This window comes from Mycobacterium interjectum, assembly GCF_900078675.2.
GTDB classification, from domain to species: domain Bacteria; phylum Actinomycetota; class Actinomycetes; order Mycobacteriales; family Mycobacteriaceae; genus Mycobacterium; species Mycobacterium interjectum.
On record NZ_LT546237.1, the window covers coordinates 1,685,903 to 1,777,595 of the forward strand.

Below are 91,693 nucleotides of genomic sequence, written 5' to 3' on the forward strand. Positions count from 1 at the left end.
CCGCCAGCAACTCGGTGGCATGCGTGGCGCCCAGCCCCGACCAGCGCAGTGTCCGGGGGGCGTAGTCGTACCGGTACAGATAGGTGGGCGCATGAGCACCGTGGGCCTCGGCGATCTGCCAGGCCGCCGAGCTGAACGCGAAGTCGCCGCCGAGTTGGATGCAGGCCGACGGTGCCGGGTAGTCGGGGTAGGCGGCGGTGATACGTTCGCGGGCAGCGGGTTCCGTGTCAGCCAGCAGCTCTTCGATCATCGACTCGTTCGTCGGCAGCATGCGCAGGAAGCGGGTGAACAGGCGGCCCTCTTCGGCGTTGGTGCCCACGATCAGCGGCACCCGATGCGCGCGGCCGGTCCGCATGGCCTCGACCGGGTCGACGGGCAGCACGTCGTCGCCGAAAACCGGGCCGATAGGGAAAGCACCGAGCCTGTTCTCCATGCCCTGGTCGATCAGCCGGTGTTGGGTCTCGACAAACTGCGCCGCGGACGCCCGCAGCAACGCGGTGGCCGCGTCCTGCCGGCGGGCGCCGAGCAGGCGGGCGAAGCGCGTCGCGAACTCGGCGGCCGTTTCCCGCGACCGCACCATGCCCGAGGCCGGGCTTTCCGAAATGGCCTGGGCGAACAGGCCTTCGGCCGCGGGTACCGCCAGCAGCGTCGCGGTGATGTGCGCGCCCGCGCTCTCCCCGAAGATGGTGACCTTGGCCGGGTCACCGCCGAACTCGGCGATGTTGTCGCGGATCCACTGCAGCGCCAGCACCAGGTCGCGTAGGTAGAGGTTGCTGTCGATGGTGATTTCGGAGGTCGACAGCGACGACAGGTCCAGGCATCCCAGGGCGCCCAGGCGGTAGTTGACCGATACGTACACACAGCCGCGGCGCGCCAGCGCCGCCCCGTCGTACAGCGGCGTGGCCGAGCTGCCCAGGATGTAGCCGCCGCCGTGGATGAAGACCATCACCGGTAACGGCTTGTCGGAGGGGACTTCCGGCGTGACGACGTTGAGGGTGAGGCAGTCCTCGCTCATCGGCTGGTAGCGCCCGACACCGAGCAGCGTGTAGCGGCGTTGCTGGGGCGCGCAGTGGGTGAAGCCATGGCAGTGCCGCACACCCGACCACGGCGGCGCGGGCTGCGGCGCCCGGAGGCGCAGGGGTCCCACGGGCGGGCGGGCGTAAGGGATGGATCGCCAGCGATTTACGCCATCGCGGGTGAAGCCTTCGACGATGCCGGCGGTGGTGCGGGCGCGGATGGTGCGCTCATGCATACCAGTGACGGTAGCCGACAGTGTGGCCGTATCGCGCGGGCAGCGGCCGAATCCCGGGCGTGGCGGTTAGCCTGGCGGGATGCGGATCGCCGCGCTGGTCTCAGTCGCCTTGCTGGTCGCCGGGTGCTCTCACCCGGCCGGCGACAACGCGGGGCGGCCACAAACCACCCCGCAGACCTCGGCCGGCGCCGCCCCGACGACCACCGCGCCGTCGGGTAGCAAACCGCCGGCACCGGCCGGTGCGCCGNGCCGTAGAAGCGGACCTCACGCTCGTAGAGCCCCAGCGCCGACCCCGTCTGCCGGCTCACCGGGTCGGACGCCGCGACCTTCAGCACCACCGACTCGGGCACCCCGGGGCCGGCGTCGGCGTAGGTGAGCAGGACGCGGTAGCACTCGCTCATCTGACCGGTGCCGATGCGCTCTACGGCGAAGTCGGCAATGGGTCCGGTGCCGATCGCGGCGGCCAGCCAGGCCGCCGTGAGATCACCGGGTCGTTCGATGACTTGCTCTGTGTGGGCATGCATGACGGACAGCGTGCCAGGTCAACGCGCCAGTGAGAAGCCGTCCCACGCCATCCGGCGATGGGGGTGCGGATCGAACTCGATCCGGCTCTTGCGGTCGAACACCATGACGGCGCGCTCGTCCGGGCTGTACGCGGGCCAGTCGTCACCCGGCGACCCGGTGCGGCTGAATGCCCGCCACCGCCGCTGCACATGATTGCTGACCCGCAGCGCCGCCCGCCGATCCGCGGCCGCGGTCAGCAGCGCACCGAACCGGGTGCGATAGACGTCGAAGACCGCCAGCAACTCGGTGGCATGCGTGGCGCCCAGCCCCGACCAGCGCAGTGTCCGGGGGGCGTAGTCGTACCGGTACAGATAGGTGGGCGCATGAGCACCGTGGGCCTCGGCGATCTGCCAGGCCGCCGAGCTGAACGCGAAGTCGCCGCCGAGTTGGATGCAGGCCGACGGTGCCGGGTAGTCGGGGTAGGCGGCGGTGATACGTTCGCGGGCAGCGGGTTCCGTGTCAGCCAGCAGCTCTTCGATCATCGACTCGTTCGTCGGCAGCATGCGCAGGAAGCGGGTGAACAGGCGGCCCTCTTCGGCGTTGGTGCCCACGATCAGCGGCACCCGATGCGCGCGGCCGGTCCGCATGGCCTCGACCGGGTCGACGGGCAGCACGTCGTCGCCGAAAACCGGGCCGATAGGGAAAGCACCGAGCCTGTTCTCCATGCCCTGGTCGATCAGCCGGTGTTGGGTCTCGACAAACTGCGCCGCGGACGCCCGCAGCAACGCGGTGGCCGCGTCCTGCCGGCGGGCGCCGAGCAGGCGGGCGAAGCGCGTCGCGAACTCNGAGGCAGGTCACCCAACCGACCCGGGCCGCTATCACAGCGCAATGCGGGAGGGCGCCACGACGCCGCTGGGCAACGACATCGCGTTGACCGCCCAGGGCGGCAAAGTCTCCTGCATGACCGATGTCAAGCACACCGGCGGTGCGCTGGCATGCCTGGTGAGCCTGACCAATCCCCCGCCGCGCCCCGACACCGCCTACGGCGACTGGAAGGGCGGCTGGGTCGACTTCGACGGAACGAACCTGCAGGTCGGGTCGGCGCGCGCCGACCCGGGTCCGTTCCTCAACGGCAACGGACCCGCACTGGCGGACGGGGACTCGTTGTCCTTCGGCGACTACCGGTGCCGCGCCGATCAATCCGGCCTGTTCTGCGTGAACTACGCCCATCAGTCCGCGGTGCGGTTCGCGACCGCCGGCATCCAGCCGTTCGGTTGCCTGCAGTCGGTGCCGCCGCCCGACGGTGTCGGCACGGCGTTTCGCTGCTGAGCGGGCACTTCGAGCGGCCCTGAATCTTGCTGCATCCGTGGTTTGGGCGTGCGACGATTTGCCGATGGACGCCGACGATCCCGAAAAGCGCATCGCCGACCTGGAACGTCAGCTCGCCGAGCAGAAGCGCATCGCCGAGCTGGAACGTCAACTGGCCGAGGCCAAGGCGGCCGCGGGGCAGGATCCCGACGATCGCGCACGCCAATACGCGCAGTCGTTGTGGGAGGGGTTGCGCTCCGGCGGTCCCGTGGGCCCCGGTGGGCCGTCCGCCCCCGAGATGGCGCAGCATCGAGAGGCTTTCATGCAAGCCGCGGCCCAGGCCGGCCTGTCGCCAGAACAGATCGACAACATCTTCAAGCACGGCAAGGCGACGTTCAAGGTGGGGCATTCGGTCGTGTATTCCGGCCAGGGCGTCACGGGCGACTACGGCGCGGTCGCCGGCATCCGACAGCCACCCGGCTTTCCGCAACAGGTCGGCTCGAGGCGCCACGTCGCGCAGGGCCGCCGCCGGCCGTGGGGCATGCGCGGGTGGCCGGATCGCATCGGGGCGATCATCGGGGCCCTGGGCCTGTGCATCGGGGCCGCCGCGTCGTTGACCGCGACGATGCCGGCGAGCGCGATGTGGACGAGCCCCTTCGTATGCGACAGCGGGTACCAGCTGGCGTACAACACCACCAACTACAGCTACAAGCCCGGCCAGTCGGGGACCAGCGTGAGCTTCGAATGCGTCGGCGCCACCGGCTCTTACGAGCCCAGCTGGATCGCCATCGACGCGCTGCAGACCATCCTGGCCGCCGCGTTGCTGGGCGCCGCGGTGGGCGTCGGCTTCCTGATCTGGCGCACCTTCCGCAAGCAGAGCTGACCGTCAGCCGGGCCGGGTGGCGACGGCGGCGAACAGCTCGCTCATTTCGTCGGCGGGCCCGCGCGGAACGGTGTAGCCGGCTTCGTCGCGAATCTCCTCGAGGTGATCGCGCACGTCCTCGACGGACAGCCCGGGGTCGTAGAAACCCGTTGTCCTGCCGATGAAGAACCGTGCGACGTGCCCGGCGCCGGCCGTGTAAATCTCCCCGGAAACCGGACAGTCCCGGTGGGTCAGGAAGGCCGCGACCGGAGCCACCAGGGCCGGGTCGAGTTTGCGAAGGTACTGACCGACAAGGTCATCCAGCACCGCCCGCGCCGCCGCCTCCCCGGGCTGCTCGGCGCTCCTCAGGGATTGCTCGAGCATCCGCGTGTATGCGATCGGGGCGATGGCGTTGACCTTGATGTTGTGGGCGGCCCCTTCGGCGGCCAGCACCCTGGTGAAGCCGATCAGCCCGGTCTTGGCCGCCCCGTAGTTGCTCATGCGTTCGGCGCCAAGGATTCCCGCCGCCGAGCAGGTGTTGAGGATCCGGCCGTAGCCGCGCTCCCGCATCACCGACCAGGCGGGCCGCGTAATGTAGAACGCACCCCGCAGGTGCACATCGATGAGGGGCTCGAGCCGTTCGGCGGTCATGTCCTCGAACGGTGCGTCGCCGACGATCCCGGCGTTGTTGATGACGAGGTCCAGCCGCCCCCAGGCGCTCAGGGCGGCGTCGACGATGGCCTGCCCGCCAGCGGGATTCGTCACGCTGTGCGTGTCGGCGACGGCCTGGCCGCCGGCTCGACGGATCTCATCGACGACGGCGCTCGCCGCCGCACCATCAGAGCCGTCGCCGGTCACCGAACCACCGACGTCGTTGACGACGACGCGCGCGCCCCGCGCGGCCAGCAGCAGCGCATACTGCCTGCCCAAACCGCCGCCGGCGCCGGTGATCACGGCGACCTGGTCGTCGAACCGCAGGTCTTTGCTCACCAACTGACCGGCAACTCTTTCATGCCGTAGATGTTGGCGTCTTTGAACCTCAGTTCCCCGGGCGCCACGGCCAACTTCAGCCCGGGTAGCCGGCGCGCCAGCGTGGCGAACGCGACCTGCATTTCGACGCGAGCCAGGTTCGCTCCGATGCATTGATGCACGCCGTATCCGAAACCCAAGTGCCCGCGTGGGTTTCGGCCGCATTCGAAGGATTCGGGATTGTCGACGAATTCGGGGTCCCAGTTTCCGGCGGGCAGGTTCATCACGACGAACTCCCCCGCCCGAATCAGCTGACCACCGATCAGCAGATCTTCGGTTGCCAAGCGATCGACCTGACTGTGCACGATGCTGAGGTAGCGCATGAGCTCTTCGACGATGTTCGCGATGACGGCGGGGTCGTCGGTTTGCCCGAGCCGTTCGAACACCTCGGGATGTTCCAGCAGCGCAACGGTTCCCAGCGAGATCATGTTGGCGGTCGTTTCATGTCCCGCCTGCATCATGATCACACTGCTCATGGCCGTGGTGGCACGGTCGAGTTGGCCGGTAGCCACATAGTCGGTGACCAGGCGGCTGATCAAGTCGTCGCCGGGTTCGCGCAGCTTGCGCTCCACCAACTCCTCGATGTAGGCGTACATGGCGCCGAACGCCTGGCCCTTTTCTGCGTCGGTGGACTTCTGGTCGAGCCCCTTCGTCGTGTTGCGTTGGAAGAGCTCGAGGTCTTCGGGCGGGACCCCCAGCAGCAGCGCGATCACCATTGACGGCACCGGCAAGGCGAATTCGCGTACCAAATCGGCCGGCGCACCGTTGTCGACCATTTGGCCGAGATAGTGATCGACCATCTCCTGGATGTGCGGCCGCATCGATTCGCAACGCCGAAAGGTGAAGTTGGCGGTCATCATGCGCCGCAACCGGTGATGCTCGGGATCGTCGGTCCGCGCGAACATGACCGGGACCTTGTTGTCGGCGTCCGTCGGCATGATGGAGTCCGGAATGGTCTTCGCGGACAAGCGCGGATCGACCAACGCCGCCCTGATGTCGTGGTAGCGGCTGACCACCCAGACCGGGTTGCCCTGGAACATGGCCCTTTGCAGGCCGGGTTGTTCTCGCCACTGCACGAACTCGGACGGGGGCGCGAGCGGGCATTGCCCCGGCCGCGGGCCGGGCAGCACCGGAAGATCGGCATCGGGGCAGGGTTGGGCTGTTCCGAGAGATGTGGAAGTTGTTGCCATAACCCGCGTTTCCCATTAAGTGTCAGACGACTGCCAGTTGTAGAGCCTAAAGCCCGGCCTGGTGGCAGTCAACTGTCGGTTACGCTGTCCTCATGTCCGGCGTTGAAGACCGGCCATTGCGGGCGGACGCAGTACGCAATGTCGAGCGCATATTGCGCGCGGCGCGGGACGTCTATGCCGAATTCGGGCCCGACGCACCGGTGGAGGCCGTCGCGCGCCGTGCGGGCGTGGGTGAGCGAACCCTCTACCGCAGGTTTCCCACCAAGGCCGACCTGGTCCGGGCGGCCCTCGATCAGAGCATCGCCGAGGACCTCACTCCGGTAATCGACAAGGCCCGGCGCGCCGAGGACCCACTGCGCGGCCTCACCCAACTGATCGAAGCGGCAATCTCGCTGGGCGCCCGCGAACACAGCCTGCTGACCGCGGCACGCCGGGCCGGGTCACTCACGTCGGATATCTCGGTTTCGCTCAATGAGGCGCTCGACGAGCTTGCCCGCGAAGGCCAGCGAGCCGGCAGCGTCCGCGCCGACCTGGTCACCGAGGACCTACCACGCCTGGTGGCAATGCTTTTCAGCGTGCTGGTGACGATGGATACGGACTGCGACGGCTGGAGACGCTATGTCGCCCTCGTCGTCGATGCGGTGTCGGTCAACGAGCGACAGCCGTTGCCTCCGGCCGCGCCGCTGCGTTATGAGGTCGGACCCGATAGCTGGCCACTGTAGGGCCGGGCGAGGGGTTCAGTTGATGGTGACCCCGGCGTCGACCTTGAACTGCAACCCCGTCACGTATCGGGACTCATCGGATAGCAGGAACAGCACGGCGCTGCTGACATCGGCCGGCTCCACGGCCGGGGTGGGCATCGCGTTGACGAAGATCGGGATCAGGTCGGACCGTTGCTCACCCAGAAGAGGCCCGAACGACGGCGGCACCATCCCGGTGGGTACACCGGTGGGAAGCACGGTGTTGACGCGCACGTTCTGTGCGGCCAATTCATTCGCCAAGGCCAGCGTCAAGCCGACGACGCCGTACTTCGCCGACGTGTAGGGCGTCTGCAGCGGAAAGCCTTTGATGGCGCCGGCCGAGCTGACGTTGACCAGGCTGCCGCCACCCTGGTCGAGCAGGTGCGGTATCGCGGCCGCGCAGGTGTTCCACACGCCGATGAGATTCACGTCGACCACCGTGCGCCACTGATCGGCGGTTGTCCTGTCCCAGGGCGCCACCGTGAGCACACCGGCGTTGGCGACCGCCCCGTCGAGACCCCCCAGCTCGCCGGCGCCGTCGTCGACCGCGGAGCGCAATTGCGCCTCGTCGCGCACATCGACGATGCGACTCACGCAGCGGCGGCCGAAATCTTCGACCATCCTTGCCGTTTCGGCCAGGTCGTCTTCGGTGGCCAGGGGATACTCGATCTGCGGTAAGGATTGGCAGATGTCGACCAGGACGAGGTCCGCGCCTTCCTCGGCAAGCCGCAGCGCATGGCTACGTCCCATGCCGCGAGCTGCGCCGGTGATGAGGATGCGTTTGCCCGCGACGCGCACCTACCGCTCGTTCCACATCAGGCCGCGCATCGTCGCGGAGAGCGGGATCTCCTCCACGCCGATAAGTCCCCGCGGTGCGCGGCACACCCAGTCGATCGCATTGACGGCGCGGCCCGCTGTCGAGATACAGCCGGCATCGGTCGAATCGAAGACAGGGTGCGAAACATGGGTGTTGATTTCCACCCGCGGTTCACCCTCCACGACGACACGGTGCACGCCGGTGTGGCCATCCGGCGGGAATTCCCAATCCGGCGCCGCAGCTTGGGTGAGCCTGGTGACGTGCTCAAGAGTGATCACCGGCTTGCCGTCACGGACACCCTCGGTGGCGAACCGCACCGCGGCCATCTGACCGGGCTGCACCGTCATCATGGTGCAGTCGATGCGCTCGGGGGTGAACCAGCGTTCGATGCGCTGGCGCACTTCGTCGAGCTTGATGTCGAGATGGTCCGCCAGGCTGCGGACCTGGCCTCCCCACATCGCCACGATCACCCCGGGCAAGAACATCATCGGCGAGTCGTCGTCCGCAGTCGTCCCGAATCCCATTGCAGCGCCGGTGAACTCGGCATCGTCGTAGTTTCCGTAATCGAAAATCTCCTGCACGGTGATCGAATCGACCCGGGTGGTCAGACTGGCCGCCGAGTGCACCAGCGTGTCGCCGGAGAAACCGGGGTCGATGCCGTTGACGTAGAGCGAGGTGTCGCCGGCCGCGCACGCGCGCTCCAGGGGCTCCCGCAACCAGTCGCCGGCATGGCGGGGTGTGACCAGCCAGACCATCGAGGTACCCACGACATTGGTGCCGGCCGCGAGGAACGTGGCCATCTGCTCGATGGCCTCCATCGGCCGGGTTTCACCTTGGGATGTGTAAACCACGCAGTCGGCGCCGAGGCCCACGAGGGCGTCCATGTCGTCCGTGGCAATGATCCCGGTCGGCTGGTCCAGCCCGCAGAGTTCGGCGGCGTCCCGGCCGATCTTCGCGGCGCTGGCGGCATGCAGCCCGACCAGTTCGAGGTCCGGCCTGCCGATGATGGCCCGCAACGAATGCCGGCCGACGTTTCCGGTCGAGAACTGAATGACTCTGCGCACGGTTACCCTCGTCCTTCCAGCGGCGGGTGATGTCCCATCATGACGCGTACGGTCGCGGCACCGGGGGTCAGTAGTCGGGTATCGGCAGCGGCGAGTTGTTCGAGTCGATACCGCCGTCGACGTGGAAGGTCGCGTTGGTCGCGTAGCAGTCGCGGGTGCACAGGTACACCGCGAGCCGCCCGAGGTCCTCGACGTCGCCCAGCCGATGCAGGGGTGTGGCCTCTTGCATCTTCTCCAGTGACCCGGGCATCAGATCCAGGCTGCCCCGCAGACCGTCGGTGGCGAACGAACCCAGGGCGATCGCGTTGACGCGAATCTTGGGGGCGAGTTCCTGCGCCATGGCGCGGGTCAGCGCTTCGAGACCGCCCTTCGCCACGCAATAGGCGGTCAGCGCCCGGATGCCAAAACGCGCAGAGCCCGAGGAGATGTTGATGATGGACCCGTGTCCGGCACTGAGCATGTGGGGCGCCACCAGCTGACTCATGATGAAGGCGGAGGTCACACACCAGTCGAACGTGTGCCGGAAATCTTCGTCGGTGATGTCCAGGAACCGCGCGTAGGTCGACCCACCGACATTGTTGACGAGAATATCGATGCGGCCGAGGCGCTCCATGGCCGTGTCCACGACGCGTTCTGAGTCCGGACGACTCATCGCGTCGGCAACGATCGCGACGCCCTTGCCGCCCGCGGCCTCGATACCGTCAATCGTGCCAACGATATCCGCCTCGGTACGTGCGGTGCCCACAATCGTGGCCCCCGCCTCCGCTAAGACCCTGGCAATGCCGGCCCCGACACCCTTCCCGGCCCCTGTGACGATGGCCACCTGTCCGTCCAGGCGGAACTGCTCCAACGCCATGGCGGGCTCCTTCGATCGTGCGCAATGCGTGCGCCGTTCAATCTAGGAACGCTGCTGACTAAAGTCAATGAATATGCCGGATGGGAATCCCTGACGGAAGGTGCGGTCTTAGAATGACCAAGTTGTGCAAGCCTTTCTGACGCGGAGGCGGCATAATGGTCGGGTTAGCCTCGGAACTCTTGCATGAGTCAGGTCAATCGTGAGGAAAGAAATGGCTGTGACGGATCGGCTGTCTGCGCGAGAAGCCAAGCGTCTGCAGACGAGAGAGCGTTTGATGGGCGCCGCGATCGCGGAGTTCACCCGAGCCGGGATGGCCGAGGCCGACGTCAGCGCTATCGTGTCGGCGGCAGGAGTCGCCCACGGCACCTTCTTCTTCCACTTCCCCACCAAGGAGCATGTGCTGCTGGAGCTAGAGCACCGCGAAGAGGAACGCATAGCCAAGCAGTACGCCCAATTCCTGAAGTCCAAGCACGACCTTGCTTCGGCGTTGAACGAAGCGGTCCGGCTGGTCGTCGGATTGGAACGCCGACTGGGCGATCTGCTCTTCAATGACTTTCTCGCGCTGCACTTCTCCCAAACCCGTCCGCAGACCGAAGACGGCAGGGATCACCCCTTGATCGTTTTGGTCGCCCAGGAAATCGCGCTTGCCCAAGAACGCGGCGAGGCGGATTCACAGGCCAATCCCATGAACAGTGCGGTGTTCTTCCTCTTGGGTCTCTACGCCCTCTTGATCACCACCAACCACTGGCCGACTGGCCACGCCCTGCTCGAAGACTACGTCGCAAGGACATTGCGCGGCCTAAAGCCCTGACCCTGCAACGCCTTACACCACTAGCGCACCACACCGCGCAACGGCACCAAACCTAGCTCCTTGTGGGTCAAAAAGCCCGGCGCCGCCTCGCATACGGCCGGAACCGTATTCGCCGGGCCCATCGCGGTCCAGGTGTAGCCGGGCTTGGGGTAATTTCCCTGTGGATCGGCCGGCGCCTGCAGGACTAGCTCGGTGGGCTCATCGCCCTCGATCACGATGCGGTAGTGGTAGTGGCCCCCCCAATCCGGCCGCGGCTCAATGGCGTCGTATTCGTCCATGGTGTACATCTCGTGGAAGGTGATGAGGGGCTTGCCGTCGACCCACGTCGTCCATTTGTGATGCTGGGAGGCGACGGTGCCCTTCTTGATTGAGCCCTTGAAGCCCGGCATGTCGCTGGACGGGCCCCCTTCGTACGGGATGTCGCGAATCGCCGTTCCCAGCTCAACGTCCGTCGTGTACCTGTCGACCGTCTTACCGAGGCCGTCGACCACCATGGCCATCGATTGGGCGAACAGAGGCCAGGCGTTGCCCAGCAGGTTCGGTCCGGCCAAGAACTCTTCGGGGGTGTTCCCCATCCCCATTTCGTGCAGGTATTTCAGGGTGTCCTTGCCGAAGTTCACCACCTCGTAAATGTGAATGGCGTCGATCCGGCTGACGATGCGGGCCAGCGTCAAGACGAGCAGGTCTCCGGCGAAACCAGGGTTGACACCGCCCGCGTGAAACGACGTTCCGCCCTCGTGACACGCCGCATCGATCTTGTCGATGTCCGCCTGACTGTGCTCGGTTCGAAACCACCAGGCGCCGCCCGAGGCAACGACATTCTTGCCCGACCGCAACAGGCGACAGACTTCGTCGGGATCCGACCAGAGCGGCGCGTAGAACACGCAGTCCGCATCCAGCGCTTCGATCTCCGCCTTGTCGGTGGTGGCGAGCACCCCGATCGGCGAGGTACCGACGAGCTCCCCGGCGTCCCTGCCCACCTTCTCCGGACGGTTACAGAGCACCCCGACGACCTCGAAGGCAGGGTTGTGCGCGAAGTGACGGAGCGCCACCGTGCCGACATTGCCTATCCCCCACTGGATAACGCGATACCTCTTCTCGGCCGGCGATTCGACGGTCATTGCTACTCCTTTTGCATGCACCGACTGCGCTATGACCAACGGATGGTTCCCAGCCAACGGCACACCACGGCTCAACGGCTGAGCGCTCGCTGAGCGTAGGCGCGCGCCGAACGGGGTGTCAACGCTCAGAAGCTGACTTTCGTCAGTAGAACGAGCGACGCATCGTGTCGGCTCCATCGCGGCACTTGGTAAGTGCACTATGCAATCGTGAGAACCGTGCCGCATTGCGCCGGTTCAACGGCGGCCGCGAACGCCTTCTGCTGACTCTAGTCAGCCTGTTATAGTGCACGAGCCGATCCAATCAGCAGGACGGGGAGGGTTCGTGAATCTGCCGAAGCTGCGGCAGCGTGATGCTGGCATGGGCACTGCAGCCGGTTCAACCGGCGCCGCCCCGGAGAGCCTGACGATCGACGAACACATGGAGCGGTCGCAACTCGCGCAGCGTCAGGCCGACAAGTGGCTCATCTCCGGCAGCCTCCTGATCGGCACCGCCGCCCTCGGCGTCTTCGGCTTGCCGCTGTTCGGATGGGGGGTGCGGCTGCTGCGCCGGGCCCAACGGGATGGCCTCTCGGTGCGCCCGATGCTGGTCACGTTGCTCGGCTACCTGGTCATCATCGACGCCGCGATCAACACCGTCGGGTGGGCGCTCGACCTGGTGGCAAGCCACACCCTGCTGGCCCGAGTGCTGCTCAACGGATGGGGCAACATGTTCGACGCCGGCTATTTCTGGCACTACAACGAGCTATGGGTCGGCGGGGCGGCAGGCCCCGGCGAAAAGGCCATGGAAGTCGGTCTCATCCTGACCGTCTTCACCATGCGCATCGCCGCAGCCATCGGCTTCCTGCAAATGAAGCGCTGGGGCCATCAATGGATGGTCATCACCTGCTGGATGGGCGTGGTGATCTGGATCACCTACGTCTTCAACATGACCATGTTCGCCGACGTGCGCTACGCCGGCGTCGTGCTGCCGGTCGTCGGCTGGTGGCTCTACGACATCTTCTACATCACCCCCTTCCTCGCCATCCCGTACCTGCACACCGTCAACCGCGAACTCTTCACCGACTGAGCGTGGCGCGATGAGCATCCTCACCGAATTCACACATCGATCGGCGGTCGATCCGTCACCAAGGAGGTCAAATCGTGGGCTATGTGTGGGAAATCCTGCGCTACGTCGCCGCCTGGGGTGGCACCGGCCTGATCATCTTGTTCTGGTACTGGCTGTTCTCCAACATAGGTACGTTCTGAAGCGCGGCCGCGGCAGAAGGCGCAGCACACGGGATTCGGCCTATGGCTGAGTATTCCGATGCCCATGCGATGGCGCTGGAACGGAGTTGCGCCGTGACGGCGGTCGCGCTCAGCCAGCAACGTCGTGAGGGCGTCCGGCTCATCACCGGCGAACGACGCGGCTTCGGTTTGGACGCAGCGCTCGCCTTCGTTCATGTCCCCTATCCCGCCCCCAATGGCTGGACACGTAGAACGCTGACATGCGGTGTGGCCCTGCAGTGTGCACCCTCGAAAGAACGCATCACCGAATATCGCCTCAACGAGCTATCCGCGCGCGAACTGCGCGCGCTCACGCTTGTCGAAGGTGGCGTCGCCCTCGGCTGGATGGCGTCGCGGTGCCCCGGACTGCTGCCCGAGGTGCGACGGCTGCTCCCCGAAATCCGCGCCGAATCCGCTGATCTGGGTGCCGCCGAAATGCTCAACCGGGCAATGGCATTGGCGGCCACCGGCCAGGCGTTGACGGTTCATCCGCTGCTGGGCACTTTGCCGCCGGCCTACACGGCACCGCACGGATTGGCCGACAGGTTGCGGCACAGCTTCGGCAGGATGCCATGGACGACGCGGCAGAAACGTCTTCCGCGGCCGTATTCGGTTCCCGTCGGCGGCGACGGGGGTGTCCGCAATCCCAACCTGCCGCCACCGAGCCGGCCGAAGGACAACGATCTCGACGTCACACCGGACCACCGGCCCGGGATTCCTTATCCCGAATGGAACATGTGGACACAGCGATTCATGCGCGACCATGTCGCGGTCATCGAGCAAGCCGACAGCCGGCGCACCCGCCGCCCGGTGCCGGTGGCCGTGGAGGTGCGCGTGTGGTTCGAAGAACACACCCATCGCGCGATGACCAACCGCCTAGAAGACGGCTGCGAACTCGACGTCGACCAGTACGTCAACCACTACATCGACCTGTCTACCGGCGAGGCGACGGAGCCCAGGGTCTTTCGCGACTTGCGGCCCAGCGGCCGCGACGTGACCACGGCGTTGCTGCTCGACGGCAGTTCGTCGCTGGGGGTCCACGGGGGGCGGATTTTCCGGCTCGAACTGGCCTGTGCCGACGCGCTTTCGCGCGCCATGACGCTGGCGCGTGAGCGTCATGGTGTTTTCGTGTTCACCGGCAATACCCGTCATCGCGTCGAAGTGCGGTGTCTGAAGGACTTCCAAGACCGCCGCTTTGTTGCGCCCAGTGGGCTGGGCCTGTCCACCCGCGGATACACCAGACTCGGTGCGCCACTTCGCCATTTGACAAGCCGCCTGCTGGCGCAGCCGTCCGAACGGCGGCTGCTGATCATCATCGGAGACGGGCTGATCTCCGACGAAGGCTACGAGGGCCGATACGCCTGGGCGGATGCCGCGCACGCCGTCGAGGAGGCCGGCGACGCCGGGGTGTCGATGTACTACGTCGGCGTGGGACCGACTCGGGTCGATCCCCTTCCCGAGGTGTTCGGGCCCCGCCGGTCGCAACGGATCCGGCGCATCGAGGAGCTGCCCCGGGTGCTGGCCCATGTCCACCGTGAACTGATCGCCGCGTGACCTGCCGACTGAGGAACAGATGACCACCGAGACATATTTCGCTCACGGCAACGAAGTTCAGCTGTTCGAGCGGGCCTTCCACCGGCGCATCCCGGTAATGCTGACCGGCCCAACCGGATGCGGCAAGACTCGTCTCGTCGAACACATGGGCTCACTGTTGCAACGACCCGTGGTCACCATCAGTTGCCACGACGATCTCACCAGCTCCGATCTCGTCGGCCGCTTCATGGTGACCGGAGGCGACGTGGTCTGGACCGATGGCCCGCTGACCCGGGCCGTCAAAGCCGGTGCCATCTGCTACCTCGACGAAGTCGTCGAAGCTCGGCACGACTCGCTGGCGATCCTGCACTCGCTCACCGACCACCGGCGGTCGCTCTACCTCGACCGCGCCGGCGAGGTGGTGAAGGCGCCGGAGGAGTTCATGCTGGTGTGTTCGTACAACCCGGCATATCGCAGCTCGCTGAAGGAACTCAAACCGTCGTTCCGCCAACGTTTCGTGACGTTGGCGATGCGGTATCTGCCGCCGGACCGCGAGGCCCAGGTGATCGTCGCCGAATCCGGGATTCCCTTGGCCACGGCCCAACGCCTGGTCGGATGCGCGGTCGCGATCCGCACCGCCGACGAGGTCTTTCACTTCGAACCGCCGTCGACCAGGGTGCTGGTCACGGCCGCTCAGCTGATCGCGGCCGGCGCTACCGAATTGGATGCGGCCGACGCGTGCATACTCACGCCGCTGAGCACCGACGGCGCGGTCACCGACGGTTTACGCGAGGTTGCGGCCGCCAGCCTGGCCGCCTCGAACACATTGGACGCCTAGCAGTTCGCCCGAGAAAGGAGCAACCGGCATGGACCGACAGGAGCAGAAGCGTAAGAGGGCGCTCATCGTCTTCCAAATCTTCATCTACGGCTACCTACTGGCGATGTTCGGCATCCAGCTCTACATGTCATTCGCCCGCGGGTGGTGGGACCTGTGAATCCTGTTGCCGCGCAGACTGCAAGCTCGGTCGGCCTCGACGACCACCATGACGAATCCCGCCAAGCGCAGCGCCGCGCCGACAAGTGGATGATCGTCGGCGCCGCCCTGATGGGCATGTGGGCGCCGGGCCTGATCGGGTTCCCCATTTTCATGCGTGGGGTATGGCTGCAGCGCCAGGCCCTGCGCGCCGGCCTGTCGGTGCGGCCCATGATCGTGACGCTGATCGGCTACCTGGTCCTGATCGACGGGATGCTCAACAGCCTGGGCTGGGCTCTTGACCTGGTCGCCAACCACACGTTGATCAACAGGGTGCTCATGGTCGGCTGGGGCAACATGTTCGACGCCGGTTATTTCTGGCATTACAACGAGCTGTGGGTCGGGGGCGCCGCGGGGCCCGGCGAGAAGGCTTATGTGGCGGGCTTGATCCTCACGGTGTTCTCCATGCGGGTGGCCGCGGCGATCGGGTTTCTACAGATGAAGCGGTGGGGCCATCAATGGATGGTCGTCACCTGCTGGATGGGCGTGGTGATCTGGTCGGCCTACGTGTTCAACATGACCATGTTCGCCGACGTGCGCTACGCCGGCGTCGTGTTCCCGGTGATCGGCTGGTGGCTCTACGACATCTTCTACATCACCCCCTTCCTCGCCATCCCGTATCTGCACACCGTCAACCGCGAAATCTTCACCGACTAAACAGGTTTAGGAGCATTGCGATGACCGAAGCGCCAGCAACCGAGGCAAACAACCCGAGCGGGGATTCCGAGGATCTCGAGCCGGGGACGACGCCGTATTACGCGCGAATGCACAAATGGATCAAGCGGGCCGTCCTGGTGTGCCTCGTCGCACTGGTCATCGAAGGCGCGTTCACCTTGCCGTTCATGGCGGTCTATTACGGCTACCCCACGCTGAGCCTCACCGAGATCTGCAGTGAGCTGCTGAAGATCAGGTACTCCAACGACACCTTGGAGTGCAAGTACCCCTACCCACCGTTCGGACCGCCGGAAGGAGCCGAGGGCAAGGCCACAGCACAGGACGTGTGGGGCATCCAGCCGATCCCGAAATACCACCGGCTTGGGTTCCGCGAACTCGTCAGGATTCACGACGAACGGCTGGCCCGGCAGGCCGCGCATCAGCAGCCGGCGCCGCATCCGTGATCCCGGCGCCCGCGTGCGGGCCCCACGCTCGCAGCTCGGGCGTAGTGCATACTGCCACGCGGGGCATACCCGGCCAGAAGGAAGTCACATGACGGCGGACAATCAATCGTCGCTTCATCACGTCGTGTTCGCGGTGGCACCCGAGCGACATGCCGCCGCCGCGCAACTGTTCGCAGACCTGGGATTCGTCTTCGAGAACTTCCAGCTGACCGAACTCGGCTTGGACATTCACCTCGACTGGAATCGCGGTATCGAGGTGATCAGCCCGATTCCGGGATCGCCCGGGCCCGTGGCCGCTTCGGTCAACGAGTTCCTCGGCGATCACGGCGACGGCGTGTACAGCGTGGTAATCCGCGTTGCGGCGGCCTCGGCGGCCGAAGCCGTGGCCGAGCGCTACGGGGCGACAACGCGATTCCGGCAGAGCATCGCGGGCGAGGGCTCCCATCTCGACGAAATCGACCTGTCGGTGTTGGGCCTGCCACTCACCTTCCTGGCGACGGACATTCCGTGATCGGCACGCGGCCGCGTCGGACCCGGCGCCGGGCTCAGAGCTCGAGCACGCGGATCTCCCCGGTCGCGCCGTCGACCTCGACGAGGGCGCCGGGCGGCAACGATTTAGTGGCGCCCTGTACGTCCACCACGCAGGGGAAGCCGAACTCGCGCGCCACCACCGCGGCGTGCGACATCGGGCCGCCCAGCTCGGTCACCACGGCCGCGGCGTAGCAGAACGCGGCGGTGTAGCCGACGTCGGTGACCTCGGCGACGAGGATCTCGCCCGGTTGCAGGTCGTCGATCGTCTCGGGCCGCACGATCCGCACCCGTCCGCGCACCCGTCCCCCGCAGACGCCCACCCCGCGCAGGGTGTCCCCGCCGGCCAGCGCCGGTGCCGAAGTCACGGACGGCTGCCAGCTCCCGCTGAACACCGTCGGCGGGACGACACCGGCCAGCCGGCGCTGCTCGGACCGCCGCTCGGCCACCAGCTTCGCCGCGTCCGGTGGCAGAGCTTCGAGTTCGTCGACGAGGAGATAGAACACGTCGTCGGCTTTTTCGAAGACCGTGGCGTCGACCAACCGGCGGCCGTACTCCCGCAGCAGGCCACGCAGCACCCAGTTGGCCCGCACCACCTTGTCCCGACGGATTTCGCGGTCCCGCAATTGGCGCACCGCCAGGGCCGCGACCGGCTTGGCGCGCAACGGAATCCCCGGGTGCACCGGCGGTGGCGCGGCGGCGGCGCCGAGCGTCTTGGTCACCATGCGGACCAGCAACTCGGGGTCGTCGGCGTAACTGGTCGACAACATCTCAAGCTCGGCCGGGCCGCGGTGGCCGATGAGCGCCAGCTCGGCGAGCACGGCGGCGTGGAACTCGGGCGCGTCGACGGCCAGCTTGCCGATACGCTCCCCCGGTTCGCCCAGCACGCGCACCACGTTCGGGTCGCGTTGCGCCGCCAATACCAGCCGCTGCATCGCCTCGACCGAGCGCGCACTGACCAGTTCCGGACCGGCCGAGGGCGCGGTGTCGCGCCCCCACAGGGCGCGCAACAACACGTTGTACGCCGCGCACAGCAGGAATGACCCCGCCGCCAGCACCCAGCCGTGCACCACGTGGTCGCGCGCCAACAGGATCAGGCTGAGCAGCCGGCGATCGTCGAGTCCGGTGAGGTCGTCGCCGACCAGCCGCTCCAACCGATCGACGTCCGCGACGAAGGCCGCGGTGTCTCCGGCCGAACCGGCGCTCAGACCCACCAGGTTGACCCCGAACACCCCGATGTTGCGCAGGGTGCGCAATTGCCTTCGGGTACGGCCGGATTCCAGCGTTGGACGGTTCTCACCGAAGATCGGCAGGGCCGCCATGCTCGGGCCGAAGAAGCCACTGTTGCTGACCACCGTCGCCGGCTTGATGAAAGGCACGGTCTCGGCCATGAAATGCGCCGTCGTGATGGCGCCGTAGAGCCGGTGGGCGAACACCGCGACCATGCGCATGGCGATCTCGCGTTGGATCATCCCCCCCGGCCGCAGCCGCTCGGCGACGCACACCGCGCTGGCCCGCAGGCCGCGCACCGTCGCCGACGCCGACGCCGGCGAGAACGGGCCGGGCAGCGCCTCGGACAAGTTGGTCGCCAGGAACGTCGGGAATCGCGGGTCTATCGGTGTGTCGAACTCGCCGTTGAACCCGTCCGGCCCGGCCAATGCCGGCGCCACGCCGTCCCTCGCGGGCGCGTCGACCGCGGGCAGATCCTGGATATGGGCGAGGCGCCATGGCAGCGATATCACCCGCTTGCCCAGCGTGACCCGCCCGCGCACCGCCAGTGCCAGGTCTTCGACGCATTCGTCGGAGTTCCACGCCGGTTGATATCCCCATTCGCCGTGCAGCCGTGAGGTATCCATCAGCGGCGCGCTCTGCACCAGTTTCAGTTCGGCGAACGACGCTGTGCGGGGCAGGGGCAGCGGCACGATGCGACGACCGAGCGCTGCGGCGATGTCGCGGAAAGTCGGCGCGCCGGGCGCGGCGAGATTGATGGGACCGCCGGGGATCTCGGCATCGACGACCGCGCGGGTCAGCAGCCGCAGCGCGTCGTCGAGATGGACCAGCTGCACGCGGCGGTCCGAGGATCCGTCGGGAAAGACCGGCAGCGCCAGCGCCCGGCGCACCCAGTTGTCGACGCCGCGACCGACGATGAGGGCGCAGCGGATCGCCACCGATTCGACGTCGGCGCCCCCCAGCAGCTCTTCGATGCGGGCCTGGTGCAGGCCGTCGGCGGAGACCGGGTTCGGCGCGGCGGACTCGGCATTCCGAGCGTCTCCGCCGCCGTAGACGTGTGCCGACGACGGGAAAACGATGCGCCGGGTGCCGCTTCCGGCGATCGCCTCCAGGACGTTGAGCGTGCCGCCGATGTTGACCTGCTCGTTGCCCCTGGCCCAGGCGCAATGCGCGACGACGTCGGCACCGGCGAGGGCGCGCCCGACCTCGGCGGTGTCGCGGATGTCCGCCGCGACGAATTCGGCCGCGCTCGGCCAGCTTTCGGGCCGGTGCCTCGCGAGGCCGACGACATCGTGCCCCTGGGTGAGCAACCGGGCGGCGAGGCCGCGGCCGAGCACGCCGCCGGCCCCGGTGACCGCGACTCTCACGGAGTGCTCATCCCGCACATGGCTATTCGTCGTCGTCCTCGTTCAGCAGTGCCGCGTTGACCAGCGCGTCGAGGTCCATGCCCGCGATGTCCGTTTCGGTGGTCGCCGCGGGGGCCGCGGGACCGCCGCCGCCAGCCTCGTTCGCCAACGCGAGCAGCAGCTCGAGCACTCCCGCCTGGCGCAGGCGCTTGACCGGAATGGACGCCACCACGCGCTGGATTTCGGCCTCTCCGGGTGCGACGGCCGGGGTCTGCTGCTCCGCCGAACCGACGAGCTCGCGGTACATGTAGCCGGCCAGCGCGGCCGAGTTCGGATAGTCGAAGATCAGGGTCGGCGAAAGCGCGAGTCCCGTCGCGGATTTCAGCCGGTTCCGCATCTCGACGGCGGTCAGCGAGTCGAACCCCAACTCCTGGAACGCCCGGTCCGGATGGATGGACTCGGGGCTGGAGTTGCCCAGCACGATGGCGATGTTGGACCGCACCAGGTCCAGCAGCACCTCCTGCTGCTCGTCTTCGGGCAGCCCTTCGAGGCGCTGCAGCAGAGCCGATTTCGACTTCGCCGCGGCCAGTGAGTCGTCCACCTGCCGTCGCGTCGGCGCGTTGATCAAATCGACGAACATGGGCGGCAACGTGCCGTTGTCGAACTTGACCCGCAGTGCCGCCAGGTCGATGTGGGCGGGCAACAGGAACGGCTCGTCGACGATCAGGGCGGTGTCCATCAATTCCAGCGCCTCGTCGGAGGACATCGCGACGATCCCGTCCCGGCCGAACCGGGCGCGGTCCGCGGTGCCCAGCGCGCCGGTCATGGCGCTGGCCTGATCCCACAGGCCCCAGGCCAGCGATATCGCCGGCAACCCCTGCCTCCGACGGTGCACGGCCAACCCGTCGAGGAAGGAGTTGGCCGCGGCGTAGTTGGCCTGACCGGACGCGCCCGCCAGCCCGGCCATCGACGAAAACATCACGAACGCCGACACATCGAGGTCGCGGGTGAGCTCGTGCAGGTTCCACGCCGCGTCGACCTTGGCCCGCAACACCGCGTCGACGCGCTCCGGCGTCAGCGACGAGATCACCGCGTCGTCGAGGACCCCGGCCGCGTGGATCACTCCGGACAGCGGTCGGTGCACCGGGATGTCGGCGAGCACCTTGGCGACGGCCTCGCGGTCCCCGGCGTCGCAGGCGATCGCCTGCACCTGGGCGCCGGCCGCGGTCAGTTCGGTCACCAGCTCCGCGGCGCCCGGGGCGTCCAGCCCGCGCCGACTGATCAGCACCAGGTTGCGCGCACCGTGCCGGGCCACGACGTGGCGCGCCAACGCCGACCCCGCCATGCCGGTGGCACCGGTGATCAGGACCGTGCCCGCCACCCAGGCGTCGGGCATGCTCATCACGACCTTGCCGACGTGGCGGGCCTGGCTCAGGTAGCGCAACGCGGCGGGTGCGCGCCGCACGTCAAACCTGGTGACCGGCAACGGTTGCAGCACGTCCTCGCCGAACAGCGCCGCCAACTCGTCGAGCAGCTGCGCGATGCGCTCCGGTCCGGCCTCGAAGAGATCGAAGGCGCGATAGCGCACGCCGGTGTGGTCGCGGGCGACGGCCGCGGGCTCGCGGATGTCCGTCTTGCCCATCTCCAAGAACACGCCACCGGGGGCGACCAGCCGCAGGGAAGCGTCGACGAAATCGCCGGACAGCGAGTCGAGCACCAGGTCCACGCCGCGCCCACCGGTGACCGCGCGGAACTTTTCCTCGAATTCCAGGCTGCGGGAGTCCGCGATGTGGTCGTCGTCGAAGCCCATGGCCCGCAGCGTGTCCCACTTGCCGCGGCTCGCCGTCGCGAACACCTCCAGGCCGAGGTGGCGGGCCAGTTGCACGGCGGCCATCCCGACCCCACCGGCGGCGGCGTGCACCAGCACCCGCTGGCCGGGCCTCGCGCCCGCCAGGTCGACCAGCGCGTAGCGCGCCGTGGCGAACACGACCGAGGCCGTCGCGGCGGCGGTGTGCGACCATCCGGCCGGCACCTTGGCGAGCAGTCGCTGGTCGGTGGTGGCGATCGTCCCGGTGCCGTCCGGGAAGAGGCCCATCACGCGGTCGCCCACCGCGAAACGCCCACCGCCCGAAGCGATCTCGACCACGACGCCGGAGCCTTCGATGCCCATGACCGCGTCGGGGTTGGGATAGAGGCCCAGCGCGATCATGACGTCGCGGAAGTTGGCGGCGATGGCCGACAACGCAACCCGCACCTGACCGGGGCCCAGCGGCGCGTCGGCATCTCCGATCCGCTCCAGCCGCAGGTTCTCGATGGTGCCGTAACTGCTCATGCCGAGCCGCCATGGCCCGTCGTCGGGCGGCACCAACAGGCCGCCGGCTGCGCGGCTGCCGTGCACCCGCGCGGTGTAGACCGTCGCGTTGCGCAGCACCACCTGCGGCTCGGCCGCCGCCAGCACCGCCGCGACCGCGTCGGCATCCAGCGCAGCATCGGTGTCGACGAGCACGATTCGGCCGGGATGCTCGGTCTGCGCCGAGCGGACCAGGCCCCACACCGCGGCGCCCGCCAGATCGGTGACGTCCTCCCCCGGCAACGCCATCGCGCCGCGGGTCGACACCACCAGCGTCCCCGCCCCGTCGCGGGCCAACCAGGACTGCAGCACGGGCAGGACCGCGCGCGTGGCCGCGTAAACCTCCGTCACGACGTCGCCGGCCACCGGCGCCGATTCGAACAGCACCGCCGAGCGCTCGCCCTCGGCGTCGTCCAATTCCGCCGTCCCCCAGGCCGACACGGAGACCGGCTGCACCGCGGACAGCGGCTGGGCCGACCAGATGACCTCGAAGAGCCGGTCCGGCCCAGAGCTCGACACCGCGGCCAGCAGCTGCTGATCGGTCACCGGCCGGGCGACCATCGACGCCACCGAAAGCACCGGCAGCCCCAGGCCGTCGGCCAGCTCGATCGACACGGCCGACTGGCCCACCGGCACGATCCGCGCCCGCACCGCCGCCGCGCCGGCGGCATGCAGCGACACCTGCTGCCAGGAGAACGGCACCAGCATCGAACCCGCTGCGAGCTCGCCGTCGTCCGACGCGAGGATCACCGCGTGCAGCGCGGCGTCGAGCATCGCGGGGTGCACCCCGAACCCGGTCACCGACACCCCGGCGTCCTCGGGCAGTGCGACCTCCGCGAACACCTCGTCGCCGCGGCGCCACATCGACGTCAGGCCGCGGAATGCGGGCCCGTACCCGTAGCCGCGCTCGGCCAGTTGCTGGTAGCCGTCGCCGATGTCCACCGGGACGGCGCCCACCGGCGGCCAGGGCGACAGGTCCGCGCTGGGTTGCACCGAACCCGCCCGCAGGACGCCCTCGGCATGCAGCGACCAGCCAGAGCCCGCTTCCGCGCGCGAGAACACCGACACCGCGCGGGCGCCCGCCTCGTCCGGGCCNCGCCCACCGCGAAACGCCCACCGCCCGAAGCGATCTCGACCACGACGCCGGAGCCTTCGATGCCCATGACCGCGTCGGGGTTGGGATAGAGGCCCAGCGCGATCATGACGTCGCGGAAGTTGGCGGCGATGGCCGACAACGCAACCCGCACCTGACCGGGGCCCAGCGGCGCGTCGGCATCTCCGATCCGCTCCAGCCGCAGGTTCTCGATGGTGCCGTAACTGCTCATGCCGAGCCGCCATGGCCCGTCGTCGGGCGGCACCAACAGGCCGCCGGCTGCGCGGCTGCCGTGCACCCGCGCGGTGTAGACCGTCGCGTTGCGCAGCACCACCTGCGGCTCGGCCGCCNGACCGAGCCACCGGCCGGCAACACCAGGGGCGCGGCCAGATTCAGCTCGTCGACTATTCCGCAGCCCACCTCGTCGCCGGCGCGGATCGCCAGCTCGACGAAGCCCGCACCGGGGAATAGCACGACGCCACCGACGGCGTGATCGTTGAGCCAGCCCTGCGCGGTGGGTGACAATCGGCCGGTCAGCACCACGCCGCCGGAGGACGGCAGCTCCACCACCGCGCCCAGCAGGGCGTGTTCGCCGGAGGCCAGCCCCAGCCCGGCGGCGTCGGCCGGGGCGCTATCGCCGGAAAGCCAAAAGCGGCGCCGTTCAAAGGCGTACGTGGGCAGCTCGACGAACCTGCCGGTGCCCAGTGCGGCGCGCCAGTCCACGTCCATCCCGGCGGCGAACCCCTGGGCGACGGCGGTGGTCAGTGTCGCCGGCTCCGGGCGGTCCTTGCGCAGCGCCGACATGGTGGTGACGGGCGCATCCGGGAGCGACTCCTCGATCGCCGCCGTCAGCCCGCCGCCCGGGCCGACCTCGAGGAAGCGGGTGGCACCGGCCGAGTGCACGAAACGCACGCTGTCGGCGAATCGCACCGCCTCCCGGACGTGCCGCTTCCAATACGCCGCCGAGGCGAAGTCGTCGCCCGCCAGCTGCCCGGTGACGTTCGAGACGATCGGGATCGTGGGCCTGCCGACAGCGAGTCCCGCAGCGACGGTGCCGAATTCGTCGATCATCGGGTCCATCAACGGGGAGTGGAAGGCGTGGGACACGGCGAGTTGGTGCACGCGGCGCCCGTCGGCGCGCAGCCGATCGGCCACCGCGGCCGCCGCCTCCTGTGCGCCCGAAATCACCACCGAGGCCGGTCCGTTGACCGCCGCGATACCCACGCCGGGGGTCAGCAGCGGGCGCACCTCCTCCTCGGTGGCCTGCACGGCGATCATCGCCCCGCCCGCCGGCAGCGCCTGCATGAACCGGCCCCGGGCGGCGACCAGGACCGCCGCGTTCTGCAGCGACAGCACGCCGGCGACGTGTGCGGCGGAGATCTCACCGATCGAGTGGCCCAGCACGAAGTCGGGTCGCACACCCCAGGATTCGAGCAACCGGAACAGCGCGACTTCCACGGCGAACAGGGTCGGCTGCGCGAATTCGGTCGTGTTCAGCAGGTTTTCGTCCGGGCCCCACACGACGTCCCGCAATGGCCGCAACAGGTGCTGGTCCAGTTCGCCCAGCACGGCGTCGAACGCCTCGGCGAATACCGGGTAGGCGGCGTGCAACCCCATTCCCATCCCGAGCAGCTGGGCGCCCTGGCCGGGGAAGACGAAGACGGTCTTGCCGGGCGTCGCCGTGCCCTGGACGACGGAGACAGCCTGGCCGGCGGCCAGTTCGTCGAGACCGGCCAGCAATTGCTCGCGGTCAGCACCGACGACGACGGCGCGATGCTCGAAGTCGGATCGGCCCGCCAGCGACCACGCGACGTCGGCGACGTTGAGCTCGCCGTGCCGGCGCAGGTGCCCGGCGAGCCGAGCGGCCTGAGAGCGCAACGCCGGCAATGACTTTGCCGAGATCGCCCACGGCAGCACCGGCAACTCGGGCCGTTGCGCGGCGGGCGCGGGCTCGAGGGGGGCAGCCTCGATGATCACGTGGGCGTTGGTGCCGCTGATGCCGAAGGACGACACGCCGGCGCGGCGCGCGCGGGTGGCCGGCCAGGGTTGGGCCTCGGTCAGCAACGACACCGAACCCACCGACCAGTCCACATGCGGGCTGGGCTCGTCGACATGCAGTGTGGCGGGCAGCATTTCGTGGCGCATCGCCAGGACCATCTTGATCACCCCGGCGACGCCCGCGGCGGCTTGGGTGTGACCCATGTTCGACTTGATCGACCCCAGCCGCAGTGGCTCGCTGCGATCCTGACCGTAGGTCGCCAACAACGCCTGGGCCTCGATGGGATCGCCCAACGTGGTTCCGGTGCCGTGACCCTCGACGGCGTCGACCTCGACCGCGGACAACCCGGCGTTGGCCAGCGCGGCGCGCACCACCCGTTGCTGCGAGGGACCGTTGGGGGCGGTCAACCCGTTGGAGGCGCCGTCCTGGTTGATCGCCGAACCCCGCAGCAGGGCCAGCACGGGATGGCCGAGCCGCTGCGCGTCCGACAACCGCTCCACCACGAGCATGCCGCCGCCCTCGGAGAAACCGGTGCCGTCGGCCGCGCCGGCGTAGGCCTTGCACCGGCCGTCCGCCGACAACCCGCGCATGCGGCTGAACTCCACGAAGATGTCTGGCGTGGCATTGACCGTGACGCCGCCGGCCAGGGCCAGGTCGCATTCGCCCGAACGGAGCGATTGGGCCGCCATGTGCAACGCCACCAACGACGACGAGCAGGCCGTGTCCACCGACACCGCCGGGCCCTCCAACCCCAGCGCATACGAGATCCGCCCCGACGCCACGCTCGACGACTGTCCCGTCAGCCGGAAGCCCTCCGCGGCCGGCGCGGCGCCGATGCCGTAGCCCTGCGTGTACACGCCGGCGAACACGCCGGTGGCGCTGCCGCGCAGGCCGCCGGGCTCGATTCCCGCGCGCTCCAGGGCTTCCCAGGACAACTCGAGGAACAGCCGTTGCTGCGGATCCATGGCCAGCGCCTCGCTGGGCGCGATGCCGAAGAAGGCCGGATCGAAATCGGCGACACCGTCCACGAAGCCGCCGGTGCGGGTGTAGCAGGTGCCCGGTACGTCGGGGTCGGGGTTGTACAGCCCGGCCAAGTTCCAGCCGCGATCGCTCGGGAATTCGGAGAGCACGTCGCGACCCTCGGTGAGCACGTCCCACAGGTCGTCGGGGGAATTCACCCCGCCGGGGTAACGGCAGGACATGCCGACGATCACAATGGAATCGTCGTCGGTGGCGCGGACGACGGGGGCCTGCTTGATTTCCTGCGGCAGCCCGGCGAGTTCGGTGCGCATGTAGGCCGCCAGGCCGTTGGGCGTCGGGTAGTCGAAGATGAGCGTTGGCGAAAGGGCCAGCCCGGTCGCGGTTTTGAGCCGGTTACGCATTTCGACCGCCGTCAGCGAGTCAAAGCCCAACTCCTGGAACGCCTTGTCCGGGTCGATCGCCTCGGCGCTGGTGTTCCCCAACACCGTGGCGATGTGCGAGCGCACCAGGTCCAGCAGCACGGCGTGCTGCTCGGCCTCCGGCAGCCCGTGCAGGCGATGCGCGAGAGCCGATTTCGACTTCGCGGCGGCCAGCGTGTCGTCGACCCGGCGCCGGGTCGGGGCGTTGAGCAGATCGGCGAACAGGGGGGGTACCGCGGCGGCGTGGGCGCGCAGCGCGCCGAGATCGATGCGGGCGGGGGCCAGGAAGGGTTCGTCGACGATCAACGCGGTGTCGAACAATTCCATCGCTTCGGCCGACGACAACGCCAGGATCCCGTCGCGGCCCAGCCGGGCACGGTCGGCGGCGTCCAGCCCACCGGTCATGGCGCTGGCTTGATCCCACAGCCCCCACGCCAGCGAGATCGCGGGCAGCCCGTGCGCCCGCCGGTGCGCGGCCAGCCCATCCAGGAACGAGTTGGCCGCCGCGTAGTTGCCCTGACCCGAGGAACCCACCAGGCCGGCCATCGACGAAAACATCACGAACGCCGACAGATTCAGATCGCGGGTCAATTCGTGCAGGTTCCACGCCGCGTCGACCTTGGCCCGCAGCACCTCGTCGACTCGCTCCGGGGTCAGCGAGGTGACCATCGCGTCGTCGAGCACGCCGGCCGCATGAATGACGCCCGAGAGCGGCCGGTTGGGGGCGATGTCGGCGATCACGGCCGCCAGCGCGGTCCGGTCGGCCGCATCGCACGCGACCGCCCGCACCCGGGCNGTGGCGGGCCTGGCTCAGGTAGCGCAACGCGCTGCGCGCGCGTCGCACGTCAAACGTCGTGACTGGCAACGGCTTGAGTATCCCGGCGTCGAACAAGCCCGCCAGCTCCAGCATCCACTGATGCATCCGGGGGCGGCCGGGCTCGAACAGGTCGAAGGCCCGGTAGCGCACGCCCGGGTATTCCTGGGCGACGGCGCCGGGGTCGCGGATGTCGGTCTTACCCATCTCCAAGAACATGCCGCCGGGGGCGACCAGCCGGAGCGAGGCATCGACGAATTCGCCGGCCAGCGAGTCCAGCACCACGTCCATCCCACGGCCGCCCGTGACCGCCCGGAACTTGTCCTCGAACTCGCAACTGCGGGAATCCGAGATGTGGTCGTCGTCAAAGCCCATGGCCCGCAAGGTGTCCCACTTGCCGCGGCTGGCGGTGGCGAACACCTCCAGGCCCAGATGGCGGGCCAGCTGAACCGCGGCCATCCCCACTCCGCCAGCGGCGGCGTGCACCAGCACCCGCTGTCCCGGCTTGACGTCGGCCAGGTGGAGCAACGCCATGTATGCGGTGGTGAACACCGCCGAGATGCCGGCGGCCTCGGCGTAGGACCAGTCGGACGGCATCGGCACCAGCAGCCGCACATCGCCGGGCACCAGCGTGCCGCTGCCGTCGGGGAAGAATCCGTACACCGAGTCGCCGACCGCGAACTCGGTGACCCCGGGCCCGACCTCGACCACCACGCCGGCGCCTTCGCCGCCGAGCAGGGCGTCGTGGGTGAACATGCCCAGCGTGATCATGACGTCGCGGAAGTTGGCGGCGATGGCGCGCAGGGCCACCCGAACGTGTCCCGGCTCCAGCGGAGCGTCGGCGCCCGGAACCGGCTCCAGTTGCAGGTTTTCGAAGGTGCCCGCGCTGCTGATGCCGAGCCGCCAGGGCCGGTCCGCGGGAGGCGTCATGATGCCGTCGACCGCGCGGCTGCCCCGCACCCGCGCGACATACGCCGTGCCGCCGCGCAGCACTACTTGTGGCTCGCCGACCGCCACCGCGGTGGCTATCGCGCCGTCGTCCAGCGGCGCATCGGAATCCACCAGCACGATGCGGCCGGGGTGCTCGGTCTGCGCCGACCGCACCAGCCCCCACACCGCGGCGCCGGCCAAATCGGTGACGTCCTCCCCCGCCAAAGCCGCCGCGCCTCGGGTGGCGACCAGCAGCACCCCGGAGTCGTGCTCGGTCAACCACGACTGCACGGCGGCCAGCGCACGGTGCGTGCGCTCATGGGCTCCGGCGACCGGATCGTCCTCGGCCGCAACGGATTCGAACACTTCGTGCGCGGGCACCTCGGCGGCGGCGTCGGTCCGATGTGTTGCCGTTGCCGGCGACCAGTCCACCTCGAACAACCGGTCCGGGCCCGCGCCCGACACCGCCGCGCGCAGCTGTTGCTCGCTCACCGGACGGGCCGCCATCGCCCGCACCGACAGCACCGGCAATCCGAGTGCGTCGGCGAGCTCGATGGACACCGTCTTGGAGGCCGCCGAAGTTCCCGCCGGGGCGATGCGGGCGCGCACCGCCGACGCGCCGGCGGCATGCAGCGAGACGCCCTGCCACGCGAACGGCAACACCACTTCCTCGGCCTGGCCGTCGGTTTGGTGAGCCACCATCAAGGCATGCATCGCCGCGTCGAGCAGGGCGGGGTGCAGGCCGAACCCGGTGACGGCTCCGGCGGAGTCGGGCAGCCGCGCCTCGGCGAACACCTCGTCGCCGCGGACCCAGGTCGCGGTCAATCCCCGGAAGGCGGGCCCGTAGCCGTACCCGCGCGCGGCCAGCCGTTCGTAGCAGTCGCCGGGGTCGGCCGCGACCGCGCCGGCCGGTGGCCACGCCGACAGGTCCACGCTGGGCTCGACCGAGCCGGTGCTCAACGTTCCCTCCGCGTGGCACACCCAACCGGAGCCGCCGGTGGCGCGCGAGAAGATCGACACGCTGCGCCGGCCGGGTTGTTCCTCGGCCCCCACCACGACTTGCACCGCCACCGAGCCGGACGCGGAATCCTTGGCGGGCAACAGCAACGGCGCCTGCAGCGTCAGTTCGTCGACCGTCGAGCAACCGACCTCGTCGCCGGCGCGGATCGCCAACTCCACAAACCCGGCGCCGGGGAACACGGCCACAGCGGATACAGCATGGTCGGCCAGCCACCCCTGCAGGCTCGGCGCCAACCGGCCCGTCAGCACCACCCCGCCCGAGGCCGGCAGTTCCACCACCGCGCTCAGCAGTGGGTGCTCGCTGGTCGCCAGGCCCAGACCCGCGGCGTCGGCGGCGACACCTTCCCCGGACAGCCAAAACCGCCGGCGGTCAAACGCATACGTCGGCAGCTCCACGAAGCCTGCTCCATCGAGCACGCCCCGCCAATCCACGCTCACTCCCGCGGCAAAGGCGGTGGCCGCGGAGGTGAGGAACCGCGCGAGGCCGCCGTCGTCGCGGCCCAAGGTGGGGACGACGATGGCCTCGGTGTCGCCGGCGGCGCAATCATTGGCGGTGTCTTCGATGCCTGCGATCAGGGCGGGATGCGGGCTGGATTCGATGAAGGATCGGTACCCGTGCTCGCACGCACTGCGCACCGCCTGGTCGAACTGAACGGTCTGCCGGATGTTCCGATACCAGTATTCGGCGTCCAATCCCGCGGTATCCAAACGGTTTCCGGTCACGGTCGAGAAGAAGGCCGTGCGCGACGAGCGCGGCTCGACGCCGGCCAGCACCTCGGCGAGCTCACCGCGAATCGCCTCGACCTCGACCGAATGCGACGCATAGTCCACGTCGATCCGCCGCGTCCGCAGCTCCAGGTCGGCGCAGAAGGCGACGAGTTCGTCCAGGGCGGCGACGTCACCCGACACCACGACGGCGGACCGGCCGTTGACGGCGGCGATGCTGACCCGATTGCCGTAGGGCGCCAGCAATTCCCGGGCCCGCTCGGTGCTGCAGGCGATGGACAACATGCCGCCGGGGCCGGCCAGCGAGCGCAGCAGCTTGCTGCGCAGCGTGACCACCCGGGCGGCGTCGCGCAACGACAACCCGCCGGCAACGTAGGCCGCGGCGATCTCCCCCTGCGAGTGCCCGATCACGGCATCGGGGCTCACTCCGACCGACTTCCACAGTTCGGCCAGCGACACCATCACCGCAAACAGCACCGGCTGCACGACGTCCACCCGGTCCATGCCCGGGGCGCCGGGTGCGCCGCGCAGGACATCGGTCAGCGACCAGTCGACGAACTCGGAGAACGCCTCGGCGCACGTCTCGATCTGTTGCGCGAAAACCGGTGCGGTGTCGAGCAATTCGATACCCATGCCCAGCCATTGGGAGCCTTGCCCGGGGAAGACGAAGACGGTCTTGCCCGCGGGCGCGGCGGTGCCGCGAATGACCGACACGGGCTGGTCCGCGGCGAGCTCGTCGAGGCCCGCCAGCAACCGGTCCCGATCGCCGCCGACCACGACGGCCCGATGCTCGAAGCTCGACCGGCCCGCCAGCGTCCATGCCACATCGGCAACGTCGAGCTCTGGATGCGCACCCAGATACCCGGCCAACCGGGCGGCCTGTAACTGCAACGCCTTTGCGGATTTCCCCGAAATGACCCACGGCACTGCGACCGGTGCGGGGCGGGTCCGCGGCGGCTCCGCGGCGGGCACCGCCTCCACGATCACATGCGCGTTGGTGCCGCTGATCCCGAACGACGACACGCCCGCCCGGCGAGCCCGGCCGCCGGCCGGCCAGGGGCGCGGCTCGGTCAGCAGCGACACCGACCCCGCCGACCAATCCACGTGCGGGCTGGGCTGATCCACGTGCAGCGTCGCCGGCAACGTCTCGTGGCGCATCGCCTGCACCATCTTGATGACGCCGGCCACGCCCGCGGCGGCCTGTGTGTGGCCCATGTTCGACTTGATCGACCCCAGCCACAACGGCTCGGTGCGGTCCTGGCCGTAGGTGGCCAGCAACGCCTGGGCCTCGATCGGGTCCCCCAACGTCGTGCCGGTGCCGTGGCCCTCGACCACGTCCACGTCGGCCGTCGACAACCCCGCGTTGGCCAGCGCGGCGCGCACCACGCGCTGCTGCGACGGGCCGTTGGGCGCCGTCAACCCGTTGGACGCGCCGTCCTGGTTGACCGCGGAACCCCGCACCAGCGCGAACACCGGATGACCCAACCGCTGCGCGTCCGACAGCCGCTCGACGACCAGCATGGCGCCGCCCTCGGACCAGCCCACCCCGTCGGCGGCGGCGGCGTAGGCCTTGGAACGGCCGTCCGGTGCCAGCCCACGGTGCCGGCTGAATTCGACGAAGACGGTCGGCGTGGCGTTGACGGTCGCACCCCCGGCCAGCGCCAGGTCGCACTCCCCCGAGCGCAGCGACTGCACCGCCATGTGCAACGCCACCAACGACGACGAGCACGCCGTGTCCACCGACACCGCCGGGCCCTCCAAGCCGAGCACGTAGGAGACCCGCCCCGAGGCGACGCTGGACGTCATGCCGGTGAGCCGATAGCCCTCGATCTCCTCGGCCAACATGCCGTAGCCCTGCACGATGAGTCCGGCGAACACCCCGGTGGCACTGCCGCGCAGCCCGCCCGGATCGATGCCGGCCCGCTCCAACGCCTCCCAGGACAGCTCCAGCAGCATCCGGTGCTGGGGATCCATCGCCAGCGCCTCGCTGGGCGCGATCCCGAAGAAAGCGGGGTCGAAGTCCGCGACGCCGTCGACGAAGCCCCCGGTGCGGGCGTAGGTCTTGTGGCGCGCGTCGGGATCCGGGTCGAACAGCCCCGCGACGTCCCAGCCGCGATCGTTGGGAAACTCCGTGATCACATCGCGGCCGTCGGCAACCATCCGCCACAGGTCTTCCGGGGTCTCGACCCCGCCGGGGAAGCGGCACGACATGCCGACGATGGCGATCGGCTCGCTTGACCGCTCCAGCAGCGCACGGTTGGTGCGCTTCAGGCGTTCCACCTGGACCAGCGCTTTGCGCAGCGCCTCGGTCGCATGCTGGAGTTGGTCCACCATCTAGTAACCTCGCCTAACCCTCACCCGGCATGTGGCCGTCGTGTCGCCGCCGGATGCGGCCGTTGCCGAGCGTCCCGGCCGAGTCACGGAAGTTGCTGCACGAATCGGTCTCGTGGATTTTTCGACCAGCGTCGTGCTGCTCTGCGACCCGAGAATGTCGCTCGTGAGTATGGCCAACTCCGGCACGATTTCAAAAACGTCCGACACTCCCGGCTGCCAGAGGAGGACCGGCTTCGCCTGTACGCCCGAGTACGGCCGGTCCGCCGCCCATGGCGCGACTGTACCCGGATACCCATCGGTGGTGGTCAAACCGGGTTAGACGGCCGCCCGGCGCCATCCGTCGGCGGCGCGGGCGGCCCGGATCAACACGTCGCACAGGTCGCGCAGTTCCCTCGCCCCGGCCCCCTCGTCCAGCGCGGTGGCCACGTCCTCGGCAGCGCATCGCACCTGGTAGACGCGATCGGACAGGTCGGCCGCTTCGTCGGCCGACAGCACCACCGCGTCGGCGGGCAAGGCCCCGGCCCCGTCCCGGTCCAAGCCCCGGGTCAACGAGGCGCGTTGCTCGTAGGCGCGTTGCCGGCACGACTGCCGGCAGTACTGGCGGCGGCGGCCCATGCCTGCGTCGGTCACGTCTCGACCACACCAGCGGCAAGGTTGGGGGTGGGAGCGGCGGGTCACGCCTGCCGACTGTAGTCGGCTTGCGTCCTCAGGCTCCGCATCCGCGCGTATCATTGAAGGTCGCGTCGCGTACGCCGCGTGTCGGCCCGGGAACTACGCCGACCGTCATATCGTTTTCTTAAGCGGTACAGAATTGGACGTCAGACCAGCCCCAGCCCGCAGGACCTGAAGGAGTAGCACGCATGGCCGATCGCGTTCTGAGAGGCAGTCGCCTTGGAGCCGTGAGCTACGAGACCGACCGCAATCACGACCTCGCGCCGCGCCAGATCGCGCGGTATCGCACCGAGAACGGCGAGGAGTTCGAGGTCCCCTTCGCTGATGACGCCGACATCCCCGGCACCTGGCTGTGCCGCAACGGCATGGAGGGCACCCTCATCGAGGGCGACCTGCCCGAACCGAAGAAGGTCAAGCCGCCGCGCACGCACTGGGACATGCTGCTGGAGCGGCGCTCGGTCGAGGAGCTCGAAGAGCTGCTCAAGGAGCGCCTCGACCTGATCAGGTCGCGCCGCCGCGGCTGACCTGCCGCCGCGCCGCCGCTAACCGCGGTTGTCGGCGCGGATCGCCCGGGGACGGTTCGCCCGCCCCTCGACGCCCCATCGGGTGACCTTGACCAGCGCCTCGCGGATGTTCGATCCGCTCATCTTCGAGACGCCGAGTTCGCGCTCGGTGAAGGTGATCGGCACCTCGGCGATGACAAACCCGTTGCAGACGGTGCGCCACGTCAGGTCGATCTGGAAGCAATAGCCCTTGGAGTCCACGCCGTCGAGGCCTATCGTCTCGAGGACTTCGCGGCGGTAGGCCCGGTAGCCGGCGGTGATGTCGTGGACGCCGATGCCCAGCGCCAGCCGCGCGTAGGTGTTGGCCGTCCAGGACAGCGCCCAGCGCCGCCACGGCCAATTTCGCACCGCGCCCCCGTCGACGTAGCGCGAACCGATGGCCAGGTCGGCGCCGGCGTCGACCGCATCCAGCAGCAGGTGCAGCTGTTCGGGCGCGTGGCTGCCGTCGGCGTCCATCTCGACGAGCACCGAATAGTCCCGGCCCAGACCCCAGGCGAAGCCCGCCAGGTAAGCCGCCCCCAGGCCGTCCTTCGCGGTGCGGTGCAGCACGTGCACGCGGTCGGGGTCGGCCGCCGCGAGCTCGTCGGCGAGCTGCCCGGTGCCGTCGGGGCTGTTGTCGTCGACGATCAGCAGGTGCACGCCCGGGCACGCGGCCGTGAGCCGTCGATGGATCACCGGCAGGTTCTCCCGCTCGTTGAACGTCGGGATGATCACCAGGACGCGCTCGCTGGGACGGCTGCCCGGGACCCGGGGCTCCGGCTGGCCGGTGGTCATGTAGCTCCTCTGTGTCGCCCGAAATCGGGTTGGCCGCCCTCGTCGGGCGGAGTGTCGTCACCGCCGCCCTCGTCCGGCGCAGCGTCTTGCGCGGTCTGGGCGTCGCCCTCGTCGGGCGGGGGTTCGCCCGGGGGCTTACCGGCGTCTGCCGATTCACCGCGGGGCCGCGACCTCAGGCGAACCGGACGCACGAACCATCCATTGTGCCGCATCCCGACCAGAATGGCCGCTCCGGCCGCCAGCACCAAAGCCCACTGCAGGATCGGCGCCCAGCGGGTTGCCGGTGTCAGCTTGGTCTTGAGGCGCACCTGCATGTCCAGGTAGGCGGGCTCGAAGAAGTCGGTGCGCACCAGCTCGGCGCCGTCGGGGGCGATGACCGCGCTGATCCCGGTGGTGCCGGCGACCACGACGTAGCGGTCGTGCTCCACCGCGCGGAGCTTGGCGAACGCCAGCTGCTGTTCGCTCATCGTCTTGTTGAAGGTGGCGTTGTTGCTGGGGACCGCCAGCAGCTGGGCGCCGCCCAGGACCGCCTTGCGCGGCGCCCGATCGAAGATGACCTCCCAGCAGGTGGACACCCCGACCGGCACCCCGGCGATGTGCACCACCCCGCTGCTTTTGCCGGGCACCATGTGGCCGGCCCGGTCGGCGTAACCGGAGAGATGCTTGAACAGCCACGGCATCGGCAGGTACTCGCCGAACGGCTGCACGATTTCCTTGTCGTGCCGGTCGGCCGGCCCGCTGACCGGGTTCCACACGATGACCGTGTTGGTGTAGGCGGGGGCGTTCGGCGTGCGGCCGGGCACCTCGAGCACCGTGCCGATCAATATCGGCGCACCGATCGCCGCGACGGCCCGCGCGACCTGCTCGGCGGCGTCGGCGTTGGTGAGGGGGTCGACGTCCGAGGAGTCTTCCGGCCAGATCACGAACTGGGGTTGCGGGGCCGCCCCCGCCCGCACGTCCTCGGCCAGCCGCAGGGTCTCCCGCACGTGGTTGTCCAGCACCGCGCGGCGCTGCGCGTTGAAGTCCAGGCCCAGCCGCGGCACGTTGCCCTGTACCGCCGCGACGGTGACCGAGGGTTCCCCGCCCGCCCCCGCGCCGGCGTGGCGCACCTGCGGCCAGACCAGGACCGCTGCGAACAACACCAGGCAGATGCAGATGCCCGGCAACACCACGGCGGGCGGCGGCCCCGGGGCTTCGGTGGCCGAGGGGGCGTGATCGGCTTTCCACCACTTGGCGATCTCCAGCGCGATCGCGGTGGCGCTGAACCCCACCAGCATGACCGCGGTAGACAGCAGCGCGACGCCGCCCAGCTGGACCAACGGCAACAACGGGCCTTGGGTCTGACCGAACGCCACCGCACCCCAGGGGAAGCCGCCGAACGGGAAGACCGACTTCAGCCACTCCTGGCCGGCCCAGACCAGCGCGAACCAGACCGGCCAGCCGGGCAGCCGCCGCACGATGACGGCCGCCAACCCGAACAGACCGGGAAAGAGCGCGCACGTCGTCGCCAACGCCAGCCAGGGCACGGCGCCCACCAGCAAGCTGATCCACGGCAGCAGCGGGATATAGAAGGCCAGCCCGAACACGAACCCGTAGCCGAAGCCACCCGCCGTTGTGGTGGCCGGACGCGTCAGCACCCAGCCCAGCAGCGCTGCGGCGACGACCGCGCCCCACCACCAGTTCAGCGAAGGGAAGCTGGTGAACAGCAACAGGCCAGCCCCGGCGGCGAGCACCAACCGCGGCAGCCGCGGCACCAGCGCGGCGCGAGCCCCGGGCAGCCGCGCGGCCGCCGCCGCGGCCAGTCCCGCCAGCGCCCGGCGCGNACCGCCCGCCGCCGGCAAGTCCGCGACCAGCCGCCGCAGCCCCGTCGACGCCAGCGCGGAGTGGACGTCGACGCGGGCCAGGTAGGCCGGCCGGTCGCCGAGGACCGCATCCAATTCGGCGGTGGCCGGCGGGGCGTTCTCCGGCCACGCCGATTCGTCCCAGCCATGCCCCCACACCGGTTGGCCTGGGTGGGCTGCGGCGTAGTCGGCGACCATCCGGATGCACTGGGCGCGCGACGTGGCGGTCCGCAGATCCAGGCCGCTGAGCGTGAGGCCGGTCGCGGTCAGGTGGACGTGGCTGTCCACGAACCCCGGCGCCACGAAGCCGCCGTCCAGGTCCTCCACCTCGGCGCCCGGAAACTGACCGCGCCCGACGTCGTCGCTGCCCAGCCACGCGATGACGCCATCGCGCACCGCCATCGCGGTCGCGTCGGGATGGGTCGGGCTGTGCACCCGGCCGTTGACCAGCAGCGTGGTGCGCGTGCCGTCCGGACGATCAGGAGATGTCACAGGCCAAAGCTACGTGCGGCGACCACCGGCGCGGTCAAGGTGATCGCGATTGCGGCGCAGTGGGTCGAAGCGGGTCGCCGCCAACAGGGCTAATCCCACCCCGGGTGCCCGGGGAATCCTCCGCGCATCTCGTTCGGCAGGGCGGGCGGCCGGAACTCCCGCACGTCGATGACCTCGCCGTCGATGTAGTCAGCGGGGCCGTCGCCCGGATAGCCCGCGCGGCCGTCTGCGCCGAACAGCCTGGCGTCGGTGATCAGCGGCATCCGCCGGCGCAAACCGCGCACCCCGAGCGCGGCCAGGCCGGGGCGGGCGAGCGAGCGTATCGGCGGAACCAGGAGCAACAGCCCCAACGCCGTGGTCACCAGCCCCGGGAGCAGGATCAGGACGGTGGCCAGCGTGACCATCGTCCCGTCGCTCACCGCGTTGGGGTCCGAGCGCAACTGCCTGAGCTGGCGGACGAGTTGCGATCCCGCCATCGGCGCCAGCACACCCCACCCGAGCAGCGAGGTGGCCAGCAACGCCAGCAGGGTCCAGCCCCACCCGACCGTCGAGACCAGGGCGATGACCGCCGCCAACTCGGTGACGGCGTAAATCAAGAACAGCCGCGACAACATGTCACGGAAACGTCCGCGGGCGGCCTCCGAGTTCCCCTGGTGGCGCCCGTCCCGGCTGCAGTTAGATGACGCTATGACAACGATTGAGATCGACACCCCCGATGGACCGATCGATGCTCTGCTGGACGTCCCGCAGGGACAAGGCCCGTGGCCGGGCGTGGTGGTGATCCACGACGCGTTCGGCTATGGCCGGGACAAGCAGGCGACCAGCGCGCGCATCGCCCGGGGCGGGTACGTGGCCCTCACCCCGAACATGTACGCCCGCGGTGGCCGCATCCGCTGCATCACCCGGGTGATGCGGGAGATGCAGGCGCAGCGCGGCCGCGCCCTGGACGACATCCTGGCGGCGCGCGATTACCTCAAGGCGATGCCCGAGTGCTCGGGGCAGGTCGGCATCGCGGGCTTCTGCATGGGCGGCCACTTCGCGCTTGTCATGTCGCCCAAGGGTTTTGGCGCCTCGGCGCCGTTCTACGGAACTCCCCTGCCGCGCAACCTCGACAAGACCCTGGACGGGGCATGCCCGATCGTCGCGAGCTTCGGCGGCCGCGATCCGCTGGGCCGGGGCGCGCCGGAGAAATTCCGGGAGGTGACCGAGGCCAAGCAGATCACCACCGACACCAAGGTCTACCCCGGTGTCGGGCACAGCTTCGCCAACACCCTTCCCGCCCAGCCGCTGCTTCGCATCACGGGTTTCGGCTACGACCAGGCCGCCACCGACGACGCATGGAACCGCGTCTTTGCGTTCTTCGGCGAACATCTGGCGGCCGGGGCAGCGACGTAGCGCCGCCGGCCTTAAGGTAGGACGATGCGCGAGTTGGCGATTCGGCGGCGTGCCCCGTGGCTGGGCATCGGCGCGGCGCTGGTTGCGCTCGCGGTCCTGATCGGCGTCGGACGCGTGGCCCTCTCCGACCGCGACGCGCCCGCGCCCACCAAGGACGCCGCGAGAACGGTTGCGTCCCAGGCCGGTTCGGGGAAGGACTTCAGCCCGTCCGAGCAACAGATCGTGGGGTTGCTGCCGCCGGGCTACAGCGCCGCGGCCTGCGCGCGGGCCACCGACCCGTTCCCGACCGCCGTCGCCAGCCTGGACTGCAGCCAGGGCACCGACTCGGGCACCCCGACCTACGCGCGGTTCACCCTCTACGACGACCTGGACGCGCTGACCGGCGATTTCCAGACGACCGCCAGCGGCATGCTGGTGTCACCGTGCCCGGCCAACAACACCTTCCCGCTGCCCGGTACCTGGAGTTACGGGTCCAACGCCAACCAGATCGGCGGCAAGGTGGTCTGCGGCAGCGTCGACGACCGCGCCAACATCGCCTGGACCCGCGATGCCCAGCTGCTGTTGGCCACCGTCAATGGCGGGCCGGACCTGAACAGCCTGTACCAGTGGTGGCAGCGCTACGGGATCCTGACGCAGCACTGAAAATCGCTGCGTCACTTCAGCTTCCGTGATATGACGGCCGCGAAGGTGTGCGTGTCGCCGGGCCAGCGCGCCGACACATAGCTGCCGTCGTCGACGACGAACGCCGGGCGCGGGTCGGTGGCGGTGTCACGCACGATCCCCGATGACTTGAGCCACCGGTGCGGCGAGCCGCGTTCGACGTCGCAGAAATCGGCCGGATCCGCAAGGGCGCGAGTGACTTCCGACTGCACCGACATGTACCCGGCGGGCTGGCCGGGCTCCTCGGTATAGGTCCGGTAATAGTTGCGGTCCCAGAATCGGGTGAGGCGGGTGAGATTCCACGCGGTGCGCTCCATCGCCCAGGTCAGCGCCGTGGTCTTGCGGCCGTAGAGCACCGAACGACCGGTGGCGGGATCGACGCTGCGCGCGGCGAGCAGCACGCCATGACAGATCGCGGCCACGACCAGCCCGCGGGCGAAAGCGTCCACGACGAGCCGCTGCAGTACGTCGCTGTCGACGTAGCTCCGCATCCCGCGGGCGCGATGGCCGCCCGGCAGCAGCAGCGCGTCGATGCCGTCGAGCCCGGCCTGCGACCAGCTGAGCGGATGCCGAAATTCGGCCGATGCCACCATGTCCCGATACGCGTCGCGGCCGTCCTTGTTGGCCCGCAGCGCCAGCCCGACGAGCGGCACGGCGCCCAGCACGGGCAGCGCGGACCAGACGTCGAGTCCGCGACCGGTCACCATGATGTCGTCGGCGACGCCGGGGGTGCCGCTTTCGGTGGCGAAGACCACCCGATGCCCGCCGTGGGTGAGCACGCGCCAGCTGACGGCGACCTCGGTCGGGTCGAAGTCACGATCCGGGATCGGGATCAGCACGGTGCCCATTTGTTTTAGCTGGAGGCCACTTTCAGCTCGAGGCCGACGTTGTTCTGCATGCCCCCGCGCAGCTTGCTGGCGAAGTTGAAGACCTTGCCCACAATGCCGTACCGCCGGCCGATCGCGTCGTAGACGGCGGCGGTTTCCGACTTGTCGAGGATGGCCGCGGTGCCCTCGACGGCCTCGCTGGTCGGGCGGCCGCGCATGGTGCAGGTGGCCAGCGTCACCCGGGGCGTGTTGCGGATTCGCTTGACCTTCCACGATTTGGCCTCGGTGATGACGAGCAGCCGGTCGCCGTCGGCCGCGGCCCAGATGGGCACCGGCTTCGGCCTTCCGTCCTTGGTGAAGGTGGTCAGCAGGATGTACTGCGCCTTGGCGAGGTCGGCGAAGGTGGGCGTCACGGTGTGAGCCTACCTCGCGCGCTGGGCGCACCTCCCGGTCGCGAGCAGACACAGAGTCGCACGGGGAGGGCCCCGATGACGCAATTCTGCGTCTGCTCAGCGGCCTCGGCGTTGACATTCGCGCCCATTGGCTGCGATAGTCAGCGCACCTTAAACGTGAACCAGGTTTTCACTTAAGGACGCCGTGACACCGACCGAAACGGGGACAACGTGAGCGACCCGAACAAGCCAACGGCGTGGTTGCCGTTCTCTGTCGCCGAAGCGGCGTTATCCGAGGACCGCGGCGACGTCGACCTGGCACAGGCGTGGTCGTATCTGATGGACCGGCTCCGCGAAGCCGCGCGCTCCGTGGAATCCGAGCCGGCGAGCCGAAATCGAGTCGACCTCGCCGCCGGGCTCCGGCACCTGCTGGTCTTGCTCACCGCGGGCATCGACGAGGTGTTGCGGTTCGATCCGGACCCGATCCTGGCTGTAGGACGCACCAGTACCGATGACGTCGTGACTTGGGGAATGGAGTGTCCGGACTGCGTTTATGCCCGCGCCGTGCTGCGCGGCGGGGAAACTTACCGACTGTTCGGCAATCGCGGCACCGCCCGCTACGTCGGATTGCAGACGATGAACGGCATCGCGGCGACGGCGAACGAACTGGTCGACGAACTCGAGGTGGATGACGACGGAAACTTCGAGGTGGTGCTGTCAGCCTCTGAACAGACGGGGCGAGCGGGCAATTGGATGCGCATCGACGGCGAGCATCCCACGCTGACGGTGCGGCACTTCTTCTACGACTGGGACACCGAGGTGGCGTCGTCGCTGCGCATCGAGCGGCTCGGCCGCGCGATGGAAACCACCAGTCGTCCGGTCGATACGGACCGGGCGGTGACGCGGCAACTGGTCGCCCTCGGCGAGTTCGTCCAGGACAACCTGGCGTTCTTCTTGCAGTTCGGTGCGGCGGCCCCGGCAAACGGGTTCCTGCCACCCATCGACCGCACCGATATCGGAGCCGCCGCAGAGAACAGGCCGGTGATCGGCCGGTGGGAGCTGCACCCGGGCGAGGCACTCATCGTCGAAGTGCAACCGCCGGAAGGGATTTACTGGAGCTTTTCGGTCGGCAACCCGTGGTGGGAGACCATTCACTACGGGCGCCACCAATCCAGCCTCAACGGTCATCAGGCCGCGGTGGATCCCGACGGCCTCGTGCGCATGGTGTTGAGTGCGCAGGATCCCGGGGTCGCGAATTGGCTCGACACCGCCGGCCACAGCAACGGTCCCATCATCCTGCGCTGTGTGCGCACCAAAACGGCGCCGACACCGATGACGCGAGTCGTGCCCGTCGGCGACATTCGGGCGGAATTGCCGTCGGACACCGCGATGGTCACCCCCGAACAGCGGAAATCCATCCTCGCGGCGCGCCGGCGCGCCGTGCACGAAAGGTTCGGACGATGACGTTCGACGCCGACGAGTTGGAGGAGGGCGCTTGCGCCGCAACCGGTCTCGATGATTTCGGTTCGCCCTACTATCGCGAGGGCCTCGAACGCATCGTTGCGGCGTTGAACACCGAGGCCGACCTCAACGACATGGGCCGCGTCATCCAGCACGCCACCATCAGCAACGCCCTGATCCAACGCCTCAAGATCGAGGACGCCTACGCTCAGCACCCCGAGATCGATGACCAGGTAGTCGGCGGGCCGGTGTTCGTCATCGGATTACCCCGCACCGGGACCACCGCGCTGAGCCAACTGGTGGCCGCCGACCCCCAGTTCCGGTCGTTGCGCATGTGGGAATCCCAAGCACCGACCCCACCGCCGGAGGCCGCCACCGAGCACACCGACCCGCGAATCGCGCAGGCCGAGGCCGGATTGAAAATGCTCGACGAGATGTTCCCGCTGATGAGGACGATGTACAACTCCGAGCCGACGGCCCCGACCGAATGCCAGGACCTGATGGGAATGAGCTTTCGCACCTTCCATTTCGACGGCGCCGTCCGCGCACCGCAATACCTGGCGTGGCTGATGGGTTGCGACATGCGCGAGACGTACGCATTTCACCGGCGAGTGCTCAAGCTGCTGCAATGGCACTGCCCACCGGTTCTGTGGCACCTCAAGACACCCGTGCACATGTTCGCCCTCGACGCGCTCGTCGAAGCTTACCCGAACGCCAAATTCCTGTGGAGTCACCGTGATCCGGCCAAGGTGATGGCCTCCGTCTGCAGTCTTATCCAGTATGTGCGCAGCTGGAGTAGCGACCGCAACGACGCTGGGGAACTCGGCACGGAGCAGGTCGACAGCTGGGTTGAAGCTGTACGGCGCGCAATGGATTTCCGCAACCGGCAGGGCGACGAGCGATTCGCCGACGTCTCCTTCGCCGATTTGCAAACCGATCCGGTACGGACCCTGCAAACCAGCTACGAGTCTTTGGGTCTGAGCTTCACCGATGCCACGTTGCAGTCGGTCACGCGATGGGCTCAGGGACATCGTCCTGGCTCGCGCGGTACCCACGAATACGACCTGGCCGACTACGGCCTCACGCCCGACGGTGTTCGGGAGCGGTTTTCCGACTACCTCGCCGCCTACGATGCGACCGCCTGATCCCCTCGATGGTCGTCGCACGCGGCGGCGCGACAAACTGGCCCCCGACCCAGCGGTGCGCCGCGAGCTCCTTTCCGCCGCCGCAAAGACACTGCGCGAGCAGGGCTTTCAGGGGCTCAGCATCGCCGCGGTTCTCGACGGCGCAGCGGTGGGCACCCGCGCTTTCTATCGGCATTTCGGCTCCAAAGACGAACTGGTGGCCGCGCTGTTCCTCGAAATGGCGCGCGTCGAGGAACGCCGACTACGGCGCCGAATGGCTTCGGCCAACACGGAGATCGGCGCGGTTGCGGCGTGGATCGATGGACGACTCGACTTGGCATTCGACGACAGCATCAGATCGGATTTGCGCCGCGTATCGCTGGAGGCTCAATCGCAGATGTTCGCCTCCCCCAACTTGGTCCAGCCGGCGTACGAGCAGTTGCTCAAGCCGCTCAGTGCGGCTTTGCAACGCGGCCTGGACAAGGGGGTGTTCCATCACATCGATCCGGTGGCCGACGCGCAAGCCATTCACGCGGTGGTGTGGGCGGGCATCGAGCGGCAATGGGCGACCGGCGATTGCGACCGCGACGACGTCCGCGCGCGCATCCTTCGCTTTTGCCTGGGCGGGCTGGGCGTGGCGGCGCAAGCCATTGCCCAGGTTTGACCAGTCACACGACAACCAGATGGGAGACGCGGATGGACCTGGGGTTCGCGGGATCGACGGCCGTGGTCACCGGCGGCAGCAAGGGTATGGGGCTGGCTATCGCCGAAACCCTTGCGGCCGAGGGAGCCAGCGTGGCGGTGATGGCCAGAAGCCGAGGATCGCTCGATGCCGCCGTGGTGTCGCTGCGCGAGGCGGGCGCTCCCGATGCCGTCGGGATCAGCGTGGACATGACCGATGCCCAGTCCATCGCCGACGGCTTCGCCGCAGTCTCGGAGCGTTGGGGCCAACTCAACAGCCTCGTGCACACGATCGGGCCGGGCGACGGCTATTTCGAGCAGATGGACGACACGCAATGGGACGACGCGTTCACGCTCGGCACGATGTCGGCGGTGCGATCGATCCGCGCCTCGTTGCCGTTGTTGCGCGCCGCGGATTGGGCCCGCATCGTGACGCTTTCCGCGCACTCGATTCAGCGCCAAAACCCGCGCATCGTCGCCTACACGGCGTCGAAGGCGGCGTTGGCCAGCGTCACCAAGAACTTGTCGAAAAGCCTTGCCAAGGACGGCATCCTGGTCAATTGCGTGTGTCCCGGAACCATCGTGACCGCCAGCTTCACCGAAGTGCTCAAAGACATCCTCGCCGCCGACGGCCTCGACGCCACCAACCCGGTCGATGTCATGACCTGGATCGACAACAACTTCCACCAGCCCTGCGACCTGGGCCGCGCCGGACTACCCGAAGAGGTCGCTTCCATCACCGCCTACCTGGCGTCGCGGCGGAATGGTTACGTCACCGGCGCCACGGTCAACGTGGACGGCGGGTCGGATTTCATTTAGCCTTCCAGGTCGCCTTCGGTTTCCAGCAGCGCCTGGCGCAGGCCGTCGAGCGTTTCCGGTTGCGGCTGCGCCCACATGCCGCGGCCCGCGGCCTCCAGCAGCCGTTCGGCCATGCCGTGCAGCGCCCACGGGTTGGATTCCGCCATGAATTTGCGGTTCTCGGCGTCCAGCACGTAGCGCTCGGTCAGTTGCTCATACATCCAGTCGGCCATCACCCCCGCCGTGGCGTCGTAGCCGAACAGGTAGTCCACGGTCGCCGCCATCTCGAACGCGCCCTTGTAGCCGTGCCGGCGCATCGCCGCCATCCAGCGCGGGTTGACCACGCGGGCGCGGAACACCCGGGTGGTCTCCTCCGACAGCGTGCGGGTGCGGATCGCGTCGGGCCGGGTGTTGTCGCCGATGTAGGCGGCGGGCGCCTGGCCGGTCAGCGCGCGCACCGTGGCGACCATCCCGCCGTGGTACTGGAAGTAATCGTCGGAGTCGGCGATGTCGTGCTCTCGGGTGTCGGTGTTCTTGGCGGCCACCGCGATCCGCCGGTACTGGCGGTTCATGTCGTCGACGGCCTCGCGCCCGTCCAGGTCGCGCCCGTAGGCGAATCCGCCCCAGGCGGTGTACACCTGCGCGAGGTCGGCGTCGTCGCGCCAGTTGCGGCTGTCGATCAGTTGCAGCAACCCGGCGCCGTAGGTGCCCGGCTTGGATCCGAAGATCCTTGTGGTGGAACGGCGTTGGTCGCCGTGCTGGGCCAGGTCGGCCTGGGCGTGCGCGCGCACGTAGTTGTCCTCGGCGGGTTCGTCGAGGTCGGCGACCAATCGCACCGCGTCGTCGAGCATGGTGACGACGTGCGGGAAGGCGTCCCGGAAGAACCCCGAAATGCGCACGGTGACGTCGATGCGCGGGCGGGCAAGCTCGGCAAGCGGAATCGGCGCCAGGCCGACGACGCGCCGCGACGCGTCGTCCCAGACCGGCCGGACACCCAGCAGCGCAAGGACTTCGGCGATGTCGTCGCCGGCGGTGCGCATCGCCGAGGTGCCCCACACCGACAGCCCCACCGACTGCGGCCATCGCCCGTTGTCCGCGCGATAGCGGGCCAGCAGCGAATCCGCCAGCGCCACACCGGCTTCCCAGGCCAGCCGCGAGGGGACCGCCTTGGGGTCGACGGAGTAGAAGTTGCGCCCGGTGGGCAGGACGTTGACCAGGCCGCGCAGCGGCGACCCCGACGGGCCGGAGGGGATGAACCGGCCATCCAAGGCCCTGAGCACCTGGTCGATCTCGGCTGCGGTGCCGGCCAGCCGGGGCACCACCTCGGTGGCCGCGAACCGCAGCACGGCGGCGACCTCGGCGTCGTCGGTGAGCCGGTCGGCGGCGGCGGGATCCCAGCCGGCGGCCTGTAGCGCGCCGACCAGCCCCCGGGCCGTCGCCTCGGCGCGGTCGACCGCCGACCGCTCGTCGGTGCCGTCCTCGGCCAGGCCCAGGGCCTGCCGCAGGCCGGGAATGGTCTGCTCGCCACCGAACAGCTGGCGCGCCCGCAGGATGGCCAGCACAAGGTCGAGTTCGGCCTCCCCCGTGGGCTTTTGGCCGAGGACGTGCAGCCCATCGCGGATTTGCACGTCCTTGATCTCACAGAGCCACCCGTCGACGTGCAGGATCATGTCGTCGAAGGCGTCCTCGGCGGGCCGCTCGGTCAGCCCGAGGTCGTGGTCCATCTTGGCGGCGCGGATCAGCGTCCAGATCTGCTGGCGGATCGCGGGCAACTTGCCGGGATCCAGCGCGGCCACGTTCGCATGCTCGTCGAGCAGTTGCTCCAAACGCGCGATGTCGCCGTAGGTTTCGGCGCGCGCCATCGGCGGGATGAGATGGTCGACGAGCACGGCGTGCGCGCGCCGCTTGGCCTGGGTGCCCTCGCCGGGGTCGTTGACCAAAAACGGGTAGATCAGCGGCAGGTTGCCCAGCGCGGCGTCGGGCCCGCAGGCCGCCGACATGCCCAGCGTCTTGCCGGGCAGCCATTCGAGGTTGCCGTGCTTGCCGAGGTGCACGACGGCGTCGGCGTGGAACCCGGCCTCCAGCCAGTGGTAGGCGGCCAGGTAGTGGTGGCTGGGTGGCAGGTCCGGGTCGTGGTAGATGGCGACCGGGTTTTCCCCGAAGCCGCGGGGCGGCTGCACCATCAGCACCACGTTGCCCGCTGGCATTGCGGCGATGACGATCTCGCCGTCGGGGTGGTGGCTGCGGTCGACGAACAGGTCGCCGGGCGGAGGGCCCCAATGCTTGATCACGGCGTCGGTGAGTTCGGCGGGCAGGCTCGCAAACCAGGCACGGTAGTCCGCGGCGGACACCCGGATCGGGTTGCCGGCCAGTTGGCCGTCGGTGAGCCAGTCGGGGTCTTGCCCGCCGCGTTCGATCAGCGCGTGGATCAGGGCGTCGCCGTCCTCGGCTTCCACCCCGGGCAGATCACCCACCCGGTAGCCGCGTTCGCGCATCGCCCGCAGCAGCGCGACCGCGCTGGCCGGCGTGTCCAGCCCGACCGCGTTGCCGATCCGGGCGTGCTTGGTGGGGTAGGCCGAAAAGACCAGTGCCACCCGTTTGTCGGCGGGCGCGACGTGCCGCAGGCGCGCGTGCCGGAGCGCCAGGCCCGCGACGCGCCCGCAGCGTTCCGGGTCGGCGACGTAGGAGATCAGCCCGTCGTCGTCGATCTCCTTGAACGAGAACGGGACCGTGATGATGCGGCCGTCGAACTCGGGCACCGCCACCTGGCTGGCCACGTCGAGGGGGCTCAGGCCGTCGTCGTTGTCCCGCCATTGATCGCGCGGGCTGGTCAGGCACAGGCCCTGCAGGATCGGGATATCCAGGGCCGCAAGGTGTTCGATGTTCCAGCTGTCGTCCTGACCGCCGGCAGCCGCGGTCGCGGGCCGCAGTCCCCCGGCGGCCAGCACGGTCACCACCATCACTTCGGCGTCGCCGAGTCGGTGCAGCAGTTCGGGTTCGGCGGTGCGCAGCGAGGCGCAGTAGACGGGCAGCGCGCGTCCGCCGGCGTCTTCGATGGCCCGACACAGCGACTCGATGTAGGCGGTGTTCCCGGCCAGCTGCTGGGCGCGGTAGTAGAGCACCGCGATGGTCGGACCGCCCGTGTCCAGGGCATTCGGCCGGTCCAACTCACCCCAGGTCGGGGTCACCACGGGCGGGGCGAACCCGAAGCCGGTCATCAGGACCGTGTCGGAGAGGAACGCGTGCAGCTGGCGCAGGTTGTCCACGCCGCCGTGGGCCAGGTAGATGTGCGCCTGCACCGCGATGCCGGCGGCCAGGGTGGACAGGCCGGTCAGCTCGGCGTCGGCGGCCTGTTCGCCGCTGACCAGCACCGTCGGGACGCCGCTGGCGAGCACGGTGTCGATGCCGCCCTGCCAGGCGCGGTAACCGCCGAGGATGCGGACCACCACGATCTCTGCGCCGGCGAGCAGGTCCGGCAATTCCTCGTCGGACAGGCGCGACGGGTTGGCCCACCGATAGTTCTTGCCGCTGGAACGGGCGCTGATCAGGTCCGTGTCGGACGTCGACAGCAGCAGGATGGTCGGCTCAGCCACCCATCATTCGTACCCCAGCGTCGCCGCGATGCGAGCGGCGACCTCGCCCGCCACCTCGAGCGCCCGCCGGCCCCGGGCGGGCTCGTAGCGGTCCGCAACGGGGTCGTAGTCGGCGCCGGCGATCGACCCGTGATCGGCGTCCAGCTCCACCAGCTCGACGGGCCAACCGATCCGCTCGAGGTCGGCGGCGAAGTCCCTGCTGGCGGCCACCGGCACGGCGTCGTCGGCGAGGCCGTGCAGCAACGTGAACGGTGACCCGATGCGATCGGCGGACAGCATGTCGCTCGGCGCGCGACCGGAGATCGGATCGGGGACCATGAACGCGCCGGCCAGGCAGACGGTATGCGCCAGGGCGAGGTCGAAGCGCGCGAGCGTCAGGCCCGCGGCGGCGCACCCGCCCAGCGACCACCCGACGAGCACCAGGGCGGCGCCGGTCGCGAGGTCGCGGGCAAACTCGAGCGATCGCAACAGGTCGCCGCGCCCGCCGTCCTCGGCGTGGGAATTCCAATCGGGCGCCACCACCGCCGCACCGCGATCGGCGAGCATGCCGGCCAGGGGGCGGACGGCGGCGCGGGCGTCGGTCTGCATGCCGTGCCACAGCAAGACCGTGGGTTGCGATGAGTCGCCGAACACGTCGACCAAACGCCCCGGGGCGTATTCCTGCGTCCGCACGGGGACGAGTGTGCCCGGACCGACGCGGATCCAATCGCGCCGAACGTGCACCCAGGGCGAAAAATTCGCGCGAACCGCACCGTGGCTGCACGCTCGGAGCAACACTGTGGGGATGAAGGTCTCCGGAAAAACCGTTGCCGTCACCGGCGGTGCCCGAGGAATCGGCCTGGCCATCGCCACGGCCCTGCACGGGTTGGGCGCCAAGGTCGCTATCGGGGACATCGACGAAGCGGCCGTGCGGGAGGCGGGTGGCCGGTTGGGTCTGACCGTGCGCCGCGGATTGGACGTGACGGACCGCCCGTCCTTCGCGGCTTTTCTCGACGCCGTCGAAGACGAGCTAGGGCCCCTTGACGTGCTGGTGAACAATGCCGGGGTCATCGCCGCGGGCAGCGCGGTCGACGAGCCCGACGCCGTCACCCGGCGGGTGCTCGACGTCAACATCAGCGGCGTCATCCTGGGCACCAAACTGGCCGCGCAACGGATGCTGCCGCGCGGACGGGGCCACATCGTCAACATCGGGTCGATGGGCAGCGTGCTGCCGTGCGCGGGCATCGCCACCTATTGCGCGACCAAGCACGCCGTGCTCGGGTACACCGACTCGGTTCGCATGGAGAACCGCGGCCGCGGCCTCCACTTCTCGACGATCATGCCGACCCTGACGAACACCGAAATGGTCGCGGGCGTCGGACACGCCCGGGGCTTCAAGAACGCCGAGCCGGAAGACGTCGCCCGGGCCGTCGTCGGCGTGATCGCCAAACCCAAACGGCGCGTGGTCGTTCCGCGCTCGATGGGCATCATGGCGTCGGCGCAACGGCTGATGCCGCAAGGCATAGCGGAGGCGATCGGACGCGCGGTGGGCACGGACCGCGTCTTTACCAGCGACCTGGAGACCGACAAGCGCCAGGATTATGCGCGGCGGACGGGAACGTCCTGAGCGACAACTACCCGGTCGCCACCCGCTTGCTGCCAAACACGCGCTCCTGCATGGCGGTGTCGCCGAACGAGTGGGCCTTGACGACCTTGCCGTCGCGGAACTCGAACACGTCGGCCTCGTCGGCGCTCTCGTCGCCGACGCTGACTCGGGTCAGGACCATGACGACGTCGCCGTCGGCGAGGTAGCGCTTCGTCTCGACCTTGGTCGCCTTCTCCGACAGCCGCATGAACAGCTCGGTGAGCTCGTTTTTGCCCCGATACGTCCCGCCGATCATGCTGTCGCCGTTGACGGTCCACTCGGCCGAGTCGCTGAAGACGTCCAACGCCGCTTCGAGGTCACCCGCGGTGAATGCCTCGTATCCCCTCTTGGTCACCTCGATGTTGTCGGTCGACATCCGACTCCCCTTCTCTTCCTCGCGGTTGACGTCGACCCCGTCGTCGACGGGTTGGACACCGGTCGGCCGACGGCCCCGGGCTCGCGCGACGCGCCGCAAAATCGACGGGCGGAACAACCGGGCCGGCGGGTCGACCATCGCCGTGACCCGGACGAACTGCCCGGCCACGACGGGGTCGACCTCGACGGCGGTCAGCACCCGCTCCAGGAAGGCGTTGCTGATGCGCATCGACACGGGCCGGCGCCCTTCCACTTCGGGAAGGGCCAAGTCGGAGCCGACGGCGGTCTGCCAGGCCACCCGGACGGTTTTTGCCGACGAACGGAAGAAGCGTCGCGCCAGGCCACGGTCCCCGCGGAGCAGGCATTGCCGCAGCACCGTCGCCTCGATCGCGGCGACCGTCATGCCCTGCCCGTAGATGGGATTGAAGCTGCACACCGCGTCACCGACGACCAGCAGGCCATCGGGAGTGCGCCGCATCTTGTCGTAGCGCCGCCAGCGGTTCGAGGGCACGCGATGGTGCACCACCGCGCCCACCGGTTCGGCCGCGCGCAACGCGTCCAACACCTGGGCAGGCACGAAATCCTCTGCGTATTCGACCATTTCGGCGGTCGCGCCCGGCGGTTGCAGCCCGGCCATGGCCCCGACCCCGAACATCCAGGTGTCGTTTTCGTTCTTGATCAGGCCGAACATCTTGGGGCGCCCCGGCTCGGGAAAGTAGGCGATCATGTGTTGGCGGATCGCGCCGGGCTCCAGGCGCAGCAGCTGGCACGCGTAGGCGAGCTGGACCGTCACCTCGTCCTCCCGCGGACGGCCGTAGCCGAGTTCCTCCAACAAGACCGGCGTGCGAGACCCCCGGCCGGTCGCATCGACGACGAGGTCGGCGGGCAGCGCCTTCCCGCGCTCCAGGACGCGGTCGACGACCCTGGCCCCGATGACGCGGTCACGAGCCGGCGTGGCGATCAGGCCGACCACGTCGTGGCATTCGAGGAACGTGATGTTGGCAAACGCCTTCACCCGCCGGCGCACGTTCCATTCCAGCAGCGGCCGGCTCGGGAAGAGGACCACGGGCGGATTCGGCGCCCTGCCGGAGCGCGGCGTGGTGTGCCCGCCGACCGATATCGACACCTTCGAAAAGTCGCCGTCATCCCAGATGGCGGCGCCGTTGGCGGTGAGTTCGTCCACGAACCCGGGGAACAGTTCGTCGAGAACCTGCGTGCCGCGGGCGGCCAGGGCGTGGATCAGCCTGCCCTGCGGAACGCCGCGGCGGTTGATGGGATGCAGCGGCAGGATGTCTCGCTCGACCACCGTGACCCGGTCGTAGAAGTCGGCGAGCACGCGGGCCGCCAGGAGCCCGCCCATGCTTGCTCCCAGCACCACCGCATGACCACCGCGCTGTCCCATGCCACGCTCCTGACCTGGACGAAATGGGGCAATCGCAGTGTCCGGCGCGGCGTTGCCGGGCGGCTAGCGTAGTCGGCTACTCAACTGTCGCGGCCGGCCCCTTGTCCGGCGGTCGTACCGTGTGGTGGTGGCCCGAGCCCGCGACACCGACGCCTGCCCGGGCGCGCTGCAGGTGCATCAGGCCGCCGACGGCGCGCTCGTGCGGGTCCGGCTGCCCGGTGGCGGCATTTCCCCCTCCCAGCTGGCGACGTTGGCCGGCGTCGCGAGCGGGTTCGGCTCGGGAACGCTCGAGCTCACCGCGCGGGGCAACGTGCAGGNGCTGGACGACGCGTTCTACGTCGAGCGGGCCAGCACGTCCGGGCAGCGGATACTGCCCGCCGCGGACGTCGACGAGACCCGCGTGCCGTACTTTTCGCTGGCCATGCTTCCCGGCGGCCGTCGCGGGCACCGGCAGCCCTTAAATGACCAGCGGACGGGCACCGTCGCCGTCGTCGGCCTGGGGCCCGGCGACAACGACTGGATGACGCCGCAGAGCCGGCGGGAGTTGGCCGCCGCCACCGACCTGATCGGTTACGGCGGCTACCTGGATCGGGTGCCGGTCCGCGAGGGGCAACGGCGCCACCCCAGCGACAACACCGACGAACCCGCGCGGGCGCGGCTGGCGTGCGCGCTGGCCGAGGAGGGCTGCGCCGTCGCGGTGGTGTCGTCGGGCGATCCGGGGGTGTTCGCGATGGCGGCCGCGGTGCTGGAGGAAGCCAAACAGTGGCCGGGAGTGCGGATCCGGGTGGTTCCGGCGATGACGGCCGCGCAGGCCGTCGCCAGCCGGGTCGGCGCCCCGCTGGGCCACGACTACGCGGTGATCTCCCTGTCCGACCGGCTCAAGCCGTGGGAGGTGATCGCCGCGCGGCTGGCCGCCGCGGCCGCCGCCGATCTGGTGCTGGCCATCTACAACCCGGCTTCCAAGGCGCGGACCTGGCAGGTCGGCGCGATGCGCGACGTGCTGATGGCCCACCGCGAACCCGGCACACCGGTGGTGATCGGCCGCAATGTTTCCGGGGGTGTGCCAGGCCCAGATGAAGACGTCCGCGTGGTGCGCCTGGCCGATCTCGACCCCGCCGAGGTCGACATGCGCTGCCTGCTGATCGTCGGATCCTCGCAAACGCAGTGGTACGCCGACGATCTCGGCGACCGGGTGTTCACCCCCCGGCGCTACCCGGGGTGACGCCCGAGCCGGCAGCGCCGGAATACGCCATCCCGTCGGGAGCGTGTTCCCCGCCGTGCAGTCGCTGGGGCCTGCTTGCCGCCGCATCCACTTCCTCGCCCAGCAGCAGCGAGCGCACCAACCGACGGGGTCCGAACGGTCGAAGCATGGAGCTGGCGGGGCGCGGGCGCACCCGTATCGGCCACCAGAACCAGCGCCCCAGCAGCGCCGCGATCGACGGCGTCATCAGCGAGCGCACGATCAGGGTGTCGAACAGCAGGCCGAGCCCAATCGTGCTGCCGGCCTGCCCAATCGAGCGCAGGTCGCTGGCGACCATCGACATCATGGTGAAGGCGAACACCAGCCCAGCCGCGGTGACGACACTGCCGGTCTCCCCCATCGAGCGGATGATGCCGGTCCGCAGCCCCGCCCCGATCTCCTCCTGGAACCGTGACACCAGCAGCAGGTTGTAGTCGGATCCCACCGCCAGCAGGATGATCAATCCGAACACCGGTGCGATCCAGTTCAATTCCAGGCCGAAGAGGTGTTGCCACACCAGCACCGACAGCCCGAACGCGGCGCCCAGCGACAGCAGCACCGTCCCGACGATCACCAGGGACGCGACCAGCGCTCGGGTGATGATCACCATGACCGCGAAAATCAGTGTCAGGGCGGCGATCCCGACGATCAACAGGTCGTACTGCGAGCCGGCCTGGATGTCGCGGTATATCGCCGCCGTCCCGGCGAGGTAAAACTTGGCGCCAGTGAGCGTCGTTCCCTTCACCGCTTGATGCGCGGCATTCAGCGCGGGCTTGACCGCGGCGATGCCCGCCGGGGTCGCCGGGTCCGCGTCGTGGGTGATGATGAAGCGCGCGGCCTTGCCGTCCGGTGAGAGGAAGAGTTTCAGACCACGCTGAAAGTCGGGATTCTGGAACGCTTCCGGGGGCAGGTAGAAATAGTCACCACTCCTGGAGGCGTCGAAGGCCTGACCCATCGCACTCGCCGTATCGGTCATCTGGGCCATCTGCGTCACCAGACCCGAGAAGCTGCTGTGCATCGTGAGCAGGGTGCCCTGCATGGACTTCGCGACGGCAATCATCGGCGGGAACTGGGCCATCATCTGGGGGATGATCGCGTCGACGTTGTTCATGTCCTTGATCAACGTGCTCATGTTCGCGCTGAACTTGTCCACGCCGTCGATCGCCTCGAACACCGACCTCGAAGCCCAGCAGACGGGGATGTTGAAACAGTGTGGTTCCCAATACAGGTAGCTGCGGAACGGCCTCGCGAAATCGTCGAAGTCCGCCAGGTGGTCCCGCATCTCGTCCAGCGTGGATTGCATGTCGCCCATGTCGCCGACCATGCGATGGGTCGCGCTGCTCATCTGACCCAGCAAGCCCTGCATCCGCTCCATCGAGCCGATCATGGCGCCCAGATCGTCGCTCATCTTGAGCATGTCGGCGGTGCGGTCCTTCATGAACTGAAGGTTCTGCTGGATGGGGATCGATTGGGCACTGATCTGGAACGGTATCGACGTGTGCTCGATCGGCCCGCCCAGCGGCCGGGTGATGCTTTGCACCATCGCGATTCCCGGCGACCGGAAGATGTCCTTGGCGAGCCGGTCGAGAATGATCATGTCTCCGCTGTTGCGCATGTCGTGATCGCTCTCGATCATCAGGATGTCGGGATTCATTGTCGCGGCGCTGAAATGGCGCTCCGCGGCCGCGTATCCGACATTCGACGGCACGTTGGCGGGTGTGTAGTAGCGGTCGTTGAAGCTGATCTTCATGCTGGGCATGACGAGGATGCCGACGATGGCGATGGCCAGCGAGGCCGCGAACACCGGGCCGGGCCAGCGCACCGTGGCGGTCCCGATGCGCCGCCACCCGCGCGTCTTGATCATCCGCCTCGGGTCGAGCAAACCGAACCTGGTGGCCACCGCGACAATGGCCGGCGCCGCGGTCATCGCTCCCGCGACGACGACGAGCAGCCCTATGGCGGATGGGATGCCGAGCGCCTTGAAGTACGACAGTCGCGCCAGGTGCAGGCAGAGGGTGGCTCCGGCGATGGTCAGCCCCGAGCCCAGGATGATGTGCGAGGTCCCACGGAACATCGTGTACCAGGCGGTTTCTCGATCCTGACCCGCCTGGCGGGCCTCCTGGTAGCGACCGATGAGGAAGATTGCGTAATCGGTTCCCGCCGCGATGGCCAGGGACGACAGCATGGCGACGACGAACGTGGAAAATCCCAACAATTCGTTGTTGCCGAGCAGCGCGACAAGCCCTCTGGCCGTGCCCATCTCGAAGCCGACCATCACGAGCACCAGCAGCACCGTGCTGATCGACCGATAGGCGATGAACAGCATGATCATGATGACCACGCCCGTCACGCCCATCATCTTGAACATGCTCTTGTCGGCGGCTTCGTTCATGTCCGTCGTCAGCGGCGCCGGGCCCGTGACGTAGACCCTCAGCCCCTTGGGGGGCTCCGCCTTGTCGACGATCTTGCGCACCGCGTCCACGGACTGGTTGCCCAGCGTGCTGCCCTGATTGCCGGCCAGGTTGAGCTGGACGTAAGCGGCTTTGCCGTCGCGGCTCTGGACGCCGGCGGCCGTGAGCGGGTCTCCCCACACGTTTTGCACGTGCTGCACGTGCTTCGGGTCGGCCTGCAGTTTTTGCACCAGGCCGTCGTAGTAGCGGTGCGCCGCGTCGCCGAGTTGCTGATCGCTCTCCAGGACGATCATCGCGATGCTGTCGGAGTCCGACTCGTGGAAGGTCGCGCCGATGCGCTTGGCCGCGATCATCGCGGGCGCGTCCTGGGGCGACATGGTGACCGCGTGCTTGCGTGCGACCGACTCGATGGGCGGCACAAGCACATTCAGGGCCACCGTCAGCAGGAGCCATCCGATGATGATGGGCCACGCGAACCTGCGGACGAACCGCATGAATCTCGGGCGGGCGTCGTTGTCGGTGTTCATGCGGCCTTCACCAGACAGGAAGTCTGCGCGTGACGGCCGGCGGTGGACCGTTCGTCCTTGAGCTCACCGTTGACGGTGATGCGGCAGCCGAGGTTGTCGCTATTGCCCTGTGCGACCACGCTGGCGATCACGGCCGGCACCGTCGTCGTGATCGTGAGTGTCCATGGCAGGCTGGTGAAGTTCGCCTGTTCCGGCTGGGCCTTGACGTCTAGATAACTCACGCTTCCCGCCGTGTCGCTGGGACCGTAAACCTCATAGGTCACCCGCTTCACGTGCGTTGCCTCGAGCGGTTCGGCGCTGCTGCCGGTTGCGGTGAAGATCGCGTCGGAGCCGAAGACGCCGCGGAGCCGATTGACGGTGATGCCACCAAGAACGACCGCGACCACGACGACGAGCGGCACCCACGCCTTCTTGAGAAGGGTCAACACCGGTGTTTCCTTTCCTCTGGCGGCCACTGGTGTCCTGGCCTTTCTTGCTCAGTGTCATCACCACGCCGCGATGCTGGGTAGGGCCGTTCGGCCCCGTACCCGAAGCCATCCGGCACAAACGCCCTGATGGCGGCGTCCCGCATTCAAGATATACCATACCCCCTGGGGTATTATCCACCGCAAGCGCGGACGCACTCGAAAACGCTGATTTCCGCGCCGGGCCGGCCAGGATCATCGCCGCTCGGTCGTATGGCGTGAATTAGGTTAACGCGCTTCGCTATTCGGTCGCGCCGGCGTCCCCACACTGGACATCATCGGGCGGGCCGGGGCAACCGTGGGCCGCCATGGTGGGGCGGCGGCGACGGTCACCGAGTGTTCACACTCGTCGCTACCCGGGTAGCGGCCGATCGGCACACTCAGCCGACCTGTCTATGCGGACTGATTTTTCTTCAGCATCATCGCAGTGAAGTCCAGACGCCACAGCGACTCGAACAGCCGGCGACCGAACTCCTCCAGGTCACGCTTGCTCGCGCCGGACGACTCCCCGCACTTGGCGACCCGATCGGCGATCTGACGAATCGTGCGCCGGCCATCGACGTGCTGCAGGAATCGCGTTTGAGCCGGCGTGACCTTCGTGCGCCAATTCGGCCGGAAAATCTCCTCCCCCTCGATACCGCAGCGCATCCGCATCCGCGGAACGTACTCGAGGCACTCGGGAGTGGAGAAACTGATTTCGTAGCTCTTCTTCGGCCGGTCGGAACGGCATGCCATGAAGAAATGGGCGCCGTTCATCACGTGAAGACGCTCTATTACGGACCAGAGCTTAGCCTCGGGCAACGCGCTCACCGCCTGATGGAGTGAACTCCCGGGTCTGAACCAATCATGCGGGTAGTACGGCGCCTTGATGAACCATCCCTGAAATGCCAACCCAGCTGACGTCACGAGATCGAGGCAGTCATCGACGGTGTAATTGCGCTCAGGGCCATACAGGAAGGTATCCGCCAGGGCGGCATCGGTCTGGGCGGAAACCGGCGCTATCTTGAAGTATCTGTGGACGGGGTGTTCTAGCGGGAGCGCCGAGATCACTTCTTTGACCATTTGAACCGATGCGTCGTCGTGGCCCATGCCCAAGTCACGGAAGGCCGATTGCAGCATTTCGACGCCTATTCGGCCGGACTTCGCATAAAGCATGACGCCCAGAGCGCCATCTCGCCGTAGACAACCCCTAAGTGCCTTCATGCCCGCCACTGGGTCTGGCAAGAGATGCAAGACGCCGGTTGACACGATGAGGTCGAAGTTTCGCTTTAGCGATGACAGCTCCTCTATCGGAAGCCGATGCAACTCCAGGTTCTGTAGGGCGTACTTGTCTTTCAGATATTGCGCATGGTCCAGCGACGGTTGACTGATATCGACCGCCACCACCTTCGCGGAACGGTTGGTGTACGCGAAAACCGCGGCCTGGTTGGTGCCGCAGCCAGCGATCAAAATATCGAGATCGGGCTTATAGTCGCGGTCGGGCCACAAAGTCGAGTGAGCGTGGACCGGGTCGAACCACTCCCAATTACTGTCGGTCCACGCCTCAAGGTCTTGTATGGGTTCTGGGTACCTCTCGTAACGGCGCGAGAGGATGTCTGCGTTCGCTTCCTCGTTCATTGCGGAGGTAGGCCCTTCCGGTCGACTGTCGATCGAGGATCCCGGATCCGTGGTCAGCTGGGAGCTTGTATCACGGGGCGGGCCCCCCATCGTGGGGATTATCGGTTACCGCCTGTTGGGCCCGCAAGAAAACGGTGTGATTCCATCTGGGTAAGTTAGGGGTGGTCCATCATCGGACCAGCCGTTCTGCGGACAGGAAGAGTGGTTTGTGGACCGGGGACCTAGCATCTTCGGGGTAGGGAGAAGCCGGCGACTCGCCAAGTGGTGGAGACGTTTTCGGCTGAGGCGCTGGATTCGTTGATCAAGGACGCGGTGAAGGCGTGGACGCCCGATCGTCGGTGCGGACGGCCTATTGAATTGGTTTGACCAAGGCGGTGCTGGAGCGTTCGTTGCGGACCGAGCTGACCCGTCCGCTGGGCTATGAGTCGAGGAATCCGGCCGGACGCGGGAGCGGGGATTCTTGTAATGGTTCGACGTCGAAGACAGTGACCACGGGTCAACGGCCCGGTGGATACCGGTGGATATCGATATGCCGCGGGATCGGAACGGTTCGTTTGAGCCGTGACCGTGCCGAAGACAGTGCGCCGGCTTTGTGCAGTCGTTACATTCCCGAGGAATGACGACCCGCGACATGATGCGCATTCGGAGGAAGCGCACAGAGCGGCGGAGCAGCTGCGTCTATTCGGAGTTGTGCCGCGGGAATTGATCCACAGTGTGGTTGTCGACCCAGCCGTACACATGCTCACGGTCGCCCCACAACTGGCCGACCCCATCGACACAATCCGCGCCGTCGGCAACCGCGGCAGCCAGGTCGGCGAACAAATCCCCGGGCGCATCAATCCACGACCCTTGGTAGTCGTCGGCCAACGCCGCCGTCACCTACGACGACAGCCCGGTCAAATCTGCGACCTCACCCAACATGCCCGCACGGGGGTACCACACCCACGCCCCGGCCGTCCGCCGACACTTTCACCCAACAAACCGCTGCGCGGCTCTTGATCCAGAAAGTGCCCTCTCACTCGGAATGATCGACCATGAGCAGTCTCGTTATCCTCTGCAGGACAGGCACTTTCGCCAACTGGCATCGTGTCACACCAAGTTGCATGCAAATTCAGGCTAAACGGGGTCAAGTGCAATCCTCTTGCTGTAATTTGCACCCATGCGTTTCGCCGTCGCGGTTGTGTCACCTCCCTCTCATCATGACATCAGCGGCGGAGCTTTTAACGAGGTCGCCGAGGCACTGCACCATGGTCTTTTGGCGCTTGGGCATGACTCGGTGCTGACCAACCGTCTCGACCTCGACGATCGCAGCACCATCGTGCTCGGCGGAAACCTCCTCGTCCAGTACGGCTTGGAGCCTCCAAAAAACCCCATCTTCTACAACCTCGAGCAATTGGGTGACGACTTGCCGTGGATGACGATGCCTGAATTCGTCGGCCTTTTCCGGCGCTACCCGACTTGGGATTACAGTCAAGCCAACGTCGAGCGGCTCGCTGCTATGGGGTTGCCCCGGCCCACCTACGTTCCGATCGGATACGTCCCCGAGCTGACACGGATCGCCCCAGCCCCCGAGGACATCGATGTGCTTTTCTACGGCGCGCTCAACGGGCGCCGATACGCGGTCCTCAGGGAACTGCACGACCGAGGTCTTCGTGTCAAATGGCTATCGTACGTCTACGGCGCAAGTCGCGATGCCTGGATCGCACGCTCAAAGATCGTCCTTAACATCCATTACTGGGAAGCGAAAATCTTCGAAATCACGCGTGTTTCCTATCTGCTCGCCAATAGACGCGCGGTGGTCTCCGAGAGTGGTGCCGATCCGACATTGGAGCGCGACCTGGAGTCGGGCATCGCGTTTGCGGACTACGACGGACTGATCGATCGCTGTGTGAAGCTCGTCGGCGACGACCGCGCGCGACGCGAGCTCGCCGAGCGAGGCTACCAGGCATTCTCCGCTCGCGACCAGGCCGCCATCCTGCAGCGTGCGCTGGCCGAAGGCCTTGAAGGTGTCACCCACCAGACGTCTGCGCGGGAAGACCCTGGCATCGATGTGCACCTGGAAGGCAAAGCCCGCAGCGCAGATGATCAGCTCCGCGAGCGCCAGCTGTTCACCTACAGCCTGTTCAAACATAAGTCTGCGCAGGAGCGCGATTGGTTGCTGGCCAAGGTCAAGCGCAACCCCAAGGATGCGCGGTCGGTCTTTTTCCTAGCCGAGACCTACTTCCGTATGGAGGATTTCGAGAACGCGCGGAAGTGGTGTGAGCGGCGGATCAAGATGGGCGGCTGCGACGAGGAGGTCTACTGGGCGATGTATCGGCTCGCGGAGTCGATGGCGGAACTCGGTGAGCCGTGGGCGGATGTTCAGGAGGCCTACCTCAAGGCGTGGAAGTTTCGACCGACCCGCGCCGAGGCGTTGCATGCCATCGCCTTTCGGTGTCGCAGCGAGCAGGACTACAAGTCGGCGTACCTGTTTGCCCAGCGCGCGGCCGAAATCCCCTTTCCCGAAGACGACCTCTTTGTCCCCAGATACGCGGACGTCTACTCCTGGCGCGCAACCGATGAGCAGGCGGTGTGCGCATCGTGGATCGGTAACCACGCCGAGGCGTTTACGCTGTGTCGGGGCCTTTTGGCCCGCCCCGATCTCCCCGACCCTGATCGGCAAAGGATCGCGGCCAACCGCGACTTTTCGGTGCCGGCCATGATCGAGGCGGCCGCACCCTACCCCGAAGCCCTGATACAGTCCCTGACCGCAGGTCAGGGACACGCCGACGTCACCGTCAGCCTGATCGCCGGACCGGACCGCCAGACCACAGAGCAGACCATTAACTCGTTTCTGAACTGCTGCCTCGATGTGTCACGGGTCGGGCGCTTCCTGGTGCTCGACACCGGCCTGTCGCCCCCCGACCGCGCCAAGCTGCGGAAACGCTATGGTTTTCTCGAGTTCGCCCGTCGCCGATCCGGCGACGAGCCCGCCCCCCAGCTGGCGCAGCTGCGCGCTCAGATCGACGGACGGTTCTGGCTGCACCTGGGCGAAGGCTGGCGGTTTTTCGCCCCCGCGAACTACATCACCCGCCTGACCGCGGTGCTCGACGCCGAACCACAGGTGTTTCAAGTGAGCATCAACTTCGCCGACGCGGTGAAGCTGACTGGCGCGAGCGCAGCGGAGGAAGCGGTGCGCCGGGCACCCGACGCCGGCCGCTACCTGCTCACCGACGCAATGGCCACCGGCCCGGCGATGTTCGACACCGCACGCCTGGATCAGGCCCGCGGTGTGCGGAGCAGCGACCCCGGGCAACTTGCCACCGGCGCCGGGCCGCGCACCGCCAGCCTCGACGAAGTGCTCTGCATTTCAGGTCACCTGCAGACTCTGGTTGACCGCCCACGGATCACCGCCGGCGCCGGCGATCAGGTCACCGACGTTGAGATACTGGAGGTGGGACATCCGGACGCATACACCGCATGAAGTGCCCGACGAGCCCGTCAGCGGTTTGCGACGGCTCATCAGCCCCTCGCCGGCATGGCCGTCGGCGCGGTGAGTCTGGTTGGGTGTCCGAGGGGGACGTCGACCCCCAGAGAGCTACCTGGTCAGGGGGCCGAGGTGTGCACTGCCTGCTGGAAGGCATGACTGTACTTCACGCAGCTATCGCCCCTTGACCCGAGTTTTTGCCCTACCTGCGTCCACGGGCGCACCGTTATTGCGTTGCTTTGCCGCTCGTCCGGGGATGCCGTTTACTAAGCTGGTACGGCCAGTCACCGCAAAACGAAACGGAGATCCAAGTGAGCGATCAAGAGAAGCTCGCCGACGAAGTCGAGATCGAGATCCTGCGGACCCGGCAGGCGCTAGCTGCATCCCTTCGAGCCGCGGCGCATCACACCCTGGCAGCAATCGCCGCCCGGCCTGAGTGTGGAGGGACCGGCCAACTCGCGGACCTCGCCTACGCCTTCGCATGCTTGGAAGGGGCACGGCGCGGCGTCCTGCCCGGCACCCCGCCGCCGCCAAAGAATAACGCCCCGGCGGCAATACCACCAAGCCGGCCAACCAGCTCACCACAGCCAGGCCCGACTTACCCGCCCCTTGGCGACACGACCCGCACGAACCGCTGACTGCCGAGGACCGCGCCGACCTCGACGTGCTCATTGCCGCGGCCGAGCGGGGATCCCGACTCGCGAGCCGTGGGCATTCGGTGCAATCAGTGGCTTATCGCACCGTCGTCGATATGCACGTATCTGGGGCCTGTATGCTGTGAGACGGCGGATACAAAGCGTTGCGATGCAACCGTGATCCGGCGTTTGAGGAACTCAATGTCAGCGACAGTCAGCGCGATCGCCTCACCCGACCGCAACCCGGTGAATGCGAGGATCAGCACCGGGTCGGCGTGACGACCCAGACCCCCGGCCAACCGCACACATCGTCTTCGGTGAGATAGACGTGGCGTTTCGGTGACTTCTTCGGCTTCTCGCCACGTTTTAACTTGAACCGCCCGGTGAGTCCTGAGACTTTGATCTGCCCCGGGTTCTACGGAGTCACTTTGTTTGACTTCTGGTCACGACGTCCATCGAAGGAGCCGTGTCCGCGCCTACGCGTTATCCCGAGGAGTTCGCCACAAGGTTCCCGATCTGGCGGCCGCCGGTCGCCCCGTCACTCAGGTCGCGTCTGACTTGGGCATCAGTGATTAGACCATCTATGCCTAGCGCAAGCGGCAGTTAATCGATACTGGCCATATGCCGGGCCTGAGCCGCACCGAGCAGGCTGAGCTCACCACCGCCACGAAAATCGCATCCGAGAGCTGCAGAAGCGGACCGCTCCGAGTCCGGACAGCGCTTGGGGCAGCTGCGAACCCCGTACTTCCGAGAAAATCTCCTAAAGTCGAACAGGATCTTGGTGCTTCCCTGTCAGCTTTTGCGGGTAGCCGGCGCGGCAGAACCGTTGCCGCTTTCATCTGATATACCGCCATGCCGCGAAAAGCCAAGTCATTGTTCTAGCGGTGGAATCATAGGGGCGCCCTTCTGCAGGGTGCGGCCTCGTTCGAACGCAACCATGCTATCATAGAAATGCATTGACTGCGTGGTGCGTGTGAATTCTGATGGCGGATCCTCGGGGCCACGCCAGTCACCGTTCAGTTCGTCAATCATGTCCTTGCAGAATTCAATGAATGTACCGGCCCGACGCAAGCCACCACCATAATCTTCCATGTATGCGGTGTGGAGATCCTCGACCATGTAAATTCCATCCTGGGCAGTACGGGGATAAAGGAACGCGAAGGATGCCGCGATATGCTCCATCATATGGCTGCCGTCATCCAGTACTACGTCGAAGGTGCCAAACTCGTTGACCACTGCGTTGAGAAAGTCAGGATCAGCCTGATCGCCAATCCGTACGGCGATCTGATCTTCCTGAAATGCCACACACCCTGGATTGATATCAATGCCAACGATCATGGCATGCGGTCCAAAATACCGCTTCCACATCTGCAACGAACCGCCCTGGGCGACGCCGATTTCAAGGAATTTCATTGGCCGGTTGACGTAGCGGCCAAAGTGACCCTCATAAACCGGAAAGTAATGTTTCCATTTGTAAATTGTTCGTCCCTTATTGGTCAGGAATTCAGCCCAGAGGCCCATCGCTTTTGTCCTTCCTTTGAACAATTCTGAAGTCGGCCCGGTGGCTCGACATTGGATCAGTAAAAGGTGAACAGCTCGGTCAGGCGGTCGGGTTGCTCGAAAAGCGGTCGCGAAGCGGTTAGTTCGAGTTTGTCCCACAACGACTTCAGCCGGTCCTCGTCTAGAACGGATGCGGCGTACTGATCGACGATCTCGTAATAACGATCGGCAAGAACGCTCGATGCAGGGTCCAGCCGGGTGATCGCGACCAGGCCGGTAGGCGGACAGTCCAGCACATGTAGCCGTAGGTCCGGGCGGTACTCGCGCAGAATCGGCAGCAGCTTCCACACATCACCGGTCCACCAGCCAGCGGTTTCTCCTTCCGAGGAATCGCCAGGCCGGGGCTGCCGCAAGGCCATCCGCGTATTCGACGGCACGCAATCATGCAGCAGGATCAGTGAGCGGGGATGACAGGCGGCCTCCGCGCCGATGAAATCGCGCAGCAGAAATTCGAACCGGTGCATGCCGTCCAGAAAAGCCATATCGACCGGTCGTCCCAGCAACGCCGGTGCATTTTCTGTCGCGAAGAAATCGTCTGACGTCATCTGAAAGAAGAACGTGCGTCTCCGGTTGCCGGTGGCGCCGGCCGTTACTTCGAACCGCGGATCCACCGCGATCGTGTCGCAGCGAGCAAACGCCAGCGACATCCCTGTCGCGGTGCCGACCTCTAGATAGCTACGCGGTGTCAGGTGGGTGTGCAGCGCGTCGAGGAATTCGGTGTAGAGGGCGCCGTGCAAGCGGATCGTTGCAGTCGCGTTGTCATTCTCGTTCATCGGGCCGGCCCTCTCGTCGCACTAATTGATCTGTCAGGCAGTTGTCAAAACCTGCGGATTGGTGGGTTTCAAGCGACGCGCCAGACAGACAGGGCGGGAACGACCTGATCTGCTTGAGATCGAGAAAATGCTCAAAGAATCTCCCGAATTGCGGCGCAGGCACGCTGCACGTCAATGGTCCACCGTTTGTGCACCGGCGTTGGATCGGCGGGGTCTTGCTGCCCAAAAATAACGCCAAAGCGATGTCCCATTGAACTGAGCATCATGGAGTGTGGGTGGATAAAATGATCACTCGATTCGATGTCCACTACCGTTGTGCCGGGCGAGCAGAAACGAACGCTATAGAGGGCCGATCCGCCCAAGGCGACAACGCATTTGGCTCGTGCAAACATCCCAATCTGCTCTTTAAGTGGTAGCTGCTCCGGTTGAACCGCCTTGAAACCCAACTTGCCCAGTGCCGCGATAAGTTCGCATTCGTTTTGCAAAACGCGGTAGTGAGGATGCTTCGCCGAAGCGGAGAGACGCGACACGAAGATTCGCTCGCCAAAAGTGTCTGCGGAATCTCGCCGGCAGGCATCCGCCAAGTCGGCGTAGACCTGCTTCTCAGCCTCACTAACCGCCATGTCTACCGTCGAATATTCCACGGTTAGGACATCGCGGCAAAAGTATGTTTTGCCCGGATCGTGCTCCATCACTTGAGCCTCCTCGATGCCCAGCAGGTGCAAGAGGTCCCGCTGCCACGGATGCGCAGCCCGGCAAAAGAATTTTCGTCCGTTCCCGACTGCCTTGAACTGGGCGCATTTGGGGAGGGTTGTTGCGAGCCATCTGCCCCAATTGTCGGGTTCCAGGGGAGTGGCGAGAAACACTGGTTCGGTGATCGAATCAACATCGTACTGGCTTAGCGTGTTGCAATCGAGAACAATCTCATCACCCTCGAATTCGATGCCGGGCTTCACGCCGGGGTGGAAATGGGAAAACCCAGGACGCGCCACAAATTCCATGTATTGCCGCTTACCCGCTCGCGTTTCGCACGACCAGAGCCCGGATTGACTCATCATGTAATTGGGCCCAAATAGAAGCACGTCGGATCGCGAAACCAAGTAGCTTCCATGGATTTGGGCGCGCGTAATTACCCAGTCGGGTATCTCCTCACCGGAGAGGTTGCAAACAAATTCAGGCGGCCTCAATTGCTCTACCTTTGGTGCTTCGATGATTGTCAGCGTGCCATCCGATGGCGGCCAGTCTCGGAGCAGAAATCTGCCTTGGGGCAGCAAATCCGGTTCTGGCTCGGAGGACGCGCGAACTATGAAATCTTCGTTCTGCGTCTCTTTGATCTCATCCTTCAAGCGCGCCTTGAACTCGTCGGATGCGACGAACAGCTTGACGAGCTCGATCACCGACCTGCCACGAGCGTAAGCGGTCCAGGCCTTTAGCTCTTGTTCCCCGGGCGAGCGCGCCAGCAGCTCGGAATAGAGATTCCGGATGGTCTCTTCCGCGACATCGACGACCGACTCGGTCGAGACGTCGGCCATCCCCTCCTCGCATTCCGCCTGGCTAAGCATCCGTGAGAGCCGGCGCGCCGAGTCTCGCTCCTCGCGCGGCGCGTTTACCACGGGTGGGGCTTGGTCCGGGGCCTCGCACGCCGCAAGGAATGCGGTCATCACGGTGGCGATGGCCTCCTGTGTGACACTGCGCCGATCGGCCTCCAGGTAAGCATCCGGGGCTTGTGGCCCCGTGACGATCTCGAAGGCCGGAAAGTAGGAGATGAAGGCGTGGCGTCTCACGATTTCCTCTGCGGACGCCCGCAAGACGGCCTTGCTGTAGGTGGACGACGGGAGCACGTGCTTGCCAGTTGCGGTGGCCACCAACGGCACCGGCGAGACCGTCAGAATGATGCGAACCCCGCGATTCAACGCGCGAAGCTCGGTGACGAACGCGTCGAGATCCGAGGTGATCTCGTCCACTGAAAAGTTGACGAACGCATGGCGCGCCTCGTCGAAGGTGCCGGCAATCGTGCCGGGACACGCGGGAAAAACCGCCCCGTCGAGCCGCGAGACCCACGCTTCGGTCAGGCCGAGCGTGAAGATGAAGACCTTGGCCTCCTCGAACACGCGTCGGACCGCGCGCAGATGCTGTGCATTGAGCAGGTCGAACTCGCGGTCGGTGAGTGCGTGATAGCGAAGTCCGGGACGGAAGGGGTCGATCACGCCGGCATCCGTGTGCCAGCGGTCTTCGGCCGGTCTGAAGGTTCCCAGGCAGCGGCGCAGGAGTTGGAGTAGCTGCCGCGGCGTGTAGATATTGCCGTACGCCGCGCTGAAGTTTTCGTAGCCAAGGTTCTCCGGCCGAACGTTCGAGAATGCGGGGTTACGCCTCTCGGTCCGAATGTATTCGAACCCCGCACGCTCCAGGAACGGCACTAGGTTGGAGGCGAAACAACTCCCGGCCGACGCGACACGTTCACCCGGTCGGATCAGCGGCCCATCATGATCCGCGAGTTGGCGGACGTCGAAACCCGAAGATACCGACCGACTCCAAAAGGAGCGGTCCGGCGCGTTCTGGTACGGATGCATGGAATTCCTCCACTGCAGGATCAATGGCGCAACGACGATCCTCTAGTGGCGTTCTGAGGGTCATTCGGGCGTCGCATCGTCGTCGGCGCAAGCACGCGGCATCCGCCCCCTTCCTCGTGAAGCTGCCGTTCGGCCAACACTTTATTGGGTCAGCCGGGGGCCGGTCGACCATTTCGACAGATCCGCCAGTTTGGTGGGCAGCAGCCCGGCCAGCGCCTCCCCGGCGACGATGTCGGGACGGTCTAACAACACCAGCAGCGGGTGAAAGTCCAAACGTCTTCTCCCAGGTCGCCGAGGCGTTTTCTTTATTCTCAGAGTGATCGACGGTGATGGTGGCATCGACATCCAGGTACAGCCAGCTGTCACGGTCGGGGGCAGCACCGGCGGCGCAGGCCCGTTGGCGGACCGCCCGGATCCACGGCAGGTGAATGGCGTCGATGCGCTCGTCGACCAACCTCCACAGTGTGGTTGTCGAGGCGACCCCGCCGAACACGTGCTCACGCTAGCCCCACAACCGGCCGACCCCGTCGACACAATCCGCGCGGTCGGCAACCGCGGCAGCCAGGTCGGCGAACAAAGCCCCGGGCGCATGAATCCACGGCGGTTGATAGGCGTCGGCCAACACCGCCGTCACCTACGACGACAGCCCGGTCAAATCGGCGACCTCACCCAACATGCCCGCACCGGCGTGCCACCATACCCCGGCCGGCCGCCGACACTTTGACCAAAGAAACCGCTGCCCTACTCTTCACCTAGAAAGCGCCCTCCCAATCGGAATGATCGCCCTGGAGCAGTCTCGTTATCCTCTGCAGTACAAGCACTTTCGCTAACTTGGCATCGTGTCACGCAAAGTTGCGTGCAAAATTTCGGTCAAGACTATGCTGGTGTGTCGGCGATGCTGCCCTCTGGCGGCAAGCAACTGGCAGTCTGCACACCACGTTCCGGGATGGCATCAGTGAGTAATCAGATCAAAGAGACGCAGATCGAAGCATTCTTAGTTCGCGCGTCCTCATGAGCGTCCCCGAAGGAAAAGTGCGGTTGCTGATCATCGGCAATTCCCACGTCAACTGCTACGGCGGGCATATGGGCCGGTCGCCCGAGGACTACGAGATGAATCCCATCGACGAAGCCCGGGGATTCATGAGGATCGGCGGCGACCCGGTGAATCTAGGTTACTGGGACGCGGCCGTCGAGCTGGCCAAGACTTTCCCTATAGCGCTCTGCTTTCTGGGCAACCAGCACGTCTACCATTTCATGTTCCTCGACAAGCGGTTCGATTTCGCTCTCGCGTCGCACCCTGGGCTGGTCGTGGAGCAGGGGGTCGAGCTCGTCCCCGAGCTGCAGGTGCGCGAAGTGTTCCAGCCCTCGATGGCCCACCTCGAGATGGTCGTGACACGGATGCTGGATACCGGCGGGCAGCGGCCGATCGTCCTGGGTACGCCACCCCCGAAGGGGGACAACGAAGCCATCCGGCGCGGCATGCAGGTTAATGCCGATGTCTTCGCCAAGATGGCCTCGGACCTCTGCCTGGATCCCGAAAAGGCGCAGCTCGCGCCCGCATACCTCCGTCTGAAGCTGTGGTTTCTGCTTCAGCAGATGATGCGCGAGACCGCCGAGCGGCTCGCGGTCGAATTCTGGCCGGTGAGCGCATCGGCGATGACCGAAGAGGGGTACCTGCGGCCCGAGTATTGGGGCGAGGATGCGACGCATGCGAATGCCGCGTATGGCGCATTTATGTTGGACGAATACGAAAAGCGCCTGGTCGCGCTCCGCTAGAGGCCCGACCGGGGGACTACGGCCCGCCGCCCAGCCGCACGATCTGCGGCTCCTGCGCGATGATCAGCGTGATCGACGCGCCAGTACGTACCCCATCCGTCAATCGGCAATATGGGCGATGTGATCCCGTAACGTTCACGAAAATCGTTGACGGCCTTCACGCAAGCCGGTATCTGATAATCGTCCACTATCGCAAAGCCGCCATACGCCACTTTGTGATAGAGCGCGTTCAAAGCTTCAATCGTTGATTCATACATATCGCCATCAAGCCGCAATACAGCTAACCGATCGATCGGAGCGTCTCGCAACGTATCCTTGAACCAACCCTCAAGGAAAACGACCCGTTCGTCCAGTAACCCGAAACGCCGAAAATTATTCTCAACATCGGCACGCGACACCTTGAGTTGAGTATGAGTATGGTGCTGGTCACCGGCATCAGCGGGGAACTTTTCGGGGTCTGGGGGTGGAAGTCCAGCAAAGCTGTCAGCCAAGAAGACACGTCGCGTGCCATCACCATATGCCTCAAGAATTCCCCTCATCAGAATACAGGCGCCGCCTCGCCAAACGCCAGTCTCTATGAAGTCCCCCTTGACGCCATCAAGTATTACCGTCTCGCAGGCGTAGCGTAAATTTCGCATGCGAACACTTCCGATCATTGAAAACGAAAGTGAGGGCCAGTCCCTCCCCAAGAGACGGTTGTTGGGATCGAACTTGCCGTCCGACCAATGATCGCAGGGCACATCTTCGAAAAGCATGCCGGTCAGCGATGCCTCGAGAAGATTGAGGTATCGCTGCACCAATCTGCCGCGGCCCCATCCTTGGTATGCCGGCTCTAGAAGCGGCTTGGACGGGGTGAAGGTCGGGGCTAGCTGATGCGTGCCGCGGATTTCCGCGATCACGTCTCGGCGTCCATCCTGGAAGACAACCCTCACCTCAATGGTGAATGTCGGCGCGAGTCCGGCCGTTCCGATCGCCTTCCAGAACCCCACTGGTGACGAACTGCCGTACACGCTGTCCACATCGGGCCGCGGAAGAGTTAACTCGCAGCGCGCAACCACCCTTTGCTCGTGGACGAACTCCAACCTGGCTACGGGCGACTTGCTTACGACCCAGCCGAAGACCTGGAACGCGCCTCCGTCGACCGGACCCATCCGCGGGTAGTCGAGAGCAGCAGCGGTGATCGGGTCATTGCAAGGGCGCAGGGTGACCCCGGATATCTCCACTTCCATGTGGCGATTCCATCCCTCCTCGCCGAGGGCGCCGCCAACATCCACGGCGATGCGCTTGCAGGCAATCCCATCGGGCGCCATCGGCAACACCGTCGTCCGCGTCCCTTGCCGCTGCAGCGCGGTCTACGACGCCAGCTTGTCCAATGCCCAGGGCTTCCTGGCATGACACCATGTCAGAAATCCAGGTGTCAAGAAGCCGCGTGGACTCATCGAAGATGCCCTCGTAATGATGTCGTGCGGGAACGGCTTCCAACGACCACGCGCGCCGCCGACCTGCCACGAGGTCAACAGAGCGCCGCCATCCACCCCGTCTCGTGCGGCGTGGGTGTAGGACGCCCGGCCCCGACAGTTTGCGGTTCACAGTCGATTCCGTGCAGTGATGCGGCACCGACGCAATGCAGCGACCTGCCCATCCCGGGCCTGCAGCGGCAGCCGCGCCAGGCCACGACCTCGCCGACGTCATCGAGTCGCACTGCGCGCCAGTCCAGCCCACGCTCGGCGAGAAAACCGAACTAGTCCTTGAGATCTCGGCCACGGCTCGCCTATCCGAAGTGAACTAACCCAGGTTTTGTTTCTAGTCGGTTGCGAGGGCCGGGGCTGGCTGGCTCGCTGGTTGTGAGGCGCCGGTGAGGGCGGCCTCGAACTCGGCCGGTGGAACATAGCCAAGGGCTTCGTGCATGCGTTCCTGGTTGTACCAGGCCACCCATTGGGCGGTCGACCGTTCCCCGCCGTCGATGCACCGCCAGGACTTGCCGCGGTTGATCAACTCGGTCTTGTAGGCGGCGTTGACCGCTTTGGCGACGGCGTTGTCATAGCTATCGCAATGTGGCCCGACTGATGGGGCGATTCCGAGCTGGGCCAGCCGGTCGGTATAGGTCAGCGATAGTTACTGCGATCCGCGGTCGGAACGATGAATCAACTCAGCTTCGAGTCCGACTGCCACACAGCATGGAATGTTTGCAACGGAAGCTCCTCGGTGCGCATGGTCGTCGAGACCGCCAAGCCGACGATTCTTTTGGTGCATGCGTCGGTGAAGAACGTGATGTAGCAAAACCCTTGCCAGGTCCGCACGAAAGTGACCCACAGCCGGTTGGGTGCGGGAGCCTTGAACTGGCGGTTGACGAGGTCGGCGGGGCGGCTGACCGCCGGATCGGTGATCGCAGTGAACACCGGCTTTCCGCGCTGCACCCCGGCCTTGCGCATCAGCCTGCGGGTCTGTTCTCTGCGGGGTGCCATCCGCGCCGGGTCATCGATTAGCCGTTCGATCTCGCGATTAGGCACAGGCACCGCCGGTGGTGTTGCGGTTGGATCGGTACAATCCCGTGACACGGCAAGCGGATTCGTGCGCACCCGCCGAATCCAGACCATCCGCCGAGCCTACCGATCCAAATTAGTGCCTAGCATGTGCACTAAGCCGACAAATCAGCCCAGGTCAAGGAAACCGCAGCCTTCGGGACACACCGAAAGTGGCCTAGTCAGGCAGAAAAAGCGCGAATCCGTATCCTGCCAGGACTAGACGGTTCGTCTGAGCTGCCGACACCTGCTCTGACCAGGCATATTCAACCAGATAGGAATACAGCCTGGCACTGCCTCTTTATGCCTGATGTAATTTCTGCGGCGGCGGAAAGGCAGCGGAAATGACCACCACTCACCGGCGAGGGTTCGCGCCAGTCACCAAACAAAAGTCGGGCCGCTACGCGGTCCGCTACACCGACGGCAACGACGCCCGCCGGTCGGCGGGTAAGACGTTCGCCCGTAAGCGCGACGCCCGAGGCGCACGCCGCCGAGATCGGCCGCCGCCTGGACCGCGGCCAACCCGAACGCAAACCGCAGCGGGTCACGTTCGCCCGATGACCGGCGCCCCGCCGTCCCACGATTTTGCGGAATTCTTGTGAAAAACCGATTCCTTGCACCGCTAGTTTTGATCACGTGCGCATTTTTGCTTTCGTGTACGCAATCGCACATCGCGCCACCAACCGGGACGACGGCCCCAGGGGCGTCTCCCGTGACAACACCCCCACCCACTCCCGGCGCGGCACTGTTTTTTTATCCACCCCCCTATCGATACAACGACGACCACCTGTTGAATTCGATCCAAGCGGTGAGTGTGAGCCAAGTCACCGATCTGGTGCCGGCAGTTTCCTTCATGTCCGGCATCGCACTCGTGGTGGATTGGTCATCGATCTGCCCCACGGCAGGGGCGTGCGATTTCAGCCTGATCGATCGCGCCCTAGCCTACTGGACGGCGAGGAATAAAAAGATCATCCTCTCCGTGGCGACGATCAGCTACCCTTTTATGAGCGCGCCTGACGGAAAGCACGTTCAGAACGCGACCCCCGACTGGGTGCTAGCGCAAGTGAAGACGTATCCGGTCTCCACCTTGATCATGGGGACGAATCCGTTGGGAAAAACAGCGGTGTCCCAATTTCCGGATTTTCGGGACCCGAAGTTCCTACAGCTTACGTCGGCACTCGTTCGTGACTTGGCTCAGCGTTACGACGGCAACCCAACGATCGCGCAGGTCCGAATCGGGACGGGACTACTTGGCGAGGAAAACCCGATGGTCGGAGGGATTCCCGGCCATACCACAATGCCAAATTTCCAAGAAACGCAGTGGCTCGCTTTTTGCCTTGAGACAGTCCGCCAATACCAGTCGGCGTTCCACAAAAGCGAGCTCGAATTCGATATTTCGCGTCTGGGCTTTATTCGTACGCTCGGCACCGCCACAGATCAGGCAGCCGCGGACGCTTTTTTTTCCGAATTGGCGGCGTCAAGGCTATTCATCGAATGCAACTGCCTGGAGGCTCATGACGATGACCTATTGAGTGGTGCCACGAACCCGCCTACGTACGCTGAACTCCCAGCCGTCCAGGCCGACGCGATCGAGGTGGATCTCCGATATCTGTTGGGCTACCGACGCAGCGGCGGGCGAGTCGGCCTCGAGTCTGGGTCTCTTGCAAATCCGCGCATCGGCACCGCGGACCTGCGAAATGTTGCCAAGATCCAGCACGTTGTCTCGATCTTTCAACCGGCAAAGCTCGTATTTTTCGATGACCTCGCGCAGGGGATCGTCTCTCCCAATACGTCACCATTTCATCCTCTCGAATTGGTGCGCGGCCTAGGAATCCAACCATCCCCTTGACGCGCCGCGGCCATGCCCAGCCGCGATTGAAACCTGAGGGCCTCCGCAACCCGCCGCTGGATCCGCTCTCCCGCGAAGACCACCGCGACGATCCGGTCGCGATTCTTGATCCACCGGCGCATACATTGAAGACCGATCGGTTAAGGCAGCATATAGCAGCGGCCCCGCCGAAAAACGCAGGACACCGCAGCTCAGAGCCTGTGCACGACACTGGGATTGAAACAACCCCGTCCGCCAACTCGAAGCCATGGGCTACCACGTCACCCTCGACCAAGCATCCTGACCGAGTCGTCGCGCTTGCCCGCCGGGACGCCGCCTCACGTCAGTCTTCTCGCCAGGTTGACAATTCCCTGGGGGCGGTCCAGGCCGTACTCCGCGTACACTCGCCGAGTTCGCGATTTCTTGAGAGACAAACCGAAAGATCGTTATCGCGAATTCGATACCCGTGCCGGCCGGCGAGACGCTCTTTGTGCTTTCATCGGTGCATCAGTTCCTTTTGTGGCCTTTTCCCGGGTGACCGATCGCCGTACTACTGAGCCGTTTAGCTTTTGTTTTAGGCCATAAACGTCGAGGAATCCCGCAACCATTGCCGCAAGAGACGGCGGTTCAGGGATCGCATCGGAAAGACGCTCCCAAAGGCCGGTTTCCGTAGAGGCTCTCAGCATGGCTGCGGCCAGGGCATCGGGGTCACCCCGGGTAAAGTGGATGCCATCGACGTCATCGGTGACGCGCTCCGCCGGACCCCCAAGATCGGAACAGATGACCGGGCGGCGGAACGCCCCCGCCTCCGATACCACGAGGCAAAAAGCCTCTTCCCAGAGGGAAGGCACAATGCACCAGTCAACGCGTGCCATTCGGCTAGCCAGTTGATCTACTGAGTAGGAACCATTGTTGTGCACGATCCGCTGCGCAAAAGGACGTTCATTCTCTTCGGCGAAGAAATCGTCGATTTCCTTAACGAGCGCCGGCGTGCCATAGCGGAGGTTGTCGCCGTTCAACTCAACCTTGAAGTTTGTGAAGCCCTGCTCCCGAAGGATTGCCACCGCACGGAGGATTATTTGAATACCCTTGATGTCGACCATCTGCCCAAAGAAGCCGAAGCGGTTCTTTGGACCGTCAAAAACGGGAAGCATTGAACCGCCGGTGCAATCAGGCAGACCGTTCGGAACGTGACGGATCTTACCCGCATCCAGCCCCCACGCTACATAGCGGTCGATCATGAAACCGCTGGGACAGGTAAAAACGTCCACATCCTCCAGGTGGCGCATGAACCACATCTTCCGCAACGAAAAGTGTTCGGGCGGGAGGTGGGGGAAGCACTGATGACAACGAACGGAGCTCGCTTGCGAACACAGCGATTGATCGCTTGTTCGCACCATATATCCGTTCGCGTTGCAGATGCTGAGAAATTCGTGAAACGTGAAGACAATGCGCGCATTGGGAAGAACTCGCCTGGTCAAGCTGATCAGATCAATGCCAAAAGTCAGGAAATGATGGAAATGAACGATATCGGGGCGAACGGTGTTAAGAAATTCGCAGTAGGCCTCGACCAGACGGACTGAGGATGTCCGGTGCCAGGTACCGTCGTATTCGGCCGGGAGGAACAGGAATTCGTTCGGCCGCTGGTCGAAGCCAGTGATGCAAGCTCCAGCTTTATACAATGCCGGATACGCGCTATCGGTTGGATACGCACTGTCGGTCGAAGCCAGAAGCACCGGTTCGATGCCTGGTTCGTTCTGCAATCCCTGGAATAGTTCATAGGCGACCCGTTGCGCACCGCCCCGTATCAATTCGGGATGGTGGAGAGTCACAATGAGAACTTTGACGTTGCCCTCCGTTTCGGTCATTTCCCTCCTCTTCTGACCGAAAGATCGTTATCGCGAATTCGATACCCGTGCCGGCCGGCGGGACGGTCTCTGCGCTTTCATCGGTGCATCAATTCCTTTTGCGACCTTTTCCCGGCTGACCGATCGCCGTACTACTGAGCCGTTTGGCTTTTGTTTAAGGCCATACACGTCGAGGAATCCCGCGATCATTGCCCCAAGAGACGGCGGTTCCGGGATCGCGCCGGAAAGGCGCTCCCAAAGGCCGGTTTCCGTAGAGGCTCTCAGCATGGCTGCGGCCAGGGCGTCGGGGTCACCCCGGGTAAAGTGGATGCCATCGACGTCATGGTTGACGTACTCGGCCATAGCCCCAATATCAGAACAGATGACCGGGCGGCGGAACGCCCCCGCCTCAATTAGCACAGTCGGAAAACCCTCTGTCCAGAGGGAAGGCAAAATGCACCACTCAACGCGTGCCATTCGGCTGGCCAATTGATCTACCGGGTAGGAACCATTGTTGTGCACGATTCGCTGTGCAAAAGGGCGCTCATTCTCTTCGGCGAAGAAATCTTCGATTTCCTTTACGAGCGCCGGCGTGGCAAGGCGGATGTTGTCGCCGTTCAACTCAACCTTGAAGTTTGTGAAGCCCTGCTCGCGAAGGATTGCCGCTGCACGGAGGATTATTTGAATACCCTTGATGTCGACCATCTGTCCGAAGAAGCCGAAGCGGTTCTTTGGACCGTCAAAAACGGGAAGCATTGAACCACCGGTGCAGTCAGGCAGACCGTTCGGTACGTGACGGATCTTCCCCGCATCCAGTCCCCACGCTACGTAGCGGTCGATCATGAAACTGCTGGGACAGGTAAAAACGTCCACATCCTGCAGGTGGCGCATGAACCACATCTTCCGCAACGAAAAGTGTTCCGGCGGGAGGTGGGGGAAGCACTGATGACAACGAACGGAGCTCGCTTGCGAACACATCGATTGATCGGTTGTTCGCACCATGTGTCCGTTCGCATAGCAGATGCTGAGAAATTCGTGAAACGTGAAGACAAGGCGTGCATTGGGAAGAATCCGCCTGGTCAAGCTGGGCAAATCAATGCCAAAAGTCAGGAAATGATGAAAATGAACGACATCGGGCCGAATAGTGTTAAGAAATTCGCAGTAGGCCTCGACCAGACGGACTGAGGATGTCCGATACCAGTAACCGTCGAATTCGGCCGGAAGGAACAGAAATTCGTTCGGCCGCTGGTCGAAGCCAGTGATGCAAGCTCCGGCTTTATACAATGCCGGATACGTACTGTCGGTCGAAGCCAGAAGCACCGGTTCGATGCCTGGTTCGTTCTGCAATCCCTGGAATAGTTCATAGGCGATCCGCTGCGCACCGCCCCGTATCAATTCGGGATGATAGAGACTGACAATGAGAACTTTGGTGTTGCCCTCCGTTTCGGTCATTTCCCTCCTTCTCTCGTTCCCGGTAAGCGCTCAGCGGTGAGCCGGAGTCGAGAAAGCTTGTGACGCAGGACGAGGACCGCGGATGCTCTCCTTCACGATTTCGCCCCAGACTTTGGTGAAATGCCATCGATTCACCAGACGTCCGCCTCCGAAAGCTGGACGGTATGCAGACCCCTTCCCCTCGAAATGCACGAACGGCAGGCAATGAAGCCACGCCGGCTTGCCGGCGTGGAAGCTCTTGAGGCAAAGGTCAGCGTCCTCGTACTGTCCGTAAACGTATTCGGGCGAGAACCCGCCCAACGACTCGAACCACTTACGTTCGACAGACATGAAGGCCCCGGTCACGGCTGGAACCGGGCGTGAGACAAGAAAAGGGTTCGTATGCGGCGGCGCTCCCTTACCGTAGTGTTCCACTCTGAGCATCTCGCAGCGCGTGGCTTGCTGATCCCGAAAAGAGAATTCGACGTCCACTTCAAAATACATACCCCCATGCATCAACGACCCGTCGTCGTAATACAAGGGAGCGCCAAACAACGCAACTTGCTCCGGAGGCAGATTATTCACGATCCGGCTATGCTCCGACGGCCATTCCGGATCCATCGGAAAAATGTCTGGATTCACTATCAAAAGGCGAGCACTGCGCGCGGCGGCGGCCGCAACGTTATTGGCGACACCAAACCCCGCATTGCCCGGCAGAAGGATCAGCGTAATCGGCATCCCATAGATCCGGTTCGCGATAGTAGCGTCCTTGATCAGCAACTCTGCCATCTCGGGACTATTCGAGACGTAGATGAATTCGTAGTTTTCAATGCCACGACACTTCGAGAAAAGCGCACACTGAATCCTAAGCAATTCCGGCCTACCGTACAGACACACGATGATTGATGCTTCCGGGCGAGCCGGCGCCACGCCAATTTGAACCGTCTGTGCGCCCAGAGCCATCCGCCTCGAAACCTTGAGATTCAACGCGATCAGCGAACGTCCTAATCCGGCGTCCAAGGAGAGAAAGGTTTCCCCAGGAGCATGCCCGACAGTTTGGGTCCCCAGAGACTCAAGAGCAAGCTCCATGAATCTTTCGTCGGCCACCAGACGGATTGGACACGTGAATGTCTTGCGCTCGGCTCCTACCGACAAGGTCACTTCGGTGACCGGCGCACTCATGCTTTCGGGTCTGTCGATCGCTACAATCGCCCAGAAAGCGAGATTTCTGTCCTCCGGCAGTTGCAGATAGCTTGTAACATCCTTGCGGCAGTACCGATAAACTGCCGTCGTTGAACCCCGCAAACCAAATGCGTTCCGCAGCACCACTTTGCTGACGGGTTCCTGTCCGTCGTCGTTTACCCAGCCCAAGACCAAGCATTGCCCATCTTTACAACCGAAGATCCCATCCACGTTGGCTGCGGGAAATCCGGCTGTGTCGGCGCGAACGGCCGCCTCATAACGAGGATCCGAAAGACGGCCCTCGTGCCTACCATAAGATTCATAGTGGCGTAATGCCGAAGGAAAATGCCCATCCTTGATGGACCCTGCGACGTCCGGAAACGCTGCAAGATAGGCTGACTCATCAAAATCTTCCGAGGCAGTTTCGACCGAAACCGGGAAAGACGTCCGCAATCCTGGCGGCCCGAGTGTCGCGCTAACTGGCTCAGCTCGCTTCGAAGGCGACGTTGCCGCGCTCACCTTCGGCTGACTCTGATCTGTCGAAGCTTTCTTGCCGGCACCCTTCGCGACCGTCATAAGGCGATTTCCGCCGGCGCCGCGGGGAACCTAGACAGAGTGGAGTCCTCAAAGGCATTCGGGCGTCGCATCGTCCTGGGCGTGAGCACGCAGCATCCGCCCCCTTCCTCGTGAAGCAGCCGTTTGGCCCACACCTTATAGGGTCCGCCGGGTGCCAGTGGCCATTTCGACAGATCCTCAGTTCGGTAGCTGTCGGCGACGTGCCTTCGCGGGGGGCGCCGCTGGAATCGACATACCGGCGCGTCTATCACCGCCCCCAGAGAAAACCCGCCCCCGCTGTGCGGCAGGCGCGCAGACCCGTACGTGGCGCCGGCCGAACCGAGCTGATCAACCCTTCGGGGGGATCGGCGATGACGAGCACCGCTGGGCACCCCGGCACCGCGCAGCGGCCAGATTCGTCATCCTCATCATTGACTTAACCCGACCCCGATCCCCGCGGCCCCGAGCGCCTGCTTGACCTGCTGCCCGGTCGTTCAGCGACCGCGCTGGCCTCGTGACCGGCCGCGCGGTCACCGCGATGGACGGGTTAGCCGGCTACAGACCGCCGCGACCGCATCCGCCAAGACATTTCCGCGCTCGCTCCAGTAATCGAGCGTGTCACAGAGTTGCGCTGTAATGCTCATCCATCGTGTAGCCGAATTCCTTCATTTCGGTCTCGCAATGTTTGAGAAACGTCTCCGTCTGTTCTACCGTCCAACCGGATTCAGCGAGCGAAAATGTCTTGGAGGCGCTTCCTTCTGCGCTCTGCTCCGGGCGTTGAGTTCTCATGATGTAGCAAGCGGCTGGAACATCGTCCACATGCAGAAATGTGCACAAACTTCGAGCGGTGCACTCCGGTTGCTGAATCATGTCGCGCTGTTCGACCTCGATGAAACATCCCGGCGGCAACTGCTGCCGAATGGTCCGCCACGCGGCCATGTTATTGGCCCAATCGGAACAGTGGTGTTCGAACGACACATCGGGAAACTTTTTCACGCGCGAGATGATGTTTTCAATGCCGCGCCGCTTGGCGAACACAAAAACCGAGTCCGGCCATAGTTCCCGGACGATCGGGATCGCCAAAGTCATCTCCGGACTCCCTGTTTTGTCGAACCACGGATCTTTCGGATTCAGATCGTTCACCACCGTCCGAAACACTTCGAAGAGTCTGCGCTTCAGATCGCGCTTGTCGATGTTTGGCAGCATCAGGGGTTCGTCGGTGTCGGGAAAGAAGGCGGGGTCGCCAAAGTGGCGATCTACTAAGAAATCGATAGAGTGAAGCAATTGGAGGAAGTTCCCCTCTAGAAACCCGTGGTAGCCGACATAGCTCAGCACGCTGACAAGCGCGCTGGTGCCGGAGCGGGGTGACCCCACAATAAACACTGGAGAGTGCATTGAATCATACCTTCCGTTTGCAGGCGTGCTAGCGGCACACTGGTGCGCGCGGACTGCGATATCTTGAGACGTTTCTCAAACTTGTTGACGCGAGCGCGTAGTTGCCAAGGGAAACTTACGTGCGGTCCGAGCATGCTGCGTCTTCAGAATGTCTACGGACCGGGCGCAGCCAGATCGAGCTGCCGGGGTTCTTTAGGAAAAGCGGGTTGGTCTCGTGAACCAACTCATGCTGTCGGTGCGCGAATAAGCCGTTCCAGAACACCACCTCGAACGCCGAGTTATACATTAGGAAGGCGCGCAGAGCATAGATTTCGTTCCATGACTTATTGTCCTCAAATAGCCACGGCCGCGGATACTCGAACGGGTACTGAATGTCGTGAAAATGTACCAGCACGCCCTTGTTGAGTCTGGGCAGGATGGAAAACAGCTCGAAGTGCACATCACTGGCGGTCTTGAGGACATGGCTGGAGTCGATAAACAGGATGTCGTTCTCATTGAGTTTGGAGAACGTCGAAACCGGCACACCCTGAACCCGCCTCTCGATGATATCGACCCGGGAACGGTCTTCCTCGCGAAGCCTGCTGCGAAGCCGATCGGGGTCTGAATCGATGCAAGTCAATGCGAAGTCGCTGAGACCGACATGATCAACGGCGTCGAGTATGCAGGCCGAGGCGAATCCTGATCCGACCTCGATCGCGATGACGTTCTTCGGCTTAAAATGGGCAACCATCGCGCGCAGCATCATGGCGTCGCCGTACGGATAGCAGCCGTTGTCGTAGTAGTAGCGGTTCTTGCCGTCGTCATGCTCGCTGAATGGCGTGTCCTTGATGAATTCTGCGTTTTCTTTCCAAAACCGCACCATGGCGTCTTCATCGAAATGGATGCTTTTGATGTCGCTAGGTTCCTGCAGGTACTGCTTCTCGACGTATTCGGCGATGGTCGATGGATCCACGATGGGTGAATGGTAGTGTCCGGGCAAAAACTGGGCTGGCACCGACTTTTCCTGCTGAAGCTTGTACTCGTTCGAGTTGACGAAGGCGAAATAGACTTGCTCGGGTGGCATGTTGGCGGCACCGGTCACCCAGTCAGCGAACTCCTCCGGTCCGGGATCTCGCTTCAGGACGGTGGTGTAAAGGCTGGCGATATATTCCTCGGCGGCGGCGGGGCTCATGTGCGGCATGCTTTTAGATGCTTCTGACGCGGGTGTAGTGGCGGGATTGACGCCCATGTCCCCGGCGACGGCGACGGCGATATTCTCCTCCGACAGCGGGACGACCGGATGCTTGGTCGACCCGTCGGGCGGAATACTCCCGGTCATGATGCCACCTCACTGTAGTCACCGAACTTGTGCGCCCTCCCGACCACGCCTCACTATAAGGCTCTTCGGCCTCGTCGTGGGGGTACTAAGAACGTCCTGACTCGGGAGGGCATAGATCTGGTCGCCCGCGGTGGGCTACTCAGGCAGTTGACGAAGAATGTGTCTGGAGATCGCGCTGGATGCGGAGATGACTGAGCACCTGGGCTATGACAAGCACGACCCGGTCGGCGCGTGAGCGGCAGCAACTCCCGCAATGGCACCCGACCCAAGACAGTGTTCCCCGAGATCGGGCCGCTCGAGATCGAGGCGCCGGCGACGACTGCCTGCGCGCCCGCGCCTCGAAATCGACAACCGCCGCAGCCACGAACTCTTCGACGAGAACTGCCGGCGACGCAGCCAACCCACGTGCGCCCTTGCCCAACTCCGCACCGACACCGGGCGACACCCGCGGCTAATCAGATACTCCTCGCGTGGACCTGACTTTTATCACCGTTGCGGGTTTGGCGACTTCGTAAAGCTCTGACCTGGCGGTTGAGTGTTCTCCTGGTGCGGATTTGTGCACTAGGGCTGGCCTCGTAGGGTGCCTTGGTGGCGTATGTGCGCACGGTGAAGACCTCCTCGGGTGCCACGGCGGTGCAGATCGTGTGGTCGACGCGGCGTGGGTCACGCAAGATCGAGCACCTGGGCTCGGCCCATGACGTTGCGGGGGTGGCCGCGCTGAAGGCTGCGGCTGCTCAGCGGCTGGCCGCCGGGCAGGCCCAGTTGGATCTTGGGCTGGCGGCGCGCTCGCAGTCCGAGCCGTTGCCGATCACCTCTTCGAAGGCCGCTCATCTGTGGGATGCACTGTGTGCTGCCTACGAGATCCTCGGGTTCGACGAGGCTGCCGACGGCGATGCGGCGTTTCGCCAGCTGGTGCTCGCACGGATCATTGAGCCGACCAGCAAGGCCGATTCCCTGCGCGTCATCGAGGAGACCGGCATCGCGCCGGTGTCGTATCCGACGCTCAACCGCCGGCTGCCGGTGTTCGCCAAACCCAGTTTCCGGCAAGCGCTTTCGGCCATGTGTGCTTCTCATGCCCGGTTGGGCCGGGCCAGCTTGGTGCTCTACGACGTGACCACCCTGCACTTTGAGACCGACGCAGGTGACGGTTTCCGTGAGCCCGGGTTTTCAAAGGAGCGCCGCCTCGATCCGCAGATCACTCTCGGACTGCTCACCGATGCCACCGGGTTCCCGCTGACGGTGGCAGCCTTCGAAGGCAACAAGGCCGAGACGGCGACGATGGTGCCGGTGATCAACGCGTTCAAGACCGCCCACCAGCTCAGCGATGTCACCGTGGTCGCTGACGCCGGAATGATCTCTGAAGCCAATCAGGTGGCTCTTCAGGCCGCGGGGTTGTCGTTCATCCTGGGCGCCCGCATTCCGTATCTGCCCGATGTGGTGCGCGAATGGCGCAACAAACACCCCGACGACGCGATCCCCGATGGGCTGGTGGTGACCCAGCCCTGGCCATCGACCTCCACGGAGAAGACCCGGGGCATCCCGGATCGGGTGACCCACTACCAGTACCGCCACGACCGAGCCCGGCGCACCCTGCGGGGTATTGACGAACAAGTCCGCAAGGCCGAACGTGCCGTTGACGGGCACGCCCCGGTCAAACGAAACCGCTACATCCAACTCTCGGGAGCGACAAAGTCGGTGAACCGGACGTTGGAAGCCAAGTCCCGCGCACTGGCCGGATGGAAGGGCTACACCACCAACCTCACCGGACAACCCGCGGCGTTCGTCATCAACGCCTACCACCAGCTGTGGCGCGTCGAGAAGAGCTTTCGGATGTCCAAGCACGACCTACAAGCCCGACCGATCTACCACCGCACCCGCGACTCCATCGAGGCGCACCTGAGCGTGGTGTTCGCCGCAATGGCCGTATCCCATTGGATAGAGCACCAAACCGGTTGGAGCATCAAGAAATTCGTCCGCAACGCCCGGCGCTACCGCACCGTCACCATCCAAGCCGGCAGCCACACGCTGACCGCCGCCGAACCACCGCCGGCCGACCTCGCCGAAGTCCTCGCCACAATCCACGGCCTACGTGCGCACTAGCCTGATAAAAGTCAGGTATGACAAGCACGACCCGGTCGGCGCGTGAGCGGCAGCAACTCCCGCAATGGCACCCGACCCAAGACAGTGTTCCCCGAGATCGGGCCGCTCGAGATCGAGGCGCCGGCGACGACTGCCTGCGCGCCCGCGCCTCGAAATCGGCAACCGCCGCAGCCACGAACTCTTCGACGAGAACTGCCGGCGACGCAGCCAACCCACGTGCGCCCTTGCCCAACTCCGCACCGACACCGGGCGACACCCGCGGCTAATCAGATACTCCTCGCGTGGATGCCGAGGTGGCTGAGAATTTCTCGCTGGGGTCGCGCGTGGACCGGCTCCCAATGGACGGCGTGGGCCGAGAACTAGCCTGCGGGACGGCGCAACACCACGTAGTCCTGCGTGAAGTGATGCCCCATTACGATCACGTCGATGATCTCGAAGTACCTGGACCACGTCTGCCGGATATAGGAGCGCGTGTGATAGGTCGCGCGATAGTACGTGCTCCGGTCCTCGCCGATGGCGTTGTCGGCAATGCCGTCGAAAAATCCGAAGCGCTCGACGAAAGGGACGAAGAGGGCCTCGGGCTGATGGTAATACAGGCCCTCACCGTTAACCGTGAGGACCGCGAGCCCACCCGGCTTGAGGATCCTGCGGATCTGATCTAGCCACAATAGCTGGTGGTGCTCGGTCAGGTGGGTCATCACCGAGATGCCATACAGAAAATCGACGGACCGTTCCTCGAGCTCGAATCCATCGAGCGAGAGCACCCCGAAGTCGCCATACGCCGCAAGATTCTGGGCGCACCAGCGGACGTTCACTTCGTCGATATCCAGGCCGATCGTCCTTCCGGGCCGTCCCTCTCCCGACTCGCGGATCTGCCGCAACACGCGTCCGCAGCCAACGCCCCAGTCCAGTACCGTTCCGAGGTCTGCGATCGGCCGCCCGGCGTGACGCCGTGCGATGAGGTCGAGCTGGTGGAACGTCGTGGCTCCGAAGACGAGGTACTGGAAGGCGTCCGACGTGGGACCCGAGACGCGATGGATATTCGCGATGTCGGGGAGCGGCGCACTCAGCCTTGAGGCATCGAATACCGCCTTCGGGATCCACAGGCTGCGTAGCGACGAGTGGAACTGCGACCGCGAATCCCCCGGTTCGCTCGAGTCGACGCCGATGCGCAGGTTCGTGCCGGGTGCCGCCATGAGCTGCGATCGCGGGATGCGCAGGCTCCCGTACTGCGCTTGCTTTCCGAGCACAGATGGTGGCCCGGGAAGCTGGGGGATACTCGTCTCGGATTGATCGAAAAGCTTGACCGTCACGTCGCATGGGGGAATGGGCTTTTCGACGACGACGGAAATGTCCAGCGCATCTTCGAGACGAGCAATCCTGGGCGTAAACAGCACGGCTTCCTCAAGGTCAGCCCGCACCGCGGGATCGATCGACTGCATCGCCTCGAGCCGACGGCTCTCGCCCAACGCCAGGAGCGCACCATTCTCGCGGAAGACGATCGAGAACGGAACGTCCGGCCTCAGGCCGTTGGCGAGCGGCATCCACAGCCGCCAGTTGTACGTCGGTGCAGCTGGCGAGGCGGGTAGATTCAGGGCCGCCCGCAGCTGCGGATGCGGGAAGCAGGGCCGCAAGGTGATGACCACTTCGCCGCCTTGCACAAACTGGATCTCTGGCCGCTCCTCAGGCTCCTCCTCGCACAGCGCCCAACCGTCGATGAGGAACTTGTCGACTCGGCCGACGTGCCCGCGAAGGGAACGTTTGCCGCCGGCACCGGGGGTGTTCACCATCGGGCTCGTCACTAAGGAAGGAGCTGGAATCGTAGTATGCACTTCAGGGTCACCCAAGACACCAATCTGAGCGTGCTGCGTCTGCGGAATGTCTGCGGACCGGGCTCGCAGCCAGATCGAGCTGCCGGGGTTCTTTAGGAAAAGCGGATTGGTCTCATCAACCAACTCATGCTGTAGGCGCGCGAATAAGCCGTTCCAGAACACCACCTCGAAAGCCGAGCTATACATTAGGAAGGCGCGCAGAGCATAGATTTCGTTCCATGATTTATTGTCCTCGAATAGCCATTGCCGTGGATACTCGAACGGGTACTGAATGTCGTGAAAATGTATCAGCACGCCCTTGTTGAGGCTGGGCAGGATGGAAAACAGCTCGTAGTGCACATCACTGGCGGTCTTGAGGACGTGGGTGGAGTCGATGAACAGGATGTCGTTCTCATTGAGTTTGGAAAACGTCGAAACCGGCACATCCTGAACCAGCCCCTCGATGATATCGACCCGGGAACGGTCTTCCTCGCGAAGCCTGCCACGAAGGCGATCGGCGTCTGGATCGATGCAGGTGATCGTGAAGTCGCTGAGGCCTGCATGATCAACGGCGTCGAGCATGCAGGCCGAGGAGAATCCTGATCCGACCTCGATGACGTTCTTCGGCTTAAAATGGGCAATCATCGCGCGCAGCATTATGGCATCGCCGTACGGATAGCAGCCGTTGTCATAATAGTAGCGGTTCTTGCCATCGTCATGCTCGCTGAACGGGGTGTTTTGGATGAATTCTGCGTTTTCTTTCCAGAACCGCACCATGGCGTCTTCATCGAAATGGATGCCTTTGATGTCGTCAGGTTCCTGCAGGTACTGTTTCTCAACGTATTCGGCAATGGTCGATGGATCCACGATGGGTGAATGGTAGTGCCCAGGCAAGAACTGGGTTCGCACCGACTTTTCCTGCTTACGCTGGTACTCATCCGAGTTGACGAAGCGAAAATAGACTTGCTCGGGTGGCAATGCGCCGGCAGTGGTCACCCAGTGAGCGAACTCCTCCGGTCCGGGATCTCGCTTCAAGATCGTGGTGTAGAGGCTGGCGATATATTCCTCGGCGGCGGCGGGGCTCATGTGCGGCATGCTTTTAGATGCTCCTGACACGGGTGTAGTTGGATGGTTCGGGGCCGACGCGGGCCAGTCGGGCAGGCGGTCAAGCTCTTTCACGCACACGTAGGTGTCCTGTGTCCCATGTGTCCCCCACCAGAGCCCTTCATGGAACTTCGATAGCCGCAGGTCGGGCATGGAGGCCAGGACCGGCAGTACCCAGCGGGGATAGCTGATCGTCAGGCCATACTCCGCTGTGTCGGGATCGTCCTGCTCCGACTGCGGGATGAAGCCGAAACCGTTCGCCTTGACTTTCAGGCCTGGGTAGCCCCGCTTGTCAAGAGCAAAGCCGTAGGCGGTGAAGATCAGCACGCCGCGGGGCGCCAGGGCGTTGGCCAAAGCCTTCAGCCAGCGCGCCCAGGTGGTCTCCGGCATGTGCGAGAAAAACGAGTGGGCGAAGATGACATCCTGCGGGGGCAGCTTCAGTTGCTCGGGCACCGGCGAGGAGATGTAGCTTTCCACGCCCAGGACGTCCTTGTTGAAGTTCACGGCGTCGATGTGGATGTCGCAGGTCGCGAGAAGACTGTCGGCGAACACATGTCCCATGTGCCTGGCGGTGCAGCCATAGCCCGATGCGAAGTCCAACACTCGGCGAGGCGCCCAATCCGATTTGGCAACTGCGTAGACCTTTTGCACATCCGTGATCATGGATTTGGCCAGTTTGGCGCTATAGCGGCCAAGGTTGAAATATTCCTTCACGGCCCGCTCGCGCCCGCCATTGGCCGCCCAGAGGCGATCCACGAAGTTGAAGATGAAGTCGTTCTCGTGGATGGCGGGATTGACGCCCATGTCCTCAGCGAAGGCCATATTTTCGTCCGAGAGCGGGATGAGCGGACGGTTGGTCGACCCCTTGGGCCGTTCGATGTCAGTCATATGCGCTCCTTGGGCTAGACGATTCCTGCTTGCGGCCGTGGACGTCCTGCCCGCTCATACCGTTCGTTCGGCCGCATCACATGCCGTAGCGCAACGGCTCCCAAGCTGGAGGCCGCATTTCCCATACATAAACCTGACGAAGCCTTCCGGGTAGGCGATCGCCGCTTCAGGAATTTCGACTCTCGTCATCCGATAACCTGGCATCTCATACTCGAAGTTAAAAGATCCCTTTCCCTTTTCATGAGGGCTGACGACTCCTCGTTGAGTAGGGAGAGGCTGGTCAGGCTTCGCCCGCCCGGCTTCAGCACACGGGCGGTCTCGTACAGATAGTGCCTCACGTCCTTTGGCAGCATGTCCCTGAAAACTGATGCAAGAAACGCTGTATCGAACGACCCGTCGGAATACGGGAAAACGGAAGTCGGACGAATAGTATTTCCCTTGGGGGTGTACGCGCCATTCTGAACATCTATGACTGTGCAAGCGGTTGCTTGCCTTGAGACGTCGAAGCCGGCGGAGCGGCCCTCGCGGTTCGGGTAGCCGGTGAGCGGCATAGCCGTCCGCGCTGAGCCGCAACCAACGTCGAGCACTGCATCACCTGGCTGCAACCCACATACGTCAACCAAATAACCCAAGAATTCATCGCCGATTGCCTTGTATGCGCCACCGCCACCCGCCCAATCCTGAAGCTCGCTGGTGGCCAGCCATTCGCCGGGCGAGTCGCAGTTCGCTGTCGAAGTGCGATTCGAGCCGGGCGGAATACCCCCGGTCATGATGCCACCTTACTGTCGTCAGCCGAACTTGTGTGTCCCCTCAACCACGCCTCACTATAAGGAGTCCTCGGCCTCTTCGAGGAGTATCCGATTAACGGCGGGCGCCGCCCGGTGTCGGCGCGGAGTCGGCCAAAGGCGTATGCGGTTTGGCGGCGTAGCCGGCGGTTCTCCTGGGAGAATGCCTGGATCGAATTCGTGCCCTTCCTGGACTACGACATCGAGATACGCCGCGCCATCTGCTCGACTAACGCCATGGAATCGATTAACGCCCGCTACCGGCTTGCCATCCGGGCGCACGGACACTTCCCGACCGAACAAACCGCACTGTAGTGCCGCTACCTGGTCACCACAGCCCTGGACCCGACCGGGCGAGGCAAGCACGATGGGCAATAAGGTGGAAGCCCGCACTCAACGCCCTAGCAATCACCTTCAACGGCCGGATCACCTCGACCGGCAACTAACAAATGCGAAGGTCGGATCCACCGTTAATCGGACAGCCCCCGCGAAAAGTTGACGCTAACAGGCATCGAACATCGCCGGGCCTCGATCCGGTCACTGAGGAGGTGTTTTCGGCCGACATCCCTTCTTCGCGACCCGTGCCGGGGCTTTGGGCTCCCGCACGGGTTGGGCTGCGGCCTTCTTCGCCGCGCGTGCCGGAGCTTTCGGCTCCCGCACGGGCCGAACCGCGGCCTTCTTCACAACCCGCGCCGAAGCTTTCGGCTCCCGCACGGCCCGAACCGCGGCCTTCTTCACAACCCGCGCCGAAGCCTTCGGCTCCCGCACGGCCCGAACCGCGGCCTTCTTCGCCGCGCGTGCCGAAGCCTTCGGCTCCCGCACGGCCCGAACCGCGGCCTTCTTCACAACCCGCGCCGAAGCCTTCGGCTCCCGCACGGGCCGAACCGCGGCCTTCTTCACAACCCGCGCCGAAGCCTTCGGCTCCCGCACGGGCCGAACCGCGGCCTTCTTCACAACCCGCGCCGAAGCCTTCGGCTCCCGCACGGGCCGAACCGCGGCTTTCTTCACAACCCGCGCCGAAGCCTTCGGCTCCCGCACGGGCCGAACCGCGGCCTTCTTCACAACCCGCGCCGAAGCCTTCGGCTCCCGCACGGGCCGAACCGCGGCCTTCTTCACAACCCGCGCCGAAGCCTTCGGCTCCCGCACGGGTGCGACTGCGGCGATGCAGAGCACCTCGTCGAGACTGGCCGTCTCTAGTCCGACAGCGCCCGCCCGCCAACCGAGTTCGGCGATTGGATCTGGGTCGCTGCCCACTATGCTGCCGGCCCGATCTAGCCGTGCGGTGTCGAACATCGCCGGACCGCTGGCCACCGCCTCGGCCAGGACGTAGCGGCCGGCGTTGGGTGAGCGGCGCACCTCCTGCTCGGCCGCGCAGACGCCGGTCAGCTTGACGGCATCGGCGAAGTTTATCCCCACCTGGAATACCTGCGGTTCGGATTCGAGCACCGCGATCAGGCGGGTCAAGTAAGTTTCGGGGGCAAAAAACCGCCAGCCCTGCCCCAGATGCAGCCAGAACCGTTCGACGATCTGCTTGCGGAGCTGCACGAGTTGGGCTCCGGGCCCGTCGCCGGGGCCGCAATCGACAAACTCAAGGAACACGTAGCGCTCACGCAGCAGCGCGCGATCGTAGGCTGACAGACCGGCATCGACCACGAGGAAGCGCCCGAACCAAAGGGGCAGATCAAGGCAGCAGTTCAGAAACGAGTTAATGGTCTGCTCGGTGGTCTCGCGGTCCGGTCCCGCGACCAGGCTAACGACCACCTTGGCCTCGCCTGGCGCGGCGACCAGACGCTGCACCAGCGCGGCGGGATACGATGACGCCACCTCGAGCATGAGCGGCACGCTGACGTCGCGGTTGACCGCGATCCGTTGCCGGTCAGCGTCGGGGATGTCGGAGAGCGCCAGCAGGCGCCGACACAGCATGAATGCCTCCGGATGGTTGCCGAGCTGGGAGGCGCACACCGCTTGCTCGTCGCTCGCGCGCCAGGCGTAGACGTCTGCGCCGATAAACAAGTGATCCTTTTCGGGAAACGGAATTTGGGCGGCGCGCTGAGCAAACAAGTGACCGGGCAGGTAGCGCTGATCTTCGCGGTACCGCCGAGCGATGGCATACAGCGCCTCGGCGCGGGTCGGTCGAAACTCCCAAGCCTGGAGGTAGATGTCCTGGACTACCAGCCACGGCCAGTTGAGTTTCGTCACCGACTCCGCGAGCCGCAGCATCGAGTAATAGACCTCCTCGTCTGAGCCTTCCATCTCGATCCGCCGCTGATACCACTTGTGCGAGTTGTCGAAGTCATCCAGATCGAAGTAGCTCTGGGCCAGATAGAACACCGACCGTGCGTCCTCGGGGTTGCGTTCGACCTCGGCCAGCAACAGATCGCGGTCACGCGCATACTTCTGCGTATCCTGATTGCGGGCACCGAGGCGACGAGATTCGACGTAGTAGTCGCCCTCCAAGCGCTCAACGACGCAGTCAGACTCCCATACGGCCGTCTCGTGGACGACGCCTTCATAGCGCACGCGCACTCCGTTGCGGAACAACTGCGGGCGCCAGTAGGTGAACGAGGCATCTCCGAGGCGCATACGGAAGATGTCGGCGCTTAGTTGAGTGAAGTCGGGTGTGCCCACGACGATGTCGTCGGCGTCGATGACCCAGATGTAGTCGCCGTGGCCCTGGGCGAGGTTCAGTGCCTCGGTGCGGTTATGGCCGAAATTGCGCCATGGTCGTTCGTGAAGCTCGCCTGGAATGCCAAGGCGGGCCATGTGTTTGCGGATCACGTCCTTTGTCCGGTCGGTCGAGCCGGTGTCGACGATCACCCACGAGCTGATGTAGGGCGCGACCGAATCAAGCGTCTCCACGACGACGTCGGCCTCGTTTTTCACGATCATGTTCAGGCAGATCGCGGCACGCGCTGTCACTGGCTTGGACACCGCTCAAAGTTTACATAGCAATCGCGTGTCGCGGATCGGGTTGCACGCGAAATCGCGGCGGCTGTGGATCATTGGTCGTGCTGTTCGGCGAACACCGCACCGGGTCAAGGCCGACGATCCGCGACGGTTTCGTCGGGCGTGTCGCCGTGACGACAGCACCGCTTGCCCGCTGTGCTCCGGCCTCGAGCAGCCGCCGTTAGCCCGAATTTTGCAACTTGGTGTGACACGATGCCAAGTTAGCGAAAGTGGCTGTCCTGCAAGGGATACCAGACTGCTCAAGGTCCACCATTCCGAGCGAGAGGGCACCTTCTGGATGAAGAGTAGCGCGGCGGTTTGTCGGGTCAAAGTGTCATCGGACGGCCGGAGCGTAGTGTCGCAGGCCGGTGCGGGCATGCTGCGTAAGGTCGCCGATTCGACCGTGATGTCGTCGCCGCACCTACCAAGGGCCGTGAATTCACGCGCCCGGGGATGTGCTCGCCCACGCGCGGCGCCGTTCGATGCCGGCGATGTAAATTCGGGCTGTTTTGGAACTGGTTGCGGCCGATGGGAAAACGACAACGGTACTGCATCAACGGCGATGTCCCGCGCTGGTGCCGGGCAGTGCCGCGGCGGCCCGCAGTCCGTCCATGTGAGGGTCTAAGGTGGCTTGCGTCGAATGGACCCCGGGGTGGACGTGGTAGCCGCTCTTGCGGTTGAGCTTGCTCTGACGGCCTTGTCGGGTAATGGCTACCCGGTCGCGCCGTGAGCACCCTGGGCGCCTTGTGCGCCCTGTGCACCCTGGGCACCCAAGATGCCGCCGGGACCGCCGGGGCCGCCTTGACCGCCCGAGCCGGGGGCACCGCCGGGAGCGTGAAGACCGCCGGGACCGCCNCCACCGGAGCCGCCGCTGCCGTACAACCACCCGCCGGCCCCGCCGGCCGTCCCCTGCACCCCAGAGGTTCCATTCGCGCCGTTACCGATCAGCGGGCGCCCCGTCGTCGCCGCGAATGTCCCATTGATCGCAGCAGCTGGCGAGCGCATCGCAGCTTCGACCATTTGCGCCGCATTGGCAGCCTCGGAGCCCACATACGCAGCCCCGCCAGTCGCCATGTTGCGGGTGAACTGGTCATGGAACGCCGCTGCCTTTGCGAGCAGCGCCTGATACTCGTCCCCATATTGGGAGAACAGCGAAGCGACCGCTGTCGACACCTCATCGGCCGCCGGGCCCATCACCCCGGTCGTCGGAAGAGCCGCCGCCGCACTGGCGCTGGCCAAGTTCGTGCCGATGCTGTCAAGATTCGCGGTCACCCACTGCAGAACCGCGGGGTCAATGTAAAAAGGAGAGCTCATGACATTCCACCCTCACGTTCATCGCCAGCCCTGCGGAAGGACATAATGCAAGACTGCATCCGAGTAACCGTCGAAACGGTACCGCAAGCCGGCCGGCCATTGAAATAGATTCGGGAACACTGGAAATGGTCGGATTTATGAATTGGACTCGGTCGGAATTATGAACTGGATTCGGTCGATTTATGAACTGGACTCGGTCGGGTTTGACGTTCCCGCAGAGTCATTCGTCAGGGTTGAGTTGTGGAAGTAGGCAGGCAGGGTAAACAGCTTCAGCGCGCCGATGACTCAGCGGTGAAGCTGCCGTCGCAGGTCGAAACCGCAGCCGGCCCTGCGCGATGATCGCGGATTCATGGGGAGGCTGTCCGGGTCGGTGGCATGACACGAACCAGGTTGTCGCGCTGCGCTATTCGGTCGGGCTGTCATCCCAATTGTTAGGCAGCAGCGGGATGGCCGGGGCGCCGTTGCGCCCGTCGTCGGCCAGCGTCATCAGCCCGGCCGGACGGCCGGCGGCGGGTGTGACGGTGGCACCGACGAATCCGAGTCGCCCGCCCCCTTGACCCGACGCCTCCGGATGCGGCCCCCCGTCCTCGTCGAGGTCCATGAACTCGTGGCGATGGGCGCGATCCTCGATCGTCGCGCCCCGACGGCGGCGCCCGCGCGTTCGGCCGTTCGCCGTGGCCGCG

The 91,693-nt window shown here is 65.7% G+C and carries 56 protein-coding genes and 14 pseudogenes; 27 read left to right on the forward strand and 43 right to left on the reverse strand.

Going from position 1 to position 91,693, the window contains the following annotated elements; all coding sequences use genetic code 11:
- The 3 genes and pseudogenes from BN4348_RS42435 to BN4348_RS42445 form a co-directional block, all read right to left on the reverse strand.
- A partial coding sequence (locus BN4348_RS42435) for a carboxylesterase/lipase family protein (protein WP_066913134.1) occupies positions 1-1,252 on the reverse strand: 1,252 nt, incomplete at its 3' end.
- Between the two features lie 248 nt (positions 1,253-1,500).
- Positions 1,501-1,776, reverse strand: a pseudogene (locus BN4348_RS42440) (phosphotransferase); the annotation flags it as partial.
- Positions 1,777-1,794: 18 nt separating this feature from the next.
- A pseudogene (locus BN4348_RS42445) lies at positions 1,795-2,607 on the reverse strand (carboxylesterase family protein); the annotation flags it as partial.
- Here BN4348_RS42445 and BN4348_RS42450 point away from each other — a divergent pair.
- Positions 2,594-3,085: pseudogene (locus tag BN4348_RS42450) on the forward strand (hypothetical protein); the annotation flags it as partial. The pseudogenes BN4348_RS42445 and BN4348_RS42450 sit on opposite strands and share 14 nt — an antisense overlap.
- Positions 3,086-3,149: 64 nt before the next feature.
- Positions 3,150-3,947, forward strand: coding sequence for a hypothetical protein (locus BN4348_RS42455; RefSeq protein ID WP_066913138.1), 798 nt, complete (start codon positions 3,150-3,152; stop codon positions 3,945-3,947).
- Positions 3,948-3,950: 3 nt separating this feature from the next.
- On the opposite strand, the gene BN4348_RS42460 is transcribed toward BN4348_RS42455, so the two are convergent.
- Complete coding sequence (locus BN4348_RS42460; RefSeq protein ID WP_235852733.1) at positions 3,951-4,916, reverse strand: SDR family NAD(P)-dependent oxidoreductase; 966 nt, start codon at positions 4,914-4,916, stop codon at positions 3,951-3,953.
- Positions 4,913-6,145 (reverse strand): cytochrome P450, encoded by a 1,233-nt coding sequence (locus tag BN4348_RS61430; protein ID WP_066913142.1) that lies wholly within the window; start codon positions 6,143-6,145, stop codon positions 4,913-4,915. Before BN4348_RS61430 ends, BN4348_RS42460 begins: the two co-directional genes overlap by 4 nt.
- Positions 6,146-6,237: 92 nt before the next feature.
- On the opposite strand from BN4348_RS61430, the gene BN4348_RS42470 reads away from it, so the two are divergent.
- A complete protein-coding gene (locus BN4348_RS42470) occupies positions 6,238-6,867 on the forward strand; it encodes a TetR/AcrR family transcriptional regulator (protein ID WP_066913144.1) in 630 nt (209 codons plus the stop codon).
- 15 nt (positions 6,868-6,882) lie between these two features.
- Here the strand turns inward: BN4348_RS42470 and BN4348_RS42475 are convergent, their stop codons facing one another.
- The 3 genes from BN4348_RS42475 to BN4348_RS42485 all read right to left on the reverse strand — a co-directional run bounded on the left by BN4348_RS42475 (position 6,883) and on the right by BN4348_RS42485 (position 9,622).
- Positions 6,883-7,683 (reverse strand): mycofactocin-coupled SDR family oxidoreductase, encoded by an 801-nt coding sequence (locus BN4348_RS42475; protein ID WP_084454174.1) that lies wholly within the window; start codon positions 7,681-7,683, stop codon positions 6,883-6,885.
- Positions 7,684-8,766: an NAD(P)H-dependent amine dehydrogenase family protein gene (locus BN4348_RS42480; protein ID WP_066913146.1), complete on the reverse strand. Its 1,083-nt coding sequence runs from the start codon at positions 8,764-8,766 to the stop codon at positions 7,684-7,686. It lies immediately after the preceding gene.
- Between the two features lie 67 nt (positions 8,767-8,833).
- On the reverse strand, positions 8,834-9,622 hold the full coding sequence (locus BN4348_RS42485; protein WP_066913148.1) for an SDR family NAD(P)-dependent oxidoreductase: 789 nt from the start codon (positions 9,620-9,622) through the stop codon (positions 8,834-8,836).
- A 211-nt stretch (positions 9,623-9,833) separates the two neighbouring features.
- On the opposite strand from BN4348_RS42485, the gene BN4348_RS42490 reads away from it, so the two are divergent.
- Positions 9,834-10,433, forward strand: coding sequence for a TetR/AcrR family transcriptional regulator (locus BN4348_RS42490; RefSeq protein ID WP_066913150.1), 600 nt, complete (start codon positions 9,834-9,836; stop codon positions 10,431-10,433).
- A gap of 20 nt (positions 10,434-10,453) precedes the next feature.
- Here BN4348_RS42490 and BN4348_RS42495 read toward each other — a convergent pair whose 3' ends face one another.
- Positions 10,454-11,554 (reverse strand): NAD(P)H-dependent amine dehydrogenase family protein, encoded by a 1,101-nt coding sequence (locus tag BN4348_RS42495; protein ID WP_066913152.1) that lies wholly within the window; start codon positions 11,552-11,554, stop codon positions 10,454-10,456.
- 358 nt (positions 11,555-11,912) lie between these two features.
- Between BN4348_RS42495 and BN4348_RS42500 the strand changes: the two genes are divergently transcribed.
- The 7 genes from BN4348_RS42500 to BN4348_RS42525 all read left to right on the forward strand — a co-directional run bounded on the left by BN4348_RS42500 (position 11,913) and on the right by BN4348_RS42525 (position 17,012).
- On the forward strand, positions 11,913-12,620 hold the full coding sequence (locus BN4348_RS42500; protein ID WP_066913154.1) for a hypothetical protein: 708 nt from the start codon (positions 11,913-11,915) through the stop codon (positions 12,618-12,620).
- A 221-nt stretch (positions 12,621-12,841) separates the two neighbouring features.
- Positions 12,842-14,371 (forward strand): nitric oxide reductase activation protein NorD, encoded by a 1,530-nt coding sequence (locus BN4348_RS42505; protein WP_066913158.1) that lies wholly within the window; start codon positions 12,842-12,844, stop codon positions 14,369-14,371.
- Positions 14,372-14,390: 19 nt separating this feature from the next.
- Positions 14,391-15,188 (forward strand): CbbQ/NirQ/NorQ/GpvN family protein, encoded by a 798-nt coding sequence (locus BN4348_RS42510; RefSeq protein ID WP_066913160.1) that lies wholly within the window; start codon positions 14,391-14,393, stop codon positions 15,186-15,188.
- Positions 15,189-15,216: 28 nt separating this feature from the next.
- Positions 15,217-15,345 (forward strand): hypothetical protein, encoded by a 129-nt coding sequence (locus BN4348_RS62155; protein WP_255361372.1) that lies wholly within the window; start codon positions 15,217-15,219, stop codon positions 15,343-15,345.
- Positions 15,342-16,040, forward strand: a complete 699-nt coding sequence (locus BN4348_RS42515; protein ID WP_066913161.1) for a hypothetical protein — start codon at positions 15,342-15,344, stop codon at positions 16,038-16,040. Before BN4348_RS62155 ends, BN4348_RS42515 begins: the two co-directional genes overlap by 4 nt.
- Before the next feature lie 20 nt (positions 16,041-16,060).
- A complete protein-coding gene (locus tag BN4348_RS42520; RefSeq protein ID WP_066913163.1) occupies positions 16,061-16,501 on the forward strand; it encodes a hypothetical protein in 441 nt (146 codons plus the stop codon).
- An 88-nt stretch (positions 16,502-16,589) separates the two neighbouring features.
- Positions 16,590-17,012: a hypothetical protein gene (locus BN4348_RS42525; RefSeq protein WP_066913166.1), complete on the forward strand. Its 423-nt coding sequence runs from the start codon at positions 16,590-16,592 to the stop codon at positions 17,010-17,012.
- A 34-nt stretch (positions 17,013-17,046) separates the two neighbouring features.
- Here BN4348_RS42525 and BN4348_RS42530 read toward each other — a convergent pair whose 3' ends face one another.
- The 5 genes and pseudogenes from BN4348_RS42530 to BN4348_RS60790 all read right to left on the reverse strand — a co-directional run bounded on the left by BN4348_RS42530 (position 17,047) and on the right by BN4348_RS60790 (position 32,949).
- Complete coding sequence (locus BN4348_RS42530) at positions 17,047-19,626, reverse strand: sugar epimerase family protein (protein WP_066913167.1); 2,580 nt, start codon at positions 19,624-19,626, stop codon at positions 17,047-17,049.
- Between the two features lie 22 nt (positions 19,627-19,648).
- Positions 19,649-23,050 (reverse strand): annotated as a pseudogene (locus BN4348_RS42535) (SDR family NAD(P)-dependent oxidoreductase); the annotation flags it as partial.
- 50 nt (positions 23,051-23,100) lie between these two features.
- Positions 23,101-23,280: pseudogene (locus tag BN4348_RS62805) on the reverse strand (hypothetical protein); the annotation flags it as partial.
- 119 nt (positions 23,281-23,399) lie between these two features.
- Positions 23,400-32,271: pseudogene (locus BN4348_RS60785) on the reverse strand (beta-ketoacyl synthase N-terminal-like domain-containing protein); the annotation flags it as partial.
- Between the two features lie 315 nt (positions 32,272-32,586).
- Positions 32,587-32,949 (reverse strand): hypothetical protein, encoded by a 363-nt coding sequence (locus BN4348_RS60790; protein ID WP_211145715.1) that lies wholly within the window; start codon positions 32,947-32,949, stop codon positions 32,587-32,589.
- Between the two features lie 182 nt (positions 32,950-33,131).
- Between BN4348_RS60790 and rbpA the strand changes: the two genes are divergently transcribed.
- Positions 33,132-33,467: an RNA polymerase-binding protein RbpA gene (gene rbpA / locus BN4348_RS42555; RefSeq protein WP_066913172.1), complete on the forward strand. Its 336-nt coding sequence runs from the start codon at positions 33,132-33,134 to the stop codon at positions 33,465-33,467.
- An 18-nt stretch (positions 33,468-33,485) separates the two neighbouring features.
- Here rbpA and lnt read toward each other — a convergent pair.
- Together lnt and BN4348_RS42570 are read right to left on the reverse strand one after the other, a co-directional pair.
- Positions 33,486-36,523: pseudogene (lnt, locus tag BN4348_RS42565) on the reverse strand (apolipoprotein N-acyltransferase).
- A gap of 179 nt (positions 36,524-36,702) precedes the next feature.
- Positions 36,703-37,227: an FxsA family protein gene (locus BN4348_RS42570; protein ID WP_066913174.1), complete on the reverse strand. Its 525-nt coding sequence runs from the start codon at positions 37,225-37,227 to the stop codon at positions 36,703-36,705.
- Between the two features lie 73 nt (positions 37,228-37,300).
- On the opposite strand from BN4348_RS42570, the gene BN4348_RS42575 reads away from it, so the two are divergent.
- A complete protein-coding gene (locus BN4348_RS42575) occupies positions 37,301-38,008 on the forward strand; it encodes a dienelactone hydrolase family protein (protein ID WP_066913176.1) in 708 nt (235 codons plus the stop codon).
- Positions 38,009-38,032: 24 nt separating this feature from the next.
- Entirely contained in the window at positions 38,033-38,650 is a 618-nt protein-coding gene (locus BN4348_RS42580) for a hypothetical protein (RefSeq protein WP_066913178.1), read from the forward strand.
- Positions 38,651-38,661: 11 nt separating this feature from the next.
- Here the strand turns inward: BN4348_RS42580 and BN4348_RS42585 are convergent, their stop codons facing one another.
- Together BN4348_RS42585 and BN4348_RS42590 are read right to left on the reverse strand one after the other, a co-directional pair.
- Positions 38,662-39,516: a type 1 glutamine amidotransferase domain-containing protein gene (locus BN4348_RS42585; protein ID WP_066913180.1), complete on the reverse strand. Its 855-nt coding sequence runs from the start codon at positions 39,514-39,516 to the stop codon at positions 38,662-38,664.
- A gap of 5 nt (positions 39,517-39,521) precedes the next feature.
- Complete coding sequence (locus tag BN4348_RS42590) at positions 39,522-39,908, reverse strand: PPOX class F420-dependent oxidoreductase (RefSeq protein WP_066913182.1); 387 nt, start codon at positions 39,906-39,908, stop codon at positions 39,522-39,524.
- Positions 39,909-40,118: 210 nt separating this feature from the next.
- Here BN4348_RS42590 and BN4348_RS42595 point away from each other — a divergent pair, with 210 nt between their 5' ends.
- From BN4348_RS42595 to BN4348_RS42610, 5 genes and pseudogenes are all read left to right on the forward strand, one after another.
- Positions 40,119-41,351, forward strand: a complete 1,233-nt coding sequence (locus BN4348_RS42595) for a DUF1214 domain-containing protein (protein ID WP_066913185.1) — start codon at positions 40,119-40,121, stop codon at positions 41,349-41,351.
- Complete coding sequence (locus BN4348_RS42600; RefSeq protein WP_066913188.1) at positions 41,348-42,493, forward strand: sulfotransferase family protein; 1,146 nt, start codon at positions 41,348-41,350, stop codon at positions 42,491-42,493. The genes BN4348_RS42595 and BN4348_RS42600 overlap by 4 nt, the downstream gene beginning before the upstream one ends.
- A pseudogene (locus tag BN4348_RS62480) lies at positions 42,480-42,689 on the forward strand (helix-turn-helix domain-containing protein); the annotation flags it as partial. The gene BN4348_RS42600 and the pseudogene BN4348_RS62480, both read left to right, overlap by 14 nt.
- Positions 42,690-43,136, forward strand: a complete 447-nt coding sequence (locus tag BN4348_RS42605) for a TetR/AcrR family transcriptional regulator (protein ID WP_308204225.1) — start codon at positions 42,690-42,692, stop codon at positions 43,134-43,136.
- A gap of 32 nt (positions 43,137-43,168) precedes the next feature.
- Positions 43,169-43,972: an SDR family NAD(P)-dependent oxidoreductase gene (locus BN4348_RS42610; RefSeq protein ID WP_066913193.1), complete on the forward strand. Its 804-nt coding sequence runs from the start codon at positions 43,169-43,171 to the stop codon at positions 43,970-43,972.
- Here BN4348_RS42610 and cobN read toward each other — a convergent pair.
- Together cobN and BN4348_RS42620 are read right to left on the reverse strand one after the other, a co-directional pair.
- Positions 43,969-47,544: a cobaltochelatase subunit CobN gene (gene cobN, locus BN4348_RS42615; RefSeq protein WP_066913195.1), complete on the reverse strand. Its 3,576-nt coding sequence runs from the start codon at positions 47,542-47,544 to the stop codon at positions 43,969-43,971. The genes BN4348_RS42610 and cobN overlap by 4 nt on opposite strands.
- A 3-nt stretch (positions 47,545-47,547) precedes the next feature.
- A complete protein-coding gene (locus tag BN4348_RS42620) occupies positions 47,548-48,216 on the reverse strand; it encodes an alpha/beta hydrolase family protein (RefSeq protein WP_066913239.1) in 669 nt (222 codons plus the stop codon).
- 112 nt (positions 48,217-48,328) lie between these two features.
- Between BN4348_RS42620 and BN4348_RS42625 the strand changes: the two genes are divergently transcribed.
- Positions 48,329-49,150, forward strand: a complete 822-nt coding sequence (locus tag BN4348_RS42625; RefSeq protein WP_066913197.1) for an SDR family oxidoreductase — start codon at positions 48,329-48,331, stop codon at positions 49,148-49,150.
- A 7-nt stretch (positions 49,151-49,157) separates the two neighbouring features.
- Here BN4348_RS42625 and BN4348_RS42630 read toward each other — a convergent pair whose 3' ends face one another.
- Positions 49,158-50,945, reverse strand: coding sequence for a nuclear transport factor 2 family protein (locus BN4348_RS42630; RefSeq protein ID WP_084454176.1), 1,788 nt, complete (start codon positions 50,943-50,945; stop codon positions 49,158-49,160).
- A 67-nt stretch (positions 50,946-51,012) separates the two neighbouring features.
- On the opposite strand from BN4348_RS42630, the pseudogene cobJ reads away from it, so the two are divergent.
- Positions 51,013-52,167: pseudogene (gene cobJ / locus BN4348_RS42635) on the forward strand (precorrin-3B C(17)-methyltransferase); the annotation flags it as partial.
- Here cobJ and BN4348_RS42640 read toward each other — a convergent pair.
- The 3 genes from BN4348_RS42640 to BN4348_RS42650 all read right to left on the reverse strand — a co-directional run bounded on the left by BN4348_RS42640 (position 52,142) and on the right by BN4348_RS42650 (position 57,204).
- Complete coding sequence (locus BN4348_RS42640) at positions 52,142-55,123, reverse strand: MMPL/RND family transporter (protein ID WP_235852734.1); 2,982 nt, start codon at positions 55,121-55,123, stop codon at positions 52,142-52,144. The pseudogene cobJ and the gene BN4348_RS42640 overlap by 26 nt on opposite strands.
- On the reverse strand, positions 55,120-55,551 hold the full coding sequence (locus tag BN4348_RS42645) for an MmpS family transport accessory protein (RefSeq protein WP_066913199.1): 432 nt from the start codon (positions 55,549-55,551) through the stop codon (positions 55,120-55,122). Before BN4348_RS42645 ends, BN4348_RS42640 begins: the two co-directional genes overlap by 4 nt.
- Positions 55,552-55,980: 429 nt before the next feature.
- Positions 55,981-57,204, reverse strand: coding sequence for a class I SAM-dependent methyltransferase (locus tag BN4348_RS42650; RefSeq protein ID WP_066913201.1), 1,224 nt, complete (start codon positions 57,202-57,204; stop codon positions 55,981-55,983).
- Positions 57,205-57,465: 261 nt separating this feature from the next.
- On the opposite strand from BN4348_RS42650, the pseudogene BN4348_RS63100 reads away from it, so the two are divergent.
- Positions 57,466-57,921 (forward strand): annotated as a pseudogene (locus BN4348_RS63100) (transposase); the annotation flags it as partial.
- A 12-nt stretch (positions 57,922-57,933) separates the two neighbouring features.
- On the opposite strand, the pseudogene BN4348_RS42655 reads toward BN4348_RS63100, so the two are convergent.
- The 6 genes and pseudogenes from BN4348_RS42655 to BN4348_RS61445 form a co-directional block, all read right to left on the reverse strand.
- Positions 57,934-58,204: pseudogene (locus BN4348_RS42655) on the reverse strand (IS1380 family transposase); the annotation flags it as partial.
- A gap of 2,349 nt (positions 58,205-60,553) precedes the next feature.
- Entirely contained in the window at positions 60,554-60,706 is a 153-nt protein-coding gene (locus tag BN4348_RS62810) for a putative alpha/beta hydrolase (protein WP_407937904.1), read from the reverse strand.
- 1,469 nt (positions 60,707-62,175) lie between these two features.
- Entirely contained in the window at positions 62,176-62,826 is a 651-nt protein-coding gene (locus BN4348_RS42670; protein WP_066913210.1) for a class I SAM-dependent methyltransferase, read from the reverse strand.
- Between the two features lie 56 nt (positions 62,827-62,882).
- Entirely contained in the window at positions 62,883-63,638 is a 756-nt protein-coding gene (locus tag BN4348_RS42675; protein WP_066913212.1) for a class I SAM-dependent methyltransferase, read from the reverse strand.
- A gap of 131 nt (positions 63,639-63,769) precedes the next feature.
- Positions 63,770-66,208, reverse strand: a complete 2,439-nt coding sequence (locus tag BN4348_RS42680; RefSeq protein ID WP_084454177.1) for a GSCFA domain-containing protein — start codon at positions 66,206-66,208, stop codon at positions 63,770-63,772.
- A gap of 198 nt (positions 66,209-66,406) precedes the next feature.
- Positions 66,407-66,960: pseudogene (locus tag BN4348_RS61445) on the reverse strand (transposase); the annotation flags it as partial.
- A 286-nt stretch (positions 66,961-67,246) separates the two neighbouring features.
- On the opposite strand from BN4348_RS61445, the gene BN4348_RS42690 reads away from it, so the two are divergent.
- On the forward strand, positions 67,247-67,984 hold the full coding sequence (locus BN4348_RS42690; RefSeq protein ID WP_142308704.1) for a hypothetical protein: 738 nt from the start codon (positions 67,247-67,249) through the stop codon (positions 67,982-67,984).
- On the opposite strand, the gene BN4348_RS42695 is transcribed toward BN4348_RS42690, so the two are convergent.
- The 3 genes from BN4348_RS42695 to BN4348_RS42710 all read right to left on the reverse strand — a co-directional run bounded on the left by BN4348_RS42695 (position 67,981) and on the right by BN4348_RS42710 (position 70,581).
- On the reverse strand, positions 67,981-69,294 hold the full coding sequence (locus BN4348_RS42695) for a TylF/MycF/NovP-related O-methyltransferase (protein ID WP_235852735.1): 1,314 nt from the start codon (positions 69,292-69,294) through the stop codon (positions 67,981-67,983). The genes BN4348_RS42690 and BN4348_RS42695 overlap by 4 nt on opposite strands.
- A gap of 493 nt (positions 69,295-69,787) precedes the next feature.
- Entirely contained in the window at positions 69,788-70,093 is a 306-nt protein-coding gene (locus BN4348_RS62815; protein WP_084454178.1) for an integrase core domain-containing protein, read from the reverse strand.
- Between the two features lie 35 nt (positions 70,094-70,128).
- Entirely contained in the window at positions 70,129-70,581 is a 453-nt protein-coding gene (locus tag BN4348_RS42710) for a hypothetical protein (RefSeq protein ID WP_160040449.1), read from the reverse strand.
- A gap of 637 nt (positions 70,582-71,218) precedes the next feature.
- Here BN4348_RS42710 and BN4348_RS42715 point away from each other — a divergent pair.
- The gene (locus BN4348_RS42715) at positions 71,219-72,355 is read left to right on the forward strand and encodes a beta-galactosidase (protein WP_160040452.1); all 1,137 of its coding nucleotides are present in this window, start codon (positions 71,219-71,221) and stop codon (positions 72,353-72,355) included.
- A 425-nt stretch (positions 72,356-72,780) separates the two neighbouring features.
- On the opposite strand, the gene BN4348_RS42720 is transcribed toward BN4348_RS42715, so the two are convergent.
- The 5 genes from BN4348_RS42720 to BN4348_RS42740 all read right to left on the reverse strand — a co-directional run bounded on the left by BN4348_RS42720 (position 72,781) and on the right by BN4348_RS42740 (position 80,062).
- The gene (locus BN4348_RS42720) at positions 72,781-74,202 is read right to left on the reverse strand and encodes a glycosyltransferase (protein WP_084454180.1); all 1,422 of its coding nucleotides are present in this window, start codon (positions 74,200-74,202) and stop codon (positions 72,781-72,783) included.
- A 27-nt stretch (positions 74,203-74,229) separates the two neighbouring features.
- Positions 74,230-75,633 carry a glycosyltransferase gene (locus tag BN4348_RS42725; RefSeq protein ID WP_084454181.1) on the reverse strand — a complete coding sequence of 468 codons (1,404 nt, stop codon included), beginning with the start codon at positions 75,631-75,633 and terminating at the stop codon, positions 74,230-74,232.
- 30 nt (positions 75,634-75,663) lie between these two features.
- Positions 75,664-77,370, reverse strand: coding sequence for a glycosyltransferase family 2 protein (locus BN4348_RS42730; protein ID WP_142308707.1), 1,707 nt, complete (start codon positions 77,368-77,370; stop codon positions 75,664-75,666).
- Positions 77,371-77,967: 597 nt separating this feature from the next.
- A complete protein-coding gene (locus tag BN4348_RS42735) occupies positions 77,968-78,744 on the reverse strand; it encodes a sulfotransferase family protein (RefSeq protein ID WP_084454182.1) in 777 nt (258 codons plus the stop codon).
- 115 nt (positions 78,745-78,859) lie between these two features.
- A complete protein-coding gene (locus BN4348_RS42740) occupies positions 78,860-80,062 on the reverse strand; it encodes a class I SAM-dependent methyltransferase (RefSeq protein ID WP_066913227.1) in 1,203 nt (400 codons plus the stop codon).
- A gap of 105 nt (positions 80,063-80,167) precedes the next feature.
- Between BN4348_RS42740 and BN4348_RS62820 the strand changes: the two are divergent.
- Both BN4348_RS62820 and BN4348_RS42750 read left to right on the forward strand, forming a co-directional pair.
- Positions 80,168-80,374: pseudogene (locus tag BN4348_RS62820) on the forward strand (transposase); the annotation flags it as partial.
- 276 nt (positions 80,375-80,650) lie between these two features.
- Positions 80,651-82,162: an IS1634 family transposase gene (locus tag BN4348_RS42750; RefSeq protein ID WP_066908841.1), complete on the forward strand. Its 1,512-nt coding sequence runs from the start codon at positions 80,651-80,653 to the stop codon at positions 82,160-82,162.
- A 359-nt stretch (positions 82,163-82,521) separates the two neighbouring features.
- Here the strand turns inward: BN4348_RS42750 and BN4348_RS42760 are convergent, their stop codons facing one another.
- Positions 82,522-85,965, reverse strand: a complete 3,444-nt coding sequence (locus tag BN4348_RS42760; RefSeq protein WP_066913229.1) for a methyltransferase domain-containing protein — start codon at positions 85,963-85,965, stop codon at positions 82,522-82,524.
- Positions 85,966-86,150: 185 nt separating this feature from the next.
- Positions 86,151-86,735, reverse strand: coding sequence for a class I SAM-dependent methyltransferase (locus BN4348_RS42765; RefSeq protein ID WP_235852736.1), 585 nt, complete (start codon positions 86,733-86,735; stop codon positions 86,151-86,153).
- A 171-nt stretch (positions 86,736-86,906) separates the two neighbouring features.
- On the opposite strand from BN4348_RS42765, the pseudogene BN4348_RS42770 reads away from it, so the two are divergent.
- Positions 86,907-87,196: pseudogene (locus tag BN4348_RS42770) on the forward strand (transposase); the annotation flags it as partial.
- Between the two features lie 91 nt (positions 87,197-87,287).
- Here BN4348_RS42770 and BN4348_RS42775 read toward each other — a convergent pair.
- The 3 genes from BN4348_RS42775 to BN4348_RS42785 form a co-directional block, all read right to left on the reverse strand.
- Entirely contained in the window at positions 87,288-89,681 is a 2,394-nt protein-coding gene (locus BN4348_RS42775; RefSeq protein ID WP_235852737.1) for a glycosyltransferase, read from the reverse strand.
- Positions 89,682-90,407: 726 nt separating this feature from the next.
- Positions 90,408-91,010, reverse strand: a complete 603-nt coding sequence (locus tag BN4348_RS60020; protein WP_084454183.1) for a PE family protein — start codon at positions 91,008-91,010, stop codon at positions 90,408-90,410.
- Between the two features lie 403 nt (positions 91,011-91,413).
- Positions 91,414-91,693, reverse strand: a 280-nt coding sequence (locus BN4348_RS42785; protein WP_456238198.1) for a PPW family C-terminal domain-containing PPE protein, incomplete at its 5' end; no start/stop codon positions are given.

Coding starts and splice junctions, on each gene's coding strand:
- BN4348_RS62810 (WP_407937904.1), bottom strand. CDS start 60,706: ATGAGCCGTCGCAAACCGCTGACGGGCTCGTCGGGCACTTCATGCGGT.
- BN4348_RS42500 (WP_066913154.1), top strand. CDS start 11,913: ATGGGCACTGCAGCCGGTTCAACCGGCGCCGCCCCGGAGAGCCTGACG.
- BN4348_RS42650 (WP_066913201.1), bottom strand. CDS start 57,204: ATGAACGAGGAAGCGAACGCAGACATCCTCTCGCGCCGTTACGAGAGG.
- rbpA (WP_066913172.1), top strand. CDS start 33,132: ATGGCCGATCGCGTTCTGAGAGGCAGTCGCCTTGGAGCCGTGAGCTAC.
- BN4348_RS42585 (WP_066913180.1), bottom strand. CDS start 39,516: ATGGGCACCGTGCTGATCCCGATCCCGGATCGTGACTTCGACCCGACC.
- BN4348_RS42640 (WP_235852734.1), bottom strand. CDS start 55,123: ATGAACACCGACAACGACGCCCGCCCGAGATTCATGCGGTTCGTCCGC.
- BN4348_RS42575 (WP_066913176.1), top strand. CDS start 37,301: ATGACAACGATTGAGATCGACACCCCCGATGGACCGATCGATGCTCTG.
- BN4348_RS42720 (WP_084454180.1), bottom strand. CDS start 74,202: ATGACCGAAACGGAGGGCAACGTCAAAGTTCTCATTGTGACTCTCCAC.
- BN4348_RS42525 (WP_066913166.1), top strand. CDS start 16,590: ATGACGGCGGACAATCAATCGTCGCTTCATCACGTCGTGTTCGCGGTG.
- BN4348_RS42600 (WP_066913188.1), top strand. CDS start 41,348: ATGACGTTCGACGCCGACGAGTTGGAGGAGGGCGCTTGCGCCGCAACC.
- BN4348_RS42470 (WP_066913144.1), top strand. CDS start 6,238: ATGTCCGGCGTTGAAGACCGGCCATTGCGGGCGGACGCAGTACGCAAT.
- BN4348_RS42735 (WP_084454182.1), bottom strand. CDS start 78,744: ATGCACTCTCCAGTGTTTATTGTGGGGTCACCCCGCTCCGGCACCAGC.
- BN4348_RS42570 (WP_066913174.1), bottom strand. CDS start 37,227: ATGTTGTCGCGGCTGTTCTTGATTTACGCCGTCACCGAGTTGGCGGCG.
- BN4348_RS42630 (WP_084454176.1), bottom strand. CDS start 50,945: ATGGGACAGCGCGGTGGTCATGCGGTGGTGCTGGGAGCAAGCATGGGC.
- BN4348_RS62155 (WP_255361372.1), top strand. CDS start 15,217: ATGGACCGACAGGAGCAGAAGCGTAAGAGGGCGCTCATCGTCTTCCAA.
- BN4348_RS42485 (WP_066913148.1), bottom strand. CDS start 9,622: ATGGCGTTGGAGCAGTTCCGCCTGGACGGACAGGTGGCCATCGTCACA.
- BN4348_RS42520 (WP_066913163.1), top strand. CDS start 16,061: ATGACCGAAGCGCCAGCAACCGAGGCAAACAACCCGAGCGGGGATTCC.
- BN4348_RS42730 (WP_142308707.1), bottom strand. CDS start 77,370: ATGACGGTCGCGAAGGGTGCCGGCAAGAAAGCTTCGACAGATCAGAGT.
- BN4348_RS42680 (WP_084454177.1), bottom strand. CDS start 66,208: ATGCATCCGTACCAGAACGCGCCGGACCGCTCCTTTTGGAGTCGGTCG.
- BN4348_RS42725 (WP_084454181.1), bottom strand. CDS start 75,633: ATGACCGAAACGGAGGGCAACACCAAAGTTCTCATTGTCAGTCTCTAT.
- BN4348_RS42580 (WP_066913178.1), top strand. CDS start 38,033: ATGCGCGAGTTGGCGATTCGGCGGCGTGCCCCGTGGCTGGGCATCGGC.
- BN4348_RS42760 (WP_066913229.1), bottom strand. CDS start 85,965: ATGACTGACATCGAACGGCCCAAGGGGTCGACCAACCGTCCGCTCATC.
- BN4348_RS42710 (WP_160040449.1), bottom strand. CDS start 70,581: ATGGTCTGGATTCGGCGGGTGCGCACGAATCCGCTTGCCGTGTCACGG.
- BN4348_RS42510 (WP_066913160.1), top strand. CDS start 14,391: ATGACCACCGAGACATATTTCGCTCACGGCAACGAAGTTCAGCTGTTC.
- BN4348_RS42495 (WP_066913152.1), bottom strand. CDS start 11,554: ATGACCGTCGAATCGCCGGCCGAGAAGAGGTATCGCGTTATCCAGTGG.
- BN4348_RS42740 (WP_066913227.1), bottom strand. CDS start 80,062: ATGACCGGGAGTATTCCGCCCGACGGGTCGACCAAGCATCCGGTCGTC.
- BN4348_RS42675 (WP_066913212.1), bottom strand. CDS start 63,638: ATGAACGAGAATGACAACGCGACTGCAACGATCCGCTTGCACGGCGCC.
- BN4348_RS42765 (WP_235852736.1), bottom strand. CDS start 86,735: ATGACCGGGGGTATTCCGCCCGGCTCGAATCGCACTTCGACAGCGAAC.
- BN4348_RS61430 (WP_066913142.1), bottom strand. CDS start 6,145: ATGGCAACAACTTCCACATCTCTCGGAACAGCCCAACCCTGCCCCGAT.
- BN4348_RS42505 (WP_066913158.1), top strand. CDS start 12,842: ATGGCTGAGTATTCCGATGCCCATGCGATGGCGCTGGAACGGAGTTGC.
- BN4348_RS42610 (WP_066913193.1), top strand. CDS start 43,169: ATGGACCTGGGGTTCGCGGGATCGACGGCCGTGGTCACCGGCGGCAGC.
- BN4348_RS42695 (WP_235852735.1), bottom strand. CDS start 69,294: ATGGCGCCCGATGGGATTGCCTGCAAGCGCATCGCCGTGGATGTTGGC.
- BN4348_RS42455 (WP_066913138.1), top strand. CDS start 3,150: ATGGACGCCGACGATCCCGAAAAGCGCATCGCCGACCTGGAACGTCAG.
- BN4348_RS42625 (WP_066913197.1), top strand. CDS start 48,329: ATGAAGGTCTCCGGAAAAACCGTTGCCGTCACCGGCGGTGCCCGAGGA.
- BN4348_RS42490 (WP_066913150.1), top strand. CDS start 9,834: ATGGCTGTGACGGATCGGCTGTCTGCGCGAGAAGCCAAGCGTCTGCAG.
- BN4348_RS42670 (WP_066913210.1), bottom strand. CDS start 62,826: ATGGGCCTCTGGGCTGAATTCCTGACCAATAAGGGACGAACAATTTAC.